This is a genomic window from Streptomyces albidoflavus (genome assembly GCF_000719955.1).
Classification (GTDB): domain Bacteria; phylum Actinomycetota; class Actinomycetes; order Streptomycetales; family Streptomycetaceae; genus Streptomyces; species Streptomyces albidoflavus.
The window spans coordinates 1-101,913 of record NZ_JOII01000020.1; the positions used below are offsets into that span (position 1 = coordinate 1).

86 protein-coding genes, 1 tRNA gene and 2 pseudogenes are annotated in these 101,913 nt (G+C 73.4%); 45 read left to right on the top strand and 44 right to left on the bottom strand.

Features of this window, described 5'->3' with window-relative positions; translation table 11 throughout:
• The first annotated feature begins 100 nt into the window (after positions 1 to 100).
• The 3 genes from IF45_RS0120250 (at position 101) to IF45_RS0120260 (ending at position 5,850) form a co-directional block, all read left to right on the top strand.
• The gene (locus tag IF45_RS0120250; RefSeq protein WP_030308767.1) at positions 101 to 2,218 is read left to right on the top strand and encodes an NB-ARC domain-containing protein; all 2,118 of its coding nucleotides are present in this window, start codon (positions 101 to 103) and stop codon (positions 2,216 to 2,218) included.
• A gap of 3 nt (positions 2,219 to 2,221) precedes the next feature.
• On the top strand, positions 2,222 to 3,976 hold the full coding sequence (locus IF45_RS0120255) for a hypothetical protein (protein WP_030308768.1): 1,755 nt from the start codon (positions 2,222 to 2,224) through the stop codon (positions 3,974 to 3,976).
• A 116-nt stretch (positions 3,977 to 4,092) separates the two neighbouring features.
• Positions 4,093 to 5,850: an FUSC family protein gene (locus IF45_RS0120260; RefSeq protein WP_030308769.1), complete on the top strand. Its 1,758-nt coding sequence runs from the start codon at positions 4,093 to 4,095 to the stop codon at positions 5,848 to 5,850.
• A gap of 15 nt (positions 5,851 to 5,865) precedes the next feature.
• Here IF45_RS0120260 and IF45_RS0120265 read toward each other — a convergent pair whose 3' ends face one another.
• From IF45_RS0120265 to IF45_RS0120280, 4 genes are all read right to left on the bottom strand, one after another.
• Positions 5,866 to 6,603: a hypothetical protein gene (locus tag IF45_RS0120265; protein WP_030308770.1), complete on the bottom strand. Its 738-nt coding sequence runs from the start codon at positions 6,601 to 6,603 to the stop codon at positions 5,866 to 5,868.
• 87 nt (positions 6,604 to 6,690) lie between these two features.
• A complete protein-coding gene (locus IF45_RS0120270; RefSeq protein WP_018468191.1) occupies positions 6,691 to 7,350 on the bottom strand; it encodes a GntR family transcriptional regulator in 660 nt (219 codons plus the stop codon).
• Positions 7,351 to 7,445: 95 nt separating this feature from the next.
• A complete protein-coding gene (locus IF45_RS0120275) occupies positions 7,446 to 8,324 on the bottom strand; it encodes an ABC transporter permease (RefSeq protein WP_003948133.1) in 879 nt (292 codons plus the stop codon).
• A complete protein-coding gene (locus IF45_RS0120280; protein ID WP_030308771.1) occupies positions 8,321 to 10,990 on the bottom strand; it encodes an alpha/beta fold hydrolase in 2,670 nt (889 codons plus the stop codon). Before IF45_RS0120280 ends, IF45_RS0120275 begins: the two co-directional genes overlap by 4 nt.
• A gap of 116 nt (positions 10,991 to 11,106) precedes the next feature.
• Here IF45_RS0120280 and IF45_RS34435 point away from each other — a divergent pair, with 116 nt between their 5' ends.
• The 3 genes from IF45_RS34435 to IF45_RS0120295 all read left to right on the top strand — a co-directional run bounded on the left by IF45_RS34435 (position 11,107) and on the right by IF45_RS0120295 (position 12,937).
• Positions 11,107 to 11,790, top strand: a complete 684-nt coding sequence (locus tag IF45_RS34435; RefSeq protein ID WP_340642899.1) for a GNAT family N-acetyltransferase — start codon at positions 11,107 to 11,109, stop codon at positions 11,788 to 11,790.
• Complete coding sequence (locus tag IF45_RS0120290) at positions 11,724 to 12,518, top strand: putative endonuclease domain-containing protein (RefSeq protein ID WP_030308773.1); 795 nt, start codon at positions 11,724 to 11,726, stop codon at positions 12,516 to 12,518. Before IF45_RS34435 ends, IF45_RS0120290 begins: the two co-directional genes overlap by 67 nt.
• Before the next feature lie 137 nt (positions 12,519 to 12,655).
• On the top strand, positions 12,656 to 12,937 hold the full coding sequence (locus tag IF45_RS0120295; RefSeq protein WP_030308775.1) for a DUF6087 family protein: 282 nt from the start codon (positions 12,656 to 12,658) through the stop codon (positions 12,935 to 12,937).
• Between the two features lie 10 nt (positions 12,938 to 12,947).
• On the opposite strand, the gene IF45_RS0120300 is transcribed toward IF45_RS0120295, so the two are convergent.
• The 6 genes from IF45_RS0120300 to iolC form a co-directional block, all read right to left on the bottom strand.
• Positions 12,948 to 13,550 carry a nucleotidyltransferase family protein gene (locus IF45_RS0120300; RefSeq protein WP_030308777.1) on the bottom strand — a complete coding sequence of 201 codons (603 nt, stop codon included), beginning with the start codon at positions 13,548 to 13,550 and terminating at the stop codon, positions 12,948 to 12,950.
• A gap of 70 nt (positions 13,551 to 13,620) precedes the next feature.
• Entirely contained in the window at positions 13,621 to 15,120 is a 1,500-nt protein-coding gene (locus IF45_RS0120305; protein WP_008412372.1) for a CoA-acylating methylmalonate-semialdehyde dehydrogenase, read from the bottom strand.
• A gap of 14 nt (positions 15,121 to 15,134) precedes the next feature.
• The gene (gene iolD / locus IF45_RS0120310; RefSeq protein ID WP_030308779.1) at positions 15,135 to 17,021 is read right to left on the bottom strand and encodes a 3D-(3,5/4)-trihydroxycyclohexane-1,2-dione acylhydrolase (decyclizing); all 1,887 of its coding nucleotides are present in this window, start codon (positions 17,019 to 17,021) and stop codon (positions 15,135 to 15,137) included.
• A complete protein-coding gene (iolB, locus tag IF45_RS0120315; protein ID WP_030308781.1) occupies positions 17,018 to 17,869 on the bottom strand; it encodes a 5-deoxy-glucuronate isomerase in 852 nt (283 codons plus the stop codon). The genes iolD and iolB overlap by 4 nt, the downstream gene beginning before the upstream one ends.
• 5 nt (positions 17,870 to 17,874) lie before the next feature.
• Positions 17,875 to 18,867, bottom strand: a complete 993-nt coding sequence (locus IF45_RS0120320; RefSeq protein ID WP_010638038.1) for a Cgl0159 family (beta/alpha)8-fold protein — start codon at positions 18,865 to 18,867, stop codon at positions 17,875 to 17,877.
• Complete coding sequence (gene iolC / locus IF45_RS0120325; protein WP_030308783.1) at positions 18,864 to 19,802, bottom strand: 5-dehydro-2-deoxygluconokinase; 939 nt, start codon at positions 19,800 to 19,802, stop codon at positions 18,864 to 18,866. The genes IF45_RS0120320 and iolC overlap by 4 nt, the downstream gene beginning before the upstream one ends.
• Before the next feature lie 254 nt (positions 19,803 to 20,056).
• Here iolC and IF45_RS0120330 point away from each other — a divergent pair, with 254 nt between their 5' ends.
• Both IF45_RS0120330 and IF45_RS0120335 read left to right on the top strand, forming a co-directional pair.
• Positions 20,057 to 20,980, top strand: a complete 924-nt coding sequence (locus IF45_RS0120330; protein ID WP_030308785.1) for a sugar phosphate isomerase/epimerase family protein — start codon at positions 20,057 to 20,059, stop codon at positions 20,978 to 20,980.
• Positions 20,981 to 21,157: 177 nt separating this feature from the next.
• Complete coding sequence (locus tag IF45_RS0120335) at positions 21,158 to 21,349, top strand: MerR family transcriptional regulator (protein ID WP_018468198.1); 192 nt, start codon at positions 21,158 to 21,160, stop codon at positions 21,347 to 21,349.
• A gap of 57 nt (positions 21,350 to 21,406) precedes the next feature.
• Here the strand turns inward: IF45_RS0120335 and IF45_RS0120340 are convergent, their stop codons facing one another.
• Complete coding sequence (locus tag IF45_RS0120340; protein ID WP_026282407.1) at positions 21,407 to 22,489, bottom strand: zinc-dependent alcohol dehydrogenase family protein; 1,083 nt, start codon at positions 22,487 to 22,489, stop codon at positions 21,407 to 21,409.
• Positions 22,490 to 22,776: 287 nt separating this feature from the next.
• Between IF45_RS0120340 and IF45_RS0120345 the strand changes: the two genes are divergently transcribed.
• Together IF45_RS0120345 and IF45_RS0120350 are read left to right on the top strand one after the other, a co-directional pair.
• Positions 22,777 to 23,079, top strand: coding sequence for a heavy-metal-associated domain-containing protein (locus tag IF45_RS0120345; RefSeq protein ID WP_030308787.1), 303 nt, complete (start codon positions 22,777 to 22,779; stop codon positions 23,077 to 23,079).
• 110 nt (positions 23,080 to 23,189) lie between these two features.
• Positions 23,190 to 25,481, top strand: coding sequence for a heavy metal translocating P-type ATPase (locus tag IF45_RS0120350; RefSeq protein WP_030308789.1), 2,292 nt, complete (start codon positions 23,190 to 23,192; stop codon positions 25,479 to 25,481).
• Positions 25,482 to 25,970: 489 nt separating this feature from the next.
• On the opposite strand, the gene IF45_RS0120355 is transcribed toward IF45_RS0120350, so the two are convergent.
• Together IF45_RS0120355 and recD2 are read right to left on the bottom strand one after the other, a co-directional pair.
• Positions 25,971 to 27,260 carry a citrate synthase gene (locus IF45_RS0120355; protein WP_003948145.1) on the bottom strand — a complete coding sequence of 430 codons (1,290 nt, stop codon included), beginning with the start codon at positions 27,258 to 27,260 and terminating at the stop codon, positions 25,971 to 25,973.
• Between the two features lie 198 nt (positions 27,261 to 27,458).
• Positions 27,459 to 29,717, bottom strand: a complete 2,259-nt coding sequence (gene recD2, locus IF45_RS0120360) for an SF1B family DNA helicase RecD2 (protein WP_030308791.1) — start codon at positions 29,715 to 29,717, stop codon at positions 27,459 to 27,461.
• Between the two features lie 521 nt (positions 29,718 to 30,238).
• Here recD2 and IF45_RS0120365 point away from each other — a divergent pair.
• On the top strand, positions 30,239 to 32,095 hold the full coding sequence (locus IF45_RS0120365) for a glycoside hydrolase family 3 protein (RefSeq protein ID WP_030308793.1): 1,857 nt from the start codon (positions 30,239 to 30,241) through the stop codon (positions 32,093 to 32,095).
• 85 nt (positions 32,096 to 32,180) lie between these two features.
• Here the strand turns inward: IF45_RS0120365 and IF45_RS0120370 are convergent, their stop codons facing one another.
• The 6 genes from IF45_RS0120370 to IF45_RS0120395 form a co-directional block, all read right to left on the bottom strand.
• Positions 32,181 to 33,620 carry a S28 family serine protease gene (locus IF45_RS0120370; RefSeq protein WP_030308794.1) on the bottom strand — a complete coding sequence of 480 codons (1,440 nt, stop codon included), beginning with the start codon at positions 33,618 to 33,620 and terminating at the stop codon, positions 32,181 to 32,183.
• Between the two features lie 187 nt (positions 33,621 to 33,807).
• Positions 33,808 to 37,566, bottom strand: a complete 3,759-nt coding sequence (locus tag IF45_RS0120375; protein ID WP_030308796.1) for an ABC transporter ATP-binding protein — start codon at positions 37,564 to 37,566, stop codon at positions 33,808 to 33,810.
• 199 nt (positions 37,567 to 37,765) lie between these two features.
• Complete coding sequence (locus IF45_RS0120380; protein WP_003948150.1) at positions 37,766 to 38,119, bottom strand: VOC family protein; 354 nt, start codon at positions 38,117 to 38,119, stop codon at positions 37,766 to 37,768.
• A gap of 96 nt (positions 38,120 to 38,215) precedes the next feature.
• On the bottom strand, positions 38,216 to 39,913 hold the full coding sequence (locus IF45_RS0120385) for a thiamine pyrophosphate-binding protein (RefSeq protein WP_030308798.1): 1,698 nt from the start codon (positions 39,911 to 39,913) through the stop codon (positions 38,216 to 38,218).
• Positions 39,914 to 40,212: 299 nt separating this feature from the next.
• A complete protein-coding gene (gene speB, locus IF45_RS0120390) occupies positions 40,213 to 41,184 on the bottom strand; it encodes an agmatinase (protein WP_003948152.1) in 972 nt (323 codons plus the stop codon).
• An 85-nt stretch (positions 41,185 to 41,269) separates the two neighbouring features.
• Positions 41,270 to 42,799, bottom strand: coding sequence for a sodium:solute symporter family protein (locus IF45_RS0120395; protein WP_003948153.1), 1,530 nt, complete (start codon positions 42,797 to 42,799; stop codon positions 41,270 to 41,272).
• 150 nt (positions 42,800 to 42,949) lie between these two features.
• On the opposite strand from IF45_RS0120395, the gene IF45_RS0120400 reads away from it, so the two are divergent.
• From IF45_RS0120400 to IF45_RS31505, 5 genes and pseudogenes are all read left to right on the top strand, one after another.
• Entirely contained in the window at positions 42,950 to 44,512 is a 1,563-nt protein-coding gene (locus tag IF45_RS0120400) for a PucR family transcriptional regulator (protein ID WP_030308801.1), read from the top strand.
• A 115-nt stretch (positions 44,513 to 44,627) separates the two neighbouring features.
• A complete protein-coding gene (locus IF45_RS0120405) occupies positions 44,628 to 45,410 on the top strand; it encodes a phosphatase (RefSeq protein WP_030308802.1) in 783 nt (260 codons plus the stop codon).
• A 104-nt stretch (positions 45,411 to 45,514) separates the two neighbouring features.
• Positions 45,515 to 46,486, top strand: a complete 972-nt coding sequence (locus tag IF45_RS0120410) for a DUF5996 family protein (RefSeq protein ID WP_030308803.1) — start codon at positions 45,515 to 45,517, stop codon at positions 46,484 to 46,486.
• Between the two features lie 260 nt (positions 46,487 to 46,746).
• Positions 46,747 to 47,265: a hypothetical protein gene (locus IF45_RS0120415; protein WP_030308804.1), complete on the top strand. Its 519-nt coding sequence runs from the start codon at positions 46,747 to 46,749 to the stop codon at positions 47,263 to 47,265.
• Between the two features lie 55 nt (positions 47,266 to 47,320).
• A pseudogene (locus IF45_RS31505) lies at positions 47,321 to 48,064 on the top strand (HAD-IA family hydrolase).
• Here the strand turns inward: IF45_RS31505 and IF45_RS0120425 are convergent.
• Complete coding sequence (locus IF45_RS0120425; protein WP_030308805.1) at positions 47,976 to 49,043, bottom strand: cation diffusion facilitator family transporter; 1,068 nt, start codon at positions 49,041 to 49,043, stop codon at positions 47,976 to 47,978. The pseudogene IF45_RS31505 and the gene IF45_RS0120425 sit on opposite strands and share 89 nt — an antisense overlap.
• Before the next feature lie 54 nt (positions 49,044 to 49,097).
• On the bottom strand, positions 49,098 to 49,688 hold the full coding sequence (locus IF45_RS0120430; protein ID WP_030308806.1) for a hypothetical protein: 591 nt from the start codon (positions 49,686 to 49,688) through the stop codon (positions 49,098 to 49,100).
• A gap of 130 nt (positions 49,689 to 49,818) precedes the next feature.
• Between IF45_RS0120430 and IF45_RS0120435 the strand changes: the two genes are divergently transcribed.
• A complete protein-coding gene (locus IF45_RS0120435) occupies positions 49,819 to 50,427 on the top strand; it encodes a TetR/AcrR family transcriptional regulator (protein ID WP_030308808.1) in 609 nt (202 codons plus the stop codon).
• A gap of 30 nt (positions 50,428 to 50,457) precedes the next feature.
• Here IF45_RS0120435 and tesB read toward each other — a convergent pair whose 3' ends face one another.
• From tesB to IF45_RS0120450, 3 genes are all read right to left on the bottom strand, one after another.
• The gene (gene tesB / locus IF45_RS0120440; protein ID WP_030308810.1) at positions 50,458 to 51,333 is read right to left on the bottom strand and encodes an acyl-CoA thioesterase II; all 876 of its coding nucleotides are present in this window, start codon (positions 51,331 to 51,333) and stop codon (positions 50,458 to 50,460) included.
• A 63-nt stretch (positions 51,334 to 51,396) separates the two neighbouring features.
• A complete protein-coding gene (locus tag IF45_RS0120445) occupies positions 51,397 to 52,554 on the bottom strand; it encodes an acyl-CoA dehydrogenase family protein (protein WP_008407694.1) in 1,158 nt (385 codons plus the stop codon).
• Between the two features lie 264 nt (positions 52,555 to 52,818).
• A complete protein-coding gene (locus IF45_RS0120450; protein ID WP_003948165.1) occupies positions 52,819 to 53,424 on the bottom strand; it encodes an SACE_7040 family transcriptional regulator in 606 nt (201 codons plus the stop codon).
• Positions 53,425 to 53,548: 124 nt separating this feature from the next.
• Here IF45_RS0120450 and IF45_RS0120455 point away from each other — a divergent pair, with 124 nt between their 5' ends.
• From IF45_RS0120455 to IF45_RS0120470, 4 genes are all read left to right on the top strand, one after another.
• Positions 53,549 to 55,180: a carboxyl transferase domain-containing protein gene (locus IF45_RS0120455; protein ID WP_003948166.1), complete on the top strand. Its 1,632-nt coding sequence runs from the start codon at positions 53,549 to 53,551 to the stop codon at positions 55,178 to 55,180.
• Between the two features lie 62 nt (positions 55,181 to 55,242).
• Positions 55,243 to 57,270: an acetyl-CoA carboxylase biotin carboxylase subunit gene (locus tag IF45_RS0120460; RefSeq protein ID WP_030308811.1), complete on the top strand. Its 2,028-nt coding sequence runs from the start codon at positions 55,243 to 55,245 to the stop codon at positions 57,268 to 57,270.
• Positions 57,267 to 58,244: a hydroxymethylglutaryl-CoA lyase gene (locus tag IF45_RS0120465; protein ID WP_030308813.1), complete on the top strand. Its 978-nt coding sequence runs from the start codon at positions 57,267 to 57,269 to the stop codon at positions 58,242 to 58,244. Before IF45_RS0120460 ends, IF45_RS0120465 begins: the two co-directional genes overlap by 4 nt.
• A gap of 59 nt (positions 58,245 to 58,303) precedes the next feature.
• Complete coding sequence (locus IF45_RS0120470) at positions 58,304 to 59,479, top strand: acyl-CoA dehydrogenase family protein (protein ID WP_030308815.1); 1,176 nt, start codon at positions 58,304 to 58,306, stop codon at positions 59,477 to 59,479.
• A 193-nt stretch (positions 59,480 to 59,672) separates the two neighbouring features.
• Here IF45_RS0120470 and IF45_RS0120475 read toward each other — a convergent pair whose 3' ends face one another.
• From IF45_RS0120475 to IF45_RS0120505, 7 genes are all read right to left on the bottom strand, one after another.
• Positions 59,673 to 60,515 carry a hypothetical protein gene (locus IF45_RS0120475; RefSeq protein ID WP_030308818.1) on the bottom strand — a complete coding sequence of 281 codons (843 nt, stop codon included), beginning with the start codon at positions 60,513 to 60,515 and terminating at the stop codon, positions 59,673 to 59,675.
• A 49-nt stretch (positions 60,516 to 60,564) separates the two neighbouring features.
• Complete coding sequence (locus IF45_RS0120480; RefSeq protein ID WP_030308820.1) at positions 60,565 to 61,134, bottom strand: hypothetical protein; 570 nt, start codon at positions 61,132 to 61,134, stop codon at positions 60,565 to 60,567.
• Between the two features lie 47 nt (positions 61,135 to 61,181).
• Entirely contained in the window at positions 61,182 to 62,360 is a 1,179-nt protein-coding gene (locus tag IF45_RS0120485) for a hypothetical protein (protein WP_030308822.1), read from the bottom strand.
• 104 nt (positions 62,361 to 62,464) lie between these two features.
• Positions 62,465 to 63,034, bottom strand: coding sequence for a hypothetical protein (locus IF45_RS0120490; protein WP_030308824.1), 570 nt, complete (start codon positions 63,032 to 63,034; stop codon positions 62,465 to 62,467).
• A gap of 66 nt (positions 63,035 to 63,100) precedes the next feature.
• Positions 63,101 to 63,661 (bottom strand): DUF3093 family protein, encoded by a 561-nt coding sequence (locus IF45_RS0120495; RefSeq protein ID WP_030308826.1) that lies wholly within the window; start codon positions 63,659 to 63,661, stop codon positions 63,101 to 63,103.
• Positions 63,662 to 63,749: 88 nt separating this feature from the next.
• Positions 63,750 to 64,955, bottom strand: a complete 1,206-nt coding sequence (locus tag IF45_RS0120500; protein WP_030308828.1) for an NADH:flavin oxidoreductase — start codon at positions 64,953 to 64,955, stop codon at positions 63,750 to 63,752.
• A gap of 53 nt (positions 64,956 to 65,008) precedes the next feature.
• The gene (locus IF45_RS0120505; RefSeq protein WP_030308831.1) at positions 65,009 to 65,836 is read right to left on the bottom strand and encodes an SDR family oxidoreductase; all 828 of its coding nucleotides are present in this window, start codon (positions 65,834 to 65,836) and stop codon (positions 65,009 to 65,011) included.
• A 126-nt stretch (positions 65,837 to 65,962) separates the two neighbouring features.
• On the opposite strand from IF45_RS0120505, the gene IF45_RS0120510 reads away from it, so the two are divergent.
• Complete coding sequence (locus IF45_RS0120510; RefSeq protein ID WP_203627701.1) at positions 65,963 to 66,592, top strand: TetR/AcrR family transcriptional regulator; 630 nt, start codon at positions 65,963 to 65,965, stop codon at positions 66,590 to 66,592.
• A gap of 25 nt (positions 66,593 to 66,617) precedes the next feature.
• On the opposite strand, the gene IF45_RS0120515 is transcribed toward IF45_RS0120510, so the two are convergent.
• Positions 66,618 to 67,316 carry a DUF6193 family natural product biosynthesis protein gene (locus IF45_RS0120515; RefSeq protein WP_051720717.1) on the bottom strand — a complete coding sequence of 233 codons (699 nt, stop codon included), beginning with the start codon at positions 67,314 to 67,316 and terminating at the stop codon, positions 66,618 to 66,620.
• Positions 67,317 to 67,458: 142 nt separating this feature from the next.
• Between IF45_RS0120515 and IF45_RS0120520 the strand changes: the two genes are divergently transcribed.
• Positions 67,459 to 68,085 carry a hypothetical protein gene (locus tag IF45_RS0120520; RefSeq protein ID WP_030308840.1) on the top strand — a complete coding sequence of 209 codons (627 nt, stop codon included), beginning with the start codon at positions 67,459 to 67,461 and terminating at the stop codon, positions 68,083 to 68,085.
• Positions 68,085 to 68,348: a helix-turn-helix domain-containing protein gene (locus IF45_RS0120525; protein WP_003948179.1), complete on the top strand. Its 264-nt coding sequence runs from the start codon at positions 68,085 to 68,087 to the stop codon at positions 68,346 to 68,348. The genes IF45_RS0120520 and IF45_RS0120525 overlap by 1 nt, the downstream gene beginning before the upstream one ends.
• Here IF45_RS0120525 and IF45_RS0120530 read toward each other — a convergent pair.
• Positions 68,297 to 68,722, bottom strand: coding sequence for an SgcJ/EcaC family oxidoreductase (locus IF45_RS0120530; RefSeq protein ID WP_015507856.1), 426 nt, complete (start codon positions 68,720 to 68,722; stop codon positions 68,297 to 68,299). The two genes, IF45_RS0120525 and IF45_RS0120530, sit on opposite strands and share 52 nt — an antisense overlap.
• Before the next feature lie 86 nt (positions 68,723 to 68,808).
• Positions 68,809 to 69,576 (bottom strand): SDR family NAD(P)-dependent oxidoreductase, encoded by a 768-nt coding sequence (locus IF45_RS0120535; protein WP_030308842.1) that lies wholly within the window; start codon positions 69,574 to 69,576, stop codon positions 68,809 to 68,811.
• Between the two features lie 155 nt (positions 69,577 to 69,731).
• On the opposite strand from IF45_RS0120535, the gene IF45_RS0120540 reads away from it, so the two are divergent.
• Positions 69,732 to 70,358 (top strand): TetR/AcrR family transcriptional regulator, encoded by a 627-nt coding sequence (locus IF45_RS0120540; RefSeq protein ID WP_008407728.1) that lies wholly within the window; start codon positions 69,732 to 69,734, stop codon positions 70,356 to 70,358.
• A gap of 9 nt (positions 70,359 to 70,367) precedes the next feature.
• On the opposite strand, the gene IF45_RS0120545 is transcribed toward IF45_RS0120540, so the two are convergent.
• Complete coding sequence (locus tag IF45_RS0120545; RefSeq protein ID WP_008407731.1) at positions 70,368 to 71,411, bottom strand: hypothetical protein; 1,044 nt, start codon at positions 71,409 to 71,411, stop codon at positions 70,368 to 70,370.
• Positions 71,399 to 72,052, bottom strand: a complete 654-nt coding sequence (locus IF45_RS0120550) for a hypothetical protein (RefSeq protein WP_003948184.1) — start codon at positions 72,050 to 72,052, stop codon at positions 71,399 to 71,401. Before IF45_RS0120550 ends, IF45_RS0120545 begins: the two co-directional genes overlap by 13 nt.
• A 323-nt stretch (positions 72,053 to 72,375) precedes the next feature.
• On the opposite strand from IF45_RS0120550, the gene IF45_RS0120555 reads away from it, so the two are divergent.
• The 8 genes from IF45_RS0120555 (at position 72,376) to glmS (ending at position 82,055) form a co-directional block, all read left to right on the top strand.
• Positions 72,376 to 73,242 (top strand): siderophore-interacting protein, encoded by an 867-nt coding sequence (locus IF45_RS0120555; protein ID WP_008407734.1) that lies wholly within the window; start codon positions 72,376 to 72,378, stop codon positions 73,240 to 73,242.
• A gap of 333 nt (positions 73,243 to 73,575) precedes the next feature.
• Positions 73,576 to 75,033: a pyridoxal phosphate-dependent decarboxylase family protein gene (locus IF45_RS0120560; RefSeq protein WP_018894987.1), complete on the top strand. Its 1,458-nt coding sequence runs from the start codon at positions 73,576 to 73,578 to the stop codon at positions 75,031 to 75,033.
• The gene (locus tag IF45_RS0120565; RefSeq protein WP_008407738.1) at positions 75,017 to 76,327 is read left to right on the top strand and encodes a lysine N(6)-hydroxylase/L-ornithine N(5)-oxygenase family protein; all 1,311 of its coding nucleotides are present in this window, start codon (positions 75,017 to 75,019) and stop codon (positions 76,325 to 76,327) included. The genes IF45_RS0120560 and IF45_RS0120565 overlap by 17 nt, the downstream gene beginning before the upstream one ends.
• Positions 76,324 to 76,929, top strand: a complete 606-nt coding sequence (locus IF45_RS0120570; protein ID WP_030308843.1) for a GNAT family N-acetyltransferase — start codon at positions 76,324 to 76,326, stop codon at positions 76,927 to 76,929. Before IF45_RS0120565 ends, IF45_RS0120570 begins: the two co-directional genes overlap by 4 nt.
• A complete protein-coding gene (locus tag IF45_RS0120575) occupies positions 76,926 to 78,746 on the top strand; it encodes an IucA/IucC family protein (protein ID WP_030308844.1) in 1,821 nt (606 codons plus the stop codon). Before IF45_RS0120570 ends, IF45_RS0120575 begins: the two co-directional genes overlap by 4 nt.
• Before the next feature lie 86 nt (positions 78,747 to 78,832).
• Positions 78,833 to 79,741, top strand: a complete 909-nt coding sequence (locus IF45_RS0120580; protein ID WP_030308846.1) for a DUF4429 domain-containing protein — start codon at positions 78,833 to 78,835, stop codon at positions 79,739 to 79,741.
• Between the two features lie 118 nt (positions 79,742 to 79,859).
• Positions 79,860 to 80,135, top strand: a complete 276-nt coding sequence (locus IF45_RS0120585; RefSeq protein WP_003948191.1) for a hypothetical protein — start codon at positions 79,860 to 79,862, stop codon at positions 80,133 to 80,135.
• A 90-nt stretch (positions 80,136 to 80,225) separates the two neighbouring features.
• Positions 80,226 to 82,055 carry a glutamine--fructose-6-phosphate transaminase (isomerizing) gene (glmS, locus tag IF45_RS0120590; RefSeq protein ID WP_003948192.1) on the top strand — a complete coding sequence of 610 codons (1,830 nt, stop codon included), beginning with the start codon at positions 80,226 to 80,228 and terminating at the stop codon, positions 82,053 to 82,055.
• A 31-nt stretch (positions 82,056 to 82,086) separates the two neighbouring features.
• Here the strand turns inward: glmS and IF45_RS0120595 are convergent, their stop codons facing one another.
• A complete protein-coding gene (locus IF45_RS0120595) occupies positions 82,087 to 82,611 on the bottom strand; it encodes a universal stress protein (RefSeq protein WP_030308848.1) in 525 nt (174 codons plus the stop codon).
• Between the two features lie 735 nt (positions 82,612 to 83,346).
• On the opposite strand from IF45_RS0120595, the gene IF45_RS0120600 reads away from it, so the two are divergent.
• From IF45_RS0120600 to IF45_RS0120620, 5 genes are all read left to right on the top strand, one after another.
• Positions 83,347 to 83,550, top strand: coding sequence for a hypothetical protein (locus IF45_RS0120600; protein ID WP_018894990.1), 204 nt, complete (start codon positions 83,347 to 83,349; stop codon positions 83,548 to 83,550).
• 448 nt (positions 83,551 to 83,998) lie between these two features.
• Positions 83,999 to 85,219, top strand: a complete 1,221-nt coding sequence (locus IF45_RS0120605; RefSeq protein WP_003948195.1) for a helix-turn-helix domain-containing protein — start codon at positions 83,999 to 84,001, stop codon at positions 85,217 to 85,219.
• 105 nt (positions 85,220 to 85,324) lie between these two features.
• Positions 85,325 to 85,927, top strand: coding sequence for an oligoribonuclease (gene orn / locus IF45_RS0120610; RefSeq protein WP_003948196.1), 603 nt, complete (start codon positions 85,325 to 85,327; stop codon positions 85,925 to 85,927).
• Between the two features lie 91 nt (positions 85,928 to 86,018).
• Positions 86,019 to 86,091, top strand: a tRNA-His gene (locus IF45_RS0120615).
• Between the two features lie 153 nt (positions 86,092 to 86,244).
• Positions 86,245 to 86,895 (top strand): hypothetical protein, encoded by a 651-nt coding sequence (locus tag IF45_RS0120620; RefSeq protein WP_030308850.1) that lies wholly within the window; start codon positions 86,245 to 86,247, stop codon positions 86,893 to 86,895.
• A 246-nt stretch (positions 86,896 to 87,141) separates the two neighbouring features.
• Here the strand turns inward: IF45_RS0120620 and IF45_RS0120625 are convergent, their stop codons facing one another.
• From IF45_RS0120625 to IF45_RS0120645, 5 genes are all read right to left on the bottom strand, one after another.
• Entirely contained in the window at positions 87,142 to 87,399 is a 258-nt protein-coding gene (locus IF45_RS0120625; RefSeq protein WP_030308852.1) for a hypothetical protein, read from the bottom strand.
• A gap of 259 nt (positions 87,400 to 87,658) precedes the next feature.
• Positions 87,659 to 87,829 (bottom strand): hypothetical protein, encoded by a 171-nt coding sequence (locus tag IF45_RS33405; RefSeq protein WP_018468238.1) that lies wholly within the window; start codon positions 87,827 to 87,829, stop codon positions 87,659 to 87,661.
• 40 nt (positions 87,830 to 87,869) lie between these two features.
• A complete protein-coding gene (locus IF45_RS0120635; RefSeq protein ID WP_003948199.1) occupies positions 87,870 to 88,097 on the bottom strand; it encodes a hypothetical protein in 228 nt (75 codons plus the stop codon).
• 88 nt (positions 88,098 to 88,185) lie between these two features.
• On the bottom strand, positions 88,186 to 89,241 hold the full coding sequence (locus IF45_RS0120640) for a LacI family DNA-binding transcriptional regulator (RefSeq protein ID WP_003948200.1): 1,056 nt from the start codon (positions 89,239 to 89,241) through the stop codon (positions 88,186 to 88,188).
• 86 nt (positions 89,242 to 89,327) lie between these two features.
• Entirely contained in the window at positions 89,328 to 90,533 is a 1,206-nt protein-coding gene (locus IF45_RS0120645; protein WP_030308854.1) for an RNA-guided endonuclease InsQ/TnpB family protein, read from the bottom strand.
• A 304-nt stretch (positions 90,534 to 90,837) separates the two neighbouring features.
• On the opposite strand from IF45_RS0120645, the gene IF45_RS0120650 reads away from it, so the two are divergent.
• From IF45_RS0120650 to IF45_RS0120675, 6 genes are all read left to right on the top strand, one after another.
• Entirely contained in the window at positions 90,838 to 92,175 is a 1,338-nt protein-coding gene (locus IF45_RS0120650; protein ID WP_018894991.1) for an ABC transporter substrate-binding protein, read from the top strand.
• Between the two features lie 6 nt (positions 92,176 to 92,181).
• The gene (locus tag IF45_RS0120655; protein WP_008405309.1) at positions 92,182 to 93,228 is read left to right on the top strand and encodes a carbohydrate ABC transporter permease; all 1,047 of its coding nucleotides are present in this window, start codon (positions 92,182 to 92,184) and stop codon (positions 93,226 to 93,228) included.
• Positions 93,225 to 94,148, top strand: a complete 924-nt coding sequence (locus tag IF45_RS0120660; RefSeq protein WP_003948204.1) for a carbohydrate ABC transporter permease — start codon at positions 93,225 to 93,227, stop codon at positions 94,146 to 94,148. The genes IF45_RS0120655 and IF45_RS0120660 overlap by 4 nt, the downstream gene beginning before the upstream one ends.
• A gap of 91 nt (positions 94,149 to 94,239) precedes the next feature.
• A complete protein-coding gene (locus tag IF45_RS0120665) occupies positions 94,240 to 95,748 on the top strand; it encodes a GH1 family beta-glucosidase (RefSeq protein WP_030308856.1) in 1,509 nt (502 codons plus the stop codon).
• A 176-nt stretch (positions 95,749 to 95,924) separates the two neighbouring features.
• The gene (gene aspT, locus IF45_RS0120670; protein WP_030308858.1) at positions 95,925 to 97,601 is read left to right on the top strand and encodes an aspartate-alanine antiporter; all 1,677 of its coding nucleotides are present in this window, start codon (positions 95,925 to 95,927) and stop codon (positions 97,599 to 97,601) included.
• A 33-nt stretch (positions 97,602 to 97,634) separates the two neighbouring features.
• A complete protein-coding gene (locus IF45_RS0120675) occupies positions 97,635 to 99,287 on the top strand; it encodes a bifunctional aspartate transaminase/aspartate 4-decarboxylase (protein WP_030308860.1) in 1,653 nt (550 codons plus the stop codon).
• A 303-nt stretch (positions 99,288 to 99,590) separates the two neighbouring features.
• On the opposite strand, the gene IF45_RS0120680 is transcribed toward IF45_RS0120675, so the two are convergent.
• Both IF45_RS0120680 and IF45_RS0120685 read right to left on the bottom strand, forming a co-directional pair.
• Entirely contained in the window at positions 99,591 to 101,021 is a 1,431-nt protein-coding gene (locus tag IF45_RS0120680; protein ID WP_018894996.1) for a HAMP domain-containing sensor histidine kinase, read from the bottom strand.
• Entirely contained in the window at positions 101,018 to 101,707 is a 690-nt protein-coding gene (locus IF45_RS0120685) for a response regulator transcription factor (protein ID WP_008405319.1), read from the bottom strand. The genes IF45_RS0120680 and IF45_RS0120685 overlap by 4 nt, the downstream gene beginning before the upstream one ends.
• Here IF45_RS0120685 and IF45_RS34440 point away from each other — a divergent pair.
• A pseudogene (locus IF45_RS34440) lies at positions 101,706 to 101,913 on the top strand (hypothetical protein); the annotation flags it as partial. The gene IF45_RS0120685 and the pseudogene IF45_RS34440 overlap by 2 nt on opposite strands.

Below are 101,913 nucleotides of genomic sequence, written 5' to 3' on the forward strand. Positions count from 1 at the left end.
GCCCACGCCACCCCCACCCCCTCACCCCCAAGACGCCCAACCCCCCCGTCCCCTAAGGTGACCCGCAGCGGCAGACCGGGCTACGGGGAGGGGTTCTGTGGTGGGCGGGGACGATGCGGGGGTGGGTGCCGGGGTGTGGAACAGCGTGTCGGGTGGGACCGTGTTCGGGGCCGTGGTGCAGGCGCAGCGGATCGACTCGCTGAACGTGGAGGCTCCGCCGCAGGTCTGGCCGCCCCGCCAGCTGCCGCCGCCGCTGCCGGGGTTCGTCAACCGGACCAAGGAGCGGCGGACCCTGCGGGAGCTGGCCGAGGCGGCCGTGGGGCAGGGAGTGCGGACGGTGGTGGTGACGGGGCTGGGCGGGGTCGGGAAGACGCAGTTGATCGCGCGCTGCGTCCGGAGCGACCTGGGCGCCTTCTCCCCGGACGGGCAGGTGTACGTGGACCTCGCCGATGTGCGGCGGGACGGTGCCGTGGACGTGGCGGGGGTGCTCGGGGACTGGCTGCACGCCTTCGGGGTGCCGTACGGGCATCAGCCGGCGGGGCTGGGAGGCCGCGCCGATCTGTTCCGTACGGTCACCACGGGCAAGCGGGTGCTGGTGGTGGTCGACAACGTGCGGCAGGCGCCGGAGATCCGGGCGCTGACCCCCGGGGACGGGCTGCTGGTGGCGACGAGCCGTACCATGCTGCCCGCGTTGCGGATGGACGGCGCGGTGCAGCTCGTCGTCGACCCGCTGGACGAGCGGGAGGCGATCGGGATCGTCCGGGGCCGGCCGGTGGCGCAGGGCGAGAGGCCGGCCGCCGCCGAACTGGTCCGGAGGTGCGGCGGGTTGCCGCTGGCGCTGCGGACGGTCGGCGAGTGGCTGGTGGAGCGGCCCCAGTTGGGGCTCGATGACGCGGTGCGCTCGCTGGCGCCGTTCGGCGGTGCGGCGGGCAGGGGCTGGGCGGACGAAGGGACGGTGGACGTGATGGAGCAGGTCTTCGACTCGGTGCTGCGGCAGATGCCCGACCACACGCGGGCCCTGTACCGCTTCCTGGGCGCGCTGCCCGGCACCACCTTCCCGGCCGCGCTCCCCCGCGCGGCCGGACTGCCCCGGGTCGACGCGGCGCTCGGGGACCTGATGACCAGCCACCTCGTGGTCGCCGTCGGCCCCGGGCGGGACGGCGCGGCCCCGGCCGGTCCGCCGCACCGGTTCCGGATGCACGACCTGGCGCGGGCGCACGCCGCCACGGAGGCGGCCACGCTGCCCGAGGAGGCGGCCCGGTCCCTGCTCCGTACGGTCACCGACTTCTACGCCGAGGCGGTGGCGCACGCCGACCGGTCGATCGGCGGCCGTTTCCGCCTCCAGGACCCGCCCGCCCGCTCACTGGCCGAACTCGGCTTCGCCGAAGGGGCGTTCAGTGGTGACGGGCAGGGGCTCGACTGGCTCGACGCGGAGCGCGGCAACATCCTCGCGGTGCTGCGGGCCGCCGCCCGCGAGGGGCTGCACGACGCGGTGTGGCGGATCTGCGAGTCGCTGTGGCCGCTCTTCCACGAGCGGGCCCGGCACGCGGACTCCCTGGAGGCGCACCCGCTGGGCATCGAGGCGGCCCGCTGGGAGAACCGGCCCGACGCCGAGATCCGGATGCGCAACCAGCTGGCCCGTGCCCACGCCGCCCTCGGCGACCTGGACCGGGCCGCGGAGGAGCTGCGCGCCGGGGAGCCCCTGCTGGCGCTGACCGAGGACGCCCGGCTGCGCGGCATCCTGGCGGAGACCGGCGGCCTGGTGGCGCTCGCCCAGGGCCGTACGGCCGACGCCCGCGACCGGTTCACCGCCGCGCTCGCCGCCAACACCGAGCGCGGGGACCAGCACGGCATCGTCGTGCAGAGCTACCAACTGGCCGACGCGGTAAGGGCCTCGGGCGACCACGCCGAGGCGCGGCGCCTGCTCGCGGCGGCGCTGGGGCTGGCCCGGGAGACCGGGGACCTGGCGATGATCCCCAAGCTGACCCTGCTGACGGCACGGGTGCACGCGGACGCGGGCGAGGTGGCCCAGGCGGTCGCCGCCGCGACGGACGCGGCCGAGCAGGCCGGTGAACAGGGGCTGACCTCCAAGATCCGGGAGGCGCTGGAGCTGCTGCTGGGGCTCGCCCGGCGCTCCGGGGACACGGCGCTGGCCGAGAGCTGCGAGCGCCGCCTCGCCGAGCTGCGGGGACCGGGCGACCTGCCCGGAGGTGCGTGATCCGTGGAGTTCCGCCTGCCCGGGATCTCCCGGGCGCGCCGTCCCGGGCGCCCGCTCCCCGGCCGGGACCGCTGGGACACCTGGGAGGCGCCCCGAGCCCGCGTCCTGTGCGTGGCGCGCACGCTGACCTCGGCGACCCGGCTGCTGGACGTGCTGCCGCTGCTGCGCCGCGAGGACGGCATCGAGACGTACTACACCGTCAACCCCGGGTCGGCCTTCGCGGAGGGGCTGCCCGCCTACTTCACCTCGCTCGGGGTCGGTGACCGGCTGCTGAGCTGGGAGGAGGCGACCCGGCGGCCCTTCGACCTGGCGGTGGCGTGCACCGTCAACAACTCGATGCGGCAGCTCGACGCGCCGCTGGTGGTGCTGCCGCACGGCGCCGGGTACAACCGGCTGGTCACCGAGACCACCGGGGACGCCTCGGCGCCGGCCGGGCTCTCCCGCCGGGAGCTGACCTGGCGCGGCAAGGTGGTGCCGGCCGCGATCGGGGTCTCCCACTCGGAGCAGCTGGGGCGGCTCGCCGGGAGCTGTCCGGAGGCGGTGGAGCGGGCGGCGGTCGTGGGCGACATCTGCCTGGACCGGATCCGCCGCAGCCTGCCGCTGCGCGACCGCTACCGGGCGCTGCTCGGCGCGGTCGACGGGCGCCGCCTGGTGGTCCTCCACTCCACCTGGTCCAGCCACTCCCTGCTCGGCACCCACCCGGAGCTGCCGCTGGAGCTGGTCACCTCGCTGCCCGCGGACGAGTACGCGGTCGCCGCCGTCCTGCACCCGAACGTGTGGGCGCGGCACAGCCGGCGCGGGGTGCTGGAGCGGCTGGAGCGGGCGATGGATGCCGGGCTGCTGGTGATCCCGCCCGAGGAGGGGTGGCGGGCGGCGGTCGTCGCCGGGGACTGGGTGGTCGGGGACCACGGCAGCACCACGCTGTACTCCGCCGCCCTCGACCGGACGGTGCTGCTCGCGGCGACCGGCCTGGACGAGCTGGACGCCGCCTCGCCCACCGCCGCCTTCGCCCGCCGCGCGCCCCGCCTGGACGTCGCCGGGGACCTGTACGCCCAACTGCTGCGGGCCGACGCCGAGCACGACCCGGAGCTGCTGGCTCCGGTGGTCGACAGCCAGTGGGAGACGCCGGACAAGTCGACGGCGCTGACCCAGGACCTGCTGTACGGGCTGCTCGCCGACGCCGGAGTGGGGGCCCCGGCCGCGACCCCCGAGCCGGAACCGGTCCCCGACCCGCGGCCGCTGGCCCACCGGGCGCCGACCGCCTTCGACGTGACCGGCCGGATCGGCACGGACGGCGCCGTGGAGGTACGCCGTCATCCGCTCGCCCCGCGCCACGCCACCGAGCCGCGCGGGTTCTACGCGGTGACCGACGAGGAGACCCATCCACTCTGGCCGCAGAGCGCCGACGTACTGGCCCGGACCCTGGTGGACGCGGCGACACCGCCGACCGTCTGGACCGAGGAGGCGTTCCGGCGGCTGCCGGGCCTGAGCGTGGTCGGCGCCGCCCTCGACACCGACCGCTGCCTGGTACGGCTACGGGACGGCCGGGTGTGGGAGGCCCTGGCGGACCGGCCCTGGGGCGCCGCCCGGGCCCGGCTCGACCCGGTCTTGGTGGCCTGCGCCGTACACGTGGCGGCGAGCACGGACACGGGCACGGCCGGGGGTACGGGGCTGGGGGCGCCCCTGGTGATCCGTACGGGGCGGCGTCTGTGCCGGGTCTCGTTCCGGGTGGCACCCGGGAGCTGTTCAGGCGGCTGACATCCGTGGGCAACGCGTTCGGCATCTGTTGCATCTATCCTTGTATGCAACGTCCTCCGGTCGGTGCTGCCCGGAGGTGGGAAGAAGGGACCGGCCGGACGCACAGGAGGACGTGGATGAGCGAGCCCACAGCCCTGCGAGCCCGTGCGGGCACGTTGCGCGGGGTGGTGCCCGGGTGGCTCGGGCGCTCGCTGCGCGCCGCCCGCGCGCCGTTCCCGCGCGCCGCCGCCGTGCGGGGAGCGCTGGCGGTCTCGGTGCCGTTGATGGCGGGGCTGCTGACCGGGCACCCGGTGGCGGGCGTCGTCGTCGGACTCGGCGGGCTGTGGGCGGTGGGGCAGGACAGCGCCGCCCCGTACAAGGCGCGGGCCCTGCGGATCGCGGCGCTCGGCGGCTCGGCGGCGGCCGGGCTGCTGGCCGGGGCGACGGCGCTCCGGTACGGCGACGCGGTGGTGATCGCGGCGCTGCTGGCGGTGGCGGGACTGGTGTCGGGGTGGGTGAGCGTCGGGGGGCCGCTCGCCTCGGTGGCCGGGATGCACCTGCTGCTGGGGGCGACCGTCGGCACCGGCATCCCCGTGCCCGGCCCGTGGTGGGCGGGACCGCTGGAGCTGCTGGCCGGCGCCCTGTTCGCGCTGACGCTGACCTGCCTGCCCTGGCTCTGGCGGCGCCACAGCCCCGAGCGGGAGGCGGTCATCGCCGTCTTCGACGCGGCCGAGCGGGCCCTGTCGCGGGCGGGCACCCCCGGCGCCACCGAGGCGCGGGCGCGGATGACGCTGGCCCTCAACACCGCCCAGGACCTGCTGGCCGTGCACAGCTCCCGCAAGCACGCCGAGCGCCCGACCTCCATCGGCGGACTGATCACGGCCTTCCGGGCGGCGGTGCAGCTGGTCGAGGCAGTCACCGCGCTCATGGTGGAGGGCCGCCCGCTGCCCCCGGCGGTGGTCCGGGTGCCCTCCCTGCTGGCCGCCCGGGTGGTCCCGCCGGTACGCGCCGGACGCCCGGCACCGGAGCCGGCCGGCCACGCCCTCGCGCAGGACCGGGAGCCGGAGCCGCCGTTCACCGCCGACACCCCGGGGCTGCGCGCGCTGGCCGAGGTGTACCGGGCGCCGGGCCGCTCCCTGACCCTGCTGCCCGACCCGCCCGCCTACGCGGGGCCGAGCCTCGCCGACCGGCTGCGGTTCGCGCTGCTGCTGGGCGGCTGCACGCTGGCGGCGGCAGTCGTGGCGTACCTGCTGCACGGGCCGCGCGGCTACTGGCTGCCGATGACCGTCGCCTTCCTCTACAAGCCGGACCTCGGCCCGGTCTTCGGGCGGGCCCTCAACCGCTGCCTGGGCACGGTGGCCGGGGTCGGCATGGTCGCGGTGGTGGCGTGGCTGGTCACCGACGCGTGGGCGCTGACGCTGGTGGCCGCCGCGTTCGGCGCGGTGATGGCGGCGGGCGTGCGGTACCACTACGCCCTTTCCACCTTCGGCCTGACCGTCATCGTCTTCGTCTTCATCGACTTCCTCGGCGACGACCGGCAGCTGCTCCCCTCCCGGGTCCTGGAGACGGTCATCGCCGCCGCCCTGGTCCTCACCGCGCACTTCCTCACCCGCCCCGACTCCTGGCGGGTGAGGGCCGAGCTGCGCGTCGCCGCCGCCGACCGCGCCTGGCGCCGCTACGACCGGCGCGCCCCGGCCGCCTCCCCCGACGAGCGGCACCAGCTGCGCCGTACCGCCTACCGCCGCCTCGCCGAGGCCCGCCAGGCCCTCGACACGGCCGGCGCCGAACCCCACCGGGACCCCGACCGCTTCCCGGTGCTGGAACGCCGGGTGGCCCGCGCCGAGCAGGGCTGCGACGCGATCACGGCGTACGTGGTGGCGGGCGGACGCCGCTGAGGGGCCCGACAAGGGCTACCCGGTGTGCCTGCGCGCGGCCGACCGCCACGCCCACGCGCCGAGCAGGCCACCTGCGGTCAGGCCGACGAGGGCGCCCGCGAGGCTCGCGCCGTCCGTCAGGCCGGCGCCGGAGCCGGCGAGCAGGACCGTGGCCACGGCGACGGCCACGGCCGCCGCGAGCGTCACGAGGATCCAGGGCGCGAAGTAGACCCGGCGCCGGGGCGGCGCGGGGGGCGCGGAGAGCTGGGCGGCGGGGCCCGTGACGGCCGCCTCGGGCCGCTTGAAGTAGGCGAAGGGGCCCCAGGTACCGAAGAGTTCCCAGCCCTCGGTGGCGAGCCGGGCGGTGAGCTGCTCGCGGTGGCGGCCGCCCGTCGTCTCCCGGCGGTAGGACCAGCGCAGCGGGGTCTGCCGGTCGCGGCGGCAGACGAAGCGGCCGAGCCGGTCGAGCCGTTCGGCCTCCCACCCCTGGCCGCCGAACCGGGCAAGCAGCTCCACCTCCTGGAGCGCGTCGGCGGTCCACACCCAGGTGTCCGGGCCGTCCCCCGGTCCGTCCACGGTGTCCGCGCCCTCCCGCCGGGTCAGCTGGTCCGCCAGCTCCCCGGCCGGGCCGAACTCCTCCTCCAGGGGGCTGCCCGCCTCCGCCGCGTACGCGGTCAGCTCCGCGACCAGTTCCTCGGCGCGGGCCGGCGCCATGCCCCGCTCCCGCAGGAGCGCGGAGAGCCGTTCGGTGTAGGCGGTCGTCTTCCCGGTCATGCGTCCCTCTCCCCCTGGTCCAGCACGTGTCCGACGGTGCGGTGGAACTCCTACGTAGATAGAGCGGGAGGCCGGTTGTGGCAGGGCTCAGGCGACCCGGTCCGGCAGGGACAGGCTGTCGCCGTCGGCGCCGGCGCGGCGCAGGATGGAGCCGATGTGGCGGTGGAGGAGGTCCTTGGCCCCGGCCGCGTCGCCGTGCTGGAGGGCGCGGGCCAGGGCCAGGTGCTCGGCGGTGTCCTCGGCGACCTCCTGGCGGCCGATGAGGGCGGCGGCGGTGAACCGCTGGTGCTGGTGCCAGAGCGTCTCGAAGAGCCCGGTCACGGTGCGGTTGCCCGCGGCGGCGACCAGCGCGGCGTGGTAGGCGTGCCCGGCGTCGCGGGCCTCGCGCGGGGTGGCGGCAGGCCCGCAGCGCGCGGCCAGGTCGTCACCGACGCGGCGCAGCGCCTCGGGGCCGCGGGCGGCCAGCGTGTCGAGCGCGTAGCTCTCCAGCAGCAGCCGGGCCTGCATGATGTCGCGCCCCTCACCGAGCGAGACGGGCACGACGAGGGCCCCGCGCTTCGGGTACAGCTCCAGGAAGCCGTCGGAGCGCAGCCTGAGGAACGCCTCGCGGACCGGTGTACGGGAAATGCCCAGCTCGGCGGCGACCTGCCCTTCGGAGAGGAGTTCACCGCTGCCGTAGGTGCCGTCGAGGATGAGGTCCTTCACGTGCTCGTAGGCCCGCTCGGCGGTGGGGGTCGCTTGTGCCATGGGGCCATTATCCGGGCGGCCCGGCCGGGAACGGCGGCGGCCGCCCGCTCCCCCGCCGGACGGGGAGGCGGACGGCCGCTGCCGGACATCCCTGCTCAGGACACGATGTCCTTCCCCGCGAAGCCCCGGAAGGCCAGTGCGAAGAGGATCAGGGCGTAGCTGACGGAGACCGAGGCGCCCTGGAGCATGCCGGACCAGGCGATGTCCGTCTGGAGGGCGTCGGCCCAGGCGAACTGCCAGTGGGCGGGGAGGAAGGCGCGCCAGTCGCCGAGGGCGGTCACGGCGTCCAGGACGTTGCCGACGATGGTCAGGCCGACCGCGCCGCCGACCGCGCCGAGCGGGGCGTCGGTGCGGGTCGAGAGCCAGAACGCCAGACCGGCGGTGACCAGCTGCGACACGTACACGTACGCCACCACGACGGCCAGCCGGCCCACCGCCTCGCCGGCCGGGAGGGCGCCGCCGGTGGGGATCTGGAGGGGGCCCCAGCCGTAGGCGAGGGTCCCGACGAGGAGGCCGACCAGAGGCAGCAGCACCATCGCGGCGGCGCTGAAGGCCAGGGCGACGACGAGCTTGCTCCACAGCAGGCGGGCCCGGGGTACGGGCGCCGCCAGCAGGTACCTCAGCGAGGACCAGCCCGCCTCGCTCGCCACCGTGTCCCCGCAGAACAGGGCGACCGGGATGACCAGCAGGAACCCGGCGGAGACGAAGAGGCAGACGGCCGCGAAGTTGAGCCCGGAGGCGGTGGCGGTGTCCATCAGGTTGACCCGGCCGCGCCGCTCGGGCTCGCCGCCGATGGCGAAGGCGGCGACCATGACGACCGGCAGCAGGGCCAGAATGGCCGCCATCACCTGGGTACGGCGGCGGCGCAACTGGCGGACCGCCTCGACGCGCAGCGGCAGGGTCCGGCCGGGCCGGTAGCCGGGGGCGGTCGGGTCGGTGCGGGCGGGGTCGGTGAGGGTGCCGGGGGTGCTCATCCGGTACCTCCGATCAGGGTGAGGAAGGCGTCCTCCAGGCGGCGGTGCGGCATGACCGAGGCCACCGGCACGCCGAGGCGGACGAGTTCGACGACGAGCTGGTCGGCGCCGATGCCGTCGAGCCGGACGAGCAGCCCGTTCTCGGTCGGGTCGACGGCGGCGATGCCGTCCAGCGCCGCGACCTTGTCGGCGAGCGGCGCGTCCACGGGCGCGGCGAGCCCGACGTGCAGGGTGTCGCCGCTGCCGACGATCTCCGCGACCGGCCCGGCCTGCACCAGCTGACCCTGGTCCATGACGACCAGGTGGGTGCAGGTCTGCTCGACCTCGGCCAGCAGGTGGCTGGAGACGATGACGGTGCGCCCGGCCGCCGCGTACCGGATCATCACCTCGCGCATCTCGCGGATCTGGGGCGGGTCGAGCCCGTTGGTGGGCTCGTCCAGGATCAGCAGGTCGGGCAGGCCCAGCATGGCCTGGGCGATGGCGAGCCGCTGCCGCATGCCCTGCGAGTAGGTGCGCACGGCGCGTTCCAGGGCGCCGCCGAGCCCGGCGATCTCCAGGGCCTGCTCGATGTGGGCGTCCTCGGCGGGACGGCCGGTGGCCTGCCAGTACAGGTCGAGGTTGGCGCGGCCGCTGAGGTGCGGCAGGAACCCGGCGCCCTCGACGAAGGCGCCGACGCGGGAGAGGACGGGCGCGCCGGGCCGGATGGCCTGGCCGAAGACGCGGATCTCGCCCTCGTCGGGCCGGATGAGCCCCATCAGCATGCGCAGGGTGGTGGTCTTGCCCGCGCCGTTGGGACCGAGCAGGCCGAGCACCTGGCCGCGCTCGACCCCGAAGGAGAGGTCGCGGACGGCGTACCGGTCGGTGGAGCCGGCGTACTTCTTGCTGAGGCCGGTGATCCTGAGCGGTACGTCGGCCAGCTCCGGGTCGGCCGGGGGCGCGCTGGTGCGGCGGCGGCCGAGGAGGAGCAGCCCGGCGGCGACGACGGCCGCGCCGAGCGGCAGTGCCCACACCCAGGTGGGCAGCGGGGTCGCGGCGGTGCGGACGGCGGGGGCCGTGGGCACGTTCAGGTCGCCCTCGGCGGCGATCCGGTAGGTGGCCGGTTCGGCGGGTGAGGCGTAGCCGAGGTCGGTGGCGGCGAGGACCACGCGCAGCGAGTGGCCCTTGCGGACCTCGTGGTCGATGGCCGGGAGGTCCAGGGTGAGGGTGCGTCCCTGGTCGGCGCCGGTGACCCGGACCGGGGAGACCAGCTGGCCGGGGAGGATCTGGCTCCGGCCGCCGGGGCCGACGTCGTAGACCTTGCCGAAGAGGACGGCGTCCTTCGTGTCGGCGGAGACCTTGACGCGGACCGTCGGGGAGCCGGTGATCCGCAGGTCCTTCTCGACGGGGGCCGAGTCGAACCGGGCGTGCTGGCCGGGGAAGTCGAAGGAGACGCCGATGCCGAGCGAGGAGAGCTGGGCGAGGCTGCTGCCCTGGTCGGCGCTCTCGCCGCCGCCCGGTCCGCCGCCGCCGAGGCCCGGCAGGGTGGAGATGGAGGGCGGGACGGCGCCGGCCGGGTTGTCGACCTTCTGCTCGCGGCCGGTCAGCGGGACGCGGACCGGGTCGTGGCCGAGGCCGGGGTAGCGGGAGCCGGTGGCGCCGCGCAGTTCGGCGGCGCCGTTGGTGGAGTCGACGCCTCCGGTGCGGGTGACGCGGAAGGCGGGCCCGGGGTCGGCGTTCTTGTCCTGCTTGAGGTAGCGGTCGAACCAGTCCGTGACGCGCTGCTCGACGCGGGCCGCCTCCGGGTTGCCGCCGTCGTGGCCGCCGGCCATCCAGTCGACGGCGACGGGCTGCCCGTTCTTCTTCAGCGCCTTGGCGGCCTGGTCGGTGTGGGAGAGCGGGAAGAGCGAGTCCTGCTGGCCCTGGACGAAGAGGGCGGGCACCTTGATGCGGTCGGCGACCCCCTTCGGGGAGCGCGCGGCGAGCAGCTCGGCCGCCTTCGCGTCGGGCTTGCCGGAGACGGCGACGCGGTTGTACATCGCGCACAGCTCGTCCTCGAACCGCTCGCAGCCGCCGCCGGTGGACAGGAACATGCCCGTCCACAGCTTCTTGAAGACTCCGTTCGGGAAGAGCGCCTCGGGCAGGTCCCACCAGGTGATGAGCGGCGCGATGGCGTCCACCCGCTCGTCGTACCCGGCGGTGAGCAGGGAGACGGCGCCGCCGTAGGAGGCACCGGTCATGCCGACGCGCGGGTCGCCCTCGGCGTCGAGCTGTACCTCGGGCCGCTCGGCGAGCCAGTCGATGAGCTTGCGCGCGTCGGCGACCTCGGCCTTCGGGTCGTTGAGCCCGATCTTCCCGGTCGACCTGCCGAAGCCCCGCGCGGTCCAGGTGAGGACGGCGTACCCGCTCTCGGCCAGCTTCTCGGCCTGCTGCCGCAGATCGGCCTTGCTGCTGCCGAAGCCGTGGGCGAGCATCACGGCGGGCCGGCGCCCCTCACCGCCCGCGGTGAAGTACGAGGTGTCGATCCGCACCCCGTCGACGGTCTTGAGGATCTGGTCCTGCCGCTTCACCCCGCCGCCGCTGTCCTCGGCCGCCGAGGCGGAGCCCGCCGGAACGAGCAGGGCGGCCAGGACACCCGCCGAGGCGAGGGCTGCCCGCCACCTGGGCGGTCCGTGCTTGTTGAGACGCATGGACCCACGGTACGGGCGCCCGAAGGGTGCTCCGTGCCCCCTCCAGGGGGACCCTGACGTGCTGCGCGAGGCGTATACCCGCGTCCCGCGTACCGCATCCGTGGTAGGCCCTGCCCATGACGCGGCCCTCGCCCCCGCCGGACATCCGCCCAGCTCGCAGCGTTGCCGAACTCCTCACCGCCGGCCCCCTGTTCGACGCTCCGGTCCACCCCTCCCACGCCCTCGGCCTCCTCGAACGTGAGGGGCATCACCTCTTCCTCGCGTACGCCACCGGCGAACCTGTGGGCTTCATCTCGGGCAGGGAGACCACCCACCCCGACAAAGGCCCCGAAACGCTCCTCTACGAACTGGGGGTCGCCTCCGCACACCGCCGCCAGGGCATCGGCCGCGTCCTGATCGAGACTCTGGCCGAGGTGGCCCGGGAACGGGACTGCCGGGGCATGTGGGTCGGGGGTGGAGACGGGGAACAGGGCGGCGCTGGCGGCTTACCGGTTGGCGGGGGCGGTGGGCGAGGGGCGGTTTGCGATGTTGGGGTGGGAGTTCGAGTGAGGGCGAGGGGGCATCGTGTCGGGTGCCCCACTACTCAACTGCGGCATCGAGCGCCTTGCCGAGGCAGCGGCGCCCTTAGGCCGTACGCGGCCCCCACGGCACCGGTGTCGTGGGGGCCGTGCGCGAAGCCTCGCGGGGGACGAGCAAGCTCCGGCTGTCCGTGGCTGGTGCCAGAATGGCATTCATGGGTGAACTGCTCTCTCCGGACCTGTCCATACCCCTGGACAACAACGTCAGCGAATGGCTCCTAGGGACAAGCGCGGTGCTCCTGCACCACCAAGGGGAGCGAGTGAGCGCCACCCTCCTCACCCAGGTGCAATTCCTGGAAGTCACGCTGTGGGACACGGAGTTCGGGCGCGAAGGCTACAAGATCACCTTGGTGGTCGAGCCTCATCTCTACCCGGACTTCGGTACGACTGAGATGGACACCATCGCTGACGCCATGAGGACGGTCCTGTCGCCGTCCGGTAAGTCCATTGACATCCTGAACGTCCGGCCGGAGCTGACCCGGCTCGGCACGGACTGGCGCCAGCATCTGAACACGGCGAACGGCAACGGTCCCGCACCGGCGAATCAAGGCCGGAAGGCCCGGTTGGCAGCAGAGGACCAGCACCCCGTCAAGGACGACCTGCACTTCACCAACGAATGGGAGTACGGCCTCTACGAGGTGCTGAAAGAGCGCCAAGCTGCCCTGCCTGACAACGACACCATCGGGATCATGCCGCTGGCCGGGATTCGGCTACTCGGCCGTACGCGAGAGCCGGACTTTGTGATTACTTACAAGGGGCGTGCAGGCGTCATTGAGGTAGACGGCCCTCATCATGCAGGACCTCGCCGGGCATCGAATGATCACAGCAGGGATGCCCTGATGTATAACGCTGGAATCCGGTGGGTCGCCCGTCTCGATGTCCGAGACGTGAAGGCGAGGGCGGAGGTTGAGAAGTTCGTAGACAATTTCCTCGCCAGGCTCATTGCATGACGCCGGCGACTCGGTGTTTTCGCAGTCGGGGCTGCCTCACATCGCCCTCGGCCAACACCGCCGCTCAGGTCCGCGCCCGCCCGTCCACCTCGCAGCAACCCGCCCGACCGCAGTCGCCGCCTGAGACCATCGGAATCATGGGCAAGCACTCCCGACCCGGGCCGCCGAATCAGCCGTCCCGTGCCGTGCCGAGCGTCGGCGACGGGGACCGGTTCGCCGCGTACGACAAGCGGCGCCGGGCGCCGATGGACGTGTGGCGTCGGCATCGCCCGTTGCGCGGCGGGGGCAGCCACCTGCGGCCCGGGGAGCCGAGGGCGCTGGAGGAGTGGAACGGGTTCTCGTACGAGCCCGTGGGTACCGCCAGGAACCTCGCGCAGGCTCAGCAGTGGGTGAACGAGAGGGACGAGGGCTGCGCTTGACCGGGAGCCCTCAGCTCTCACTCGGCCACCCCAGTACCCGCAGCTCCGGCCACTGTCTCTGCCACCTCTCCGCCTTCGTCTCGTACACCTCCCGGGGAGCCAGTACCGGGTTGGGCCGAAGGACCAGGTTGAAGATGTCGGCCAGGCCGTGTGGAGCGTAGACGTGCCAGTGGTCGTGCGGGTCGAGGCGGATGCCGAGGCAGCAGGTGGTGGCGGCGAAGGTGTCGATGGCGGCCTCGGTGGAGGGGTGGGGCGGGCAGGGGGTGCCGAACTTCGCCTCGTACCAGAGGTGGACGCGGGCCTGGTTGCGGATCTCGACCTCGGCGGGGAGGCCGGCGAAGAGGGCGCGGCCGGTGCGGATGGCGTGGTCCTCGGCCTCGTAGGAGAGGTCGGCGGGGTCGTAGGAGAAGAGGTCGTAGTCCTTGATGCCCTGTTCGGGCGGGCGGCCGGTGGTGACGTTCCAGATGGTCTGGAAGAGGCAGCCGGCGGTGAGGTACCAGCCGGGGAGGGCGAGGGTGGCGGCGCGGTCGAGGACCGTGAGGAGGGTGGGGTTGTGGGACAAGGTGGTGCGGAGGGCGGGGAGTTGTTCGTCCAGGGGCAGTCGGCTGATCACCTCGTGGGTGTAGCACGCCCCCGGTGCTCGCGGGAGAGCGCCGGGGGCGTGCGGGGAGGCGGGGCGGGCGTCAGTGGTTGCGCGGGAAGCCCAGGTCGACGCCGGTGGGGGCGTCGGCGGGGTCGGGCCAGCGGGTGGTGACGACCTTGCCGCGGGTGTAGAAGTGCGTGCCGTCGTTGCCGTAGATGTGGTGGTCGCCGAAGAGGGAGTCCTTCCAGCCGCCGAAGGAGTGGTAGCCGACGGGGACCGGGATCGGGACGTTGACGCCGACCATGCCGGCCTCGACCTCCAGCTGGAAGCGGCGGGCGGCGCCGCCGTCGCGGGTGAAGACCGCGGTGCCGTTGCCGTACGGGGAGGCGTTGATGAGGGCGAGGCCCTCCTCGTAGGTCTCGGCGCGCAGGACGCACAGGACCGGGCCGAAGATCTCGTCGCGGTAGGCGTCGGAGTCGGTGGAGACCTTGTCGAGGAGGGAGAGGCCGATCCAGTGGCCCTTCTCGTACCCCTCGACGGTGAAGCCGGTGCCGTCGAGGACGACGTCGGCGCCCTGGGCGGCGGCGCCCGCCACGTAGCCGGCGACCTTGTCGCGGTGGGCGGCGGTGATGAGCGGGCCCATCTCGGAGGCGGGGTCGTGGCCGGGGCCGATGGTGATCTTCTCGGCCCGCTCCTTGATCTTGGCGACCAGTTCGTCGCCGATCGCGCCGACGGCGACGACGGCGGAGACGGCCATGCAGCGTTCGCCCGCCGAGCCGTACGCGGCGGAGACGGCGGCGTCGGCGGCGGCGTCGAGGTCGGCGTCGGGCAGGACCAGCATGTGGTTCTTGGCGCCGCCGAGGGCCTGGACGCGCTTGCCGTGGGCGGAGGCGGTGGCGTGGATGTGGCGGGCGATCGGGGTGGAGCCGACGAAGGAGACGGCGGCGACGTCCGGGTGCTCCAGGAGGCGGTCGACGGCGACCTTGTCGCCGTTGACGACGTTGAGGACGCCGTCGGGCAGTCCGGCCTCGCTGAACAGCTCGGCGAGCCGGAGGGCGGCCGAGGGGTCCTTCTCGCTGGGCTTGAGGACGAAGGTGTTGCCGCAGGCGACGGCGAGCGGGAACATCCACATCGGCACCATGGCCGGGAAGTTGAACGGCGTGATGCCGGCGACCACGCCGAGCGGCTGGCGGATCGAGGCGACGTCGACCCGGCTGGCGACCTGGGTGGACAGCTCGCCCTTGAGCTGCACGGTGATGCCGCAGGCCAGGTCGACGATCTCCAGGCCGCGGGCGACCTCGCCGAGGGCGTCGTCGTGGACCTTGCCGTGCTCGGCGGTGATGAGGCGGGCGATCTCCTCGCGGTGCTGGTCGAGGAGGGCGCGGAACTTGAAGAGCACGGTGGTGCGCTGGGCCAGCGAGGAGGTGCCCCAGCTCGCGTAGGCGGCCCGGGCGGTGGCGACGGCGGCGTCCACCTCGTCGGCGGAGGCGAGCGCTACCTGGGTGGTGACCTCGCCGGTGGCGGGGTCGGTGACGGGGCCGAAGCTGCCCGAGGCGCCGTCGACGGCCTGGCCGCCGATCCAGTGGTGGACGGTCTTCATACGGGGTCGCTCCTTCACAGATGGCGGCGCCGGGCTGCGACGTTCCGGTCGTACTCCTGCCGGGCTCGGGCCGCCTCCTCGCGGTGCGCGGTCCGGGCCACGGGAACATCCCACCACGCCTGTGCGGGCGTCGGGCTGGACACAGTGTCGGGCGTTTCGGTCCGCACGTAGACACCCGTGGGGACGGTGGCGGCCCGTACCTCGGCGAGGGCCTCGCCCAGTTCCGCGACGGTCTCCGCGCGGAGCATGCGGACGCCGAGGGAGGCGGCGTTGGCGGCGAGGTCGAGCGGGAGCGGCTCCCCGTCGAGGAGGCCGCCGGGGCCGGGCATCCGGTAGGCGGTGCCGAAGCCCTCGGCGCCGACCGCGCGGGAGAGGCCGCCGATGGAGGCGTACCCGTGGTTGTCGACGAGGACCAGCTTGAGCGGCAGGGACTCCTGGACGGCGGTGACCAGTTCGGTCGGGTTCATCAGGTACGTGCCGTCGCCGACCAGGGCCCAGACGGGGCGGTGCGGGTCGGCGAGGAGGATGCCGAGGGCGCCGGGGATCTCGTAGCCCATGCAGGAGTAGCCGTACTCGACGTGGTACTGGTCCGCCGAGCGGGCCCGCCAGAGGCGGTGCAGGTCGCCGGGGAGGGAGCCGGCGGCGTTGACGAGGATGTCCTCGCCGGTGACCAGGGCGTCAAGGACGCCGAGGAGCTGGGTCTGGGTGGGGCGGGCCGTGGGGTCGGGGGCGGCGTAGGCGGCGTCGACGCGGGCCTCCCAGTCGGCCTTGGCGGCGGTGTACGCGGTGACGTGGGCGTCCGGGAGGCGGTGGCCCACGACGAGCCCGGTGAGGGCGGTGAGCCCTTCGCGGGCGTCGCCGACCACGGCGTGCGCGGCGAGTTTGTGGGCGTCGGCGGGGTCGAGGTTGAGGTGGGCGAAGCGGACGCCGTCGGCGGCGAAGAGGGTGCCTGAGGCGGTGGTGAAGTCGGTGAGGCGGGTGCCGACGGCGAGGACGAGGTCGGCGGTGCGGGCCAGGTCGTCGGCGGTGGCGGTGCCGGTGTGGCCGAGCGCGCCGACGTCCTGGGGGTGGTCGTGGGGCAGGGCGCCCTTGCCGGCCTGGGTGGCGGCGACCGGGATGCCGGTGGCGCGGGCGAAGGCGTCGAGCGCCGCCTCGGCCCCCGCGTACTTGACGCCGCCGCCCGCCACGACGAGGGGGCGGCGGGCCGCGCGGAGCAGGGCGGCGGCCTCGGTGAGGGAGGCGGTGTCGGGGGCGGGGCGGCGGATGTGCCAGGTCCGCTCGGCGAAGAACTCCTCGGGCCAGTCGTACGCCTCGGCCTGTACGTCCTGCGGCAGGGCGAGGGTGACGGCGCCGGTGGCGGCCGGGTCGGTGAGGACGCGCATCGCGGTGAGGGCGGCGGGGATCAGCGCCTCGGGCCGGGTGACGCGGTCGAAGTGGCGGGAGACGGGCCGCAGGCAGTCGTTGACGGTGATGTCGCCCGCGTAGGGGAGTTCGAGCTGCTGGAGGACGGGGTCGGCGGGGCGGGTGGCGAAGGTGTCGCCGGGGAGGAGCAGGACGGGCAGGCGGTTGACGGTGGCGAGGGCGGCGCCGGTGACGAGGTTGGTGGCGCCGGGCCCGATGGAGGTGGTGACGGCGTGGGCGGCGAGGCGGCGGCTCTGGCGGGCGAAGCCGGTGGCGGCGTGCACCATGGCCTGCTCGCTGCGGCCCTGGTGGAAGCGGAGGTCGCCGGTCCCGTCGGGCCGTTCGGCGGTGTGCTCGGCGAGGGCCTGGCCGAGCCCGGCGACGTTGCCGTGGCCGAAGACGCCCCAGACGGCGGGGATCAGCCGCTGCCGCTCGCCGTCGCGCTCGCTGTACTGGACGGAGAGGAAGCGGATCAGTGCCTGGGCGGTGGTGAGCCTCACCGGTAGCCCTCCGCGTGGTCGGGGTGGAAGGTGATGTGCCAGTCCCGCCCGGGGCCGGGCCCGGCCATGACGTTGAGGTAGTAGAGCGGGTGGCCGGGCGGGGCGACGGACGGGCCGTGCCAGCCGTCGGGGACGAGGACCGCCTCCCCGTCCCGCACCTCGGCGAGGAGGTCGGCGCCGCCGGGCCGGGAGGGCGCCACCCGGTGGAAGGCCGGGGTGGGCCCGTCCAGCGCGAACCAGTAGATCTCCTCCAGCTCGCTCTCCTCTCCCGGCCGGTGCTCGTCGTGCTTGTGCGGCGGGTACGAGGACCAGTGGCCGGGCGGGGTGAGGACCTCGACGGCGATGAGGCGGTCGCAGGCGAAGGTGTGGGCGGCGGCGAAGTTCCGCACCTGTCGCGCGCACGTCCCGCTGCCCCGCTCCTCGACGGGTACCTCCGGCGCCGGGCCTCGGCGGGCGGGGAGTCGGCGCCCGCACCTCGCTCCTGCCAGAGCGAACCGGCCGGCGGCGCCGGAGGTGATCTCGACGCGGGCGTCCCGGGGGACGTACGCGAAGTCGGTGGGCCCGGCGAAGACGTCCGGGCGCCCGTCGAGGGTGAACTCGCTTTCTCCGTCGCCCTGTTGCTCCCCGTCGGGCCGTACCCGGACCGTACCGCCCCCGGAGAGCGGAAGCACGATCCATTCGGCGCCGCCGGTGGCGAAGGTGTGCGTGTCGCCGGGGGCCAGTTCGAGGATGTGCAGGGCGGTGTGGCGCAGCCCCTGGTCGGGCCCGGCGCTGAGCCGGTACGGGCTGCCGGGGTGCGCGGTGGCGCCGGGCCGCAGATGGAGCGGGTGCGGGTCGGTGGGGGGCATCGTCGTCATGGCTCCTCACCTACCCCGCGCGGGGCGGGCAGCCCGCGCGACGGGCCGGGGAGGGCGCGGGTTCCCTCGTGCCGGGCCTCCCCGTGGACGAGGGCGGCGGCGGTGTCGACGGCGGCGGCCACGTCCCCGTCGGGCGGGTAGAGCAGGGCGCGGCCGGCGACGAGGCCGCGCACCGTGGGCAGCGCGAGGGCGCTCCGCCACCGCTCGTAGGTCGCGTCCCCGCCGCGCGCCGCACCGACCGGCCCGCCGAGCAGCACGACGGGCAGCGTGGTGGCGGCCGTCACCCGCGCCATGTCCTCGGGGTCCTCGGTGACGGGCACCTTGAGCCAGGTGTACGCGGAGGTCCCGCCGAGCCCGGAGGCGACGGCGAGCGAGGTGGTGACGGCGGCGGCCCCGAGGTCGGTACGGAGTGCGCCGCCGACCCGGCGGCACAGGAACGGCTCGACGAAGACGGGCAGGCGCAGCGCGGCCATGGCGTCGACGGCGCGGGCCGCCGTGTGCAGGGTGGTGAGCGAGCCGGGGTCGTCGTAGTCGAGGCGGAGCAGCAGCTTCCCGGCGTCGTAGCGGGAGCGGGCCAGGTCCTCGGGGCGGAACCCGGTGAACCGGTCGTCGAGTTCGAAGGCGGCCCCGGCGAGGCCGCCGCGGTTCATCGAGCCCATGACGGCCCTGCCCTCCAGCGCCCCGAGCAGCAGGAGGTCGTCCAGGACGTCGGCGCTGGCGAGGACGCCGTCGACGCCCGGGCGGGAGAGGCCGAGCCGCAGCCGGGCGAGGAGTCCGGCGCGGTCGGCCATGGCGCGGTCGCCGCTTCCCGCGCCGAGGGCGCCGCGCGCCGGGTGGTCGGCGGCGAGGATCAGCAGCCGCCCGTCGCGGCCCAGCAGCGGGCGGCGGACCCGGCGCGCGGCGGCCTCGGCGACCGCCTCGGGCCGGTGGGCGCGCAGCCGGGCGAGGGCGGCCGGGTCGACGGCGTGGGCGGCATGGGCGGGGTTCATTCCGCACCGCCCAGCAGCGCCTCGATCTCCTCGGCGCGGGGCATCGCGGAGGAGCAGGCGAGGCGTCCCGCGACGAGGGCCCCGGCGGCGTTGGCGTACCCGATGGTGTCCGCCAGTGGCCACCCGGCGAGCAGGCCGTGGCAGAGGGCGCCGCCGAAGGCGTCCCCGGCGCCGAGGCCGTTGACCACCTCGACGGGGACGGGCGGGGCGGTGACGCGGGTGCCGTCGCGGTGGGCGGCGAGGACGCCGTCCGGCCCCTGTTTGACGACGGCGAGGGTGACCCCGGCGGCGAGCAGGGCGTCGGCGGCGGCCTCCGGTTCACGCTCTCCGGTGGCCTGTTCGCACTCGGCGAGGTTGCCGACGGCGACGGTGGCGTGGGCGAGGGCGGCGGCGTAGTGGGCGCGGGCGTCCGGGCGTTCGGCCTCGTCCCAGAGCATGGGCCGCCAGTCGAGGTCGAGGACGGTGTGGGCGGCCCGGCGCCGGTGGGCCAGCGCGGTGAGGGTGGCGGTGCGGCTCGGTTCGGCGCTCAGCCCGGTGCCGGTGGCCCACAGGACGCGGGCGGCGCCGATCGCGTCGAGGTCGAGGGCGTCGGCGGTGATCCTGAGGTCCGGGGCCTCGGGCCGCCGGTAGAAGTAGAGCGGGAAGTCGTCGGGCGGGAAGATCTCGCAGAAGGTGACGGGGGTGGGCAGCCCCGTCACGGCCGGCACCCACCGCGCGTCGACGCCGAACTTCTCCAGCTCGGCCCGCAGGTAGTCGCCGAACGGGTCCTCCCCGGTCCGGCTGACCAGCGCGGTGCGCCGCCCCAGCCGCGCCGCCGCGACGACCACGTTGGCGGGCGAGCCGCCCAGGAACTTCCCGAAGGTCTCCACCTCGGCCAGCGGCACCCCGGTCCTGAGCGGGTAGAGGTCGACGCCGAGCCGCCCGAGAGCGATCACGTCGTACGCCGCCTCACCCGGCGGTCCGGGTGGCCGCTGCCCACTCCCGCGTCCCGGCTGTGCGCCCGTCACGGTCTCCCCCTCGCTGCGTCGTTGCGGCGGCGGTGCTCCCCGTGGTGCCGGGGCGTGCCCAGGTCTAGTCGGCGGCGCGGAACCCTGTCAACATTTTGTCCGGACATTCGGACGAACCCTCACGCCCGGAGATGGGGCAGGCTTGACCCGGACGGCGACCGGAACCGGAAGGCGGACATCTGATGGACCGTACGAACGAGCCGGCACCCCCGGTCTCCCGGCTGCGGATCGGCTCGGCACCCGACTCGTGGGGCGTCTGGTTCCCCGAGGACCCGCACCAGGTGGGCTGGGACCGCTTCCTGGACGAGGTGGCCGAGGCCGGGTACACGTGGATCGAACTGGGCCCGTACGGCTACCTCCCCACCGACCCGGTACGGCTGCGGGACGAGACGGCGCGGCGCGGGCTGAGCGTGTCGGCGGGCACCGTCTTCACCGGGCTGCACCGGGGTGAGGCGGTCTGGGAGGAGACCTGGGCGCACGTGGCGAAGGTCGCGGAGCTGACCCGCGCGACGGGCGCCGGGTACCTGGTGGCGATCCCCGCGTTCTGGCGCGACGACAAGACCGGCCGGGTGCTGGAGGACCGCGAGCTGACCCCCGCCGCCTGGCGCGACCTCTCCCGGCTGACGGAGCGTCTGGCCCGCCGGGTCCGCGAGGAGTACGGGCTGCGCACCGTGGTCCACCCGCACGCCGACACCCATGTCGACACCGAGGAGCACGTGGTCCGCCTCCTCGACACCACCGACCCGGACCTGGTCGAACTCTGCCTGGACACCGGCCACTACGCCTACTGCGGCGGCGACAGCGTCCGCCTCGTCGAGACCTACGGCGAACGCCTCGGCTACCTCCACCTCAAACAGGTCGACCCCGAGGTGCTGGCCCGGGTCCGCGCCGAGGACCTGCCGTTCGGCCCCGCCGTGGCCCAGGGCGTCATGTGCGAGCCCCCGCTCGGCGTGCCCGCCCTCGAACCCGTACTGGCGGCCACCCGCCCCCTCGGCATCGACCTCTTCGCCATCGTCGAGCAGGACATGTACCCCTGCCCGCCGGACCGCCCGCTCCCGGTGGCCCGGCGCACCCGGGCGCTGCTGGAGTCGTACCTGAACGGCTGAACGGGCCCGGGATGTCCCGATCCCGCCACATCCTTGTCACGGTCGCTCCACGCCCCCGCCCGCGCTTCCGGCCGCGCGCCGCCCGCCGCTCCAGGGTGGGGGCACCGAGCGGACCCCTGGCACCTCGGCGGCGCGAACGGTGCGCCGCGCAGGGGTACGCGGAGGGGAGACGCCCACATGACCGACCGGGACCTGTGGTCGTACCGGGAGATCGCCGCGCACATCCGGGTCCAGCCCGACACCGTGCGCTCCTACCGCAAGAACGGCCAGCTCCCCCCACCGGACCTCACCCGCTCCGGCCGCCCCTACTGGCACGCCGACACGATCCGCCACTGGGTGGCGGGGCGGGCCCGCAACAGGGGGAAGTAGCCGGAGCCGCACCGGGGGTCTTCAGCCGGGCCCGCTCCGGCCCGGCTGAAGGCCCCGTCACCCCCAGGGCTCGATCACCGTGATCCCCGGTACCCCGGGGGCCGACAGCGCGGCCAGTGCGTCCGGGGCCTCGGCGAGCGGTCGCACCGCCGTGACCAGGAGGTCGGGCCGGAGGGTCCCGTCGGCCACCTGGGCGAGCAGCGCGGGATAGGCGTGCGCGGCCATGCCATGGCTGCCGAGGAGTTCCAGTTCGTGGGCGATGACCCGCTCCATCGGGATCACGGGCCGCCCGGTGGCCGCCGGGAGCAGCCCCACCTGGACATGGCGGCCCCGCCGCCGCAGCCCCTCGACGGAGGCGACGCAGGTACCGGGCGACCCGAGCGCGTCGAGGGAGAGGTGGGCGCCGCCGCCGGTGATCTCCCGGACGGCCGCCGCGACCTCGCCCCCGGCCCCGGCCCGCACGGCCCCGTCGACGGGAACCACGCCCACCCGGGCGTCCAGGCAGACCTCGGCGCCGAACCGCCGGGCCAGTTCCAGGGCGTCGGGCGAGACGTCGACGGCGAGGACGCGGGCCCCGGCGGCGGCCGCGATCATCACGGCGGAGAGCCCGACCCCGCCGCAGCCGTGCACGGCGACCCATTCGCCGGGGGCGGCCCGGCCCTGGACGGTGACGGCCCGGTGGGCGGTGGCGAAGCGGCAGCCGAGGCCGGCGGCGGTGGGGTGGGCGAGTGCGTCGGGGAGGGCGACGAGGTTGACGTCGGCGTGGTCGAGGGCGACGTACTCGGCGAAGGAGCCGTGGTGGGTGAAGCCGGGCTGGGTCTGGTTCTCGCAGACCTGGTGGTCGCCCTGGGCGCAGGCCGCGCAGGTGCCGCAGGCGCAGACGAAGGGGACGGTGACGCGGTCCCCGGCCGTGAAGCGGGTGACGCGGGCGCCGGTGGCGGCGACGGTGCCGGAGAGTTCGTGGCCGGGGACGTGGGGCAGCGCGATGTCCGGGTCGTGGCCCTGCCAGCCGTGCCAGTCGCTGCGGCAGACGCCGGTGGCCTCGACGCGGACGACCACCCCTTCGGGTGAGGGCGCGGGGTCGGGCAGTTCCCGCACCTCGGGGCGCTCGCCGAACCGTTCGAAGACCACTGCGCGCATCGGATCACCCTTCGTCCTGGCGGCCCGGGGGCGGGCCGCGCGGCTCACTGTGCCGCCCGGGAGGTGGATTCATACCCCCTAGGGGTATAGTCTGGCTGTACGGCCCACCTTCCCGGGCGCACCTCTGATCCCGCCTGCCCGGGAAGCCCCGTCACGCACGCCCGGCCACCGGCGCCGCGCACACCACCACTGCCCCATCCTGGACATCACGACCACCCGCACCACGAGCACCACCACGACCATCGCGACCGGACCCGCCCGAACGGGACGGCCCTCAGGAGGACACCATGACCAGCGACACCCAGGCCCAGACGCAGACCTCCGGCTCCTGCTGCTCCGGCTCCGCCGCCTCCTCCGGCGGCTGCGCCGACACCGGCGCCGTCACCACGGTCTACGCGGTCACCGGCATGACCTGCGGCCACTGCGAGGGCGCCGTCTCCGAGGAGATCTCCGCGCTGCCCGGCGTCTCCTCCGTGAAGGCCGAGGCCGCCACCGGCAAGGTCACCGTCACCTCCGCCGCCCCGCTCGACGAGGAGGCCGTCCGCACCGCCGTCGACGAGGCCGGGTACGAGCTGACCGGCCGCGCCTGACCCCGGCGCACCCCGCCCCGCCCGGCACCCCGCCCGGGCGGGGCCGCACCATGGAAGGACCGGGTCCGCCCGCACCTGCCCGTACCCCTCGTAGCGGAGACCGCCAGACCATGACCACCAGTACGGCCCCCGAACGGCCGGCAGCATCCGCGACCACCGAGGTCGAGCTGAGCGTCGGCGGGATGACCTGCGCCTCGTGCGCGGCCCGGGTGGAGAAGAAGCTCAACCGGATGCCGGGCGTCACCGCCACCGTCAACTACGCCACCGAGAAGGCGAAGGTCGCCTACGAGCCGGGCGAGGAGCTGGGCGTCGCCGACCTGATCGCCACGGTGGTCAGGACCGGCTACACCGCCGAGGAGATCCGCCCTCCGGAGCCCGAGCCGGCCCCGGAGGCTCCAAAAGACGGCGCGGAGGCTTCCGGCGCGCCCGGCGAGGACGGGACCGAGGCGCTGCGGCAGCGGTTCACCGTCTCCGCGGTGCTCGCGGCGCCGGTGATCCTGCTGTCGATGGTCCCGGCGTTCCAGTTCGACCACTGGCAGTGGCTCTGCCTGACCCTCACCGCGCCCGTCGTGGTCTGGGGCGGCCTGCCCTTCCACCGGGCCGCCTGGACCAACCTGCGGCACGGCGCGACCACGATGGACACCCTCGTCTCGGTCGGCACCCTCGCCGCCTTCGGCTGGTCGCTCTGGGCACTCTTCCTCGGCCACGCCGGGATGCCCGGGATGCGGCACGGCTTCGACCTGACCGCCTCCCGCGCCGACGCCTCCTCGATGATCTACCTGGAGGTGGCGGCGGGCGTCGTCACCTTCCTGCTGCTCGGCCGCTGGCTGGAGGCGCGCGCCAAGCGCAGGGCGGGGGCAGCGCTGCGCGCCCTGCTGGAGCTGGGGGCCCGCGAGGCCACCGTGGTGCGGGACGGGCGCGAGGTACGGGTGCCGGTGGCGCGGCTGGTGGTCGGCGACCGGTTCACGGTCCGGCCCGGCGAGACCATCGCCACCGACGGCCGGGTCCTGGAGGGCCGCTCGGCGGTCGACACCTCCCTGCTGACCGGCGAGTCGGTACCGGTCGACGTCGCCCCCGGCGACCAGGTCACCGGCGCCACCGTCAACACCGGCGGCCGCCTCACCGTGGAGGCCACCCGGATCGGCGCCGACACCCAGCTGGCCCGGATGGCCCGCCTGGTCGAGCAGGCCCAGAACGGCAAGGCGGCCGTCCAGCGGCTGGCCGACCGGGTCTCGGCGGTCTTCGTCCCGGTCGTGCTGGTCCTGGCCCTGGGCACGCTGGTGGGCTGGCTGCTCGCCACGGACGACGCCACGGCCGCCTTCACCGCCGCCGTCGCGGTCCTGATCATCGCCTGCCCGTGCGCGCTGGGCCTGGCCACGCCCACCGCCCTGCTGGTCGGCACCGGACGCGGCGCGCAGCTCGGCATCCTCATCCGGGGCCCCGAGGTGCTGGAGAACACCCGCCGCGTCGACACGGTCGTCCTCGACAAGACCGGCACCCTCACCACCGGCCGCATGGAACTGACCGAGGTCCTGCCCGCCGACGGCACCGGCGAGACCGAGCTGCTGCGCCTCGCGGGCGCCCTGGAGCACGCCTCCGAGCATCCGATCGCCCGCGCCGTGGCGAGCGCCGCCGAGGAGCGCCACGGCCCGCTCCCGCCCGTCTCCGGCTTCGCCAGTACCTCCGGACTGGGTGTCCGCGGCACCGTCGAGGGGCGCCAGGTGGCCGCCGGCCGCCCCCGGCTCCTCACCGAGGCCGGGATGCCCCTCCCCGAGGAGCTGGAACGGGCTCTGGCGGCCGCCGAGGCCCGCGGGCGGACCGTGGTCGCCGTCGGCTGGGACGGGGCCGTACGCGGGCTGCTGACGCTCGCCGACGCCCTGCGGGAGACCAGCGCCGAGGCGGTCCGGGAACTGCGCGCGCTCGGCCTCACGCCCGTCCTGCTCACCGGCGACAACGAGGCCGTGGCCGCCGAGGTGGCCCACGCGGTGGGCATCGACCGGGTGGTGGCCGGGGTGCTGCCCGAGGGCAAGGTCGCCGAGGTCGAGCGGCTGCGCGCGGAAGGCCGTACGGTGGCGATGGTGGGCGACGGCGTCAACGACGCGGCCGCGCTGGCCACCGCCGACCTGGGGCTCGCCATGGGCACCGGGACGGACGCGGCGATCGAGGCCGGGGATCTCACCCTCGTCCGCGGGGACCTGCGGGCGGCGGGCGACGCGATCCGGCTCTCCCGGCGCACGCTGGCCACCATCAAGGGCAACCTCTGCTGGGCCTTCGGCTACAACGTGGCGGCGCTTCCGCTGGCCGCCGCGGGACTGCTGAACCCGATGATCGCGGGGGCCGCGATGGCCTTCTCCTCGGTCTTCGTCGTTACCAACAGTCTTCGCCTCAAGTCCTTCACATAGTTGACGCACTACCCTTACTCTTGGACCCCGAACCCCGGGGCTCTCGCAGCAGTATTCAGGTCGTGCGAGAGACGCAGATCACACTCCCCGCAACGTAACCAAGTGGGGGGCTCGTGAGTCTAAGAAGGCGATACCGGAAATGTCTTGGGGGACGTTTCCGGAATCGGGAGGACGTCTTGGGGGACGTCCTTCGACCGTGTAGGCCGGGGCACGTGCACCGGGGAGCTTTGAGCGGCCCTCCCGTACGTACGTGTCCTGGCAGACCGCACAGACGCCCGGCCGGATCCCGTGGGGGGAATCCGCTCGGGACACAGGAAAGCGCCCCGAGCATCGGCCCGTGGGGGGACTGGTGCCGGGGCGCTTTCTACTTGCCCGAACGCGGCCGTACGGCCCGGAACGGCCGAAAGCCCGCCCCTCCCCCGCCGCACAGCGGGGAAAGAACGGGCCAAGCGGGGCGCGCCCCTGAGAATCGCGAGGCGACAGCCCCGGTCAGCGGGCCTCGACCGGGACGAAGTCGCGCAGGACCTCGCCGGTGTAGATCTGCCGCGGACGCCCGATACGCGATCCGGGCTCCTTGATCATCTCGGTCCACTGGGCGATCCAGCCCGGGAGACGGCCGAGCGCGAAGAGCACGGTGAACATCTCGGTCGGGAAGCCCATGGCGCGGTAGATCAGCCCGGTGTAGAAGTCCACGTTCGGGTAGAGGTTCCGCGAGACGAAGTAGTCGTCGGAGAGCGCGTGCTCCTCCAGCTTGAGCGCGATGTCCAGCAGCTCGTCGGACTTGCCGAGCGCGGAGAGGACGTCGTGCGCCGCCGCCTTGATGATCTTCGCCCGGGGGTCGAAGCTCTTGTAGACGCGGTGGCCGAAGCCCATCAGCCGGACGCCGTCCTCCTTGTTCTTCACCTTGCGGATGAAGGAGTCGACGTCGCCGCCGTCGGCCTTGATGCCTTCCAGCATCTCCAGCACCGACTGGTTGGCGCCGCCGTGCAGCGGGCCCCACAGCGCGGAGATGCCGGCCGAGATGGAGGCGAACATGTTGGCCTGCGAGGAGCCGACCAGGCGCACGGTCGACGTGGAGCAGTTCTGCTCGTGGTCGGCGTGCAGGATGAAGAGCTTGTCCAGCGCCGAGACGACGACCGGGTCCAGCTCGTACTCCTGGGCGGGGACCGAGAAGGTCATCCGCAGGAAGTTCTCGACGTAGCCCAGGTCGTTGCGCGGGTAGACGAAGGGCTGGCCGATCGACTTCTTGTAGGCGTAGGCCGCGATCGTCGGCAGCTTGGCCAGGAGGCGGATCGTCGAGAGGTGGCGCTGCTCCTCGTCGAACGGGTTGTGGCTGTCCTGGTAGAACGTCGACAGCGCGCTGACCACCGACGACAGCATCGCCATCGGGTGCGCGTCGCGCGGGAAGCCGTCGAAGAACCGCTTCACGTCCTCGTGGAGGAGGGTGTGCTGCGTGATCTCGTTCTTGAAGCCCGCCAGCTCGTCGACGGTCGGCAGCTCACCGTTGATCAGCAGGTACGCCACCTCGGTGAAGGTGGAGTTCTCCGCCAGCTGCTCGATCGGGTACCCGCGATAGCGGAGGATGCCCTGCTCGCCGTCGAGATAGGTGATCCCGGATTTGTACGCCGCGGTGTTGCCATAGCCGCTGTCGAGGGTCACCAGACCCGTCTGGGCGCGAAGCTTCCCGATGTCGAAGCCCTTGTCGCCGACGGTGGAGTCGATCACCGGGTAGGTGTGCTCACTGTCGCCGAACCGCAGTACTACAGAGTTGTCGCTCACGTCTTTCCCTCACCGACGTAGTGCCTCATCTTCGAGGTGCCCTGACTGTCTCTACCATCCCCCATTTGGCTCAGGAGAGTGCACTCGGGGTCGACCCTTCGGCCCTTTGGCGGCACTCAGTGCCGCCAACCTGTTCATCCTGCCCCTCTCCCCCCGGTTCCGGAAGGGCTGCGTGACGTATCCCACCGTTTTGATCGATCATTTCTGGCCGACCGGCCGGCCGGGCGTCCCCGAGAGCAGCCGATGGCCGAGCGCGGTGCACCTCCTGCCTGCGGAGACGGTACGCACCGCCTGGCCGATCGCCTTCCGCGACCCGACCAGGACGACCAGCTTCTTGGCCCGGGTGACGGCGGTGTAGAGCAGGTTCCGCTGCAGCATCATCCAGGCGCTGGTGGTCACCGGCACCACCACCGCGGGGTACTCGCTGCCCTGCGAGCGGTGGATGGTCACGGCGTAGGCGTGCGCCAGCTCGTCCAGCTCGTCGAAGTCGTACGGGACCTCCTCGTCCTCGTCGGTGAGCACGGTCAGCCGCTGCTCCTCGGTGTTGAGGGCGGTGACGACGCCGACGGTTCCGTTGAAGACGCCGTTGAGCCCTTTCTCGTAATTGTTACGGATCTGGGTCACTTTGTCCCCGACGCGGAAGACCCGGCCGCCGAACCGCTTCTCCGGGAGGTCGGGCCGGGCCGGGGTGATGGCCTGCTGGAGGAGGCCGTTCAGGGCGCCCGCGCCGGCCGGGCCGCGGTGCATGGGGGCGAGGACCTGGATGTCGCGGCGCGGGTCGAGACCGAAGCGGGCCGGGACGCGGCGGGCGGCGACGTCGACGGTGAGGCGGCCGACCTCCTCGGTGTCGTCCTCCACGAAGAGGAAGAAGTCGTCGAGGCCCTGGGTGAGCGGCGGGGTGCCCGCGTTGATGCGGTGGGCGTTGGTGACGACCCCGGAGCGCTGGGCCTGGCGGAAGATCCTGGTCAGCCTGACGGAGGGGATCGGTCCGCCGTCGGCGAGCAGGTCGCGCAGGACCTCGCCGGCGCCGACGCTGGGCAGCTGGTCGACGTCGCCGACGAAGAGCAGGTGGGCGCCGGGCGCGACCGCCTTGACCAGCTTGTTGGCGAGCAGCACGTCCAGCATGGACGCCTCGTCGACCACCACGAGGTCGGCGTCGAGCGGCCGCTCCCGGTCGTACGCGGCATCGCCGCCGGGACGCAGCTCCAGCAGCCGGTGGACCGTGGAGGCTTCGGCTCCGGTCAGCTCGGCGAGGCGCTTCGCGGCCCGCCCGGTCGGGGCGGCGAGGACCACCTTGGCGCCCTTGGCCCGGGCCAGCTCCACCACCGACCGCACGGTGAACGACTTGCCGCAGCCGGGCCCGCCGGTGAGCACGGCCGCCTTCTCGGTGAGGGCGAGCCGGACCGCGTCCCGCTGCTCGGGGGCGAGTTCGGTGCCGGTGCGGCGGGCCAGCCAGCCCAGCGCCTTCTCCCAGTCGACGTCCCGGAAGGCGGGCATCCGGTCGTCCGGGGCGCGCAGCAGCCGCAACAGCTGGGCGGCGAGGGAGACTTCGGCCCGGTGGAAGGGGACCAGGTAGACGGCGGTGACGGGCTCGCCGTCGGGGCCGGGCACCTTCTCGCGGACCACGCCCTCCTCGTCGGCGGCGAGTTCCCCGAGGCAGTCGATGACCAGGCCGGTGTCGACCTGGAGCAGCTTGACGGCGTCCGCGATGAGCCGGTCCTCGGGGAGGTAGACGTGGCCCTGGTCGCTGGACTGGGAGAGGGCGTACTGGAGTCCGGCCTTGACGCGGTCCGGGCTGTCGTGCGGGATGCCGACGGCCTGGGCGATCCGGTCGGCGGTGAGGAAGCCGATGCCCCAGACGTCGGCGGCCAGCCGGTAGGGCTGGTTGCGCACGACGGAGATGGAGGCGTCACCGTACTTCTTGTAGATGCGCACGGCGATGGAGGTGGTGACGCCGACCCCCTGGAGGAAGACCATCACCTCCTTGATCGCCTTCTGCTCCTCCCAGGCGGCGGCGATCATCTTCGTCCGCTTGGGCCCGAGCCCCGGCACCTCCACCAGCCGCTTGGCGTCGGTCTCGATGACGTCGAGGGTGTCGACCCCGAAGTGCTCGGTGATCCGGTCGGCGATCCGCGGCCCGATGCCCTTGATCAGCCCGGACCCGAGGTAGCGGCGGATGCCCTGCACCGTGGCGGGCAGCACCGTCGTGTAGTTCTCCACCGTGAACTGCTTGCCGTACTGCGGATGCGACCCCCACCGCCCCTCCATCCGCAACGCCTCCCCCGGCTGCGCCCCGAGCAGCGCCCCGACCACGGTGAGCAGTTCCCCGCCACCCCGCCCGGTGTCCACCCGGGCCACGGTGTACCCGTTCTCCTCGTTGGCGTAGGTGATCCGCTCCAGGACGGCTTCGAGGACGGCGAGACGGGGCTGGTCCTGCGGGGGTACGGCTGGGGACATGGGACGACAGTACGAGGTGGGGGCGGGGTGGTGGGGCCCGGGGAAAACCCGGTGTGCCCGGTCGCGAAGTTCCGCAGGGTCCGGCTGCGCCGCCGGACGAGGCCGGGCGGCCGTGGCGAAGGGGCGGGAGCAAGCCCGCGCCTCCACTTTCCCGCCGAAAATTGATCACGACTTCCGTACAACCCCGCCCGGGGGTCGCCTGTCTTACGTGGCATCAGGACTTCTGGGGGGATTCCCGGGGGGGATTCAGGGAGTTCTGATCTGGAGGGGGGACCTCCGGGGGGAGACACGAGGGGCCCGGTCCGCGGACCGGGCCCCTCGAATGGTGTGCGGGGACGGCCCAGGCGCGGCAAAGGCGGACAAGCGGCGCGGGGCGCGGGTGCAACACGCGCCCCACCTCTTGACTGGCAGAAATCTTCGGGCTATCCGTGATTCCTGGCAGTTTCCTTCAGGGGCTGCCCGTCGAGGCGGCACGGGCAGCGCGCACCCGCCCGGCGCCCCTCCCACCGGAAGGAGCGCACGTGCACCACCGATCCCCCGGCACCTCCCGCCGCGCCGTGCTCGCGGCGGGCGCGGGAGCCGCCGCCGCGGCCACCGTCAGCACCTCGGCCTCCGCCGCCGTCGGCCCCCAGGGCGAGGCGAGCGGCGTCCGGCCGGCCGCGCGCAGACCCACCCGCGCGCAGCTGCGGAAGCTGCTCTCCCGGATGAGCCTGGAGGAGAAGGTCGGCCAGCTCTTCGTGATGCGGGTCTACGGCCACACCGCGACCGACCCGGACCCGGCGGACGTCGACGCCAACCTCAAGGAGCTGGGCGTCCGCGACGCCGCCGAGCTGATCTCGACGTACCACGTCGGCGGCATCATCTACTTCACCTGGGCGCGCAACACCCGCGACCCGCACCAGATCGCCGAGCTGTCCAACGGCATCCAGCGCGCCTCGCTGGGGCGGAGAAACGGTTTGCCGGTGCTCATCTCCACCGACCAGGAGCACGGCATCGTCTGCCGGGTCGGCGCTCCGGCCACCCTGCTGCCGGGGGCGATGGCGCTGGGCGCGGGCGGCAGCCGCACCGACACCCGGCGGGCCGCGCACATCGCCGGGGCCGAGCTGGCCGCCCTCGGCATCCTCCAGAACTACGCGCCGGACGCCGACGTCAACGTCAACCCGGCCAACCCGGTGATCGGCGTCCGCTCCTTCAGCTCCGACCCGCAGGTGGTGGCCGACCTGGTGGCCGCACAGGTGAAGGGGTACCAGGGAGCCGGGGTCGCCTCCTGCGCCAAGCACTTCCCGGGCCACGGCGACACCACCACCGACAGCCACGAGGCGCTGCCGACCATCCACCACACCCGCGAAGAGTGGGAGCGGCTGGACGCGCCGCCGTTCCGGGCGGCGATCACGGCGGGCATCGACTCGATCATGACCGCGCACATCGTGGTGCCCTCCCTCGACCCGGCCGAGGACCCGGCGACGCTCTCCCGCCCGATCCTGACCGGCATCCTCCGCGAGGAGCTGGGGTACGACGGGGTGGTGGTCACCGACTCCCTCGGCATGGAGGGGGTGCGCACCAAGTACGGCGACGACCGGGTGCCGGTGCTGGCGCTGCTCGCCGGGGTCGACCAGCTGCTCAACCCGCCGAGCATCAAGGTGGCGTACGACGCGGTGCTGGCGGCGGTGCGCGACGGCGAGCTGACCGAGGAGCGGATCGACACCTCGGTGCTGCGCGTCCTCGAACTGAAGGCCAAGCGGGGCCTGTTCGAGGACCCGTACGTGACGCGGCGGGAGGTCGACCGGACGGTGGGCGTCCGCCCGCACCTGGCCGAGGCCGACCGGATCGCCGAGCGCACCACGACCCTGCTGGCCCACCGCGACGGCCTGCTCCCGCTGAGCCGCCGCACCCACCGGGACCTCCTGGTCGTCGGCGCCGACCCGGCCTCCCCCTCGGGCACCACGGGCCCGCCCACCACCACCCTCACCGAGGAGCTGACCGGGCTCGGCTTCCGGGTGACCACGCTCTCCACCGGGACGGCGCCCACGCAGGCGGTCATCGACGCGGCGGTGGCGGCGGCCGGCGGCAAGGACGCGGTGGTCGTCGGGACGTACAACGTGGCGGCGGGCAGCGCGCAGCAGAAGCTGGTGCGGGCGCTGGCGGCGACCGGGGTGCCGGTGGTGGCGCTGGCCATCCGCAACCCGTACGACGTGGCGCACCTGCCGGAGGCCGACGCGGTGCTGGCCACCTACTCGTGGACCGACGTGGAGCTGCGGGCGGCGGTGCGGGTGCTGGCCGGCCGGGCCAGGCCGCGCGGGAAGCTGCCGGTGCCGGTGCAGCGGGCCGACGACCCGTCGAGGGAACTGCTGCCGGTCGGGTTCGGCCTGCGGTACTGACGGGTGGACGAACAGCGCCGCCCGCGCCCCTGGAGCAGGGGTGCGGGCGGCGCTTTCGTGTCCGGGCGGGCCGGGTCGGGTCAGGTCAGGGCTTGCCGCCCCGGTACTTCTGGAGCAGCTTCTCGTCGAGGGAGTCGAGGGTCTTGTCGTAGGCGGCCAGCGGCGCGGCGGACTCGGGGTCGGCCTGGGCGGTGGCCGGGGCGACGCCGGCCCACTGCTGGATGCGGGCGGTGGCGCGGGCGCTCTCGTCGGGGACGAGCCCGGCGACGTTGGCGCCGTGGTTGGCACCGGGCGCGGTCAGCACGTAGGAGTCGCGGGCGCCGGCCCCGAGGCGGAACGGCTCGGCGCTCCACGGGTCGTTCTCGCCGTAGACGAACATCATGCGCTGGGCGTGGTGGCGGACCCAGGTGTCGACGTCGCGCATGGCGTGCTTCTCGAACCGCATGGGGATGGAGCGCGGCACGAACTCGCGGGGCGCCTGGTAGCCGTAGCGGCTGAGGTCGGCGAGGTGCGGCTGGGCGATGCCGGGCGAGCCGAGCTGGGTGCCCGCCTGGTAGTAGTACGGCGTGTACGGGGCGAGGCCCTGGTCGGTGTAGAAGGACCAGCCGGAGATCTCGTCGACGTAGGCGAAGAGTTCGGCGTCGGTGGCGGTGCGGGCCTGCGGCACGGCTGCGCAGTCGGCCTCGTCGGCGTACTGCCAGAAGCCCCAGGCCAGGTCCATGACGACGGCCTCGAACGCCTTGTCGAGGCTGCCGACGGTGGTGAAGGTGGCGCCGGACTTCTCGGCCAGCTCCCGGTACCGCTCGCTGAGGGGCTCGCGGCGGAGCAGGGCCTCACGCTGGACGGCGTGCAGGGCGTCGCGGCACTCGGCGGTGCCGACCTGCTCCAGGAAGCGGTCGTAGGCGGAGTCCTCGCTGTCGACCACGTCGTTGGGGGCGACGTAGGCGACGACGGCGTCCATGTCGCGCGGGTAGAACCGCTCGTAGTAGGTGGCGGTCATGCCGCCCTTGGAGCCGCCGGTGGCCAGCCACTTCTTGCCGTAGACGGGCTTGAGGGCCTGGAAGAGGCGGTGCTGGTCGCTGGCGGCCTGCCAGATCGTCAGCTTCGACCAGTCGGCCGGTTCGGGGCGCGACGGGGTGAAGTAACGGTACTCCAGGGAGATCTGGTTGCCGTCGATGATCCGGGTGGGCTCGCTGCGGCCGGGGGCGGTGGAGACGCCGTAGCCGGAGGTGTGGAAGACGGTGGGGCGCGAGGTGTCCTTGTGCAGCACGGTGAAGCGCTGCTCGAAGGTGCCCCGCTTCGGGTGCCGGTGGTCGACCGGCTGGGTGTAGGTGAGGACGAAGTACCGGTACCCCTCGTACGGCTTCTCCTCGACCAGCTCGACGCCCTTGACGGCGAGCAGCCGCTGAAGGATGTCCCGGCCGTCCCGTGCCGGGTCCTGGCCCGCCACCGCGGTGCCGGCCTGGGCCGTGACGGCCCCCGCCAGGACCACGAGCGACAGCAACCAGCGCAACACCGTGCGCATGAGCCCTCCCCTGTTCCGATCGTCACTCCGGGTGCGTCCCGGCCCGCCGGAACTTAGCCGAGTGACGCCCGCTCCACCAGACGGCCTGCTCCTGGGGGTGACGGGGCGTCGTCCGGGAGGGCCGGACAGCGCGGCGCCCCCTGTCCCGGGCGGGGACGGGGGGCGCGGGGCGCGGCCCGACGGAGGGTCAGGCGGCGGGGGCGCCGACGAAGGCGTCCCAGAGTCCGGCGTAGGCGCCGTTCCTGGCGAGAAGCTCGTCGTGGGTGCCGACCTCGGCGACCTTGCCGTGGTCCATGACGACGACGCGGTCGGCACGGGCGGCGGTGGTCAGGCGGTGGGCGACGACCAGGGTGGTGCGGCGGCCGGCGACCCGCTCGGTGGCCTGGTTGACCAGGGCTTCCGTGGCCAGGTCGAGGGCGGCGGTCGCCTCGTCGAGGAGCAGGATGTCCGGGTCGACCAGTTCGGCGCGGGCCAGGGCGATCAGCTGGCGCTGGCCGGCCGAGAGGTTGCGGCCGCGTTCGGCGACGGTGTGCAGGTAGCCGCCGTCCAGCCGGGCGATCATGTCGTGCGCGCCGACCGCGCGGGCCGCCGCCTCCACCTCGGCGTCGCCCGCCTCGGGCCGCCCGTAGGCGATGGCGTCCCGGACGGTGCCCTCGAAGAGGTACGCCTCCTGCGGGACGACGCCGAGCCGGTGCCGGTAGGCCGTCAGGTCCAGGTCGCGCAGGTCGGTGCCGTCCACGGTGACCCGGCCGCTGGTCGGGTCGTAGAACCGGGCGACCAGCTTGACCAGGGTCGACTTCCCCGCGCCGGTCTCGCCGACGAAGGCGACGGTCTCGCCCGGCTTGATCCGCAGGTCGACGCCGGTCAGCGCCTCCTCGGCCTGGCCTCCGCCCTCGGCCGGGCGGTAGGCGAACCCCGTGGACTCGAAGGCGATTTCGCCGCGCAGGGAGAGCACGTCGAGCGGTTCGGCGGCCCGCCCGGTGGACGGCTTCTCGCGCAGCAGTTGCTGGATACGGCCGAGCGAGACGGTGGCCTGCTGGTAGCCGTCGAAGACCTGCGAGAGCTGCTGGACGGGCGCGAAGAAGAGGTCGATGTAGAGCAGGTACGCCACCAGCGCGCCGGTGGTGAGGGTGCCGGCCTCGATCCGGCCGGCGCCGACGATGAGGACGGCGGCGGCCGCCACCGAGGCGAGGAGCTGCACGAAGGGGAAGTAGACCGAGATCAGCCACTGGCCCTTGAGCCGCGCCCGCCGGTAGCTGTCGCTGTGCTCGGTGAACCGCCGGGTGGTGGTGGGCTCGCGCCGGAACGCCTGCACGATCCGCAGCCCGGCGACGTTCTCCTGGAGGTCGGCGTTGACCGTGGAGACCCGCTCACGGGCCAGCTCGTACGCCTTGACGCTGCGCTTGCGGAAGAAGTACGTGCCGACGATCAGGACGGGCAGCGTCGCGAAGACGACCAGCGCCAGCTGGAGGTCGATGGCCAGCAGCACGCCCATGATGCCGAAGAAGGTGACGACCGAGACGAAGGCGGTGACCAGGCCGGTCTGGAGGAAGGTGGAGAGCGCGTCGACGTCGGTGGTCATCCGGGTCATGATCCGGCCGGTCAGCTCGCGCTCGTAGAAGTCCAGGCCGAGCCGCTGGAGCTGGGCGAAGATCTTCAGCCGCAGCGCGTACAGGACCCGCTCGCCGGTGCGGCCGGTCTTGCGGATCTCGGCGGTCTGCGCGGCCCACTGGGCGATCACCGCGAGCAGGGCCAGCCCGGCGGCGGTCCAGACGGCGCCCAGCGCCAGCTGGTTGACGCCCTCGTCGATGCCGTGCCGGATCAGCACCGGCAGGAGCAGGCCGAGCCCCGCGTCGGCGGCGACGAAGAGGAAGGCCACGGCGAGCGGCCTGCCGAACCCGCGCAGCAGCCGCCGCAGGCCGTACGACTCCTCCGGGGTGACGGCGCGGGCCTCGTCCACCCGGGGTTTCTCGTCGGCCGGGGGCAGCGCCTCGACCTGGGCGAGGAGTTCGGGGGTGGCGGGCATCCCGGCGAGGGCGGCGGCCGGATCGCGGGCCTCCTTGTCGCGGACCCACAGGGCCGGGGTGATGCCGCGTTCGGCGTCGAACTCGGCCTCCAGCTCGTCCCGCAGCTCGTCGGTGAGCGTCTCCTCCTCGGGCAGGACGGAGAGCGGGGGCGGCTGGGGGGTGTGGCCGGGCGAGGTGCCGCCGAGCGCCTCGGGGTCGGTGAGCAGGCGGCGGTAGAGCGGCGAGGTGCGCTCCAGCTCCGCGTGGGTGCCGACGGCGGCGACGCGGCCCTCGTCGAGGACGGCGATGCGGTCGGCGAGGTTGAGGGTGGAGCGGCGGTGGGCGATGAGCAGCGTGGTGCGGCCCGCCATGACCTCGGCGAGGGTCTCGTGGATCTCGTGCTCGACGCGGGCGTCGACGGCCGAGGTGGCGTCGTCCAGGACGAGCAGCCGGGGGTCGGTGAGCAGGGCGCGGGCCAGGGCCAGGCGCTGGCGCTGGCCGCCGGAGAGGGTCAGGCCGTGCTCGCCGACGGCCGTGTCGTAGCCCTCGGGCAGCTCGTCGATGAAGCGGTCGGCGCGGGCGGCCCGGGCGGCGGCGGTGATCTGCTCGTCGGTGGCGTCGGGGCGGCCGTAGGCGAGGTTGGCGCGGATGGTGTCGGAGAAGAGGAAGCTGTCCTCGGGGACCAGTCCGATGGCGGCGCGCAGCGAGTCGAGGGTCAGCTCGCGCACGTCGCGGCCGCCGACGAGGACGGCGCCCGCGCTCACGTCGTAGTAGCGGGGCAGCAGCGTGGAGACGGTGGACTTGCCGCTGCCGGAGGCGCCGACCAGGGCGAGGGTCTCGCCCTCGCGGATCTCCATGCTGAAGCCGTCGAGGACGGGCCGCCCGTCGCCGTAGCCGAAGGTGACGGAGTCGAACTCGACGGTGGCGGGGGCGTCGGCGGGCAGCTCGCGGGGGCCGTCGGTGAGGGTGGGCTCGGTGTCGATCAGCTCCAGGACGCGTTCGGCGCCGGCCCGGGCCTGCTGGCCGACGGTGAGGACCATGGCGAGCATCCGCACCGGGCCGACCAGCTGCGCGAGGTAGGTGGAGAAGGCGACGAAGGTGCCGAGCGTGATCTGCCCGCGCACCGCCAGCCAGCCGCCGAGGGCGAGCATGGCGACCTGGCCGAGCATGGGGACGGCCTGGAGGGCGGGGGTGTAGCGGGCGTTGAGCTTGACGGTGCGCAGGCGGCCGGCGAACAGGCGGCGGCTGACCTCGCGGACCTTGCCGGTCTCCTGCTCCTCCTGCCCGAACCCCTTGACGACGCGGACGCCGGAGACGGCCCCGTCGACCACTCCGGCGACGGCGGCGGCCTGCCCCTGGGCGTACCAGGTGGCCGGGTGGAGCCGGGTGCGGCTGCGGCGGGCGATCCACCACAGGGCGGGGGCGACGGCGACGACGACCAGGGTCAGCGGCAGCGAGAGCCACCCCATGATCGCCAGGGACATGAGGAAGAGCAGGACGTTGCCGATGGTCATCGGCAGCATGAAGAGCAGGCCCTGGATGAGCTGGAGGTCGCTGGTGGCGCGGCCGACGACCTGGCCGGTGGAGAGTTCGTCCTGCCGTCTGCCGTCGAGCCTGGTGATGGTGGCGAACATGTCGGTCCGCAGCTCGTGCTGGACGTCCAGGGCGAGCCGCCCGCCGTAGTAGCGGCGGATGTACGTCAGCCCGTAGACGACCAGGGCGGCCAGGACCAGCAGGCCGGTCCAGACGGCCAGCGAGCGGCTGCCGCCGATCACGTCGTCGATGACGACCTTGGTGATCAGCGGCACCAGGGCCATGACGCCCATCCCGGCGAGCGAGGCGCCGAGCGAGAGGATCACGTCCTTGGGGTGCCGCCAGGCGTACGCGGTGAGCCGCTTGACCCAGCCCCGGTTCTCGATCGCCGCCTCCGGCCCGGCCACCGGGGTACGCCCCGGTTTCCCCTGTTCCTGCCGGTCCTGCCGAGCGCCCGCCACCCCGTGGTCCTTCCGTCGTCCGGTCTCCTGCCACTACCGCCAGCGCCAACGTCCGGAGCGGGGGATTTCATCCCGCCGCAACAAACCGGGTGGGGCGCACGGGTGTGCGAGGGGAGCCAGGAGGGCGCGCGAGGCGGCGGAGCCGTCAGCGGTGGCCGAGGATGTTGACGACGCGGCCGTCCGGGTCGCGGACGAAGAAGCGGCGGACACCCCACTCCTCGTCGCGGACCGGGAAGAGCAGCTCGGCGCCGGCCGCCCGCAGCTCCTCGTAGGCGGCGTCCACGTCGTCGACCTCGATGCTCAGGTCGGGGACGAACGGGCCGGTCAGGTCCTCGGTCATCAGGCTCAGCTGGACCGGCGAGGCGCCGCCTCCGGTGCCGGTCAGGGTGGTGATCCAGCCCAGCTCCATCGCGGGGCTGAGGCCGATGCGGGCGTAGAACGCGCCGCACGCCTCGGGGTCCTCGGTCCGCAGGTTGGGGACGACCCGCCGTACGTTCATGATCGGCTCCTCACGCCGTGGCCGCGCGGCGGGCCGGGCGGCTCCCGGCCGGACTGCCCCGCGACGGGAGCACTCCAGCACGGAAGCGCGCGTACGTCACGCCTCTCCGCTCTCCTCGTGGGTGGCGGCGAACATCCGCAGGTGGACCGGGAGGACGACCACCGACGGGCCGGGGGCGGCCAGCGCCTTCGCGAGGTCCGTGGTCAGGTGCTCCACCGAGGTGGTGGTGGCCGGGATGTGGAAGGCGGCGGCGAGGGCCGCGTAGTCCGGGCGGCTCAGCTCGGTGGCGGTGGCGGTGCCGAAGGCGTCGTTCATGTACTCGCGGAGGATGCCGTAGCCGCCGTCGTCGACGATGAGCCAGGTGACGTCCAGGTCGTGCTGGCGGGCGGTGGCCAGCTCCGCGATCGAGTACAGGGCGCCGCCGTCGCCGGAGACGGCGAGCACCGGGCGGGTCGGGTCGGCCACGGCGGCACCGAGCGCGGCCGGGTAGGCGTAGCCGAGGCCGCCCGCGCCCTGGGCGGAGTGGAAGGCGCCCTGACGGGGGTCGAAGGCGGACCAGGCCCAGTAGGCGAGGATCGTCATGTCCCAGAAGCTGGGCGAGGTGTCGGGCAGCGCCTCGCGGACGGCCGCCAGCACGCGCTGCTCGGTGTCGAGGCCCTGGCCGTCGATCCGGTCGCGGATCGCGGCGAGGGTCGCGGCGACGCGGTCCGGGGCGCCGGTGTCCGTACGCTCCGGGACGGTCTCCAGCAGGGCGGTGAGGGCGAGGCGGGCGTCGGCGTGGATGCCGAGGGCCGGGTAGTTGGCCTCCAGCTTGCCGAGGTCGGCGTCGATCTGGATGATCCGGCCGCGCGGGGTGAACGTGCCGTAGTGCGAGGACAGCTCGCCCAGGCCCGAGCCGACGACGAGCACCACGTCGGCCTCCTCCAGGAAGGCCGTGGTGTGCCGGTCCTCCATCCACGACCGGAGCGAGAGCGGGTGGTCCCAGGCGAAGGCGCCCTTGCCGCCGAAGGTGGTGACCACCGGGGCCTGGAGCCGCTCGGCCAGCGCGGTCAGCTTGCCGGCCGCGTCGGCGCGGACCACGCCGCCGCCCGCGATGATCACCGGCCGCTCGGCGCGGCCCAGCCAGTCGGCGGCCACCGCGGTCAGCTCGGGACGCGGAGCCGGCTCCTCCGGGAACGCGTCCGGAGCCGTGACCTGCGGCAGGGACGTCCCGGCGCTGAGGATGTCGGCGGGGATCTCCACCCACACCGGACCGTGCGGCGCGGTCAGCGCGCTCTGCCACGCCTCGGCGACCGCGGTCGGGATCTGCGAGGCGGTACGCACCGTGTGGACGGACTTCACCACGTCCCGGAACGACGCCTGCTGGTCGCGCAGCTCGTGCAGGTACCCGTGGCGCCCGCCGCCGAGCCCCGCCACCGGGATCTGGCTGGAGATCGCCAGCACCGGCGCGCTGGCGGCGGCCGCCTCCTGGAGCGCGGCCAGCGAGGTGAGGGCCCCCGGGCCGGTGGAGAGCAGCAGCGGGGCCGCCTCACCGCTCACCCGGCCGTACGCGTCGGCGGCGAACCCGGCGTTGTTCTCGACCCGCAGGCCCACGTACGCCATCGGGGCGCGGCGCAGCGCGTCGAACATGCCCAGCGCGTGCTGGCCCGGCAGACCGAACACGGTGGTGGCGCCCAGCCCGTGCAGGGTCTCCATGACCAGGTCACCTCCGGTGCGGCCGGGCGGAGGGGACAGGGCTGCCGCCGTCTGGGCGGGGGTCGGGATCAGCTCGGGGCCGTGGTGGTCGTGGGTCATGGTGCGGGTGGCCTCGTGTCGGGTCGGTGGGGTTTTGGCCATGGTGTCATTCGGCTTGTCGCGGGGCGTGGGGTGCCTTGGCCGGGGTTGGCCCGGCCTGCGGCCCGGGGCGGCCTCAGGCGCCGGCCGGGCTGGGTGGCCTCAAGCGCCGGCCGGGCTGTCGTGTGGCTGAGCGCTCAGCCGATCTCAGCCCGGCCGGCGATTGAGGCCACTGAGCCCGGCCGGCGTTTGAGGCCGCCCCAGGCCGGAGGCCGGGCAGGGCCCGGCCGGGGCAGGGCCCAGCCTCCGAACCCCGGCCGTCAGGCCGAGATCTGGCGGGCCATGATCGTGGTCAGCTCGTACGCCGTGTGGCTGGCGGCCACCGCCGTGATCTCGGCGTGGTCGTAGGCGGGCGCCACCTCGACCAGGTCCGCCGAGACGAGCCGGCAGGAGGCGAGCCCCCGGATGATCTCCAGCAGCTCCCGCGAGGTGAGCCCCCCGGCCTCCGGCGTCCCGGTCCCGGGCGCATGCGCCGGGTCGAGGACGTCGATGTCCACGGAGATGTAGAGCGGCCGGTCCCCGATCCGCTGCCGCAGCTGGTCGGTGATCTCGTCGACCCCGCGCCGCATCACGTCGGCGCTGGTCACGATCCCGAAGCCGAGCTTCTCGTCGTCGTCGAGGTCCTGCTTGCCGTAGAGCGGGCCGCGCGTGCCGACGTGGGAGAGGGCGGAGGTGTCGAGGATGCCCTCCTCCACGGCCCGCCGGAACGGCGTCCCGTGCGTGTACTCGGCCCCGAAGTAGGTGTCCCAGGTGTCGAGGTGGGCGTCGAAGTGGAGCAGGGCCACGGGCCCGTGCACCTTGGCGACCGAGCGGAGCAGCGGCAGGGCGATGGTGTGGTCGCCGCCCAGCGTCATGAGGCGGGCGCCGGTGGCCAGCAGGTCGTCGGCGGCGGCCTCGACGGTCTCGACGGCCTCCTCGATGTGGAAGGGGTTGGCCGCGATGTCGCCGGCGTCGGCGACCTGGGCGAGGGCGAACGGGGAGGCGTCCTGCGCCGGGTTGTAGGGCCGCAGCAGCCGGGACGCCTCGCGGATGGCGTTGCCGCCGAAGCGGGCGCCAGGCCGGTAGGAGACGCCGGTGTCGAAGGGGACGCCGACCACGGCGATGTCGGCGGAGCCGACCTCGTCCAGCCGCGGCAGCCGCGCGAAGGTGGCGGGCCCGGCGAAGCGCGGGATGCGCGAGGAGTCGACGGGGCCGCGCGGCTCGGGGCGGGGCGTGGAGGCGGATGCGGTCATGGGTGCGGGTGTCCTTCCGTGGGCCCCGGTCGGGGGCGGGTGCGGGTAGCCCGGGGTGCGGGCGGGTCGGCGGGGCGGCGCGGGGTCAGCGTCCGTCGCCGGTTCCAGGATGCGCCTCGGCGTACGCGCCGGGGCCGGCCTCGGCCCCTTCGGCCGGGGCGTGCGCGCTCTCGGGCGCGCCCCGGCCCGCGAGCCGTTCGCGCCAGGTGGCGAGGACGGCCGGGTCGGTGGGCGGGGTGAGGAGGGAGACGACCACGTACGCGGCGAGGGAGGCGAGCAGGCCGTAGTAGATGGGCTGGTCGGCGAGGATGCCGTAGTGCCACATCAGGGCGGAGACGGTGAGGCCGCCGACGGCGACGGAGGTGAGCGCGCCCTGCACGGTGCCGCGCTTCCACAGCAGGCCGCCGAGGATCGGGATGAGCAGCCCGCCGACGAGGAGGTTGTAGGCGACGGTGAGCGCCTGGACCACGTCGTTGAGGGCGATGGCGATGACGATCACGGCGGCGCCCATGATCAGGATGAAGAGGCGGTTGCCGCGCACCTCGTCGTGGGCGCCCCCGGCGGGCGCGGGCTCCCCGCCCCGGGCGGCGGCGCGCAGCCGGGACCAGATGTCGTTGTTGGCGACGGTGGCGCAGGCGATGAGGGCGCCGGAGGAGGTCGACATCACGGCGGCGAGCGCGGCGGCCAGCACCAGGCCCCGGACGCCGACGGGCAGTTCGTGGGTGACGATGGTGGCGAAGGCGTCGTCGGCGCTGGCCAGGTTCGGGTACATGACCTTGGCCGCGGTGCCGATGACGGCGCCGGCTATCGCGTAGACCAGGCAGTACGTACCGGCGACGGTGCCGCCCCAGCGGGCCGTGCGGTCGTCGCGGGCGGTGAAGACGCGCTGCCAGATGTCCTGCCCGATGAGCATGCCGAAGGTGTAGATCAGCACGTAGGTGAAGATCGTCTCGCCGCCGATGCCGAGCGGCTCGAAGTAGCTGGTGGGCAGTTCGTCCCGGAGCGCCCCGAAGCCGCCGGCCTTGACGACGGCGATGGGCAGCAGCAGGAGCAGCACCCCGATCGTCTTGACGACGAACTGCACCATGTCGGTCAGCGTGATCGACCACATCCCGCCGAGCGTCGAGTACGCGACGACGATGCCGCCGCCCAGCACGATGGCGAGGGTGCGGGGCACGTCGAGGAGGACGTCGAAGATGGTGGCGTAGGCGATGGTCGAGGTGACGGCGAGCATCAGCGTGTACGCCCACATCACCAGCCCGGTGATGAGCCCGGCCCGGCCGCCGTACCGCAGGTCGAGCATCTCGGAGACGGTGTAGACCTTCAGCCGGGAGATGCGCGCGGAGAAGAAGAGGGAGAGGGCGAGCAGGCCGAAGCCGATGGTGAGGACCATCCAGGCACCGGAGAGGCCGTGCTTGTAGCCGAGGCCGACGCCGCCGATGGTGGAGGCGCCGCCGAGGACGATGGCGGCCATGGTGCCGGAGTAGAGGAACGGGCCGAGGCGCCGCCCGGCGACCAGGAAGTCGCTCTTGGAGCGGGCCCGGCGCATCCCCCACCAGCCCATGGCGAGCATGCCGGCCAGGTAGAGAAAGATGACCGCGTAGTCGACTGCCACGGGGGGCTCCGTTCGTCCGGATGCGGAGGAGGGGAAGGGGAGAAGGAGGGGGGGCGGGCGGGCGTGGCTCGACCCTAGGTCGCCCCCGGGCCCGGCTGAAGTGTAGGTTTCATCCCTCCTCGGCCCTCTCGCTGGATGGATCGTCCACCCATGAGCACCACCCCTCCTCCCCCCACTTCCGCTTCCCCGGTCGAGCCCCCGGCCGCCGTCCTCCCGCCGACCCCGCCGGTCCGCCTCTCCGCGCTGCTCGGGCGGGCCGATCTCGGGCTCGGGCTGCGCCAGGTGGGCGGGCCGCCGGTGGACGAGGGGGACGGGGAGCGGCTGGTGCAGTGGGTGCACACCTCGGAGATGGAGGACCCGTACCCGTACCTGCTCGGCGGTGAGCTGCTGCTCAGCGCGGGGCTGCACCTGCCGGAGGCGGCGGGGGCGGGGGCCTACCTCGACGCGTACGTGGGCCGGATCGTGGCGGCGGGCGGCGCCGCGCTCGGCTTCGGGGTGGCGCCGGTGCACGAGGCGGTGCCGCGCGGCCTGGTCGCCGCCTGCGACCGCTGGGGGCTGCCGCTGATCGAGGTGCCGTCGGCGACCCCGTTCAGCGCGGTGGCCCGTGCGGTGTGGCGGCTGATGGCGGAGTCCCGGCACGCGGGGCTGCGCCGCGCCGCCGAGGCCCAGCGCGGCCTGGCCACGGCGGCGGCCGGACCCGACCCGGTCCGCGCCGTGCTGACCCGCCTCGCCGCCCTCCTCGACGGGTACGCGGTGCTGCTCGGCCCCACCGGCGAGATCCTCGTCCCCGGCGGACGGGGCGCCCCGCCGGACCCGGCCCGCGCCCTGCTCGGCGGCCTCGCCACCAAGCTCCGCCCGGGCCCCGCCACCCGCCCCGCCCCCGCCTCGGCCACGGAGACGGCGGGCCGCGACCGCATCGCCGTCTACGCCCTGACCGGCACCGGCGGCCACGCCCTGGGCACGGTCTGCCCGGCGGGCACCGAGGGCGAACAGGCCCTCGCCCAGATCGCGGTGGTCCTCCTCTCCCTCCTCACCGCCGACCAGCCCGGCGCCTCCTGGGCGGGCCGCACCTCGGCCCTGGTCGCCCTGCTCCTCGGCGACGCGCCCGCCACCGTCACCGGCTCCCTCTCCACCGGCCCGTGGACGGTGGTCCGGGCCCGCCGCTCCCCGCACGGCGGGCCCGTCGACACCGTGGCCGCCTCCGCACTCGGCACGGCCCTGGGCTCCACCCTGGTCGGCACCGGCCCCGACGCCGACACCGTCCGCGTCCTGCTCCCCGCCGGCGCCGAGCCCGCCCCGCAACGCGGCTGGACCCTGGGCGCCGCCACCGCCGCCGGCGACCCGCCGGACCTCCCCGCCGCCGACGCCCGCGCGGCCCGCGCCCTGGACCGGGCCCGCGCCACCCACCGCCCCCTCGTCCGCGACCGGGCGGACGCCGCCCGGGGACTGGCCGCGCTGGTCGACCCGGCCGACGCCGAGGCGTACGCCCGCGACCTGCTGGCCCCGCTCGCCGACGCCCCGGAACTCGCCGCAACCCTCCGCGTCTGGCTCTCCCTCCACGGCAGCTGGGACCGGACCGCCACCGCCCTCGCCGTTCACCGCAACACCGTCCGCGGCCGCATCGCCCGCTGCGCCCGCCTCCTCGCCACCGACCTGGACGACGCGGACGTACGGATGGAGCTGTGGTTCGCGCTGGGGCGCGGCGGGGAGTGAGGGGCGCCGGTGTGCGGCCTCCGCGCCTTGCGGAACCCGCCCCACCGGCACGAAAGGCGCAGCCAACCCTCGCGAGCCGCCCCAGGCGGCGGGGGCGCCGGGCACAATGGTCTCCATGTCGATACCCAGCCGCGCCACCCTCGTCGAGCATCTCGTCCGCGCCCGGATCGCCGGTGACGTCGCCACGCCCCGCGACAACAACCTCGACCACTACCGCAGGCTCGCCAACGGTGACCGCCACTACTGGCTGGGGCTGGAGCTGGGCGACCGCTGGGCCGACGAGCAGGACGTGCTGGCCGTGATGGCCGAGCGGTGCGGCGTCAGCGACGACCCGGAGCACCGGCACGGCCAGGACACCATCGACCCGGAGCTGACCGTCGACGGCCTGGAGCGCATGGCGGCCCGGCTCCGCAAGGCGGCCGAGAGCCAGGAGCGGGTCCTGTTCGCCACCGGCCACCCCGGCGGCCTCCTCGACGTCCACCGGGCGACGGCCGCCGCCCTGCGCGCCGCCGGCTGCGACATCGTCGTCATCCCCGGCGGGCTGCGGACCTCGGAGGGCATGGTCTTCCAGTTCGCCGACGTGGCGATGCTGGAGCGCGGCGCCACCCTCTGGCACACCCACTCCCCCGAGCCGATGACCGTCATCCTCGACGGACTGGAGCGCGAGGGCAGCCCGCTGCCCGACCTGGTCGTCGCCGACCACGGCTGGGCGGGCTGCGCGGCCCAGCGCGGCCTCGACTCGCTCGGCTACGCCGACTGCAACGACCCGGCCCTCTTCATCGGCGAGGCCGAGGGCACCATGCAGGTCACCGTCCCCCTCGACGACCACGTCCTCGACCCGCGCTTCTACGACCCGATGACGGCGTACCTGCTGGACGCGGCGGGGCTGACGCCGTAGGGCACCTCCCCGGACGTGCCGAGGGCCGCGGACGCTGCGAAACTGGGACGAAACGCCCCGGACGTCCGTTTCCGTCCCGCATCTCGCACGGGGAGGCCCCTCCCATGAGCCAACGCGGCACCGCACGGCCCGACCTCGACTACGAGCACCTGGCACCCACCGCCGACTACGTGAACCGGGTGGTGCAGGTCGGCGGCAAGTACACCCTGGACGAGCCCTTCGAGGTCGGCTGGGGCAACGTCGTCCTCGACGTCACCCCGCGCGGCCTGGCCACCCGGACCTTCCGCCGCCCCGACACCTCCTTCCAGGTCCACTACGGCCTGCTCGACGGCGACGTACGGATCGAGTCCGACCGGGGCACGCGCGCCCTCTCCCTGCGCCACGACTCGGTCGCCTCCTTCTACACCGCGTTCTGCGACGCCGCCCGCGACCTGGGCGTCGACCCGCCCGACTCCCCGCTGATCTGCGAGATCCCCGGCTCCCCCGCGACCTTCGAGGAGGACCGCGCCGCCCGCACCTGGGACCCCGACGCGGCCCGCCTGATGTGCGGCGCCTGGAACCTCGCCGCCGCCGGCCTGGAGGCGTGGCAGGCCCCCTACCTGGGCCACCGCCCCCGCGTCGGCGTGATGTGGGGCGGCTTCGACCTCTCCGCCACCCGCTGGCGCCCCCAGCGCACCACCCCCACCCCCGGCCGGCCCGCCTTCCAGCAGAACGCCGAACTCCACGCGTACGTCTCCGTCGGCTTCTCCTTCGGCAGCGCCGACGCCCCGCACCCCGGCATGTACGCCTACATCTGGCCCCAGCCCGACGGCCTCGAAGCCCGCGACTGGGGCGTCCCCGGCGCCACCTGGAACCCGGACGCGGGCCTCGTCCAACTCCCCTGGCCCGCCCTCCTCCAGACCCCGGACCCGATCCACTCCATCGTCACCTTCGGCGACGCGGTCTACGCCGCCGCCGTCGACCTGTCCGGCTGGCCCGCCGACTGGGTCTGCCCCCGCGTGGACGGCTGGTACATGAGCCGGACACCTACGGAACAGGTCCAGCGGCTGGAGCGGGAGCGGCACGAGGAAGGCTGACCCGGCACCAGCGACGCCCACCGCCGGCCCGGACCGCGCCCCGCCCGAGAGGCGGGCCGCCGGTAATGCCTTCAGCCCGTTCCCCCGGCAGCCCGCCCGTTCCGGAGCGCCGGACGCCCCACCTCCGGCGGAGGCGGAGCCGGCGCACCCACCCCGGCTCACCAGAACTCCACGACTGTCACGAGTTCTTCACATCGTGATATAACCCGGTCCTCGCCACCCGCTTCGAGGGTGGCCGCCAGCCGTTCCCGGGGGGACCGATGAACCCGTACACCCAGCCTCCGCATGCCACCACCACGGTCGCCCAGAGGCCCCTGTACAAGCGGAAGCGGGTGTGGGCCGTCGGGGTCGCGGTCTTCGCGTTCGGGGTGATGGGCGGGACCCAGTCGGCGCAGGACGAGGTGCGGGCCGCTCAGGCGGTGGCCGCCAAGCCCGCGCCGACGGTGACCGTGACGGCGACGGCCACCGCGACCGAGACGGCCGAGCCCGAGCCGGCGCCGACGGTCACCAAGACCAAGCGGGTGGAGACGCCGGGGCCGAGGGTGACGGTCACCGTCGCACCGGCGACCGGAGGCTCGGGAGGTTCCGGTTCCGGCGGCGGGGGCGGCGGCAGCGCCGACAGGACGGACACCTGCTCCATACGCTCCAACGCGGGCAACTGCTACCAGGCGGGCCAGTTCTGCCGCAACGCCGACCACGGCGCCGTGACCACGACGGCGAGCGGCGCCCGCATCAAGTGCGCGGCAAGCGGGAACTCCTGGCGGTGGACGTACGCCTGAGGTGCCGCCGGCTCACACCGCACCACCCCGCCCGCTTCCGGAGGGACGACCGCCCATGCCGTCTGACGCCGTCCCCGCCTCGGCCGGCGAGACCGGGCCGCGCGGCCTGATTCTGGATTTCGCCGGGGTGCTCACCTCCGACCCCCGGGAAGCCCAGCACGCCTGGTGCCGGTCGGAGGGGCTGGCGCCGGGGGCGTGGCGGGCGGCTCTGGCCGAGCATCCGGAGGGGCGGCGGCTGTACGCGGCGCTGGAGACGGGGAAGCTCGCGCAGGCGGAGTGAAACAGGGCCACGGCGGCTCTCCTCGGCCCGCACGTCGACCCGTCGAATCTGATGGGCCGGGTCTGGGCCCGGGTGCCGGTGGCGCGGGGGATGGTCGCGCTGGCCCGTGCCGCGCGTGCCGCCGGTCACCGCCTCGCCCTGCTCTCGAACAGCTTCGGCCTCGATCCGTTCAACCCGTACGAGCACGTGGGGGTCTGGGAACTGTTCGACGTGCACGTCGTCTCGGAGCAGGCCGGCCTGGCCAAGCCCGATCCGGGGATCTATCAGCTTGTCCTGGACCGGCTCGGGCTCCCGCCGGAGCGGTGCGTCTTCGCCGACGACCAGGCAGCCAACCTCGTGCCCGCCGTGGCGGCGGGCATCGCCACCGTGCATGTCACCGACGAGGCGGTGGCCGTGGACGAGTTGACCCGGCAGCTCGGCCTGCGGGGCCTCACCCCTCCCCCTCGTCCCCCCAGGGGTCGAGACCTTCGCGCCGTCGCTGCCCCGCCCCCGGCGTCGGGTCCAGATAGACCCGCTTGATCTGCGGGAACCTCTCGCGGAGGCGTCGCTCGGCGCGTTCGCAGGCCCACTCGATCTCCGCTGCCGTGGCCGTGTCGCGGAAGTCGACCTTGGCGGCGGCGAGGGCCTCGTCGGGGCCCTGCATGAGGGTGGTCAGTTCCAGGACGGAGTGGACCTGGTCGACGGCGAGGAGTTCGGCGTGGATGGCCTCGCGGACGGGGGCGGGGAGGGGGCGGCCGAGGAGGAGTTCGACGTTGGAGCGGCCCAGGACCCAGGCGACGTAGACGAGGAGGAGGCCGATGAGGAGGGAGGCGACGCCGTCGAAGACCGGGGAGCCGGTGAGGTGGGCGCCGGTGAGGCCGCCGGCGGCGAGGACGAGGCCGACCAGGGCGGCGGAGTCCTCCATGACGACGGCCTTGACGGTGGTGTCGGGGGTGTGGCGGAGGTAGTGGCGCAGCGGGGTGCGGGCCCGGCGGGCCTCGCCGCGCATCTGGCGGGCGCCGGTGCGCAGGCTGAACCCCTCCAGGAGGAAGGCGATGCCGAGGACGGCGTAGGAGAGGGTGGGGTTGCCCAGTTCCTCGCCGACGGCCAGCGTGTGGACGCCGTCGTAGATGGCGAAGACGGCGCCGCCGACGAAGGTGGCGACGGAGGCGAGCAGGGCCCAGACGTAGCGGGCGGCGGCGTAGCCGAGGGGGTGGGCCTCGTCCGGGGGATGGGCGCTGCGGCGCAGGGCGGTGAGCAGGAGCAGTTCGGTGACGGTGTCGGCGACCGAGTGGGCGGCCTCGGAGAGCATGGCGCTGGAGCCGCTGATGATGCCCGCGACGGCCTTGGCGACGGCGATGCCGAGGTTGGCTCCGGCGGCGACGAGGACGGTGAAGGTCGACTCACCCCGGTCGGCGCCCGGACCGCCGCCGAGGGTACCGGTGCCGGCGGCGCCGGTGCCGGGGGCGGCGGCCGGGGAATCGCCGAGGTCGTCTGGTTCCGCTGAGGCTGCACCCATGGGCGGGGATTATGCCCGGTACAGGTGGTTCGGCCTGGTATGCCTCGCGGCAGGTCAGCCCTTCGCCGCGCCCCCGGCGCGACCGAGACGGAGCGCGGAGACGAGGAAGAAGACGCCGCCGAGGAAGGCGTAGCCGGCCAGGGCGCTCAGCGAGGCGTCGGCGCCGCCCGCCTGGGCGATGAAGGAGGCTCCGGCGAGGGTGGAGATGCCGCCGCTGGCGATCATCGCCCACTGGCCGCCGAGCCCGCGCCGGGCGACGCCGACGGCGAGCTGGACGAGGCCCGCGGTGATCGCCCAGGCGCCCCAGACCCGCAGGACGGCCGGGATGCCGGAGGTGGCGGCAACCGCGAGACCGGCGGCGGTGAGGGTGCTGAGCGCGGCGTTCACGTACAGGCCGCGCACCGGCCGGCCGCCAGGGCGGGCGGAGCGGAGGTCGGCGACCGCGCACCCCACGTCGAAGAGGGGATAGGCGACGAGGAGGAGGGTGGCGGGGGCACTCAGGGTGTCGGCGGTGGCGAGGAGCAGGGCTGCCCAGACGGCGGCGAAGGCGAAGCGCAGGAAGTAGAGCTTGCGCAGGGCGGCGGCGGGAGAAGCGGCGGCGGGGGTGGAGGCTGTGGCGGCTGCGGATTCGGTGAGCGTGTCCATGGAAGTCCCCTTCGGGCAGGGCTGGTTCGGCGGCGAGGGAGAACGTTCGTTCTCGCTACGCAGTCAAGAGCGTGCGGCGGCGACTGTCAAGACCGAACGTTCTCCCTCATGGGTGGGTTAGCCTGTCCGCATGAGTGAGGGCAAGCGGAACGGGAAGGGTGCGGGCGCCGGCGCGGGCACCTCGGCGGCGCGGGCGCGGCTGCTCGCGACGGCGACGCGGATCTTCTACGCGGAGGGCATCCACGCGGTCGGTGTCGACCGGATCGTCTCGGAGGCCGAGGTCACCCGGGCCACGCTGTACCGGCACTTCGCGGGCAAGGAGGAACTGGTCCTCGCCTGCCTCGGCCAGGTCGACCAGGGGATGCGGGCGGGGGTGGAGGCGGCCGTACGGGAGGCCGGGCCCTCGGCGGCCGACGCGGTGCGGGCGGTGGCCGGGTTCATCACCGGCGGCATCCGGAGCGAGGGTTTCCGCGGCTGCGCCTTCCTCAACGCGGCCGTCGAGTACCCCGACCCGGACCACCCCGTCCACCAGGCCGTCCTGGCGCACCGCCAGTGGTTCCTGGAGCGGGTCACGGAGCTGCTGGCGCGGGTCGCCGGGGAGCCGGCCGAGGAGGCCGGGCACGACTTCGTCATGCTCCGGGACGGGGCGATGGCCGCCGGGTGCCTCTCGGACCCGGAGCTGGTCTCGGCGACCTTCCTGCGCGGGGTGGACGGGGTCCTGCGGGCCCTGGAGAAGTGACCCCGGGCCGGGCGGGGGCGGGTCGGAGGGTCAGCGGGGAACGCGCATGACGCCTTCCTGGATCACCGTGACGGCGAGCTTGCCGTCCCGCGTGTAGATGCGGCCCTGGCCCAGACCCCGGCCGCCGGAGGCCGACGGGGAGTGCTGGTCGTAGAGGAGCCAGTCGTCGGCGCGGAGCGGGCGGTGGAACCACATGGCGTGGTCGAGGCTGGCGCCGGTGATGTCGCCGGTGGTCCAGCCGCCCCGGCCGTGGGCGAGCAGGACCGAGTCGAGCAGCGTCATGTCCGAGACGTACGTGGTCAGGCAGACGTGGGTGAGCGGGTCGACGTCGCCGAGCTTGCCGTTGGTGCGGAACCAGACTTGGGAGCGGGGTTCGCGCGGGGTGCCCCGGGTGGCGTACGGGGGCTCGTGGACGTAGCGCAGGTCGACGGCGGCGCGGGCCTCCAGGAGGCGGTCGGCGACGCCCTCGTCGGTGAAGGCGGCGGCGTGGCGCGGGACCATCTCCTCGCCGGTGGCGAGGGTCTCCGGGTCCGGCGCGGGCGGCATCGGCTCCTGGTGGTCCAGGCCCTCCTCCCAGGTCTGGAAGGAGGCGGAGAGGTGGAAGATCGGCTGGCCGTGCTGGACGGCGACGACCCGCCGGGTGGTGAAGGAGCGGCCGTCGCGGATGCGGTCGACGGTGTAGACGATCGGCGCGCCCGGGTCCCCGGGCCGCAGGAAGTACGCGTGCAGGGAGTGGGTGTGCCGGTCGTCCGGGACGGTCCGCCCGGCCGCCACCAGCGCCTGGGCGGCGACCTGGCCCCCGAAGACGCGGGGGATGACGGCCGAGCGGGACTGCCCGCGGAAGATGTCCTGCTCGATCCGCTCCAGGTCGAGCAGGACCAGCAGTCCGGCCAGTGCGTCGTTCACGTGAGGGTGGCTCCGCTTCCGGTCAGGGCTGGACGGACTGCTGGGGGTGCTGCCGGTCAGGTCTCAGAGACCCATGTTCTTCGCGATGATCATCTTCATGACCTCGCTGGTGCCGCCGTAGATGCGGTTGACGCGGTTGTCCGCGTACAGGCGGGCGATCGGGTACTCATTCATGTAGCCGTAGCCGCCGTGCAGCTGGAGGCAGCGGTCGATGACGCGGGAGGCGACCTCGGTGCAGAAGAGCTTGGCGGAGGCGGCCTCGGCGGCGCTCAGCTCACCGGCGTCGTGGGCCTCCAGGGCGCGGTCGCAGACGGCCTCGGCGGCGTCGACCTCGGCCTGGCAGGCGGCCAGCTCGAACTTGGTGTTCTGGAAGGAGGCGACCGTCTTGCCGAAGACCGTGCGGTCCTGGACGTACTCCTTGGCGAACCGGATCGCGGCGGCGGCCTGGGCGTAGGCGCCGACCGCGATGCCCAGGCGCTCCTGGGGGAGGTTCTGGCCGAGGTAGGCGAAGCCCTTGTTCTCCTCGCCGAGCAGGTCCTCGACGGGGACCTTGACGTCGGTGAAGGAGAGTTCGGCGGTGTCGGAGGTGCGCAGGCCCAGCTTGTCGAGCTTGCGGCCGACGGCGTACCCCTCGGAGGTGGTGTCGACCACGAAGAGGGAGATGCCGAAGCGGCGGTCCTCGGGGGTGGGCGCGGCGGTGCGGGCACAGACGATGACGCGGTCGGCGTGGACGCCGCCGGTGATGAAGGTCTTGGCGCCGTTGAGCACGTAGTGGCTGCCGTCGGCCGAGAGCTTGGCGGTGGTCTTCATGCCGGCCAGGTCGGAGCCGGTGCCGGGCTCGGTCATGGCGATGGCGTACATGGTGGTGCCGGTGACGAAGTCGGGCAGCCAGCGCTTCTTCTGGTCCTCGGTGGCGTACGCCTTGAGGTAGGGCAGGCAGAGCGCGACGTGGACGCCGGAGCCGCCGAAGGAGACGCCGGCGCGGGCGCACTCCTCGGAGATGATCGCCTGGTACTTGAAGGACTCCTCGCCGGCGCCGCCGAACTCCTCGGGCACCTCGATGCCGAAGATGCCCAGCTCGCCGAGCTTGTAGTAGAACTCCCGCGGCGCCTGGCCGGCGGCCAGCCACTCGTCGTAGACCGGGACGACCTCGGCCTCGATGAAGGACCGGAGGGTGTCGCGGAACGCCTCGTGGTCCTCGTTGTACACCGTACGACGCATGGTGATGCTCCTAGATCGGCTCGGGACCGGCCGCGCGGGGCGGTCGGCCCACTCTCGTCCGGGCCGCGTCTCCGGTCCGGCCATGGGCGCGCAAGCACGCTTTCACCGACCGGCACAGACCACCGGCTAAGCGCTTGCTCAGACGCAAGTTACCCGGCGGTTCCGGCAGCTGTCCAGGGCATGCGACGGCCGTCACGCGGCACCGGGAGCACGGACACCGCGCGGTACGCGTCACTCCGGTGGAGCCATGCCCCACCGGCCCCCTCAGCCCCGCGCGGGCGCCCCGGCGCCGGCCGCGAAGGCGCCCCGGGCGAGGCGGTGCAGCAGCTCGGACATGCCGGCCCGGCCCGGCAGGGCGCCCGGCCGGCCGAGGTGCGGGGTGGAGTTGAGCAGGCCGAACACCGCGTGGACGGTCGCGCGGGCGGCGGGCTCGTCGAACTCCGGGTAGAGGCGGCGGACGGCCTCGACCCACAGCTCGACGTACTGGCGCTGGAGGCGGCGGACCCGCTTGCGGTCGGCGTCGCGCAGGCGGTCCAGCTCGCGGTCGTGGAGGGTGATCAGGGGGCGGTCGTCGAGGGCGAAGTCGATGTGGCCCGCGATGAGCGAGTCGAGGACGGCCTCCGGCGCGGTGCGGTCGGCCGCCTCGGTGCGCTGCCTGCCGCCCTCCAGGAGCTGTTCGGAGATGCCGACGAGCAGTTCGGCGAGCATCGCGTCCTTGCCCGCGAAGTGGCGGTAGAGGCCGGGCCCGCTGATGCCGACGGCGGCCCCTATCTCGTCCACGCCGACCCCGTGGAAGCCCCGCTCGGCGAAGAGGCGGGCGGCCTCCTTGAGGATCTGCTCGCGGCGGGTGGGGGTGGCGGTGGGAGTCATGGAACTCATTCTAGACAGGGTCGTTAGCGGTCGTTAACCTGTCCGCAACGCGTTAACGGTCATTAACGCCGGAGCGGTCGCCCCACCGGAGGCCGCGCCGGTCACGGCAAGGGAGCCACAGGCCATGCGAGAGGCACCAGTGCTGGGGAGCGCCGCCGATCCGGCGTCCGACACCTGGCGGACCAACGAAGAGGCGCACACCAAGCTCGCCGCGCGGCTGCGCGAGAAGCTGGCCGAGGCCCGCCTCGGCGGCGGCGAGCGCTCCCGGGCCCGGCACGTGGCCCGCGGCAAGCTCCTCCCCCGCGACCGGGTCGACGCCCTGCTCGACCCCGGTTCGCCCTTCCTGGAGCTGGCCCCGCTGGCGGCCGACGGGATGTACGGCGGGGGCGCCCCGGCCGCCGGGGTGATCGCCGGGATCGGGCGGGTCTCGGGCCGGCTCTGCGTGATCGTGGCCAACGACGCCACGGTCAAGGGCGGCACGTACTACCCGATGACCGTCAAGAAGCACCTGCGCGCCCAGGAGGTGGCGCTGGAGAACCGGCTGCCCTGCCTCTACCTGGTCGACTCCGGCGGCGCCTTCCTGCCGATGCAGGACGAGGTCTTCCCCGACCGGGACCACTTCGGCCGCATCTTCTACAACCAGGCCCGCCTCTCCGGCTCCGGCATCGCCCAGATCGCCGCCGTCCTCGGCTCCTGCACCGCCGGCGGCGCCTACGTCCCGGCGATGAGCGACGAGGCCGTCATCGTGCGCAACCAGGGCACGATCTTCCTCGGCGGGCCGCCGCTGGTGAAGGCGGCCACCGGTGAGGTCGTCACCGCCGAGGAGCTGGGCGGCGGCGAGGTCCACTCGCGCACCTCCGGCGTCACCGACCACCTCGCCGAGGACGACGCGCACGCCCTGCGCATCGTCCGCGACATCGTCGCCACCCTGCCGCCCTCCCCCGAGCCCAGCTGGGAACTGCTCCCCGTCGAGCCCCCGGCCCTGGACCCGGCGGGCCTGTACGGCGCCGTCCCGGCCGACTCGCGCACCCCGTACGACGTGCGCGAGGTCATCGGGCGCGTCGTGGACGGCTCGCGGTTCGCGGAGTTCAAGCAGGAGTACGGGCAGACGCTGGTCACCGGGTTCGCGCGCATCCACGGCCACCCGGTCGGCATCGTCGCCAACAACGGCATCCTCTTCTCGGAGTCCGCCCAGAAGGGCGCCCACTTCATCGAGCTGTGCGACCAGCGGGGCATCCCGCTGCTCTTCCTCCAGAACATCTCCGGCTTCATGGTCGGCCGGGACTACGAGGCCGGCGGTATCGCCAAGCACGGCGCCAAGATGGTCACCGCCGTCGCCTGTGCCCGCGTCCCCAAGCTCACCGTCGTCATCGGCGGCTCGTACGGCGCGGGCAACTACTCGATGTGCGGCCGGGCCTACAGCCCCCGCTTCCTGTGGATGTGGCCCAACGCCAAGATCTCCGTGATGGGCGGCGAGCAGGCCGCCTCGGTCCTCGCCACCGTCAAGCGGGACCAGATCGAGGCGCGCGGCGAGGAGTGGCCCGCCGAGGCCGAGGAGGAGTTCAAGGCACCGGTCCGCGCCCAGTACGAGACGCAGGGCGACGCCTACTACGCCACCGCCCGCCTCTGGGACGACGGCGTCATCGACCCGCTGGAGACCCGCCGCGTCGTCGGCCTGGCCCTGACCGCCTGCGCCCAGGCGCCGGTCCCCTCGCGCGACTCCGAGGCCCAGGGCTTCGGCGTCTTCCGGATGTGAGCGGCATGGCCACCGACCAGGCAGCACGCAGCGCCCCCGCCGCAGCAGGAGGAGCCAGAACCATGTTCGACACGGTGCTCGTCGCCAACCGGGGCGAGATCGCGGTCCGCGTCATCCGCACCCTGCGCGAGCTGGGGGTGCGCTCGGTCGCGGTGTACAGCGACGCCGACGCCGACGCCCGGCACGTCCGCGAGGCCGACACGGCCGTACGGATCGGCCCGGCGGCCGCCGCCGAGAGCTACCTGCACATCCCCCGCCTGCTGGAGGCGGCCCGCCGCACCGGCGCCCAGGCGGTCCACCCCGGGTACGGCTTCCTCGCCGAGAACGCCGCCTTCGCGCGGGCCTGCGCCGAGGAGGGGCTGGTCTTCATCGGGCCGCCCGCCGACGCCATCGCGCTGATGGGCGACAAGATCCGCGCCAAGGAGACGGTGCGCGCGGCCGGGGTCCCGGTCGTCCCCGGCTCCTCGGGCAGCGGCCTGACCGACGCCGAGCTGGCCGCCGCCGCCCGCGAGATCGGCATGCCCGTCCTGCTGAAGCCGTCCGCGGGCGGCGGCGGCAAGGGGATGCGGCTGGTCCGCGAGGAGGCGGCGCTCGCCGAGGAGATCGCCGCCGCCCGGCGCGAGGCCCGCGCCTCCTTCGGCGACGACACCCTGCTGGTGGAGCGGTGGATCGACCGGCCCCGGCACATCGAGATCCAGGTGCTCGCCGACGGCCACGGCAACGTCGTCCACCTCGGCGAGCGCGAGTGCTCGCTCCAGCGCCGCCACCAGAAGATCGTCGAGGAGGCGCCGAGCGTCCTGCTGGACGAGGCGACCCGGGCCGCGATGGGCGAGGCCGCCGTCCAGGCCGCCCGCTCCTGCGGCTACACCGGCGCCGGGACGGTCGAGTTCATCGTCCCGGGCGACGACCCGGCCGGGTACTGCTTCATGGAGATGAACACCCGTCTCCAGGTCGAGCACCCCGTCACCGAGCTGATCACCGGGGTCGACCTCGTCGCGTGGCAGCTGCGGGTGGCCGCCGGCGAACCGCTCCCCTTCGCCCAGGACGCCATCACCCTCACCGGCCACGCCGTCGAGGCCCGCCTCTGCGCCGAGGACCCCGCCCGCGGCTTCCTCCCCTCCGGCGGCACCGTCCTCGCCCTCGCCGAGCCCACCGGCCCGGGCATCCGCACCGACTCCGGCCTCAGCGAGGGCACCGAGGTCACCAGCGTCTACGACCCGATGCTCGCCAAGGTCATCGCCTACGGCCCCGACCGCCCCACCGCCCTGCGCCGCCTGCGCGCCGCCCTCGCCGGCACCGTCACCCTGGGCGTCCCCACCAACGCCGGGTTCCTGCGCCGCCTCCTCGCCCACCCGGACGTGGTCGCGGGCGCCCTCGACACCGGCCTCGTCGCCCGCGAGGCCGACGCCCTCGCCGACCCGGGCGTCCCGCCGGAGGTCTACGAGGCCGCGGCCGCCGTCCGCCTGGCCCGACTGGCCCCCGTCCCCGACGCCCGGGGCTGGAGCGACCCGTTCGCCGCCGCCGACGGCTGGCGCCTGGCGGGCCCGCCCGCACCGGTCGTCCACCATCTCCGCGTCCCCGGCCAGGAGACCGTGGCGTACACCGCCGAGGCCCCCGGCACCCACCGGGTCACCGCCGACTCGGTCGCCGTCACCCTCGACGGCGTACGCCACTCCTTCCGCCGGGCCGGGCAGTGGCTGGCCCGCGAGGGTGACGCCTGGCAGGTCACCGACGTCGACCCGGTCGCCGAGGCGCTGGCCGGGGCCGACCGGGCGGCCGGGGCGAAGGCGCTGACGGCGCCCATGCCGGGCACGGTGACGCTGGTCAAGGTCGCCCTCGGCGAGGAGGTCGAGGAAGGGCAGGGCCTGCTGGTGGTGGAGGCGATGAAGATGGAGCACCTCATCTGCGCCCCGCACGCCGGCACCGTCACCGAACTCGACGTCTCCCCCGGCACCACGGTCGCCATGGACCAGGTCCTCGCCGTCGTCACCCCGCCGGAGGCCCCCGAGCTCCCGTCCGGGGACGCCCCCGCCGAGACCGCCGTCGTACGGCAGGCTCCCGCCACCCCCGCCGAGGAGGCCCAGGCATGACGGAATCGCCCACCCCCGCCACCGGGCCCGGCGTCCCGGGCCTGCCCATGGTGGTCCGCGCCGACGGGCTGCCCTCCCGGGTCCGTATCCACGAGGTGGGCCCGCGCGACGGGCTCCAGAACGAGAAGACGGTCGTCCCCACCGAGGTGAAGGCCGAGTTCGTCCGGCGCCTCGCGGCGGCCGGGCTCACCACCGTGGAGGCGACCAGCTTCGTCCGCCCCGAGTGGGTGCCCCAGCTCGCCGACGCCGAGCAGCTCTTCCCGATGCTGGACGAGGTGCGCGAGGCCGGCACCGACCTGCCCGTGCTGGTCCCCAACGCGCGGGGGCTGGACCGGGCGCTGGCCCTCGGCGCCCGGCACGTCGCGGTCTTCGCCTCGGCCACCGAGACCTTCGCCCGCCGCAACCTCAACCGGACCGTCGCCGAGTCCCTGGCCATGTTCGAGCCGGTCGTCACCCGCGCCAAGGCCGAGGGCCTGCGGGTCCGCGGCTACCTCTCGATGTGCTTCGGCGACCCGTGGGAGGGCCCGGTCCCCGAGGCCCAGGTGGTCCAGGTCGCCACCGCCCTGCACGCCATGGGCTGCGACGAACTCTCGCTCGGCGACACCATCGGCGTCGCCACCCCCGGCCAGGTCGGCTCCCTGCTGCGCGCCCTGCACGCGGCGGGCGTCGAACCCGGCGCCCTCGCCGTCCACTTCCACGACACCTACGGCCAGGCCCTCTCCAACACCCTCGCCGCCCTCCAGCACGGCGTCACCGTCGTGGACGCCTCCGCCGGGGGCCTCGGCGGCTGCCCGTACGCCCAGAGCGCCACCGGGAACCTCGCCACCGAGGACCTGGTCTGGATGCTGCACGGCCTCGGCATCGACACCGGCACCGACCTCGGCGCGCTCGTCGCCACCAGCGACTGGCTCGCCGCCCGGCTGGGCCGCCCCAGCCCGTCCCGCACCGTCCGCGCCCTCTCCCACCAGGAGTAGGACGCTCCCCCGCTCTGCCGCCGTACCCCGTCGCCGCAGCTCACTAGGAGTCGTACCCGATGTCCCTGGACCACCGGCTCTCCGCCGAACACGAGGAACTCCGCCGTACCGTCGAGGCGTTCGCCCACGACGTCATCGGCCCCAAGATCGGCGACCTCTACGAGCGCCACGAGTTCCCCTACGAGATCGTCCGCGAGATGGGCCGAATGGGCCTGTTCGGCCTGCCCTTCCCCGAGGAGTACGGCGGCATGGGCGGCGACTACCTCGCCCTCGGCATCGCCTTGGAGGAACTGGCCCGCGTCGACTCCTCCGTCGCCATCACCCTGGAGGCGGGCGTCTCGCTGGGCGCCATGCCGATCCACCTCTTCGGCACCGAGGAGCAGAAGCGCGAGTGGCTGCCGCGCCTGTGCGCCGGCGAGATCCTCGGCGCCTTCGGCCTGACCGAGCCCGGCGCCGGCTCGGACGCGGGCGGCACCCGCACCACCGCCCGCCTCGACGAGGCGACCGACGAGTGGGTCATCAACGGCGGCAAGTGCTTCATCACCAACTCCGGCACCGACATCACCGGCCTCGTCACCGTCACCGCCGTCACCGGCCGCAAGCCCGACGGCTCCCCGCTGATCTCCGCGATCATCGTCCCCTCCGGCACCCCCGGCTTCACCGTGGCCGCCCCGTACTCCAAGGTCGGCTGGAACGCCTCCGACACCCGCGAGCTCTCCTTCGACGAGGTCCGCGTCCCCGCCGCCAACCTCCTCGGCGAACAGGGCCGCGGCTACGCCCAGTTCCTCCGCATCCTCGACGAGGGCCGCATCGCCATCGCCGCGCTGGGCACCGGCCTCGCCCAGGGCTGCGTCGACGAGTCGGTCAAGTACGCCGCCGAACGCCACGCCTTCGGCAAGCCCATCGGCGCCAACCAGGCCATCCAGTTCAAGATCGCCGACATGGACACCCGCGCCTACACCGCCCGCCTCGCCTGGCGCGACGCCGCCAGCCGCCTGGTCGCCGGCGAACCCTTCAAGAAGCAGGCCGCCGCCGCCAAGCTCCACTCCTCCACCGTCGCCGTCGACAACGCCCGCGACGCCACCCAGATCCACGGCGGCTACGGCTTCATGAACGAGTACCCGGTCGCCCGCATGTGGCGCGACAGCAAGATTCTGGAAATCGGCGAGGGCACGAGCGAGGTCCAGCGGATGCTGATCGCGCGGGAGTTGGGGGTGGGTGGGGGGCGGGGATAGCAAAGCCCCCTCCAGGGAGCCCGCCCACAGTCCGGAAGAACGACCGCCGTCGTCAGCTCCGGACACGTATCGAAGCCACGCCTCCGAGTCGCCCCGCCTACCCCGGCAACTGGCGGCCCCGCCCAGCCCTCCTCGGAGGACCGGGCGGGGCCTCCCGCCGAGCAATGGCGCCCGGAAGTGCGTCCCGCCCCGCTCAGGCAGCGCCGGCGGGCTCCGGCGCGAACTCCTCCTCTGTCGGGAGCAGGTCGGTGATCAGCTGCCACACCTGCTTCGGGTCGACACGGACAAGCTTCAGCGGGGTCGTGTCGACCACCTGGCCGGGCAGGATCGGCTCGCCGGGCAGTTCGCGGTGCCAGTAGCCGAGCGGGCCGCAGTCCCAGACGGCGAAGCCGCGCACCTGCATGGCCGCCTTGCCCTCGTCGTGGCCCTGCCAGGCGGCCGTCATCCGCCAGCTGGACCGCATCGCACCGAGGAGCTTGGCGAGGGTGGCCACCTGGGACTTCCGGGTGAGGCCCGCGCCCTTGAGCGCCTCGGCGATCCTGGCGAGTCCGTCCTCAGCGCTCAGCCCGTGCAGGCCGTCCAGCGTGTCGAGCCCGGCATCGAGCACGGCCATGGTCGTCTCCACGACCGGGGTGGCGACCTCCTCGTACTCCTCGCCCTGGAGGTTGATCATCCGGGCCAGCGCCCAGACAAGCATGTTCGGCTCCAGCCGGACGTACTCGGACTCCTCGGAACCGGGCCACGCCTCGTGCGAGTAGACGTGGCCGTCGCCGATGGTCACGCCATGGTGCAGGGTGCCGTGCTCCCCGAGCGCTTCGACGTGGAGAACCACGGCCGGGGCGCGCAGGGTGCTGACCAGCGGGGCCAGCAGCAGGGAGAGGTCGCCCGCCTCGTCGGTCAGGCCGGCCTCCCGGAGTTCACGGTCCGGGCCTGCCAGCTCAGCCGGGACCTCCTCCCCTGCTATGCGGTGTCCGAGGACGGCGAGGTGCTGCTCGGCGAGGCGGAAACGACCTCGGGTGCTGTCGTAGGAGGGCATGGTGTGTCACTTTCGGTCATACGGGCGGGGCGCGGAATCGGTCCGCTCCTCAGTCGAGCCAGGTGAGGGAGCGGGAGAAGACGGAGCGGATCGCGCCGTTCCGGGTGAGGTTGCGGGTGTCGACGCCCACCATCACGGCCGCCAGGGCCACGTCCGTCGGCGTTGCCGCTCCGGTGATGGTGAACGTGACCTTCTTGGCCTTGCCGCGTCCGTGGTGCTGAGTACGGATCTCCACCCCGTCGCGGATCAGGGCGTGGTTCTTCGTACCCCCGCTGGTGGCCTGGTACCGATAGCTCTTGCCCTCGACCTGCATCTTGACCGCACGACCCGCCCTGGTCTGCGCCCAGCGGTTCCGCCGCAGCCGGACCCCGGCTCCCCCGACGGTCAGAGAGGCGAAGAACAAGGAGGGAGTGCGCACGTACGCCCACCCGTCGAAGGCGGTGGTGGGGACGCGGTCCCCGGTCACCTCGGTCACGTGATGATCGCCGTGCCTGCGGGCCGGATATACCACCTCGATGCGCCCGAAGGACGACGCCTCCCCCCGGTACCCGAACTTCCAGTCGAGGCGGTGACCCGACCGGTCCTCCCAGCGACCAAGCGTGAATGTCTGCTTTTCCATGGTTCCTTCCCATCGCACCGGCCGACGCGGATGCGGGCCGTCCGCTGTCAGTCGAACGGGTTGAGGGCACTGCCCAGTTTCGAGGCTCCGTCGGACAGGGCCTTTCCTGCCTTTTCAGCTTTGTCACCGACCCAGTCCTTCGCCTTCTCGGCACCTTTGCTGATGTCGTCCCAGTTGTCCCAGACGAGAGTGCCCGCGTAGGCGACGCCGGTGCCGACCGCGAGACCAATGGTGACCGGGTTGGGAGCGACCATGGCGGCGGTGAGGGAGGCGTTGAAGGCGGTACCGGTCCAGTTGGAGAGGTACTTGGCCTTGTCCTCCTTCCATGCCTTGCCGTGGTCCATCGTCGCCAGGTTGGCCACGCCCCAGGCGGTGGCGAGGCCGGAACCGACGACACCGGCACCGCGCATCCAGCCGGCGGCCTTGGCGGCGTTGGCGAGACCACCACGCTGGGCGACGCGCAGGAGGTTGGCCTCACTCGCTGTCGGCAAGTAGAAGGAACCTTTACGCATATACCCCGCGAGCATTGCCGCCTCGTCCGAGCCCGAGAGCGCGCCGATCGGCAGCCGGGTGAGCCAGCTGCCCGCCCTGGGAACCCTGCCCAGTTTGTCCCAGTGACTGTTGATCAGGCGGGCGGTGAGCGTGCCAGGGGCGTTGAGCACCTTGGACGACTTGAAGTACGAGATCAGCGACTTGCTGCCCAGTATCGCCGTCGTCGAGGAGGTGAAGAAGGCGGAGAGGTTGGCCGCGCCCTCGATGTAGGTCGAGACCGCCTTCCCCAGCTTCTCGTTCCCCGTCATCTGGGTGACCGCGTCGCCCTGCACCCGCACGAGCCAGTCGTCGAGAGTCTCGTCGTCCTCCTTCTTCAGCCAGTCGTTGTCCAGCTCTCCCTCGTTCGCCGCAGCCGCATTGGCCACCAGCAGCAGGTCGGGAGGGAGGTCTTTGTTCTTCAACTGCTCGGGCGTGAAACCCGCCAGGAGCAGCCCTGCGATCGGATCGCCGTCCTCCAGGCGCGCGTACGCCGCCTTCTTGCGCAGTTCGGGCCCGGTGTCCGAGACCCATGTCTGCACAGGCCGCAGCGAGCTGAGTTTGCCCGACACTCCGAGCGAGGACGCGCGGGTGAACGCCTCGTCGAGCTTGTCCGCCATTCCTCCCCGTCCGTCGAGCAGTTTGGCGAGCTGCTCCAGGTCCTGCGGGTTGACCAGCCTGTTCGGCTTGCCTGTCACGGAAGCTCCTTGTGGTGTCCGGCGCCGAACCCCTCCCCTGACGAGGGAGGAGCACAGGCGCGCAAACACGGTACCCACTGAACTTCATTGCGATGGTCGGCAGTTCAGCCCTGCTGACGCGCCCGGCTGAGCACCTCCAGCAACCGTTCCCGGTCATGGGTGGCAATCAGCAGGGCCTCCCCCTCCTCGGTCTCGACCGCGAACTCCTCCATACCCAAGGGCACCGCCCAAGCCCCGCCCATAAGCCTCGGCGGCCCCAACTCCCGACTTCTGCAGCGCATTTCTGCCAACTCGTCCGGCGTGCTGGACTTCAGGAGGGCCATCAGTTCGGACGCCGGGGGCTGTTCGCGCGCCTCCCGTATCGACTCCGGGGTGAGCGAGGCGACCGGGATCGTCTCCCGGCCCACGGTCAGTTGACCGTCCCGCACGCGGATGCGGTTGTAGCGGCGTTTGGAGAGGGGGACTCCGTTGAAGACGACGGCGAAGAGGGCTGAGGAGCCGACGATCACCAACCACACCGTGCTGTCCTCGGGGAGGAGCTTCGTGCCCTGCCAGATCACCCAGGCTGTCAGTACCAGCAGAGTGCCCACCGTCCACCGCTTCGGCAGCTTCTCCTCGTACGTCACCGCGCGCCCGTAGGTCGTCGCCTGCTCCCCGCCATTTGCCTGAGCCATGCCCCGGCCCTCCGCACCCTCGTCGACCCGTCATCCAGGCCAGGCTACGATCTCCCGCCGACAGCCTCAGACCCCCCGCGCCCGCGTCAGCGCCCCCAGCAACCCCGCCCGGTCCCGTGTGGCGATGGCCAGGGACGTGCCCTCCGCCGTCTCCACCACCAGTTCCTCCATGCCGACCGGGACCGCCCACGCACCGCCCACCAGCCGTGGCCGGGTGAGGGCGTTGGTGCGGCGGCGGGCCTCCTTGAGCTGGGCGGGGGTGAGGGAGGCGCGGTAGTCGCGGAGGGCGGCGCGGTCCGGTTCGGCCGCGGCGGCCGCGAGGGAGACGGGGGTGAGGGAGGCGACGGGGAGGCGTTCGCGGCCTACGCGGAGTTCGCCGTCGGCGAGGCGGATGCGGTGGTAGAGGCGCTTGGAGAGGGGGACCGCGAGGAGGCAGAGGAGGAGCAGCAGGGACATGGCGCAGACGACCAGCCAGGCGGTGAGCTGGTCCGGGAGGAGCTGGAACGCCTGGTAGGCGGCCCAGAGGGCGTAGGCGGCGAGGCAGATCCGGGTCCAGGTGCGGGGCGGGTCCTCCTGGTAGGTGACCGTGCGGTCCACGGAGGGGGTGGCCTGGCCTCGCTGGTCCATGGGGCCTCCTGTGCGGTGCGGTGGCGAGGGCGGACAGCGCACAGCGTACGAACGTCCTCGCCACCGGGGACCGGCGGGGCGGCCGGGGTCAGGCGGCGGCGAGGGGGCAGTGGGTGCCGCTGAAGATGGTCGGCATGCACTTGTTGCAGTGGATGCACAGGGAGCGGGTCGTGGCCTCGTCGCGGAAGCGGTTGACGAGGTCGGGCTCGCGGAGGAGGGCGCGTGCCATGGCGACGAAGGGGAAGCCTTCGGCCATGGCCTGTTCGGCGGTCTCCCGCCGGCTGACCCCGCCGAGGAGCACCAGCGGCAGGTCCACGGCGGCGCGGAACTGGCGGGCGCTGTCGAGGAGGTACGCCTCCTGGTACGGGTAGGCGCGGATGAAGTACTTGCCGACGGCCTTGACGCCCTGCTTGACCAGCGGGTTGCGCATGGCGGCGGCGAACTCGCGTACCGGGGCGTCGCCGCGGAAGAGGTACATCGGGTTGAGCAGCGAGCTGCCCGCGGTGAGTTCGAGGGCGTCGACGCTGCCGTCCGCCTGGAGCCACCGGGCCACCTGCAGGCTCTCGTCCAGCCAGAGGCCGCCGGGGACGCCGTCGTCCATGTTGAGCTTGGCGAGGATCGCGATCCGGTCACCGACGGCCTCGCGGACGGCGCGGGCGGCGTCCCGGGCCACCCGGGCGCGGTGGGCGAGCGAGCCGCCGTACTCGTCCTTGCGCTTGTTGAGCTTCGGGCTGAGGAAGGAGCTGGCGAAGTAGTTGTGGCCGAGGTGGATCTCGACGGCGTCGAAGCCGGCCTCGACGGCGAGCCTGGCGGCCTCGGCGTGGCCGCGGGTGATGCGGGCGATGTCCTGCCGGCTCGCCTGGCGGACGACGCCGAGGCTCTGCGGGTTGAAGTGGGGCGAACAGGACACCGCCGGCAGGCCGTTGGAGCGCCCGTCGGCGACCGGTCCGGCGTGGCCGATCTGGGCGGAGGCGGCCGCGCCCTCGGCGTGCACGGCGTCGGTGAGGCGACGCAGGCCGGGCAGGGCCTCGGGGCGCATCCATATCTGGTCGCGCTCGGTCCGGCCGTCGGGGGCGACGGCGCAGTAGGCGACGGTGGTGAGGGCGACGCCTCCGGCGGCGTGGCGGCGGTGGAAGTCGATCAGCTCGTCGCTGACCAGCGCCCCCGGGGTCATCCCCTCGAACGTGGCCGCCTTGATGAAGCGGTTGCGCAGGGTGAGGGGGCCGAGGCGGGCGGGTTCGAAGAGGGCCGGAGGGGAGGCGGGCGGGGAGGAAGGGGCGGTGTGGGGCTGCATGGTGCTGTCCTGCCTTCGGTGCGGCGGGCAGTGGGGCCCGGGGGCGGGTCGGGTCAGTGGGGCATGGCCGTGGGCTGGGCGTCGGGGCGCATGGCGGCGTCCGTGCCGCCGTCGACGGTGAGGGTCGCCCCGGTGGTGAATCCGGCCTCGGGGCTGAGGAACTGGGTGACCCAGAAGGCGATGTCGGCGGGGCGGCCGAAGATCCCGCGCGGCATCGGCGTGGGGAAGGTGTCCGGGTCGAGGTCGTCCTCGGAGAGGGTGGAGCCGGTCATCAGCGGGGTGACGACGGCGCCGGGGGCGATGGTGTTGAGGGTGATGCCGCGCCGGGCCCACTCGGGGGTGACCGCGGTCCGCCGTACCCAGCGGGCCAGGGCGAACTTCGAGGTGGCGTAGGCGCTGATGCTGGGGCTGGTGGCGGCGAGTGCGGCGGGGAGGGAGCGTTGCGCGCCGGCCGCGTGGGCGCGGGCGGCCTCCTCGTCGCCGGCGAGGAGCAGTCCGACGAGGTGGTCGTCGATCATCGGCACGGTGGTGGCCGAGTTGGAGCCGATGACGACCGCCCGGCCGCCGCCTTCGTGCTCCAGGGCGGGGCGCAGGGCGTCGAGGAGGGCGACGGGGCCGAAGTAGTTGATCGAGGCGACGGCGGCCGCGTCGGGGAGGTTCGGGCCGACGCCCGCCACGGCGGCGACGCCGTCCAGGGCCCCGCCGCAGAGGCGCAGGATCTCGTCGGCGGCGTGGCGGCGTCCGTCGGCGGTGCCGAGGTCGGCGGTGACGTCGGCGTCCCGCAGGTCGACGCCGACGACCCGGTGTCCGGCCTCCCGCAGCCGGGCCGCGCTGGCGGCTCCCATGCCCGAGGCGCTTCCGGTGACCGCGTACGTACCCATGGCCGTGCTCCTTGCCTTGCTGCTGATCGCTGCGGAGGGGCGCGTTCCGCGACCCTGCCCCCGCTTTCCAAACATAATCCAATCACTGATTGAACGGGAGTCCCGTGCCCTCCCGGCTGTGATGGAATGTGCGGCGTGACCCAAGCGGACGCCCCGACCCGCCAGCGCCTCCTGGCGGCGGCCAAGCAGCTCTTCCTGGAGAAGGGGGCCGACCAGGTCTCCCTGCGCGCCGTCAACGCGGCGGCCGGACTGAACCCGGGCGCGGTCCACTACCACTTCGGCTCCCGCGAGGGCCTGGTGTCGGCCCTGCTCGAACAGGAGCTGGGGCCCGTCTGGAACTCCCGCTGGGCCGCCGTCTCCGAGGGCCGCGCGACCGGGGTCCAGGAGGTCCGCCACCTGGTGGAGGGGCTGGTCGAGCCCTTCGCCGACCTGGTCGCGACGCGCGACGGCCGGGTCCTGTGCCACCTCCTGGCCCGGGCGGCCCTCCCCTCGGGCCAGCTCCCCAACGTCCCGACCGCCTTCACCCCGGCCCCCTTCGAGGTACGCGTCGGCCGCGCCCTGCCGGACCTGTCCCCGCAGGAGGTCAGCGAGCGGTGCGCCCTCGCGTTCACCCTGGTCATGGAGACCTACGGGCGCCCGACCGCCAAGGGCGTGGCGGAGAACGCCTCCTTCCCGGCCACGGCGACGGTGACCGCCTTCGTCCTGGCCGGACTGACGGCGCCGCCGGTGCCGGAGGAGCCGGGCGGGTCCGCCTGAGCCGCTCGGGGCACGCCCCGGACCGTCACTCCCTCGGCGCCACCGGCCCGAGTCCGGACGGCAGCTGGCGGACGGCGCACGCGACCGCCTCCGGCGCCGTCGCGAAGAGGCCGAGGTCCGGGGCGAGCATGCCCGTACCGACTCCGTACGTCCCGTCCGCGTTCGCGGTCAGGCAGGGGCCGACGAGGGCCAGGCGCGGGCGCGTGGCGGTGGAGAAGCGCAGCACCCAGTGGCTGGTGAAGGGGTAGAGCGCCCGCAGGGCCGGCGAGGCGTGGGCCGCCTCGATCAGGGCCTGGTACGGCTCGCGCCAGTCGTACTCCAGCTCGTACGCCTCGCGGCGCAGGTGCTGCCACTCGGAGGCGGCCAGGCGTACGGGATCGTTGTCCGGCACCTCGAAGCGGCCGGTCAGGTGGACGAAGGGGGCCGCCCGGCGGACCTCCTCCAGCGGCACGCCGTCCCGCCAGGCGCGGGCGGCCCTGGCCACCTCGGCGAGGTCGTGCGTCCAGCCGTCGACGAGGCACATCCCCTGGTACGGCTCCGTCCCGCGCACCGACCACCGCCGTACGTGCGCCCACGCGCCGACGGTCAGGGGGGCGCGGTGCGGCACGGCGGCGGAGACGGCGGCGTGCAGCGGTCCGGCGGGCGTGAGGGCGTCGTCCGGGAGGGTGGCGAGGCAGCCGGCCGCCGCTTCCCGGAGCACGGCGGCGAGGCTGCCGCTCGCCATGACGTCGGGATAGAGGAGGGAGGGATCGGGAGGTGGGCGCACGAGAGCGGAGTGTGCCCGAACGCGGGGCTGGACGACCAGACCCCCGACCCTTATCGTTTATCGATGTTATCGATAAACATGAACCCACGGGGGGTCGCCCATGTCCGAGGACCGTAAGCTGCTGGAACCCTTGACCAGCATCGTCTCGATCGCCCTGCGCATCCTCCTGGGGACGCTCGTGGCGGGGTTCCTCCTCAGCCTGTTCGTGGACGGGGTGCACTGGGGGCGGGGGGACATGTGCGTCACCGCGGACTGGACCGGCACGAGCGGCAGTGACTTCCAGCCCTACGAGACGCTGCCGGGCGCCGGGGTGAACTACACGCCGACCTTCTGCCCCGTGGAGGCCACCGGCACCAACTGGCAGCAGTTCCTCGGGGTGATGCGGACGGCGCCCGTGACGGTACTGCTCATCGGCGGGCTCTACCTGCTGGACCGGCTGCTGCGACTCGCGGCACGCGAGGGCGTCCACACCTCGGGGACCGCCGCCCGGCTGCGCGTCCTCGGCTGGTGGCTGCTGCTGGGCAGCCTCGTCGTGGAGACGGTCCGCGCGGTGGCGGGCGGCGCCCTGCTCGCCACCCTGACCGAGGGCGACCTGGTCTCCCTCGCCTGGACCCAGCTCTGGTCCGCCCCCTACCTCGCCGCCCTCACGGGGCTCGGTCTGCTGACCTTCGCCCGGATCGTCGGCGCCTCGGCGCTCCTGCGCGACGAGCTGGACGCGGTGGTCTGATGCCGCCCGAGGACGACGGCCACGCGATCCAGGTCCACCTGGACCGGCTCCTGGCGGCCCGTTCGATGACGCTGGCCGAACTCGCCGCCCGCGTCGGCGTCACCAACGTCAATCTCTCCGTGCTGAAGAACGGCCGCGCCAAGGCGATCCGCTTCACCACCCTCACCGCGATCTGCCGGGTCCTGGAGTGCCAGCCCGGCGACCTGCTCAGCTACGACGAGGAGGAGGGGCCGGGCTCCGAGGAGAGGTCCGGGAACGAGTGATGCTCGTGGGCGACCACCCACCGGCCGTCCTCCTTGCGCAGCCCCAGCGTCAGCCGCAGGCGCAGCGCCGGGCGTTCGGCCAGTTCCTCGGGGGTGCCGCAGCGCAGGAGGGCGTGGGCGTACGCGACGTCCCGGCCGGCCGTGACGTCGAGCGTGTCGAGGGTGAACTCGGCGCCGGACGCCTGCCAGGCGAAGAAGCCGGGCCACACCGCGCGGTAGGCATCCAGGCCGCGCAGCCCCTCGTACGGGGGCGGGACGTCGTACATCACGAGGTCGTCGGCGTGGTCGCGGACGACGGCGGCGAGGTCGCCCCGGTGGACGGCGGACGCCCACTCCTCGATCAGGCGGCGGATCTCTTCCTCGTCCTGGTTCACGGCGGCTCCTCGCGCGGTCGCTGCGGTGCGGCCCCGGAGCGGGGCCGCACCCTTCACCACGGACGACCGTACGGCGGGCCGGGGACTCAGACGGCGGCCCACCCGCCGTCGACCGGGAGGATCACCCCGTTGATGTTGCTGGCGGCGTCGGAGGCGAGGAAGACGATGGCCGCGGCCTGCTCCTCGGCCTGGGCGGGGCTGCCGACGTTGCGCAGGTAGGAGCCGAGGACGGCGGGGCCGTGGGCCTCGCGGTCGGCGTCGACCTGGATGTTGGTGGCGGTGCCGCCGGGGGCGATGGCGTTGGCGCGCAGGCCCTTCTCGCGGTACATGACGGCGACGGACTTGGTGAGTCCGGCGACGCCGTGCTTGGCGGCGGTGTACGCGGCGCCGGCGGCGCTGCCACGCAGGGAGGCCTCGGAGGCGGTGAAGACGATGGCACCCTTGCCGGTGGCGAGCAGGTGCGGCAGCGCGGCGCGGGTCAGCAGGAACGGGGCGGTGAGGTTGACCCGCACGACCCGCTCCCACTCGGCGTCCTCGGTCTCCCCGGCGGCCGACATGCGGTCCATGATCCCGGCGTTGTTGACGAGGACGTCCAGGGAGCCGAACCGCTCGACGGCGGTGGCGACGACCTCGTCGACGACGGCCTGGTCGCTGAGGTCCCCGGCGACGGTGACGGCGGTGCCGCCGGCCTCGGTGATCTCCCGGGCGGCGGCCTGGGCGGCCTGGCCGTTCAGGTCGGCGAGGAGGACCTTGGCGCCCTCGGCGGCGAAGCGCAGGGCCGCCGCCCTGCCGATGCCGGACCCGGCTCCGGTGACGACGACGGCGCGGCCCGCGAGGCCGGTGGTGCTGCTCATGGGGTGCTCCTGGGTTCAGGGGGTGTGCACGATCGACGGTACCTCTTTAATGGCGGAGCGCGCCATAAAGGCAGGGTGCGCCATAAAGGCGTACGATCGGGCCCCCGACGTAGGATCACCGCAGGTGACGGCCGGGCGCGGGACGGGGTGAGGGTGTGACGGCGGAGAAGGACGGGCGGCGGGTCGGCCGGCCGCCGCTGACCGAGCGGCGCAAGGCGGCGACGCGGCTGGAGATCGCCCGCGAGGCGGTCCGCCTCTTCGCGGCCCAGGGCGTCGCGGCCACCACCGCCGACGAGATCGCGGCGGCGGCCGGGATCTCCCCGCGCACCCTGTGGCGGTACTGCTCCTCCAAGGAGGAGTGCGTCGGCCCGCTGCTGACCACGGCCCTGGACGCGGCCGCCGAACGGCTCGCCTCCTGGCCGCGCGAGCGCACCCTGACCGACGGCATCAGCACGCACCCGCCCGGCCGTTCGGCCGCCGCCCTCGCCGAGGACGAGCAGGCGCTGCGCGACCTGGTCCGCCTGGTCCGCACCGAACCGGGGCTGCGCGCGGTCTGGCTCCAGGTCCATCACGCGGCCGAACCGGTCCTCGCCCGCGTCCTCGCGGCCCGCACCGGCCGCCCCCCGGACGCCCTCGAACCCCGCGTCCAGGCCGCCCTGCTCAACACCGCCCTCCGCGTGGCCGTCGAGGAGTGGGCCTGGCACACCGCCCCGGGCACCGGCACCCCGGGCGAGGCCATCACCGAGGTGCTGGCGATCGCGGAGGCGGGGCTGCCGCGCTGAGGGCGGGTCTCAGCGATTGACCGCCTGGATCTCCCGCACGGTCACCGGCTGCTGAGCGCCGAAGGAGCCGTCGGGCAGCGGCTGTTCGTCGTTCACGCCGGTTCCGGTCCAGCTGATCTTCCAGGTCAGGGTGGCCTGGAGCGGGAAGGTGCCGTCGCCGGAGGAGCGCAGGTAGGTCACGCCGCACGGCGGGGTGCGGTCGGCCTTGCCCTTGGCGTAGCGCTCGCCGATGCTGCCGTCGACCAGGGCGCACTCACCGGAGGCCGGGTGGAGCCGGGCGTCGGCCGTGCCGGGCTCGATGCGCAGGGAGACCGGCTCGGCGGTGGTGGTGGCCGTCATGCCGAGCAGCGGCACGGAGGCGGTGACCGAGACGGGCTTGAAGGTGGCACCGTCCAGCCAGGCCCAGGTGGGCAGGTTGACCTTGGTCTCCACCTCGGGGGCGAGCTTCACCTCGGTGGAGGGCACGCGCAGTTCGGCGTAGGCGAGCTGGGCCAGCATCTCCGGGGTGATCGCCTCCGGGATGTCGGCGGGCGGGGCGTCGCCGGTGTCGACCCAGAAGTTCGGCTTCTGGCAGTCGAGGGCGCCGGGATCACCGATCCTGCCGTCGGCGACGAAGCCGTCCCACCAGTAGCCCTCGCCTTCCTTCTCCTTGTTGAAGTCCTTGTAGGGCTTGCCGTTCACGTAGCGGTCGCGCTGCTCGGCGTCCCACTCGGGACCGGTGGACCCGGCCTCCCAGATGGGCTCCAGCTCGGCCTTCAGCTGGTCGGGGGTGAAGGCCGGGGCGTAGTAGCAGGCCGGAGGCGTCCAGTCGGAGGCGGAGGTGACGGGGCCGGCGGACTGGCCGGAGCCGTTCTTGGAGCGGTCGTAGACGACGGCTCCGGCGGAGGCGTTGATGGTGCCGTCGTCGCCGCTTCCCCCGCCCACCTCGCCCTCCGAACCGCTGCCGTTACCGCCGCCGGGCACGATGTCCGCCCAGGCGGGCGCGGCGCCCGCGAGAAGGAAGAGCGCCGCGCCGAGCGCGACCCCTCTGGTCTTTCGGCCTATGGCTGGCACTGTCCTGCTCCCCGTGTCGAGACGATCTGCGTGGTCTGCCACGTCCCGGCGTCGTTCCGTTCGAGCCGGGAGTTGTAGAAGACGTAACTGTTCTTGCTGACCGGCGTCTTGCTGACCTTGCCGGTCTCGGCGTCCTTGCTGAATCCCTTGCTCTCGTCGGCGCAGAAGGAGAGCGTGGCCGCCTTCTTGCCGTCGAGCGTGACCTCACGGTCGTAGTAGCGGACCTCGCCGGTCACGGTCGCCCCGGCCTTCTCGAACTCGCCGACCCAGCTCGCCGCCGCTTCCAGTGCCTTGCCCGTGTTGTAGTGGCCGAGCACGTTCTCCGGGGCGGTGCCCGCGATGACCGCGTTGACCGCGCGCATCCGCTCGGCGCTGTCGGCCAGCACGGCGTCCTTGACCGCGTCGCCGCTCTTCCCGCCCTCGAAGGTCATGGTCAGGTCCGCCGGAAGGTCGATCTTCGGCCGGTCCGGACCGGCCTCGGGCGAGGCGGTGGGCGAGGCGGACTTCCCGCCGCCCTCCTGCCCGGCGCCGGCGATCGGCTTCTCGCCCTCTTCGCCGGTGCCCCCGCCCCCGCAGGCGGCGAGGGAGAGCCCGGCGGCGACGGCCAGCGCGGTCATGGCGAGGGGGGTGGGGCGGTTCACGGTCGGCTCCCGGAAGGACGTGGGTGAGGGGTGGCGGGGCGGGTCTCGGCCACCGCGACGGCTGACGACCGCCGGGGACCGTGGCGCCCGTACCCGTACGGGCCGCCGCAGGCGACCGAAACCAACCTAGCGCCGGGGGACTTGACCCCACCAGAGCGATCCCGTAACGGCTGCGTCCGCGTACCGCTCCGAGGGGGGAGGTGCACTGTCGGCCACCGGACTCCCCGTCGGCCCGTCGGTCTGCCGCCCCCTCTCGCCACCACGCGCACGCTAAGGTTAGGCTTACCTCAGCGCCATTTCGACGCCGAGGGAAGGCCCGTCCCATGACCACCACCCCCACCGCTCCCGCCCGTACACCGTTCCGCTTCTTCGACGTGGAGGTGCGCGGCAGCCGACGCCTGTCGCCCTCGCTGGTGCGGCTCACCTTCGGCGGCGAGGAGCTGGCGCTCTTCGAGTCGGGCGGCCGGGACCAGAGTTGCTCGCTCTTCCTGCCGCACCCGGGGCAGCGCGTGCCGCGGGTGCCGGTCGAGGCGGGCGAGAACTGGTGGGCGGCGTACCGGGCGATGCCCGAGGAGGAGCGGGCGGTGATGCGCTCGTACACCGTGCGGGCGCAGCGGCGGGCCGACGACGGGACCACCGAGTTCGACGTGGACTTCGCACTGCACGGCGACACCGGCCCGGCCTGCCGGTGGGCGGCGCGGGCGCTTCCCGGGGACCGGGTCGTGGTGCTGGGCCCGGCGGTGACGGAGAACGTGTCGGTGCGGTTCCGGCCGCCGGCCTCGGCCGCCTGGGCGCTGATGTGGGCGGACCTGACCTCGCTGCCGGCCACCGAGGCGATCCTGGAGTGGCTGCCGGCCGGTTTCCCGGTGCGGCTGTGGATCGAGGTGCCGCACGCCGCCGACCGGCGCGAGCTGGCCACCGCTGCGGACGCCGAGATCACCTGGCTGGTCGCGGACGAGGGTGCCCCCTCGGCGGCGGAGGCGGTCCGGGCGGCGGAGCTGCCCGCGGGCGAGCCGTACGCGTGGATCGCCGGGGAGGCGGGCCGGATGCGGACGCTCCGCCGCCACCTGGTGGGCGAGCGCGGCTTCGACCGGCGGGCGGTGACCTTCGTCGGGTACTGGCGTGAGGGCGCGAGCGAGGAGCAGTTGCGCGCGGAGTCGCTGGCGACCGGCAAACGGCGTACGGCCTGAGGAACCCGGCCCCGCGCACCCCGAAGAGGGGTGGGCGGGGCTCTTTGCGGTCCACGCGACTGACGAGGTGTCAGGTATGCACATGTTCCCCACACGCTCACCCCAAACTCCGGCCATGCGAACAAGAGGTGCGAAGGCGGACACTTCGACTGCAAAGCCGGCGCTCCGGTGAACGCTTCACGGCCAATCGCTGTGCATCCGGCCACAGTTGACGGGAATCACCCCCTGTGGACTTCCTCAGGTCGACATTAGGTTAGGCTCACCTAAGTTCATCGCCCCCTGTGGTGCTCACCCCCAGGAGCATCACTAGTCCCCTCACCGGGAGGACCGCTCATGAGTCTCCTCGCGCCCAGGTCTCACCTGCTGAACGACCTGAACGTGGAGGCGTACCGCCGCTCCGTCACCGAAGGTGTCGAGCGCGTGGCCGCATCGCTGACAGGTGCCACCAGCCCGTTCACCGGCGTCACCCCGGCCGCGCTCGCCCCCGTGGTCGACGCCGTCGACCTCGACCGGCCGCTCGGCGACACCACCGCCGCGCTGGACGAGCTGACCGACGTGTACCTCCGGGACGCCGTCTACTTCCACCACCCGCGCTACCTGGCTCACCTCAACTGCCCGGTCGTCATTCCGGCGGTGCTCGGCGAAGCGGTCCTCTCGGCGGTCAACTCCTCCCTGGACACCTGGGACCAGTCGGCGGGCGGCACCCTCATCGAGCGGCGCCTCATCGACTGGACGACCGGCCGGATCGGCCTCGGCGAGGGCGCGGACGGCGTCTTCACCAGCGGCGGCTCGCAGTCCAACCTCCAGGCGATGCTGCTCGCCCGCGAGGAGGCCAAGGCGGCGCACCCCACCCAGCTGCGCGTCTTCACCTCCGACGTCAGCCACTTCAGCGTCCGCAAGTCGGCGACGCTGCTCGGCCTCGGCCCGGACGCGGTGGTGACCATCCCCACCGACCGCGAGCGCCGCATGCGGATCGAGGTGCTCGCCGCCGAGCTGCGCCGCTGCGAGGCCGAGGGCCTGGTCCCGATGGCGGTCGTCGGCACCGCCGGCACCACCGACTTCGGCTCGATCGACCCGCTGCCCGAGATCGCCGAGCTGTGCGCGCAGCACAACACGTGGATGCACGTCGACGCCGCCTACGGCTGCGGCCTGCTCGTCTCGCCCACCCGGCGCGCTCTGCTGAACGGCATCGAGCACGCCGACTCGGTCACCGTCGACTACCACAAGTCCTTCTTCCAGCCCGTGAGTTCCTCCGCGCTGCTGGTCCGCGACGGCGCCACGCTGCGGCACGCCACGTACCACGCGGACTACCTCAACCCGCGCCGGGCCGCCGAGGAGCGCATCCCCAACCAGGTGGACAAGTCGCTCCAGACCACCCGCCGGTTCGACGCCCTGAAACTGTGGATGACGCTCCGGGTGATGGGCGCCGACGGCATCGGCCAGCTCTTCGACGAGGTCTGCGACCTCGCCGGCGAGGGCTGGAAGCTGCTCGTCGCCGACCCGCGCTTCGACGTGGTCGTGGAGCCCTCGCTCTCCACCCTGGTCTTCCGCTACCTGCCCGGCCGGCCCACCGACCCGGCGCAGATCGACCGCGCCAACCTGTACGCCCGCAAGGCCCTGTTCGCCTCCGGTGACGCCGTCGTGGCGGGCACCAAGGTGGACGGGCGGCACTACCTCAAGTTCACCCTTCTCAACCCCGAGACGAAGGCGTCCGACATCGCCGCCGTCCTCGACCTCATAGCCGGCCACGCCGAGCAGTACCTGGGAGAGTCCCTTGTCCACGCCTCTTGAGCGATCGTCCCGCACCGCCTCCGACTCCGCCGAGCCGCTCGACCTGCTCGGCATCGGCCTCGGCCCGTTCAACCTCGGGCTGGCCTGCCTCGCCGAGCCGCTGGACGAGATCGACGCGCTCTTCCTGGAGACGAAGCCGGACTTCGACTGGCACTCCGGCATGTTCCTGGACGGCGCCCACCTCCAGACGCCGTTCATGTCCGACCTGGTCACCCTGGCCGACCCGACCTCGCCGTACTCCTTCCTCAACTACCTGAAGGAGTCCGGGCGGCTGTACTCCTTCTACATCCGGGAGAACTTCTACCCGCTGCGCACGGAGTACAACGACTACTGCCGCTGGGCCGCCGCCCGCCTCGGCTCGGTCCGCTTCTCGACCACCGTCACCGAGGTGACGTACGACGAGGAGAGCGCGCTCTACACCGTCACCACCGACCAGGGCGACACCTACCGCGCCCGCCACCTGGCGCTCGGCACCGGCACCCCGCCGCACATCCCCGAGCCCTGCCAGGGCCTCGGCGGCGACCTGCTGCACAACTCCCGCTACCTGGAGCACAAAGCGGCCCTCCAGGCCAAGAAGTCGATCACCCTGGTCGGCAGCGGCCAGAGCGCGGCGGAGATCTACTACGACCTCCTCGCCGAGATCGACGTCCACGGCTACCAGCTGAACTGGGTCACCCGCTCGCCCCGGTTCTTCCCGCTGGAGTACACCAAGCTCACGCTGGAGATGACCTCCCCGGAGTACATCGACTACTTCCACGCGCTGCCCGAGGACACCCGCTACGGCCTGGAGCAGAAGCAGAAGAACCTCTTCAAGGGCATCGACGGCGAACTCATCAACGCCATCTTCGACCTGCTCTACGAGAAGAACGTGCGCGGCCCCGTCCCCACCCGGCTGCTCACCAACACCGCCCTGAAGACCGCCACACGGGACGAGTCCGAGGGGACGTACACCCTGGGGCTCCGCCAGGAGGAGCAGGGCAAGGACTTCGAGCTGACGAGCGAGGGCCTGGTGCTGGCCACCGGCTACCAGTACCGCGTCCCCGACTTCCTGGAGCCGGTCCGCGACCGCATCCGCTGGGACGGGCGCGGCCGGTTCGACATCGCCCGCAACTACAGCATCGACACCACCGGGCGCGGCATCTTCGTGCAGAACGCCGGAGTCCACACCCACGCCCTCACCTCCCCCGACCTGGGCATGGGCGCCTACCGCAACTCCGTCATCCTGCGCGAGCTGCTGGGCACCGCCCCCTACGCGGTGGAGAAGTCGATCGCCTTCCAGGAGTTCTCCGTATGACCACCCCCCGCACCGCGAAAGTCCGCCCCGACCGGCTCGCGATACGCCCCCTCGACCTGGACGCCGACGCCGGCCTGGTCCACGGCTGGGTCACCCACCCGAAATCGGCCTTCTGGCTGATGCAGGGGCTCAGCGTCGACGAGGTCCGCGGCGAGTACGCCTCGATCGCCGACCACCCGCACCACGACGCCTTCATCGGCCTGTACGAGGACTCCCCGGCCTTCCTCATGGAGCGGTACGACCCCGCCCACGTGGAGCTGGTCGGCCTCTACGGCCCCGAGCCCGGCGACGTCGGCATGCACTTCCTCTGCGCGCCGACCGACACGCCGCTGCACGGCTTCACCCGCGCGGTGATCTTCGCGGTCATGGAGTACCTCTTCGCCGACCCCGACACCGTCCGCGTCGTGGTCGAGCCCGACGTGCGCAACGCGGCCGTCCACGCGCTCAACGAGGCCGTCGGCTTCGAGATCGTCGAGAAAATCGCCAAGCCCGAGAAGGAGGCGTACCTGAGCGTCTGCACCCGGGACGCCTTCGAGGCGGCGAAGAAAGCGGCGGCGACCGTACCGGCGGGGGACGACACGAAGGAGCAGGCTCCCCGATGAGTGACACCACCCCCACCGACCAGCTCGCCGCCCCCACCGCGCACCTCACCCCTGAGCTGTGGGCCGCCGCCGGGCGCCACCTGGTCCGCAAGGGCCTCGCCGAGTTCTCCCACGAGCGGCTGCTGAAGCCCGAGCCGCTGCCCGGCGCCGAGCCCGACGCCGAGGGCCGCACCGCCCACCGCGTGGTGACCGACGACGGCGTGACCGAGTACCGCTTCGCGGCGAAACTGCTGAGCCTGGACCACTGGGACATCGCCGCCGACTCGATCACCCGGCACGGCGAGGGCGGCATCGAACTCCCCCTGGACGCGCTCGACTTCATCCTCGACACGCGGACCGCGCTGGGCATCGGCGACGCCATCCTCCCGGTCTACCTGGAGGAGATCTCCTCCACCCTCTCCGGCGCCGCCTGGAAACTGGCCCAGGCCCGCCCGAGCGCCGCCGAGCTGGCCCGCGCCGGCTTCCAGGCCATCGAGACGGGGATGACCGAGGGCCACCCCTGCTTCGTCGCCAACAACGGCCGGATCGGCTTCGACGTCCGCGAGTACCACCAGTACGCCCCCGAGACCGCCTCCCCGGTCCGGCTGCTCTGGCTCGCCGCCCGCCGCGACCGCTCCACCTTCACCAGCGGCGCCGGGCTCGACTACGACACGCTGGTCAAGGGCGAGCTGGACCCGGCGACGCTGGCCCGGTTCGCCGCCACCCTGGCCGACCAGGGGCTCGACCTGGCCGACTACCACCTGCTGCCGGTCCACCCCTGGCAGTGGTGGAACAAGCTCTCCGTCTCCTTCGCCGCCGAGGTCGCCCAGCAGCGCCTGGTCCTGCTCGGCGAGGGCGACGACGCGTACCTCGCGCAGCAGTCGATCCGGACCTTCTTCAACACCAGCCACCCCGACAAGCACTACGTGAAGACCGCGATGTCGGTGCTGAACATGGGCTTCATGCGGGGCCTGTCGGCCGCCTACATGGAGGCCACCCCGGCGATCAACGACTGGCTGGCCCAGCTCATCGCCGGTGACGAGGTCTTCCGGGCCGCGCGCTTCTCGATCATCCGCGAGCGCGCCGCCATCGGCTACCACCACCGCCAGTACGAGCGGGCCACCGACCGGTACTCGCCGTACCGCAAGATGCTGGCCGCGCTCTGGCGGGAGAGCCCGGTGCCGCAGCTCGGCGAGGGACAGCGGCTGGCCACCATGGCCTCGCTGCTCCACACCGACGCCGACGGCGCCTCGCTGGCGGGCGCGCTGATCGCCGAGTCGGGACTGGTCCCCGAGGTGTGGCTGCGCCGCTACCTGGACGCCTACCTCGTGCCGGTGCTGCACTCCTTCTACCAGTACGACCTGGTGTACATGCCGCACGGCGAGAACGTCATCCTCGTCATCGAGGACGGCGCGGTCGACCGGGTGATCTTCAAGGACATCGCCGAGGAGATCTGCGTCATGGACCCGGACGCGGTGCTGCCGCCCGCGGTCGAGCGCATCAAGGCCGAGGTGCCGGAGGAGATGAAGATCCTCTCGATCTTCACCGACGTCTTCGACTGCTACCTGCGCTTCCTCAACGCCACCCTGGCCGGCGAGGGCGTCCTCGACGAGGACACCTTCTGGCGCACGGCGGCGGAGAGCGTCCGCGCGTACCAGGAGTCCATGCCGCAGCTGGCCGACAAGTTCGCCCAGTACGACATGTTCGCGCCCAGCTTCGCCCTCTCCTGCCTCAACCGGCTCCAGCTGCGCAACAACCAGCAGATGGTCGACCTGGCCGACCCCTCGGGCGCCCTCCAGCTCGTCGGCGACCTGGTCAACCCCCTCGCGGGCCGCTGAGCCCCGCCCCGCGCCACGGCGGGCGCCACCCGGGTACGGTCCCCGGGCGGCGCCCGCCGTTCCCTTCGTGCTGAAAGAATCCCCGCATGGCGGAGATCACGCAGCGGGACGGCAGCTGGAGCTACGAGGACGGGCGCATACGGATCGTGCCGGGCGCCAAGGCCCATCCGGTACGGCAGGTGCTGGGCGAGGTCGCGGTGCCGCTGGCGGCCGTCGCCGGGATCACCTTCGAGCGGGACCGCAAGGGCGGGCGGCTCAGACTGCGGCTGCGGGACGGGGCCTGCCCGGTGGTGCGCGCCGCCGAGGGACGGCTGCCCGAGGGCGCCGACCCGTACCGGCTGGTGGTCGAGTCGGGCCGGGAGGACCTGGCCGAGTACCTCGTGGCCGAGGTGCGCCAGGCGCTGCTGCTGGAGCAGATCCCCGAGGGCCCGGTCGAGCGGTTCCTGCTGCCCGGTCCCGCCCTGCCGGTCTCGGGCGGCGGCGGGGACGGCACGGCCGCCTTCGACGGGCGCGAGGTGCGGCTGACCTGGAACTGGAAGGGCAAGGAGACCAAGACCTCCGCCGGCCCGACCACGCTGGCCCTCGCCGATCTCACCGGGGTCGCCTGGGTGCCCCCGCAGGGCCTGGAGAACGGGCACCTGCGCTTCCTCACCCGCTCCGGCGGCGACAAGACCGTGGCGCCCGAGCACGATCCGCACGCCCTGGACCTGTGGGGCCTGTCGAAGAAGGAGCACACGGCCGTGCTGGTCGCGGCGGCGGTCCTGGTGGCGCTGGCGGCCCGGGGCGAGCCGGAGCGCTCCCCCGGCGCGCTCGACAAGGCCGAGGCGCCCGCCCAGCTGCCGCTGCCGCCCGCCCCGGCCCCGCAGGCCGCCTCCGCCGACGACCCGGACGCGCTGCTGCGCCGGCTGCGGGAGCTGGGCGAGCTGCACCGGGACGGGGTGCTCACCGATGAGGAGTTCAGCCTCGCCAAGCAGGCGGTGCTGCGCCTGCTCTGAGGCGGCCGGAGCGCGCGAAGTCGCTGGAATCCCCCATTCCGCCCCACTTCTCCCTCGCCCGTGCCCGATATCGGGCAGGAATGTTGCGAAACCCGTCCGCGCGACCCAGTATCGATCCGTGCTCGAACGCCGTACGAACCACGACGACCTGGTCGACCACCTGGTCCGCACCACGCCGCTGAGCCGCGGCGAGGCCGGCCGGGTGGTCATGGACGTCCTGGCGTACTTCGACGAGACGACCGAGGAGTGCGTCCGCCGCCGTCACCGCGAACTCCAGGCCCAGGGCCTGGGCAACACGGAGATCTTCGAGCGGATCGCCGAGGAGCTGCCGCGCAGGGCCGTGGCGCCCCCGGCACTCTCCCTGCGCCAGCTGCGCCGCATCGTCTACGGCTGACCAGGCCGCCCGGCACCCTCATGCCGGGAGCGCCGAGCACCCGGGCGGGCCCACCGGCCCGCCGGAACACGTCCAGGAGGGGTTTCACCTATGTGCGGAATCGTGGGATACATCGGCCGTCGCGACGACGTGGCGCCGCTGCTGCTGGAGGGCCTCCAGCGCCTGGAGTACCGGGGTTACGACTCGGCCGGCATCGCCATCCACGGCAAGTCGGGCTCCAAGTCGACCGGGCTGAAGTCGGTCAAGGCCAAGGGGCGCGTCCGCGACCTGGAGGCCAGGGTCCCGGCCCGCTTCAAGGGCAGCGTCGGCATCGCGCACACCCGCTGGGCCACCCACGGCGCCCCCAACGACGAGAACGCCCACCCGCACCTGGACGCCGACTCCAAGGTCGCCGTCGTCCACAACGGCATCTTCGACAACGCCTCCGACCTGCGCGCCCGGCTCACCGCCGACGGCGTGGTCTTCCTCTCCGAGACCGACACCGAGGTCCTCGCCCACCTCATCGGCCGCTCCGAGGCCGACACCCTGGAGGGCAAGGTCCGCGAGGCCGTCGGCCAGATCGAGGGCACCTACGGCGTCGCCGTGCTGCACGCCGACTTCCCGGACCGGATCGTCGTCGCCCGCAACGGCTCCCCGGTCGTCCTCGGCATCGGCGAGAAGGAGATGTTCGTCGCCTCCGACGTCGCCGCCCTGGTCTCCCACACCCGCCAGGTCGTCACCCTGGACGACGGCGAGATGGCCACCCTCAAGGCCGACGACTTCCGCACCTACACCACCGAGGGCTCGCGCACCTCCGCCACGCCCACCACGGTGGAGTACGAGGCCGAGTCCTGGGACATGGGCGGCCACGACACGTACATGCACAAGGAGATCTTCGAGCAGGCCGAGGCGGTCGACCGGGTGCTGCGCGGCCGGATCGACGACCGGTTCTCCACCGTGCACCTCGGCGGCCTCAACCTCGACGCCCGTGAGGCGCGCGGGGTCCGCCGGATCAAGATCCTGGGCTGCGGCACCTCGTACCACGCCGGCCAGATCGGCGCCCAGCTCATCGAGGAGCTGGCCCGCATCCCCGCCGACGCCGAGCCGGCCTCGGAGTTCCGCTACCGCAACCCGGTGGTCGACCCGGACACGCTCTACATCGCCGTCTCCCAGTCCGGCGAGACCTACGACGTGCTCGCCGCCGTGCAGGAGCTGAAGCGCAAGGGCGCCCGCGTCCTCGGCGTGGTCAACGTGGTCGGCTCGGCCATCGCCCGCGAGGCCGACGGCGGGCTGTACGTGCACGCCGGGCCCGAGGTGTGCGTGGTCTCCACCAAGTGCTTCACCAACACCGTGGTCGCCTTCGGCCTGCTCGCGCTGCACCTGGGCCGCACCCGCGACCTGTCGGTGGCCGACGGCAAGCGGATCATCGCGGGCCTGCGCAAGCTGCCCGAGCAGATCGCCGACATCCTCTCCCGCGAGGACGAGATCGAGAAGCTGGCCGAGGAGTTCACCGAGGCCCGCTCGATGCTCTTCATCGGCCGCGTGCGGGGCTATCCGGTGGCCCGCGAGGCCTCGCTGAAGCTCAAGGAGGTCTCGTACATCCACGCCGAGGCGTACCCGGCCTCCGAGCTGAAGCACGGCCCGCTGGCGCTGATCGAGCCGGCCATGCCGACCGTGGCGATCGTCCCCGACGACGACCTGCTGGAGAAGAACCGGGCGGCGCTGGAGGAGATCAAGGCCCGCGAGGGCAAGATCCTCGCCGTCGCCCACCGCGAGCAGGAGAAGGCCGACCACACCATCGTGGTGCCGAAGAACGAGGACGAGCTGGACCCGATCCTCATGGGCATCCCGCTCCAGCTGCTGGCGTACCACACCGCGCTGAAGCTCGGCCGCGACATCGACAAGCCGCGCAACCTGGCGAAGTCCGTCACCGTCGAGTAGCCGGTCCGGTCGTCCCCTGGGCCGCCCCGGCTCAGGGGATGACGACCACCGGTCTGCGCGCCCGCCGGGCCAGCCGCCCGGCGACCGAGCCGAAGAGCCGCCCCACGACGCCCTGGCTGGAGCCGACCACGACGGCGTCGGCCTCGTACTCGGTGCCGACCTCCTCCAGCTCGTGGCAGATGTCGCCGCCGCGCTCGACGAGGATCCAGGGCACGTCGCCGAGGTACTCGGCGCAGGCCAGCTCCAGTCCCAGCACCTCGGTGCGGTGGTCGGGCACGTCGACGAAGACGGGCGGCTCGCAGCCGGCCCACACCGTGGTGGGCAGCCGGTTGGCCACGTGGACGATGATCAGGCCCGAGCCCGAGCGGCGGGCCATGCCGATCGCGTAGGCGAGGGCGCGCTCGCTGGAGGTCGAGCCGTCGAAGCCGACGACGACGCCGTGCCGGAAGGCCGGGTCGCAGGGCTGACGTGTTTCTTCCGCCGCCAGGGGCTGGGCCGAGGGATCGGCCACCTGCCGCTTGCGGTCCGCTGATTCAAAGGATTCGTGACCGGCCATCGGTGTCTCGGCGGGAGAGGTCCTTGGGGGACTCGTGGGAAGGGGACGGCTGACGGAGTGAGCACGGCTCCGGGGGGAACCCCGGGTCCGGAGGTCGAGCGGCGGTGCCGACGGCGCCCGGAGGGGCGACGACCGGCCCGAGGGACCGGCCCGCTGTGTCCGGGAAGCATCTTCCCAACCACTCGCCCCAAGAGTACGGCGCCACTTCTCCCGCGTTCGGACCTTGCCCGGCCCGTACCCAGAAGAGGGCCCGCCCATGCGCCGTTCTCACGGACCGGCGCGCACCGCCCGGCGAAAGCTCCCGGAGGGACCCGAACCGGCCCGGTGAAGCCCCTCCGGACGCCACCGCCGGGCGGCGCGCTGGACGGAGCATGCCCGAGCGGCGCCCCGATCGCAACGGCCGGACGGCCCCCGCCGCCCGGGGGACACGGGGTCCCCGGGTCGGCCCAGCCCGCGCCGCCCCGCTGTGACCCGGGCGCGGGCGGAGCGTTGAACCGGCGTACCCGCCCACCCTGGGAGCCCCTCGTGCCCGTCCCCCACGTCTCCGGCCCGGACCCCGCCGCCCTCCTCCCCGGCCCCCCGCCCGCACGGGCGCCGGAACGCGGCGCGCGGGCACCGGGAACCGCCTGCGCGGGCGCCAGGGCCCCACGCGGCCTCCCCGGGGCCCGCACCGCACCCCGCGCGGCCTGCGCGCCCGCGGCCTCCACGGCGGCACGGGGTGCCGGACCGGCCCCGGTGAGCACCGCCGTCCGCTGGGCCGCCTTCGGCTGCGTCCTCGCCCCGGTGGTCCTGGTGGTCTACGGGGCGTCGGCGGGCGGCGTGATGTGGGTGGCACCGGTACTGGCCGCGGTGACCGGGATCTGCCGGCTGTTGTTGCGCCGGGCGGAGCGGGGCGGCGCGACGGGCGCCCGGAGCGCCGCGGGAGACGTTCCCAGGTAGGGGCGAGAGGGGCGCACGGGGGGCGGTCAGGGGGCGCACTTTTCGTACACCGGAGAGCTGACCGGTTCGCACGCACGCGCCCGTATGTTTTCAGCCAAGTTGACGAACCGTTGCACCAGGGTGGGTGGACCCCCGTCACCCCCGGCACGACCTGCGAGGACAGGACCGTGCGAGGCGTTCGCACCCTACGGGGACCGGCCACCCGCCGCAGACGCACTTCCCAGTCGAGCCCTGGAGTGCGACGCTTCGTGATCGAATGCTTCACGCCACGTTGCCTTGTCGACATTCCGGCGTCTGCTCAACTGGTCACGGTGGCACCACGGGACACAGTAGATTCGATCATGACTGTCTTATGGCGGGGGACACGCGCAGGACCGAGGGGAAACGTGCAGGAGCGACAGATCCGACAGGACTGGAGTGTCACGGCCACCGAGGGGGGCTTAGTCACATGAGCCACGACTCCACCGTCACGGCGGACCTCGCGGGCCGCAAACTCTCCGGGCGGCGCCGCAAGGAGATCGTCGCGGTTCTCCTCTTCAGCGGCGGTCCCATCTTCGAGAGTTCCATCCCGCTCTCCGTCTTCGGCATCGACCGCCAGGACGCGGGCGTGCCGCGCTACCGGCTGCTGGTCTGCGCCGGCGAGGACGGACCGCTACGGACCACCGGCGGACTGGAACTGACGGCGCCTCAGGGCCTGGAGGCCCTCGCCCGGGCAGGGACGGTGGTGGTGCCCGCCTGGCGGTCCATCACCTCACCCCCGCCCGCCGCCGCGCTGGACGCGCTGCGCCGGGCGCACGAGGAGGGCGCGCGCATCGTCGGGCTGTGCACCGGCGCGTTCGTCCTGGCCGCCGCCGGGCTGCTCGACGGCAGGCCGGCCACCACGCACTGGATGTACGCGCCGACGCTGGCCAAGCGCTACCCCTCGGTCCACGTCGACCCGCGGGAGCTCTTCGTCGACGACGGGGACGTGCTCACCTCGGCGGGCACCGCCGCCGGGATCGATCTCTGCCTGCACATCGTCCGGACCGATCACGGCAGCGAGGCCGCGGGCGCCCTGGCGCGCCGCCTGGTCGTGCCGCCGCGCCGGGCGGGCGGGCAGGAGCGCTACCTCGACAGGTCTTTACCGGAGGAGATCGGCGCCGACCCGCTGGCCGAGGTCGTCGCCTGGGCGCTGGAGCACCTCCACGAGCAGTTCGACGTGGAGACGCTGGCCGCACGCGCGTACATGAGCCGCCGGACCTTCGACCGGCGCTTCCGTTCGCTGACCGGCAGCGCCCCGCTCCAGTGGCTCATCACCCAGCGCGTGCTGCAGGCGCAGCGGCTCCTGGAGACCTCCGACTACTCGGTGGACGAGGTCGCGGGCCGTTGCGGCTTCCGGTCGCCGGTCGCGCTGCGCGGGCACTTCCGCCGCCAGCTCGGCTCCTCCCCCGCCGCGTACCGGGCCGCCTACCGGGCCCGCCGTCCGCAGCAGGAGCAGCAGCGGCCCGAGCCGGTGCAGCCCACGCAGCCGGTGCAGGTCTTCGACGGGCCGCTCCCGCCGCAGCTGCGCCGGACGCCGCAGGGAGTCGGCGCCCACCACGGCGACCCGGGCCGGGGAGCACCGGAGGCGTACCTCCAGGGGCGCGCGGCACTCCCGGGCCAGCGGGAACGTCCGCTGGGCGGCGTCTGAGAGAGGACAGCTCCGGCCCTCGGGGTCCGGCACGCACTTCCCGGTGTGTGCCGGACCCCGCACGGGCCGGACGGGTTTTCGCGGACAGGGCCTAGGCTGAGCCGTATGAACGACCGCATGGTGTGGATCGACTGCGAGATGACCGGGCTCTCGCTGGCGGACGACGCACTCATCGAGGTGGCCGCGCTGGTCACCGACTCGGAACTGAACGTGCTCGGCGACGGCGTGGACATCGTGATCCGTCCGCCGGACGAGGCGCTGGAGACCATGCCCGAGGTGGTGCGCAAGATGCACACCTCCTCCGGGCTCCTCGCCGAGCTGGCGGAGGGCACCACGCTGGCCGACGCGGAGGCGCAGGTCCTCGCGTACGTCCGTGAGCACGTCAAGGAGCCCGGCAAGGCTCCGCTGTGCGGGAACTCGGTCGGCACCGACCGGAACTTCCTCGCGCGGGACATGGCGGCGCTGGAGGGGTACCTCCACTACCGCATCGTGGACGTCTCCTCGGTGAAGGAGCTGGCGCGCCGGTGGTACCCGCGGGCCTACTTCAACAGCCCCGACAAGAACGGCAACCACCGCGCCCTCGCCGACATCCGCGAGTCCATCGCCGAGCTGCGCTACTACCGCGAGGCGATCTTCGTGCCGCAGCCCGGGCCCGACTCCGACACCGCGAAGGCGATCGCCGCCCAGCACGTGCTGACCTCGGAATAAGGCCCCGCGCGGCCCCCGGGAAAAGGTGTGCGCGAGCACCCCCTCGGACCCTGTACACTTTTTCTCGGCCGGTCGGAAACGACCGGACGCGGTGGGTGTAGCTCAGTTGGTAGAGCACCTGGTTGTGGTCCAGGTGGCCGCGGGTTCAAGTCCCGTCACTCACCCTGTGGCCAAGAGCCCCGTCCTGAGAGATCAGGACGGGGCTCTTGGCGTTCCCCCGCGGGCCGCTCCCCGCGCGACCCCGCCCGATCCGCGCCACAGTGGGAAGCAGGCACGCCCCCAAGGACACGTACGCCTCGTACGAAGGGAGACCGGACGTGAGTGCTTCGCAGTCCGCCGTCGCCGCCACCCTCCTCGACCGGCACGGCAGCACCTACGCGCGGGAGGCGGGGATCACCCTCAAGGACACCCCGCAGCCGCTCTACCAGTTGCTCGTCCTCAGTTCCCTGCTCAGCGCCCGCATCCGGGCCTCCGTCGCGGTGGCCGCCGCCCGCGCCCTGTTCCACGACGGGATGCGCAATCCGCGCACCATGGCCGACGCGAGCTGGCAGGAGCGGGTGGACGCCCTCGGCGAGGGCGGTTACCGGCGGTACGACGAGCGGACCGCGACCCAGCTCGGCGACGGTGCCGAACTGCTCCTCGACGCACACCGGGGGGACCTGCGGCAGCTCCGCGAGGAGGCCGACGGCGACGAGCAGACCCTCGTCCAGGGCCTGCGGGAGACCCCGGGCATGGGCCCCGCGGGCGCCGGCATCTTCCTGCGCGAGGCCCAGGCCGTCTGGCCCGAGTACGCGCCCCGCTTCGACGGCAAGGCCCGCCAGGGCGCCGAGCGGCTCGGCCTCCCCCAGGACCCGAAGCGCCTGGCCCGCCTCGCCGGGGACGCGGGCCCGGCCGTCCTCGCCGCCGCACTGGTCCGGGCCGCCCTGGAGAAGAAGGTCGCCGCCGACGTCCTGCAACACGCGGGCTGAGCCGCACCGCGCCTCTGAGGCCGTACGGCGCCATAGCTGCCGCCGGCGGTCGGGGCGGGCACTCAGGAGCGCCGGGTCGGGGGACGGTCGCCGTGGCCGCCCGCAGGCTGATCCCGCAGCGGCGCGGAGCGGGTATGCGGGGCCGCGTGACGGGCACGGGCGGAGCGGGTCGTGCACATGGCGGCGACGGGTGACGAAACTGGCCGTGGGTGGTGAACGTACGGGCCGCGCTCCGGTGACCGGGCGTCAGTCCGTGGGTAGCACGCTCAGCCGCAGTCCGGCCAGACCGCCGCTGCGCCGCTCGTCGGTCCGGACGGCCTGGATCATCAGCGGCTGAGCGCCGGAGGGGGCTTCCTCGGCGGCGCTGAACCGGTACTCGACGACCCGGGTCGCTCCCGGGGCCAGGTCGCGGGCGGCGTCGGCGCCCCTGAGCGGCTCGTAGTCGTTGGCGACGACCAGGTCGGCGGTGCGCCACTGGCCGTCCGGGGTCTCCCGGTGCTCCACCTCCAGCCGGGGGTCGCGCTCGCCCGCGTCGGTCCACTCCAGCTGGGCGGAGAGGGCGATGCCGGTCAGCGGCCGGTCCGTGGTGTTGCAGAGCTTGACGAGGACGGTGGCGGGGGCGCCTCCGGGGCGCAGGGGGACGCCGTCCTCGGGCTGCCGGGGCGGCTCCCCGCCTGCTCTTCTGCCTGCTCACGGGGTGCCTCTCGCTCGCCTGACCTTTGTCGATCATGACGAGGAAGAGGGCATGGCGGTTGCGGACGGGTCAGGCCGCGACGACCACCTCGGCGCGGACCGCCTGGGCCCACTCGACGAGCAGCCGCTCGTACGCCGCGCGCTCGGTGGGGGTCAGGCCGCCGCGGCGCATGAGGAGGGCGCGGATCTCGGCGTTGACCACGGCGGCGGGGCGGGGCGCGGTGTCCGTACGGGTGTTCATGGAGCCGACCGTACTTGGGGGGTACGACAACGGGCCGCGCTCACTCCGTGGGGGGCTGGCGGGCCTGCTGGCGCAGTTCCTTCTCCACGGTGTGGCGGTCGAGTCCGGCGGTGGCGGCGAAGTCGCGTACGGCCACGTCGACCTCGGCCGCGGCGTTGAAGTAGAGGCGCCGCGCCGCGTCCCGCTCGTCCTCGTCGAGGTGTTCGAGCCGGCGCCCCTCGTCGTCGGCCGCGCGCTGGAGCCTGATCAGGTAGTCGGGGAGTTCCACCCGAGGGATGGTACGGCGCGGGGTGGGCCGGGGGCGGGAGGCTCGGCCGCGCGCCCCCGGTGCACCACGCGCCGGTGCCGCGACCGGCTCAGGACGAGGCCCGCACCACCAACTCCGTGTTCAGGACGACCTGCCGGGGTCTGCGCAGCCGGGAGCTGTCGGGGCGGCCCTCGGCGATCTCGGCGAGGAGCGCCTCGGTCATGGCGCGGCCCATGGCGGCGGTGGGCTGGCGGACGGAGGTGAGCGGAGGGTCCATCAGGCGGGCGACGGCGGAGTCGTCGAAGCCGACCAGGGCGACGTCCTCGGGGATGCGGCGGCCGGCCTCGCGCAGCACCTGGAGGGCGCCGGCGGCCATCACGTCGGAGCAGGCGAAGACGGCGTCGAGTTCCGGGTGGCGGTCGAGGAGGAGGCGCATGGCCTGGCGGCCGCCCTCCTCGGTGAAGTCGCCGGCGGCGACCAGGCTGTCCTCGGGGGGCCGGCCGGCGTCGCCGAGGGCGGAGCGGTAGCCGTCGAGGCGGCGCTGGGCGCCGTAGACGTCGAGGCGGCCGCTGATGGTGGCGATGGTGGTGCGGCCCCGCTCCAGCAGGTGGGTGACGGCGGCGCGGGCGCCGGAGTAGTTGTCGGTGTCGACGGAGGCCAGCGGCTCGTCCTCGCTGCGGCGGCCGCTGATGACGGCGGGGATCTCCAGCTGGGAGAGGAGGTCGGGCAGCGGGTCGTCGGCGTGGACGGAGACCAGGAGGACGCCGTCGACGCGGTGGGCGGCGAGGTACTGGGCGAGGCGGCGTCGTTCGCGGGCGCCGTCGGCGAAGGTGAGGAGGAGCTGGAGGTCGGTCGGGCCGAGGGCGGCGCCGATGCCGCTGAGGATGTCGGAGAAGTACGGCTCGGTGAAGAAGCGGGTCTCGGGTTCGGGGACGACCAGGGCGATGGCGTCGGTGCGGTTGGCGGCCAGGGCGCGGGCGGCGGTGTTCGGGACGTAACCCAGTTCCGCGACGGCGGCCTCGACGGCGGCGCGGGTGGCCTCGCTGACGCGGGGGGAGCCGTTGATGACGCGGGAGACCGTGCCTCGGCCGACCCCGGCGCGGGCGGCGACCTCTTCGAGGGTGGGGCGGCCCCCGCTGCGCCCGTTGCTCCGACCAGCCGTCATCCGTTGCCTCCCAGTAGTGGGCACGCGCCCGTGTCGTGCCCCAGGATCGGAGGAGACCGTAACAGCCCGTTGACTTCCTCCCCTGCCTAATGGCGGGGGATTCCAGCGGTCGCCCGCTGGGGTTCCTGCTTCACCGACGACCGCCCCGTCCGGGAGGACTCCCGTTGAGGTCTTACACCGTCTCCACAGGCAGACGCCGCCAGCCCGGCGGCCAGGATGTTGCCTGCCGCGTTCACGTCGCGGTCGTGCACGGCGCCGCAGTCACACGTCCACTCGCGGACGTTCAACGGCAGCCTCGCACGGACCGTGCCGCAGTTCCCGCACAGCTTGCTGGACGGGAACCAGCGGTCGATCACGACGAGTTCGCGCCCGTACCAGGCGCACTTGTACTCCAGCATGGAGCGGAGTTGCGTCCACGAAGCGTCGGAGATGGCGCGCGCGAGCGTGCCGTTCTTCAGCAGGTTGCGGACGGTGAGGTCCTCGATCACGACCGTTTGGTTCTCACGGACGAGGCGGGTGGACAGTTTGTGCAGGGAATCGCGGCGCCGGTCGGCGATCCGTGCGTGGACCCTGGCGACCGCGCGCCGGGCCTTCTCCCTGTTCGCCGAGCCCTTCATCTTACGGGACAGCTCACGCTGGGCTTTGGCCAGGCGGGCGCGATCACGGCGCTCATGCCGGGGATTGGTGATCTTCTCCCCGGTGGACAGCGTGACGAGGGAGGTGATCCCGGCATCGATACCCACGGCCGCCGAGGTAGCCGGTGCGGAGGGGAGGGAGTCCTCGCACAGCAGAGACACGAACCAACGCCCTGCGGCGTCGCGGGACACGGTCACCGTCGTCGGCTCCGCGCCTTCGGGAAGCGGACGCGACCAGCGGATGCCCAGCGGCTCCGCCATCTTCGCCAGAGTCAGTTGCCCGTCGCGCCACTTGAAAGCGCTGCGGGTGTACTCGGCCGACGCCCGGGACTTCTTCCGGCTCTTGAAGCGCGGGTACTGCGCCCGCTTGGCGAAGAAGTTCCCGAACCCGGTCTGGAGGTGACGCAGTGCCTGCTGGAGCGGAACGGAGGACACCTCCGCCAGAAAGGCCAGCTCCTCGGTCTTCTTCCACTCCGTCAGAGCGGCCGACGACTGCACGTAGGAGACGCGGCGCCGCTCCGTGTACCAGGCCCGCGTGCGCTCCTCCAGCGCCTTGTTGTACACCAGGCGGACGCAGCCGAACGTGCGGGACAGCTCGGCCGCCTGCTCGTCCGTGGGGTAGAAGCGGTACTTGAACGCCCGCTTTACTTGCTGCATTCTCACATCGTATCGGATTCCATGTGAGCGGCGGGTGCCGATCAGGGGACGACAGGCGCCGTTTCGCCCTGAAGGGCCGGGTATTCGCGAAGGAGCCCCGACAACCGACCGGACCTGGCGGCGTCATGTGTCTTGACACTCCTGCCCGCAGCCGCGACTCTTCACGACATCACGGGTGGGAGCGCTCCCACCCTAGCTGCCACTCCAACACCCGTACATTCCCTGGTTCGACCCGGAGGAGCCGACTTCAGCCGCCCGCAAGGGGGTTGACGGGCCGGGACCGGACCGGCGTCAGGAGGAGACCATGCGCACCATGCGTACGAGAAGCCGTACGGCCCGCAAGGCGGTGGTCCTGGCGGCCGTCGCCGCCCTGGGGACCAGCCTGCTCGCGGGCTGCGCGTCGGACGACGAGCCCGAGGCCGCCGGGGGCGATGCCGGTTCGGACCAGGGGAAGACCACGCTGACCGTCGGGGTCTTCGGTGCGTTCGGCCTCAAGGAGGCCGGACTCTACGACCAGTACATGAAGGAGAACAAGGACGTCGTCATCAAGCAGACGTCCATCGAGCGGAACGAGAACTACTACCCGCAGCTCCTCACCCACCTGGGCACCGGCAGCGGTCTCGCCGACATCCAGGCCGTCGAGGCCAACAACATCGCGGAGATCGTCCAGACCCAGGGCGACAAGCTGGAGGACCTCTCCAAGGCCCCCGGCGCCGACAAGGCCGCCTTCCTGGAGTGGAAGTGGGCGCAGGGCACCACCGAGGCGGGCAAGACGGTGGGGCTCGGCACGGACATCGGTCCGCAGGGCATCTGCTACCGCAAGGACCTCTTCGAGAAGGCGGGCCTGCCGACCGACCGCGAGGAGGTCGGCAAGTTGTGGGCGGGCGACTGGGACAAGTACCTGGAAGCCGGCAAGGAGTTCCAGAAGAAGGCTCCCAAGGGCGCCAAGTTCGTCGACGGCGCGCCCGGTGTGATGGCCGCGGTGACCGGCAGCAGCGAGACCCGCTACTACGACGACAAGGGCGAGGTCGTCTACAAGTCGAACCCGGCGGTGAAGGAAGCCTGGGACCTGGCAGCCGAGTTCGCCTCCGAGGGACTGACCGCCAAGCTCCAGCAGTTCACCCCCGGCTGGGACCAGGGCTTCTCCAACGGCACCTTCGCCACGGTCTCCTGCCCGGCGTGGATGCTCGGCTACATCCAGGACAAGGGCGGTGAGAAGGGCGCCGACAAGTGGGACGTCGCCCAGGCGCCGAAGCCCAGCAACTGGGGCGGCTCCTTCCTGACGGTCCCCTCGGCCGGCAAGAACAAGGAGGAGGCGGCCAAGCTCGCGGCGTGGCTGACCGCGCCGAAGCAGCAGGCGAAGCTCTTCGCCGAGCGCGGCTCCTTCCCGAGCGCGCAGGCCGCCTACGACCTGCCGGAGATCGCCGACGCCAAGCACGAGTACTTCGACGACGCGCCGATCGGCAAGATCTTCGCCCAGGCCGCCGAGGGCGCCCCGGTGCAGATCCTCGGCCCGAAGGACCTGGTGATCGCGCAGAACCTGGCCGACGTGGGCATGCTCCAGGTCGACCAGAAGGGCAAGTCCTCCGAGGAGGGCTGGAAGGCCGCGGTCAAGGCGATCGACAACGCACTGGACCAGTGACCCACGATGGCGAGTGAATTCTCGGCGGCCGCGCCCTCCTCGGTGGAGGAGGGCGCGGCGGCCCCCGCGAGCGGGGTGGCGGTGGCCTCGGGGCCGCCCCAGGACCCCGGCAGGGAAGCGGCCGACCGGCGGCGCGAGCGGCGCTCCCGCTGGTACCGGCGGGACGTGAAGTGGAGTCCGTACGCGTTCATCGCGCCGTTCTTCCTCTTCTTCGCGGCCTTCGGTCTCTTCCCGCTGCTCTACACCGGGTGGGCCTCGCTCCACCGGGTGGAGCTGACGGCCCCCAACGACATGGAGTGGATCGGGCTGCGCAACTACACGCGCCTGCTCGACGACGAGTTCTTCTGGAACGCGCTCCAGAACACCTTCACCATCGGCATCCTCTCCACGGTGCCGCAGCTGCTGATGGCCCTGGGCATCGCCCATCTGCTCAACTACCGGCTGCGCGGCTCGATGTTCTTCCGGGTGGCGGCGCTCACCCCGTACGCCACCTCGGTGGCGGCGGCGACCCTGGTCTTCGTCATGCTCTTCGGCCGCGACTACGGGATGATCAACTGGTTCCTGTCACTGGCCGGTTTCGAGCACATCGACTGGCAGAACGGCAGCTTCACCTCACAACTGGCCGTCTCCTCCATCGTCGTGTGGCGCTGGACGGGCTACAACGCGCTGATCTACCTGGCCGCGATGCAGTCCATCCCCTCCGACCTGTACGAGTCGGCGGCCCTGGACGGCGCCTCGCGCTGGCAGCAGTTCCTGCACGTGACGCTGCCCTCGCTGCGGCCGACCATCCTGTTCACCGTGGTCGTCTCGACCATCGGCGCCATCCAGCTCTTCGGCGAGCCGCTGCTCTTCAACGGCGGCGGCGGGGCGACGGGCGGCTCCGAGCACCAGTTCCAGACCCTCGGCCTGTACCTGTACGAGCAGGGCTGGACCAACCTGCACCTGGGCCGGGCGTCCGCCATCGCCTGGGCCATGTTCCTGCTGCTGATCGTGATCGGGCTGGTCTCTCTCGCGGTCACCCGGTGGCTGCGCCGAGGCGAGGGGAAAGCATGAGCATCGCACCATCGCCCGCCCGCGAGGACTCCGCTCCCCGCACCCTCGCCACGCCGCCCGGGAAGCGGTCCCGGCGGCCGCGCCGCAGCGGGGCCGGGCGCCAGCTGCACGGCGGCCGGATCACGTACGCCGTGCTCGGCGTGGTCACCTTCATCTCGCTCTTCCCGCTGGTCTGGACGGCCATCGCGGCCTCGCGGAACAACACGCGGCTGGCCGAGACCCCGCCGCCCTTCTGGTTCGGCGGGAACCTCTTCAAGAACCTGGAGATCGCCTGGACCGACGCCAACATGGGGTCGGCCCTGCTGAACACCCTGGTGGTGGCCGGCACGGTCTCCGTCGGCACGGTGCTCTTCTCGACCCTGGCCGGGTTCGCCTTCGCCAAGCTGCGGTTCCGGTTCAAGAACGCGCTGCTGCTGCTGGTGATCGGCACGATGATGGTGCCGCCCCAGCTCAGCGTCGTACCGCTGTACATGATGGTGGCCAAGCTCTCCTGGTCCGACCAGCTCCAGGCGGTCATCCTGCCGACCCTGGTCACCGCCTTCGGTGTCTTCTTCATGCGGCAGTACCTGCTCCAGGCGCTGCCCACCGAGATCATCGAGGCGGCCCGGGTCGACGGCGCCAACAGCCTGCGGGTCCTGTGGCACGTGGTCTTCCCGGCGGCCCGGCCCGCGATGGCGGTGCTCGGGATGCTGACCTTCGTGCAGTCCTGGAACGACTTCTTCTGGCCGATCATCGCGCTGACCCAGAACGGCAGCCCCACGGTGCAGGTGGCCCTCACCGGCCTGGGCCGGGGGTACATCCCCGACCAGTCGGTGATCATGGCCGGCGCGCTGCTGGGCACCCTGCCGCTGCTGATCGCCTTCGTGGTCTTCGGCAAGCAGATCGTCGGCGGCATCATGCAGGGCGCGGTGAAGGGCTGAGCGGCCCTTGAGGACACCCCCGGGCGGCGGGCCCGACCACCCGCCGCCCGCCCCGCCCTTCCCCCACCCCAAGTGAGAACGGGAGTACGTCTTGACCTCAGTCCCCACCGCAGCCACCTCCGCCACGCCCACCACCGGGGAGGTGCCCGGGGAGGCGGCCGCCCTGGCCCGGCAGGGCAGATTCCCCACCGACTTCCTCTGGGGCGCGGCGACCGCCTCGTACCAGATCGAGGGGGCGGTGGCCGAGGACGGCCGGACCCCGTCGATCTGGGACACCTTCAGCCACACCCCGGGGAAGACGGAGAACGGCGACACCGGTGACGTCGCCGTCGACCACTACCACCGCAGCGCCGAGGACGTGGCGCTGATGGCCAGGCTCGGCCTCGGCACGTACCGCTTCTCCGTCTCCTGGTCGCGGGTGCAGCCGACCGGGCGCGGCCCCGCCGAGCGACGCGGCCTCGACTTCTACCGGCGGCTCACCGACGACCTGCTGGCCCGCGGCATCCGGCCGATGGTGACGCTGTACCACTGGGACCTGCCGCAGGAGCTGGAGGACGCCGGCGGCTGGCCCGAGCGGGAGACCGCGTACCGGTTCGCCGAGTACGCGGCCCTCGTCGGCGAGGCGCTCGGCGACCGCGTCGAGCTGTTCACCACCCTCAACGAGCCCTGGTGCAGCGCCTTCCTCGGCTACGGCTCCGGGGTGCACGCCCCCGGCCGCACCGACCCGGTCGACGCCCTGCGCGCCGCCCACCACCTCAACCTGGCGCACGGTCTGGGCGCGCAGGCGCTGCGGGCCTCGGTGCCGGCCGGGCGCACGCCGAAGATCGCGGTGAGCCTCAACCCGAGCGCGGTGCGGGCCCGTACGGCCGCGCCGGAGGACGAGGACGCGCGGCGCCGCATCGACGCGCTGGCCAACCGGGTCTTCACCGGGCCGATGCTGCACGGCGCGTACCCGGAGGACCTCCTCGCGGACACCGCGCGGCTCACCGACTGGTCCTTCGTCCAGGACGGCGACGCCCGGACGGCCTGCCAGCCGCTGGACCTGCTGGGCATCAACTACTACGCCCCGGCGATCGTCTCCGGCGGCCGGGTGGACGGGCCGCGCGACGACGGACACGGGGCGAGCGCCCACTCGCCGTGGCCGGCCGCCGACGACATCACCTTCCACCAGGCGCAGGGCGAGCGGACCGCGATGGGCTGGGGCGTCGACCCGACCGGCCTGTACGACCTGCTCACCAAGTACGCGGCCGAGGCGCCGGGCGTGCCGCTGCTGGTCACCGAGAACGGCGCGGCCTACCCGGACGCGCCCGACGCCCAGGGCCGGTTCCACGACCCGGACCGCATCCGCTACCTGCACGGCCACCTCTCGGCGGTGCTGGACGCGATCCGCGACGGCGCCGACGTGCGCGGCTACTACCTCTGGTCGCTGCTGGACAACTTCGAGTGGTCCTACGGCTACGGCAAGCGGTTCGGCGCGGTCCACGTGGACTACGACACGCAGGTGCGCACCCCGCGGTCGAGCGCCCACTGGTACGCGCGGGCGGCCCGGGACGGCGTGCTGCCCCCGGCGGACTTCCGCCCGGAGCCCGACGCGGGCTGATCCTCCCGGAGCCGGGGCGGGTGGTGGCGCGGGTTCTGACCCCGCGCCGCCACCCGCCCATTCTCCCGCCTGCCGGGCCCCGGCGCGGCTCCGTCCCCGGGCGACGGGAAGCCGCTTAACTCCCTTTCGTGCACCTTCCGCCCGTTCTGACCGCTCCCGCCCGGCGCTGAGGCGCCATGGGCATCATCCGCGACCACCCCGAGCTGGCCCTGTTCCTGTCGCTGGCCGCCGGATACCTCCTCGGCAAGCTGCGCGTCGGCCCGATCACCCTCGGCGGGATCTGCGGCACGCTGATCGTCTCGCTGCTCCTGGGCACCCAGCACGTCTCGGTCGGCGACGACGTGCGGAGCGTCTTCTTCGCCCTGTTCATCTTCTCGCTGGGGTACATGGCGGGCCCCCAGTTCTTCGCCAACCTCAACCGGCGCAGCCTGCGCTTCTTCGTGCTCTGCCTGGTCGAGCTGGTCTGCGTGCTCGGCATCGCCTTCGGCCTCGCCAAGTCCTTCGACCTGGACGTGGGCACCGCCTCCGGCATCCTCGCCGGTGCCGCCACCGAGTCGGCCGTGGTCGGCACGGCCACCGAGGCGATCGGCAAGCTCGACGGGCTGACGGCCGGCCAGATCGAGCAGTACCAGGGGCACGTGGCCACCGCGTACACGGTCTGCTACCTCTTCGGCCTGATCACCATCGTGATCTACACCAGCCAGATCATGCCGATGCTGCTCCGGATCAACCTGGCCGACGCCTCCCGCGAGTGGTGGCAGCGGATGCGCGGGAACCAGGGCGGTCTGGAGTCCGGGCAGCGGGAGGCGATGCCCGACGTGGTGGGGCGGACCTTCCTGGTCACCCGGGCCGACGGGCGCACCGTCGGCTCCGTCCAGGAGGCGCTGAGCGGGCGGGTGACGGTGGAGGCGGTGCAGCGCGGCGCCAAGCGGCTCACCCCCGACCCCGGGCTGAAGCTGACCCTCTCCGACCTCGTCATGGTCGTCGGGCTGCGGCCCGACACCATCGAGGCGGGCCGCGAGATCGGCCCGGAGACGGCGGCCGTACCGGGGCTGGACACCCCGCTCGCCACCCAGCAGGTCGCCGTCACCGACAAGGCGACCGTCGGCCACAGCATCGACTCCCTGGTGGCCCGGCACCCCGAGTTCCGCCGTGACGGCGTCTACGTCACCGATGTCCTCCGGGGCGACCAGGACATCCCGGCGGCGCCCGAGACCGAGGTCCGCCGGGGCGACATCCTCACCCTGGTCGGGGCGCGGGCCGGGCTGGACCGGGTGGTGGCGAAGCTCGGGGCGGTGGTGAAGAACGACGCCACCGACTTCATCTACCTCGGCTTCGGCATCGTCGCCGGGTCGCTGCTCGGGCAGATCGTGGTCAAGTTCGGCGATGTGCCGCTCTCGCTGGGCACCGGCGGCGGCTGCCTGGTGGCGGGGCTGGTCTTCGGCTGGCTGCGCTCGCTCCGCCCGACCTTCGGCGCCTATCCCCCGCAGGCCGCGACGACCCTGAAGGACATGGGCCTCGCCGTCTTCATCGCCTGCACGGGGCTGGCCTCCGGCCCGCAGGCGTGGCCGCTGATCAAGGAGTACGGGGCGCTGCTGCCGGTGGCCGGGATCGCGATGGTGCTGGTCCCCGCCACCGTGTCCCTGCTCATCGGCAACCGCCTGCTGAAGATCGAGAAGCCGCTGCTGATCGGCGCCATCGCGGGCCAGCAGTGCTCGACCCCGGCGATCACCGCCATCACCCAGGTGGCCCGCTCCAGCGTCCCGCTGATCGGCTACACGATCACCTACACCCTCTCCAACTTCCTCCTGCCGCTCACCGGCCCGCTCCTGGTGGGCGTCCTCGGCTCCTGACCCCTCCCCTCCCCCGGACCTGCGGAGTACCCCATGACCCAGGCACGCGAGTCCCGCGAGCAGATCAAGTCCTACGCCCAGCTCTCCCCCTTCGAGCTGAAGAACGTCTTCATCCGCCTGGCCGAGGAGAAGCAGGCCGGCGAGCCCGGGCAGAAGGACAAGTCCACCGTCCAGATGCTCAACGCCGGGCGCGGCAACCCCAACTGGGTGGCGAGCGGCCCGCGCGAGGCGTTCCACGCGCTCGGCTACTTCGCCGTCGAGGAGTCCCGGCGGGTCTGGACGGCGGACAACCTCGGCGGAATGCCCGAGAAGGCGGGGGCGAAGGAACGGTTCGACGCCTTCGCCCGCCGCCACCCCGGCCTGCCCGGCATCGAACTGCTGGAGTCCTGCGTGCGGCTGGGCCTGGACCGGTTCGGCTTCGACGCCGACTCCTTCGTCCACGAACTGGCCGACGCCGTCACCGGCGACAACTACCCGGTCCCCGACCGCGTCCTGCCCCACACCGAGGAGGTCGTCCGCGGCTACCTCGCCCAGGAGATGTACGGCGGCACCCTCCCTGAGAGCCCCCTGCGCCTCTTCACCACCGAGGGCGGCACGGCGGCGATGTGCTACATCTTCGACTCCCTGCTGAAGAACGGCGTCCTGCAGCGCGGCGACCGGATCGCCCTGATGGTGCCGGTCTTCACGCCGTACATCGAGATCCCCCGACTGGACACCTACGGCTTCGACATCGTCCAGGTGAAGGCGAGCGCGTTCGCCGAGTCCGGGGTCCGGCAGTGGCGGTATCCGGAGGAGGAGGTCGCCAAGCTGGCCGACCCCTCGGTGAAGATGGTCTGCCTGGTCAACCCGAGCAACCCGCCCTCGCTCGCCCTCTCCGGCCGGGTCGCGGAGCAGATCCGCTCCCTCGTCGCCCGGGACAACCCGGAGCTGATCGTCGTCACCGACGACGTGTACGGCACCTTCGTCGAGGGCTTCCGCTCGCTGGCGGCCGCGATCCCGCGCAACACCCTGCTCGTCTACTCGTACTCCAAGCACTACGGCGCCACCGGCTGGCGGCTCGGGGTGATCGCGCTCCAGGACGACAACGTGATCGACGCCCGGATCGCGGCGCTCCCCGCGGAGGAGAAGGAGCGGCTGGCCCGCCGGTACGGGACGCTCACGCTCGACCCGGCCGGGATGCGGTTCGTGGACCGGCTGGTCGCCGACTCCCGGCAGGTCGCCCTCAACCACACCTCGGGGCTCTCCACCCCGCAGCAGGCGATGATGGTCCTCTTCTCCCTCTTCGGCCTGCTCGACGAGGGCCGGGCGTACAAGGAGAAGGTCCGCTCCCTGGTCCGCGAGCGGTACGGCCTGCTCCTCGAAGGCGCCCACATGAAGGTGGCCGAGGACCCGCTGCGCGCCGCCTACTACGTCGAACTCGACCTGATGGCCGAGGCCGAGCGCGTCCACGGCGCCGCCTTCGCCCGCTACCTCCGGGAGAACTACGAGCCGGTCGACCCCCTCTTCCGGCTGGCCGAACAGACCGGCGTGGTCCTCCTCAACGGCGGCGGCTTCGACGGCCCCGCATGGTCGGTCCGCGTCTCGCTGGCCAACCTGGACGACCTCGACTACCTGAAGATCGGCCACCAACTGCGTTCCGTACTCCAGGAGTACGTGGAGGAGTGGCACGCCGCGGGCGGGAAGTGAGCCGGGGCGCCGCGCCCGGAACAAGGTCGTGCCCCGGCCGGGGTGGGGGGATGGTGCCCGGCCGGGGCACGTTCTTTCCTGTGGGGGGAGTGTTACTCCGGATCCCGTGGGGTACCGCCCGTGTACCCCGGGTGAGCGGCTGGATGCCGGAGTGTGGGGAACTTTTTTTCGTGGTGGTCGTCCGGACCGCCGGCGGTGGGGCGCCGACGAGGAAGACGTTAGCCCCCGGACACCTCGCGAAAGGGGCGGACCGGACAGGGCGCCGGGTTCTTAAGGTTCTCTTAGGACAGCACTCGGACGGCGTTAAGAGGAATGGGGAACTCCACGCCGCCCGGCCCGCCCCTTCCGCGGCCCGCGCCGGCTCGCCCGGCGCCCCGCCACCGGCCCCTCGCCCGTGTCCCGCAGCTGGACCCAGAGCCGCACCTCGGTCCCGCCCAGCACGGAGCGGCCGATGCGCACGTCCCCGCCGGTCGACTCGGCGAGGCGGCGCACGATGTCCAGGCCGAGCCCGGTCGAGCCGACCGCCGGTGCCTCCCCGCCGGCCCCGCCCCGGCCGCGCGCCAGCGCCGCCTCCGGGTCGGCGATGCCGGGTCCCGCGTCGGAGACCAGCACGATCACCGAGTGCGCGCCCTCGCCCCCGTCGTGCAGGTCGACCGCGAACGGGGTGCCCTCGGGGGTGTGCCGGAAGACGTTGCCGAGCAGCGCGTCCAGCGCCGCCACCAGGTCACCCCGGGCGACCGGGATGCGTACCGGCCGGTCCACCCCCGCCACCCGCGCGGTACGCCCCTCGTCCTCGGCCAGCGCCGACCAGAACGCCATCCGCTCCCGGATGACCTCGGCCGCGTCGCACCCGGCCCCCGAACCGTCCGGCTGGGTACGGGGCTTCTGCTCGCGGGCGGTGCGGATGATGGCGTCCACCTCGCACTCCAGCTGCTCCACCGCGGCGCGGGTCTGCTCGGCGGCGGGCCCCTCGCCGAGGGAGGCCGCGTTGAGCCGGAGCACGGTGAGCGGGGTCCGCAGGCGGTGCGAGAGATCGGCGGCCAGCTCCCGTTCGTTGGCGAGGAGTTCCACCACCTGGTCGGCCATGGAGTTGAACGCGACCGCCGCCTGCCGCAGTTCGGCCGGGCCCTCCTCGGGGACCCGCACCCCGAGCGAGCCCTCGCCGAGCGCGTGCGCCGCCCCGGCCAGCCGCCGGGCGGGCCCCACCAGGCGCACCCCGAGCCGGTCGGCGACCGCGACCGAGCCGATGACCAGGGCGACGGCGACCCCGGCCAGCATCAGCCAGGCGGCGGCCACCCCCCGACCGGCCTCGGCCTCGGGCACGTAGACCTCCACGACCGCCGTACGCGAGCCGCTCAGCGCCGTCGGCTGGAGGAGGAGCTGCCCGCCGGGGGTGGCGGTGGTGACGGCGCGGGCCAGGCGCCGGGTGGAGGCGAGGTCGCGGGCGGAGGCGCGGGCGGTGCCGACGGTCAGGGCCGGGCGGTCGCCGTCGGCCGGGACGTGCACCGCCATCCGGCCCTCGGACCCGGCGGTGGTGAACTGCACCGCCCGCTCCAGCGCGGCCCGTTCGGTGGTGACGGTCAGGGCCGGGCCGAGCGCCGCGGCCTGCCGTTCGGCGTGCGAGACGGCGCGGTCGCGTGCGGTCTCGCGGACCACCAGCCCGAGCGGCACCGCGAACGCCACCACCACCATCGCGGTGACCGCCAGCGCCACCTTCACCAGGGCCCATCTCACGCCGGTGGCTCCAGCTTCACCCCGACCCCGCGCAGGGTGTGCAGGTAGCGGGGGGCGGCGGCGGTCTCCCCCAGCTTGCGCCGCAGCCAGGAGAGGTGGACGTCGATGGTCTGGTCGTCGCCGTAACTCTGCTGCCAGACCTCGGCGAGGAGTTCCTTGCGGGGCACGACGACACCGGGCCGCCCGGCCAGGTAGGCGAGGAGGTCGAACTCGCGGCGGGTCAGGTCCAGCGGTACGGAGTCGAGTTCGGCCTGGCGCCGCAGCGGGTCGACGGCGAGCCCGCCCACCCGCAGCACGCGGTCCGGCGGCGCCTCGGGCCCGGCCGCCCTGGCCCGGCGCAGCACGGCGGCGATCCGGGCGGAGAGGTGGGCGACGGAGAACGGCTTGGTGAGGTAGTCGTCGGCCCCGTCGTTCAGCAGCCGCACGATCTCGCTCTCGTCATCCCTCGCGGTGGCGACGATGACCGGTACGTCGGTGATCGACCGGAGCATCTTCAGCGCCTCGGCCCCGTCGAGATCGGGCAGCCCCAGATCGAGAACGACCACGTCGTACCGGAAGTGGGCGACCTCGCGCAGCGCTTCGAGCGCCGTGCCGACGCTGCGTACGGTGTGGGACGCCTCGGTGAGATGGCGGATCAGCGCCGAGCGGACGAACTGGTCGTCCTCGACCACGAGCACATGGGGCATGGGCGGCACCGTACGCCATCCGGGGGACACGGCAGGCGCGGGCTTGACGGGGCACGCGGGGCGACAACCGCCCGGCGCCTGCGGGAGGATGACGCACATGCGGAGAGGAGTGCTCCACGCGCTGGCGTGGACGGCGGCGACCGGAGCGGCGGTCACCCTGTCCTGGTTCGGCGTCCACACCGTCCTCTCCGGCACGGTCTACGACC

What these genes read in the sequence shown, in the direction of transcription:
- IF45_RS0120685 (WP_008405319.1), bottom strand. Translation starts at nt 101,707, where the DNA reads ATGCCCCATGTGCTCGTGGTCGAGGACGACCAGTTCGTCCGCTCGGCG.
- IF45_RS0120305 (WP_008412372.1), bottom strand. Translation starts at nt 15,120, where the DNA reads ATGAAGACCGTCCACCACTGGATCGGCGGCCAGGCCGTCGACGGCGCC.
- IF45_RS0120515 (WP_051720717.1), bottom strand. Translation starts at nt 67,316, where the DNA reads ATGGCGAGCGGCAGCCTCGCCGCCGTGCTCCGGGAAGCGGCGGCCGGC.
- IF45_RS0120645 (WP_030308854.1), bottom strand. Translation starts at nt 90,533, where the DNA reads ATGCAGCAAGTAAAGCGGGCGTTCAAGTACCGCTTCTACCCCACGGAC.
- IF45_RS0120495 (WP_030308826.1), bottom strand. Translation starts at nt 63,661, where the DNA reads ATGGACCAGCGAGGCCAGGCCACCCCCTCCGTGGACCGCACGGTCACC.
- IF45_RS0120320 (WP_010638038.1), bottom strand. Translation starts at nt 18,867, where the DNA reads ATGAACCCCGCCCATGCCGCCCACGCCGTCGACCCGGCCGCCCTCGCC.
- IF45_RS0120450 (WP_003948165.1), bottom strand. Translation starts at nt 53,424, where the DNA reads ATGACTCCCACCGCCACCCCCACCCGCCGCGAGCAGATCCTCAAGGAG.
- IF45_RS0120455 (WP_003948166.1), top strand. Translation starts at nt 53,549, where the DNA reads ATGCGAGAGGCACCAGTGCTGGGGAGCGCCGCCGATCCGGCGTCCGAC.
- IF45_RS0120555 (WP_008407734.1), top strand. Translation starts at nt 72,376, where the DNA reads ATGACCACCACCCCCACCGCTCCCGCCCGTACACCGTTCCGCTTCTTC.
- IF45_RS0120575 (WP_030308844.1), top strand. Translation starts at nt 76,926, where the DNA reads ATGAGTGACACCACCCCCACCGACCAGCTCGCCGCCCCCACCGCGCAC.
- IF45_RS0120275 (WP_003948133.1), bottom strand. Translation starts at nt 8,324, where the DNA reads ATGAGCACCCCCGGCACCCTCACCGACCCCGCCCGCACCGACCCGACC.
- IF45_RS0120430 (WP_030308806.1), bottom strand. Translation starts at nt 49,688, where the DNA reads ATGGACACGCTCACCGAATCCGCAGCCGCCACAGCCTCCACCCCCGCC.
- IF45_RS0120480 (WP_030308820.1), bottom strand. Translation starts at nt 61,134, where the DNA reads ATGGAAAAGCAGACATTCACGCTTGGTCGCTGGGAGGACCGGTCGGGT.
- IF45_RS0120460 (WP_030308811.1), top strand. Translation starts at nt 55,243, where the DNA reads ATGTTCGACACGGTGCTCGTCGCCAACCGGGGCGAGATCGCGGTCCGC.
- IF45_RS0120415 (WP_030308804.1), top strand. Translation starts at nt 46,747, where the DNA reads ATGAACCCGTACACCCAGCCTCCGCATGCCACCACCACGGTCGCCCAG.
- IF45_RS0120425 (WP_030308805.1), bottom strand. Translation starts at nt 49,043, where the DNA reads ATGGGTGCAGCCTCAGCGGAACCAGACGACCTCGGCGATTCCCCGGCC.
- IF45_RS0120580 (WP_030308846.1), top strand. Translation starts at nt 78,833, where the DNA reads ATGGCGGAGATCACGCAGCGGGACGGCAGCTGGAGCTACGAGGACGGG.
- IF45_RS0120405 (WP_030308802.1), top strand. Translation starts at nt 44,628, where the DNA reads ATGTCGATACCCAGCCGCGCCACCCTCGTCGAGCATCTCGTCCGCGCC.
- IF45_RS0120465 (WP_030308813.1), top strand. Translation starts at nt 57,267, where the DNA reads ATGACGGAATCGCCCACCCCCGCCACCGGGCCCGGCGTCCCGGGCCTG.
- IF45_RS0120290 (WP_030308773.1), top strand. Translation starts at nt 11,724, where the DNA reads ATGGGTGAACTGCTCTCTCCGGACCTGTCCATACCCCTGGACAACAAC.
- IF45_RS0120385 (WP_030308798.1), bottom strand. Translation starts at nt 39,913, where the DNA reads ATGACCCACGACCACCACGGCCCCGAGCTGATCCCGACCCCCGCCCAG.
- IF45_RS0120295 (WP_030308775.1), top strand. Translation starts at nt 12,656, where the DNA reads ATGGGCAAGCACTCCCGACCCGGGCCGCCGAATCAGCCGTCCCGTGCC.
- IF45_RS0120265 (WP_030308770.1), bottom strand. Translation starts at nt 6,603, where the DNA reads ATGACCGGGAAGACGACCGCCTACACCGAACGGCTCTCCGCGCTCCTG.
- IF45_RS33405 (WP_018468238.1), bottom strand. Translation starts at nt 87,829, where the DNA reads ATGAACACCCGTACGGACACCGCGCCCCGCCCCGCCGCCGTGGTCAAC.
- IF45_RS0120350 (WP_030308789.1), top strand. Translation starts at nt 23,190, where the DNA reads ATGACCACCAGTACGGCCCCCGAACGGCCGGCAGCATCCGCGACCACC.
- IF45_RS0120650 (WP_018894991.1), top strand. Translation starts at nt 90,838, where the DNA reads ATGCGCACCATGCGTACGAGAAGCCGTACGGCCCGCAAGGCGGTGGTC.
- IF45_RS0120260 (WP_030308769.1), top strand. Translation starts at nt 4,093, where the DNA reads ATGAGCGAGCCCACAGCCCTGCGAGCCCGTGCGGGCACGTTGCGCGGG.
- IF45_RS0120380 (WP_003948150.1), bottom strand. Translation starts at nt 38,119, where the DNA reads ATGAACGTACGGCGGGTCGTCCCCAACCTGCGGACCGAGGACCCCGAG.
- IF45_RS0120475 (WP_030308818.1), bottom strand. Translation starts at nt 60,515, where the DNA reads ATGCCCTCCTACGACAGCACCCGAGGTCGTTTCCGCCTCGCCGAGCAG.
- IF45_RS0120280 (WP_030308771.1), bottom strand. Translation starts at nt 10,990, where the DNA reads ATGCGTCTCAACAAGCACGGACCGCCCAGGTGGCGGGCAGCCCTCGCC.
- IF45_RS0120400 (WP_030308801.1), top strand. Translation starts at nt 42,950, where the DNA reads ATGAGCACCACCCCTCCTCCCCCCACTTCCGCTTCCCCGGTCGAGCCC.
- IF45_RS0120660 (WP_003948204.1), top strand. Translation starts at nt 93,225, where the DNA reads ATGAGCATCGCACCATCGCCCGCCCGCGAGGACTCCGCTCCCCGCACC.
- IF45_RS0120445 (WP_008407694.1), bottom strand. Translation starts at nt 52,554, where the DNA reads ATGCGTCGTACGGTGTACAACGAGGACCACGAGGCGTTCCGCGACACC.
- IF45_RS0120520 (WP_030308840.1), top strand. Translation starts at nt 67,459, where the DNA reads ATGTCCGAGGACCGTAAGCTGCTGGAACCCTTGACCAGCATCGTCTCG.
- IF45_RS0120340 (WP_026282407.1), bottom strand. Translation starts at nt 22,489, where the DNA reads ATGCGCGCAGTGGTCTTCGAACGGTTCGGCGAGCGCCCCGAGGTGCGG.
- IF45_RS0120560 (WP_018894987.1), top strand. Translation starts at nt 73,576, where the DNA reads ATGAGTCTCCTCGCGCCCAGGTCTCACCTGCTGAACGACCTGAACGTG.
- IF45_RS0120595 (WP_030308848.1), bottom strand. Translation starts at nt 82,611, where the DNA reads ATGGCCGGTCACGAATCCTTTGAATCAGCGGACCGCAAGCGGCAGGTG.
- IF45_RS0120525 (WP_003948179.1), top strand. Translation starts at nt 68,085, where the DNA reads ATGCCGCCCGAGGACGACGGCCACGCGATCCAGGTCCACCTGGACCGG.
- IF45_RS0120655 (WP_008405309.1), top strand. Translation starts at nt 92,182, where the DNA reads ATGGCGAGTGAATTCTCGGCGGCCGCGCCCTCCTCGGTGGAGGAGGGC.
- IF45_RS0120675 (WP_030308860.1), top strand. Translation starts at nt 97,635, where the DNA reads ATGACCCAGGCACGCGAGTCCCGCGAGCAGATCAAGTCCTACGCCCAG.
- IF45_RS0120505 (WP_030308831.1), bottom strand. Translation starts at nt 65,836, where the DNA reads ATGGGTACGTACGCGGTCACCGGAAGCGCCTCGGGCATGGGAGCCGCC.
- IF45_RS34435 (WP_340642899.1), top strand. Translation starts at nt 11,107, where the DNA reads ATGACGCGGCCCTCGCCCCCGCCGGACATCCGCCCAGCTCGCAGCGTT.
- IF45_RS0120490 (WP_030308824.1), bottom strand. Translation starts at nt 63,034, where the DNA reads ATGGCTCAGGCAAATGGCGGGGAGCAGGCGACGACCTACGGGCGCGCG.
- IF45_RS0120270 (WP_018468191.1), bottom strand. Translation starts at nt 7,350, where the DNA reads ATGGCACAAGCGACCCCCACCGCCGAGCGGGCCTACGAGCACGTGAAG.
- IF45_RS0120500 (WP_030308828.1), bottom strand. Translation starts at nt 64,955, where the DNA reads ATGCAGCCCCACACCGCCCCTTCCTCCCCGCCCGCCTCCCCTCCGGCC.
- IF45_RS0120470 (WP_030308815.1), top strand. Translation starts at nt 58,304, where the DNA reads ATGTCCCTGGACCACCGGCTCTCCGCCGAACACGAGGAACTCCGCCGT.
- iolB (WP_030308781.1), bottom strand. Translation starts at nt 17,869, where the DNA reads ATGCCCCCCACCGACCCGCACCCGCTCCATCTGCGGCCCGGCGCCACC.
- aspT (WP_030308858.1), top strand. Translation starts at nt 95,925, where the DNA reads ATGGGCATCATCCGCGACCACCCCGAGCTGGCCCTGTTCCTGTCGCTG.
- IF45_RS0120535 (WP_030308842.1), bottom strand. Translation starts at nt 69,576, where the DNA reads ATGAGCAGCACCACCGGCCTCGCGGGCCGCGCCGTCGTCGTCACCGGA.
- IF45_RS0120435 (WP_030308808.1), top strand. Translation starts at nt 49,819, where the DNA reads ATGAGTGAGGGCAAGCGGAACGGGAAGGGTGCGGGCGCCGGCGCGGGC.
- IF45_RS0120410 (WP_030308803.1), top strand. Translation starts at nt 45,515, where the DNA reads ATGAGCCAACGCGGCACCGCACGGCCCGACCTCGACTACGAGCACCTG.
- IF45_RS0120640 (WP_003948200.1), bottom strand. Translation starts at nt 89,241, where the DNA reads ATGACGGCTGGTCGGAGCAACGGGCGCAGCGGGGGCCGCCCCACCCTC.
- orn (WP_003948196.1), top strand. Translation starts at nt 85,325, where the DNA reads ATGAACGACCGCATGGTGTGGATCGACTGCGAGATGACCGGGCTCTCG.
- IF45_RS0120330 (WP_030308785.1), top strand. Translation starts at nt 20,057, where the DNA reads ATGGACCGTACGAACGAGCCGGCACCCCCGGTCTCCCGGCTGCGGATC.
- IF45_RS0120510 (WP_203627701.1), top strand. Translation starts at nt 65,963, where the DNA reads ATGTGCGGCGTGACCCAAGCGGACGCCCCGACCCGCCAGCGCCTCCTG.
- speB (WP_003948152.1), bottom strand. Translation starts at nt 41,184, where the DNA reads ATGACCGCATCCGCCTCCACGCCCCGCCCCGAGCCGCGCGGCCCCGTC.
- IF45_RS0120570 (WP_030308843.1), top strand. Translation starts at nt 76,324, where the DNA reads ATGACCACCCCCCGCACCGCGAAAGTCCGCCCCGACCGGCTCGCGATA.
- IF45_RS0120345 (WP_030308787.1), top strand. Translation starts at nt 22,777, where the DNA reads ATGACCAGCGACACCCAGGCCCAGACGCAGACCTCCGGCTCCTGCTGC.
- IF45_RS0120335 (WP_018468198.1), top strand. Translation starts at nt 21,158, where the DNA reads ATGACCGACCGGGACCTGTGGTCGTACCGGGAGATCGCCGCGCACATC.
- IF45_RS0120605 (WP_003948195.1), top strand. Translation starts at nt 83,999, where the DNA reads ATGAGCCACGACTCCACCGTCACGGCGGACCTCGCGGGCCGCAAACTC.
- recD2 (WP_030308791.1), bottom strand. Translation starts at nt 29,717, where the DNA reads ATGTCCCCAGCCGTACCCCCGCAGGACCAGCCCCGTCTCGCCGTCCTC.
- IF45_RS0120370 (WP_030308794.1), bottom strand. Translation starts at nt 33,620, where the DNA reads ATGCGCACGGTGTTGCGCTGGTTGCTGTCGCTCGTGGTCCTGGCGGGG.
- glmS (WP_003948192.1), top strand. Translation starts at nt 80,226, where the DNA reads ATGTGCGGAATCGTGGGATACATCGGCCGTCGCGACGACGTGGCGCCG.